Origin of the sequence: Streptomyces sp. NPDC059861 (genome assembly GCF_042731435.1) — a bacterium.
Classification (GTDB): domain Bacteria; phylum Actinomycetota; class Actinomycetes; order Streptomycetales; family Streptomycetaceae; genus Streptomyces.
In genome coordinates this window covers 9445-108118 of sequence record NZ_JBHWJQ010000031.1, presented here as the reverse complement: position 1 = coordinate 108118, position 98674 = coordinate 9445, and the positions used below count along the sequence as shown (strand labels likewise).

91 protein-coding genes, 3 tRNA genes, 3 pseudogenes and 1 riboswitch are annotated in these 98674 nt (G+C 72.9%); of the genes and pseudogenes, 58 read left to right on the top strand and 39 right to left on the bottom strand.

Annotated features, from left to right (window positions below):
• From ACFV6X_RS25365 to ACFV6X_RS25345, 5 genes are all read left to right on the top strand, one after another.
• Positions 1-553, top strand: a 553-nt coding sequence (locus tag ACFV6X_RS25365) for a flavodoxin-dependent (E)-4-hydroxy-3-methylbut-2-enyl-diphosphate synthase (protein ID WP_385387044.1), incomplete at its 5' end; no start/stop codon positions are given.
• A 31-nt stretch (positions 554-584) separates the two neighbouring features.
• Positions 585-2597: a 1-deoxy-D-xylulose-5-phosphate synthase gene (gene dxs, locus ACFV6X_RS25360; RefSeq protein ID WP_385387042.1), complete on the top strand. Its 2013-nt coding sequence runs from the start codon at positions 585-587 to the stop codon at positions 2595-2597.
• Positions 2594-4021, top strand: a complete 1428-nt coding sequence (locus tag ACFV6X_RS25355) for an aspartate aminotransferase family protein (RefSeq protein ID WP_385387040.1) — start codon at positions 2594-2596, stop codon at positions 4019-4021. Before dxs ends, ACFV6X_RS25355 begins: the two co-directional genes overlap by 4 nt.
• Before the next feature lie 86 nt (positions 4022-4107).
• The gene (locus ACFV6X_RS25350) at positions 4108-4728 is read left to right on the top strand and encodes a helix-turn-helix domain-containing protein (RefSeq protein WP_385387038.1); all 621 of its coding nucleotides are present in this window, start codon (positions 4108-4110) and stop codon (positions 4726-4728) included.
• Entirely contained in the window at positions 4725-4844 is a 120-nt protein-coding gene (locus ACFV6X_RS25345; RefSeq protein ID WP_385387037.1) for a DUF6126 family protein, read from the top strand. Before ACFV6X_RS25350 ends, ACFV6X_RS25345 begins: the two co-directional genes overlap by 4 nt.
• 27 nt (positions 4845-4871) lie before the next feature.
• On the opposite strand, the gene ACFV6X_RS25340 is transcribed toward ACFV6X_RS25345, so the two are convergent.
• Positions 4872-5669 carry a tyrosine-protein phosphatase gene (locus ACFV6X_RS25340; protein ID WP_385387035.1) on the bottom strand — a complete coding sequence of 266 codons (798 nt, stop codon included), beginning with the start codon at positions 5667-5669 and terminating at the stop codon, positions 4872-4874.
• Positions 5670-6162: 493 nt separating this feature from the next.
• A riboswitch (cyclic di-AMP (ydaO/yuaA leader) is annotated at positions 6163-6358 on the top strand.
• A gap of 4 nt (positions 6359-6362) precedes the next feature.
• Between ACFV6X_RS25340 and ACFV6X_RS25335 the strand changes: the two genes are divergently transcribed.
• Positions 6363-7349 (top strand): peptidoglycan DD-metalloendopeptidase family protein, encoded by a 987-nt coding sequence (locus ACFV6X_RS25335; RefSeq protein WP_385387033.1) that lies wholly within the window; start codon positions 6363-6365, stop codon positions 7347-7349.
• A 227-nt stretch (positions 7350-7576) separates the two neighbouring features.
• Positions 7577-8362 (top strand): SGNH/GDSL hydrolase family protein, encoded by a 786-nt coding sequence (locus tag ACFV6X_RS25330; RefSeq protein WP_385387060.1) that lies wholly within the window; start codon positions 7577-7579, stop codon positions 8360-8362.
• Positions 8363-8490: 128 nt separating this feature from the next.
• Here the strand turns inward: ACFV6X_RS25330 and ACFV6X_RS25325 are convergent, their stop codons facing one another.
• Both ACFV6X_RS25325 and ACFV6X_RS25320 read right to left on the bottom strand, forming a co-directional pair.
• Positions 8491-9108, bottom strand: coding sequence for a TetR/AcrR family transcriptional regulator (locus ACFV6X_RS25325; protein ID WP_385387031.1), 618 nt, complete (start codon positions 9106-9108; stop codon positions 8491-8493).
• A 53-nt stretch (positions 9109-9161) separates the two neighbouring features.
• On the bottom strand, positions 9162-10340 hold the full coding sequence (locus tag ACFV6X_RS25320) for a Glu/Leu/Phe/Val dehydrogenase dimerization domain-containing protein (protein WP_385387030.1): 1179 nt from the start codon (positions 10338-10340) through the stop codon (positions 9162-9164).
• Positions 10341-10484: 144 nt separating this feature from the next.
• Between ACFV6X_RS25320 and ACFV6X_RS25315 the strand changes: the two genes are divergently transcribed.
• The 14 genes and pseudogenes from ACFV6X_RS25315 (at position 10485) to ACFV6X_RS25250 (ending at position 23224) form a co-directional block, all read left to right on the top strand.
• Entirely contained in the window at positions 10485-11699 is a 1215-nt protein-coding gene (locus ACFV6X_RS25315; protein ID WP_385387029.1) for an MBL fold metallo-hydrolase, read from the top strand.
• A 486-nt stretch (positions 11700-12185) separates the two neighbouring features.
• Positions 12186-13952, top strand: a pseudogene (locus tag ACFV6X_RS25310) (ATP-binding protein); the annotation flags it as partial.
• Between the two features lie 617 nt (positions 13953-14569).
• Positions 14570-15004: a roadblock/LC7 domain-containing protein gene (locus ACFV6X_RS25305; protein WP_385387027.1), complete on the top strand. Its 435-nt coding sequence runs from the start codon at positions 14570-14572 to the stop codon at positions 15002-15004.
• A 2-nt stretch (positions 15005-15006) separates the two neighbouring features.
• A complete protein-coding gene (locus ACFV6X_RS25300; RefSeq protein WP_385387058.1) occupies positions 15007-15378 on the top strand; it encodes a DUF742 domain-containing protein in 372 nt (123 codons plus the stop codon).
• Positions 15356-16036: an ATP/GTP-binding protein gene (locus ACFV6X_RS25295; RefSeq protein ID WP_385387025.1), complete on the top strand. Its 681-nt coding sequence runs from the start codon at positions 15356-15358 to the stop codon at positions 16034-16036. Before ACFV6X_RS25300 ends, ACFV6X_RS25295 begins: the two co-directional genes overlap by 23 nt.
• A 61-nt stretch (positions 16037-16097) precedes the next feature.
• A complete protein-coding gene (locus ACFV6X_RS25290) occupies positions 16098-16673 on the top strand; it encodes a GAF domain-containing protein (protein ID WP_385387023.1) in 576 nt (191 codons plus the stop codon).
• A 172-nt stretch (positions 16674-16845) separates the two neighbouring features.
• Positions 16846-17874, top strand: a complete 1029-nt coding sequence (gene tdh, locus ACFV6X_RS25285; protein WP_385387021.1) for an L-threonine 3-dehydrogenase — start codon at positions 16846-16848, stop codon at positions 17872-17874.
• 29 nt (positions 17875-17903) lie between these two features.
• Positions 17904-19097 carry a glycine C-acetyltransferase gene (locus ACFV6X_RS25280; RefSeq protein ID WP_385387019.1) on the top strand — a complete coding sequence of 398 codons (1194 nt, stop codon included), beginning with the start codon at positions 17904-17906 and terminating at the stop codon, positions 19095-19097.
• A gap of 51 nt (positions 19098-19148) precedes the next feature.
• Positions 19149-20051, top strand: coding sequence for a LysR substrate-binding domain-containing protein (locus tag ACFV6X_RS25275; RefSeq protein WP_385387018.1), 903 nt, complete (start codon positions 19149-19151; stop codon positions 20049-20051).
• A 46-nt stretch (positions 20052-20097) separates the two neighbouring features.
• Positions 20098-20679 (top strand): helix-turn-helix domain-containing protein, encoded by a 582-nt coding sequence (locus ACFV6X_RS25270; protein ID WP_385387016.1) that lies wholly within the window; start codon positions 20098-20100, stop codon positions 20677-20679.
• A complete protein-coding gene (locus ACFV6X_RS25265; protein ID WP_385387014.1) occupies positions 20676-21209 on the top strand; it encodes a GNAT family N-acetyltransferase in 534 nt (177 codons plus the stop codon). The genes ACFV6X_RS25270 and ACFV6X_RS25265 overlap by 4 nt, the downstream gene beginning before the upstream one ends.
• Positions 21210-21239: 30 nt before the next feature.
• Positions 21240-21599: an MmcQ/YjbR family DNA-binding protein gene (locus tag ACFV6X_RS25260; RefSeq protein WP_385387012.1), complete on the top strand. Its 360-nt coding sequence runs from the start codon at positions 21240-21242 to the stop codon at positions 21597-21599.
• Positions 21600-21705: 106 nt separating this feature from the next.
• Positions 21706-23070 (top strand): MFS transporter, encoded by a 1365-nt coding sequence (locus tag ACFV6X_RS25255; RefSeq protein ID WP_385387010.1) that lies wholly within the window; start codon positions 21706-21708, stop codon positions 23068-23070.
• Between the two features lie 80 nt (positions 23071-23150).
• Positions 23151-23224: transfer RNA gene (locus ACFV6X_RS25250), tRNA-Pro, on the top strand.
• 107 nt (positions 23225-23331) lie between these two features.
• Here ACFV6X_RS25250 and ACFV6X_RS25245 read toward each other — a convergent pair.
• On the bottom strand, positions 23332-23586 hold the full coding sequence (locus ACFV6X_RS25245; RefSeq protein WP_385387008.1) for a hypothetical protein: 255 nt from the start codon (positions 23584-23586) through the stop codon (positions 23332-23334).
• Positions 23587-24175: 589 nt separating this feature from the next.
• Here ACFV6X_RS25245 and ACFV6X_RS25240 point away from each other — a divergent pair.
• Entirely contained in the window at positions 24176-24379 is a 204-nt protein-coding gene (locus ACFV6X_RS25240) for a cold-shock protein (protein ID WP_007379522.1), read from the top strand.
• 551 nt (positions 24380-24930) lie between these two features.
• Here ACFV6X_RS25240 and katG read toward each other — a convergent pair.
• Together katG and ACFV6X_RS25230 are read right to left on the bottom strand one after the other, a co-directional pair.
• Positions 24931-27150 (bottom strand): catalase/peroxidase HPI, encoded by a 2220-nt coding sequence (katG, locus tag ACFV6X_RS25235; RefSeq protein ID WP_385387005.1) that lies wholly within the window; start codon positions 27148-27150, stop codon positions 24931-24933.
• A 33-nt stretch (positions 27151-27183) separates the two neighbouring features.
• The gene (locus ACFV6X_RS25230; RefSeq protein ID WP_385387003.1) at positions 27184-27618 is read right to left on the bottom strand and encodes a Fur family transcriptional regulator; all 435 of its coding nucleotides are present in this window, start codon (positions 27616-27618) and stop codon (positions 27184-27186) included.
• Positions 27619-27788: 170 nt separating this feature from the next.
• On the opposite strand from ACFV6X_RS25230, the gene ACFV6X_RS25225 reads away from it, so the two are divergent.
• Positions 27789-28622, top strand: a complete 834-nt coding sequence (locus ACFV6X_RS25225) for a DUF899 domain-containing protein (protein WP_385387001.1) — start codon at positions 27789-27791, stop codon at positions 28620-28622.
• Here ACFV6X_RS25225 and ACFV6X_RS25220 read toward each other — a convergent pair.
• Complete coding sequence (locus ACFV6X_RS25220; protein ID WP_385386999.1) at positions 28588-29007, bottom strand: molybdopterin-binding protein; 420 nt, start codon at positions 29005-29007, stop codon at positions 28588-28590. The two genes, ACFV6X_RS25225 and ACFV6X_RS25220, sit on opposite strands and share 35 nt — an antisense overlap.
• A 181-nt stretch (positions 29008-29188) precedes the next feature.
• Between ACFV6X_RS25220 and ACFV6X_RS25215 the strand changes: the two genes are divergently transcribed.
• Genes ACFV6X_RS25215 through ACFV6X_RS25205 form a run of 3 tightly spaced genes read left to right on the top strand, consistent with a single transcriptional unit; the run spans position 29189 to position 32162 of the window.
• Complete coding sequence (locus tag ACFV6X_RS25215; RefSeq protein WP_385386997.1) at positions 29189-29431, top strand: hypothetical protein; 243 nt, start codon at positions 29189-29191, stop codon at positions 29429-29431.
• Positions 29428-31656 (top strand): heavy metal translocating P-type ATPase, encoded by a 2229-nt coding sequence (locus tag ACFV6X_RS25210; protein ID WP_385386995.1) that lies wholly within the window; start codon positions 29428-29430, stop codon positions 31654-31656. The genes ACFV6X_RS25215 and ACFV6X_RS25210 overlap by 4 nt, the downstream gene beginning before the upstream one ends.
• Positions 31653-32162 (top strand): copper chaperone PCu(A)C, encoded by a 510-nt coding sequence (locus ACFV6X_RS25205; RefSeq protein WP_385386993.1) that lies wholly within the window; start codon positions 31653-31655, stop codon positions 32160-32162. Before ACFV6X_RS25210 ends, ACFV6X_RS25205 begins: the two co-directional genes overlap by 4 nt.
• 3 nt (positions 32163-32165) lie before the next feature.
• Here the strand turns inward: ACFV6X_RS25205 and ACFV6X_RS25200 are convergent, their stop codons facing one another.
• Positions 32166-32924: a YqjF family protein gene (locus tag ACFV6X_RS25200; RefSeq protein ID WP_385386991.1), complete on the bottom strand. Its 759-nt coding sequence runs from the start codon at positions 32922-32924 to the stop codon at positions 32166-32168.
• A 190-nt stretch (positions 32925-33114) separates the two neighbouring features.
• Here ACFV6X_RS25200 and ACFV6X_RS25195 point away from each other — a divergent pair, with 190 nt between their 5' ends.
• A complete protein-coding gene (locus ACFV6X_RS25195; RefSeq protein WP_385386989.1) occupies positions 33115-33810 on the top strand; it encodes a hypothetical protein in 696 nt (231 codons plus the stop codon).
• 176 nt (positions 33811-33986) lie between these two features.
• Positions 33987-34643, top strand: coding sequence for a sigma-70 family RNA polymerase sigma factor (locus ACFV6X_RS25190; RefSeq protein ID WP_385386987.1), 657 nt, complete (start codon positions 33987-33989; stop codon positions 34641-34643).
• Between the two features lie 79 nt (positions 34644-34722).
• Here ACFV6X_RS25190 and ACFV6X_RS25185 read toward each other — a convergent pair whose 3' ends face one another.
• From ACFV6X_RS25185 to ACFV6X_RS25170, 4 genes are read right to left on the bottom strand one after another with little or no spacing between them, the layout of a single operon-like run.
• Entirely contained in the window at positions 34723-35259 is a 537-nt protein-coding gene (locus ACFV6X_RS25185) for an NUDIX hydrolase family protein (protein WP_385386985.1), read from the bottom strand.
• Between the two features lie 15 nt (positions 35260-35274).
• Entirely contained in the window at positions 35275-36417 is a 1143-nt protein-coding gene (locus ACFV6X_RS25180; RefSeq protein ID WP_385386983.1) for an amidohydrolase family protein, read from the bottom strand.
• Position 36418: 1 nt separating this feature from the next.
• The gene (locus ACFV6X_RS25175; RefSeq protein WP_385386981.1) at positions 36419-37822 is read right to left on the bottom strand and encodes a glutamine synthetase; all 1404 of its coding nucleotides are present in this window, start codon (positions 37820-37822) and stop codon (positions 36419-36421) included.
• 43 nt (positions 37823-37865) lie between these two features.
• The gene (locus tag ACFV6X_RS25170) at positions 37866-38678 is read right to left on the bottom strand and encodes an SAM-dependent methyltransferase (protein WP_385386980.1); all 813 of its coding nucleotides are present in this window, start codon (positions 38676-38678) and stop codon (positions 37866-37868) included.
• Between the two features lie 198 nt (positions 38679-38876).
• Here ACFV6X_RS25170 and ACFV6X_RS25165 point away from each other — a divergent pair, with 198 nt between their 5' ends.
• From ACFV6X_RS25165 to ACFV6X_RS25155, 3 genes are all read left to right on the top strand, one after another.
• Entirely contained in the window at positions 38877-39767 is an 891-nt protein-coding gene (locus ACFV6X_RS25165) for a Cof-type HAD-IIB family hydrolase (protein WP_385386978.1), read from the top strand.
• 94 nt (positions 39768-39861) lie between these two features.
• Positions 39862-40368 (top strand): hypothetical protein, encoded by a 507-nt coding sequence (locus ACFV6X_RS25160; RefSeq protein WP_385386976.1) that lies wholly within the window; start codon positions 39862-39864, stop codon positions 40366-40368.
• A 56-nt stretch (positions 40369-40424) separates the two neighbouring features.
• Positions 40425-41924 (top strand): SPFH domain-containing protein, encoded by a 1500-nt coding sequence (locus tag ACFV6X_RS25155; RefSeq protein WP_385386975.1) that lies wholly within the window; start codon positions 40425-40427, stop codon positions 41922-41924.
• Between the two features lie 30 nt (positions 41925-41954).
• On the opposite strand, the gene ACFV6X_RS25150 is transcribed toward ACFV6X_RS25155, so the two are convergent.
• On the bottom strand, positions 41955-42965 hold the full coding sequence (locus ACFV6X_RS25150; protein ID WP_385387057.1) for a PucR family transcriptional regulator: 1011 nt from the start codon (positions 42963-42965) through the stop codon (positions 41955-41957).
• Positions 42966-43130: 165 nt separating this feature from the next.
• Positions 43131-44465, bottom strand: coding sequence for a serine/threonine-protein kinase (locus ACFV6X_RS25145; RefSeq protein ID WP_385386973.1), 1335 nt, complete (start codon positions 44463-44465; stop codon positions 43131-43133).
• A gap of 243 nt (positions 44466-44708) precedes the next feature.
• On the opposite strand from ACFV6X_RS25145, the gene ACFV6X_RS25140 reads away from it, so the two are divergent.
• A complete protein-coding gene (locus ACFV6X_RS25140; RefSeq protein WP_385386971.1) occupies positions 44709-45953 on the top strand; it encodes an amidohydrolase in 1245 nt (414 codons plus the stop codon).
• Positions 45954-46050: 97 nt separating this feature from the next.
• Entirely contained in the window at positions 46051-47880 is a 1830-nt protein-coding gene (gene htpG / locus ACFV6X_RS25135) for a molecular chaperone HtpG (RefSeq protein ID WP_385386969.1), read from the top strand.
• A 32-nt stretch (positions 47881-47912) separates the two neighbouring features.
• Here htpG and ACFV6X_RS25130 read toward each other — a convergent pair whose 3' ends face one another.
• The 5 genes from ACFV6X_RS25130 to ACFV6X_RS25110 are packed head-to-tail and all read right to left on the bottom strand — an operon-like array spanning position 47913 to position 50522.
• Positions 47913-48563 carry an endonuclease gene (locus ACFV6X_RS25130; protein WP_385386968.1) on the bottom strand — a complete coding sequence of 217 codons (651 nt, stop codon included), beginning with the start codon at positions 48561-48563 and terminating at the stop codon, positions 47913-47915.
• A complete protein-coding gene (locus ACFV6X_RS25125; protein WP_385386966.1) occupies positions 48560-48892 on the bottom strand; it encodes a DUF3140 domain-containing protein in 333 nt (110 codons plus the stop codon). Before ACFV6X_RS25125 ends, ACFV6X_RS25130 begins: the two co-directional genes overlap by 4 nt.
• Positions 48893-48928: 36 nt before the next feature.
• On the bottom strand, positions 48929-49408 hold the full coding sequence (locus ACFV6X_RS25120) for a Dps family protein (RefSeq protein ID WP_385386964.1): 480 nt from the start codon (positions 49406-49408) through the stop codon (positions 48929-48931).
• On the bottom strand, positions 49405-49668 hold the full coding sequence (locus ACFV6X_RS25115) for a WhiB family transcriptional regulator (RefSeq protein ID WP_385387055.1): 264 nt from the start codon (positions 49666-49668) through the stop codon (positions 49405-49407). The genes ACFV6X_RS25120 and ACFV6X_RS25115 overlap by 4 nt, the downstream gene beginning before the upstream one ends.
• A 44-nt stretch (positions 49669-49712) precedes the next feature.
• Positions 49713-50522, bottom strand: coding sequence for an alpha/beta hydrolase (locus ACFV6X_RS25110; protein ID WP_385386963.1), 810 nt, complete (start codon positions 50520-50522; stop codon positions 49713-49715).
• Between the two features lie 133 nt (positions 50523-50655).
• On the opposite strand from ACFV6X_RS25110, the gene ACFV6X_RS25105 reads away from it, so the two are divergent.
• From ACFV6X_RS25105 to ACFV6X_RS25090, 4 genes are all read left to right on the top strand, one after another.
• Positions 50656-51843: a thiolase family protein gene (locus ACFV6X_RS25105; protein WP_385386961.1), complete on the top strand. Its 1188-nt coding sequence runs from the start codon at positions 50656-50658 to the stop codon at positions 51841-51843.
• Between the two features lie 57 nt (positions 51844-51900).
• Entirely contained in the window at positions 51901-53409 is a 1509-nt protein-coding gene (locus tag ACFV6X_RS25100; protein WP_385386959.1) for a long-chain fatty acid--CoA ligase, read from the top strand.
• A gap of 91 nt (positions 53410-53500) precedes the next feature.
• Complete coding sequence (locus tag ACFV6X_RS25095; protein ID WP_385386957.1) at positions 53501-54277, top strand: sulfite exporter TauE/SafE family protein; 777 nt, start codon at positions 53501-53503, stop codon at positions 54275-54277.
• A gap of 61 nt (positions 54278-54338) precedes the next feature.
• Positions 54339-55079 (top strand): cobalt-precorrin-6A reductase, encoded by a 741-nt coding sequence (locus ACFV6X_RS25090; RefSeq protein ID WP_385387053.1) that lies wholly within the window; start codon positions 54339-54341, stop codon positions 55077-55079.
• Between the two features lie 6 nt (positions 55080-55085).
• On the opposite strand, the gene ACFV6X_RS25085 is transcribed toward ACFV6X_RS25090, so the two are convergent.
• The 3 genes from ACFV6X_RS25085 to ACFV6X_RS25075 all read right to left on the bottom strand — a co-directional run bounded on the left by ACFV6X_RS25085 (position 55086) and on the right by ACFV6X_RS25075 (position 57693).
• Positions 55086-56099 carry a YbhN family protein gene (locus ACFV6X_RS25085; protein ID WP_385386955.1) on the bottom strand — a complete coding sequence of 338 codons (1014 nt, stop codon included), beginning with the start codon at positions 56097-56099 and terminating at the stop codon, positions 55086-55088.
• Positions 56100-56334: 235 nt separating this feature from the next.
• Positions 56335-57108 (bottom strand): precorrin-6A synthase (deacetylating), encoded by a 774-nt coding sequence (gene cobF, locus ACFV6X_RS25080; protein ID WP_385386953.1) that lies wholly within the window; start codon positions 57106-57108, stop codon positions 56335-56337.
• Positions 57109-57177: 69 nt separating this feature from the next.
• Positions 57178-57693, bottom strand: coding sequence for a DUF309 domain-containing protein (locus ACFV6X_RS25075; RefSeq protein WP_385386951.1), 516 nt, complete (start codon positions 57691-57693; stop codon positions 57178-57180).
• Between the two features lie 99 nt (positions 57694-57792).
• Between ACFV6X_RS25075 and ACFV6X_RS25070 the strand changes: the two genes are divergently transcribed.
• The 3 genes from ACFV6X_RS25070 (at position 57793) to ACFV6X_RS25060 (ending at position 59722) form a co-directional block, all read left to right on the top strand.
• Positions 57793-57866: transfer RNA gene (locus tag ACFV6X_RS25070), tRNA-Pro, on the top strand.
• A gap of 116 nt (positions 57867-57982) precedes the next feature.
• Positions 57983-58648, top strand: coding sequence for an NUDIX domain-containing protein (locus ACFV6X_RS25065; RefSeq protein ID WP_385386949.1), 666 nt, complete (start codon positions 57983-57985; stop codon positions 58646-58648).
• An 87-nt stretch (positions 58649-58735) separates the two neighbouring features.
• On the top strand, positions 58736-59722 hold the full coding sequence (locus tag ACFV6X_RS25060) for an aldo/keto reductase (protein WP_385386947.1): 987 nt from the start codon (positions 58736-58738) through the stop codon (positions 59720-59722).
• Between the two features lie 2 nt (positions 59723-59724).
• Here the strand turns inward: ACFV6X_RS25060 and ACFV6X_RS25055 are convergent, their stop codons facing one another.
• Positions 59725-60486: a GntR family transcriptional regulator gene (locus tag ACFV6X_RS25055; protein ID WP_385386945.1), complete on the bottom strand. Its 762-nt coding sequence runs from the start codon at positions 60484-60486 to the stop codon at positions 59725-59727.
• 157 nt (positions 60487-60643) lie between these two features.
• On the opposite strand from ACFV6X_RS25055, the gene ACFV6X_RS25050 reads away from it, so the two are divergent.
• From ACFV6X_RS25050 to ACFV6X_RS25035, 4 genes are read left to right on the top strand one after another with little or no spacing between them, the layout of a single operon-like run.
• The gene (locus ACFV6X_RS25050; RefSeq protein ID WP_385386944.1) at positions 60644-61648 is read left to right on the top strand and encodes a sugar ABC transporter substrate-binding protein; all 1005 of its coding nucleotides are present in this window, start codon (positions 60644-60646) and stop codon (positions 61646-61648) included.
• Positions 61648-62724 (top strand): ABC transporter permease, encoded by a 1077-nt coding sequence (locus tag ACFV6X_RS25045; RefSeq protein WP_385386942.1) that lies wholly within the window; start codon positions 61648-61650, stop codon positions 62722-62724. Before ACFV6X_RS25050 ends, ACFV6X_RS25045 begins: the two co-directional genes overlap by 1 nt.
• Before the next feature lie 5 nt (positions 62725-62729).
• Complete coding sequence (locus ACFV6X_RS25040) at positions 62730-63662, top strand: ATP-binding cassette domain-containing protein (protein WP_385386940.1); 933 nt, start codon at positions 62730-62732, stop codon at positions 63660-63662.
• Position 63663: 1 nt separating this feature from the next.
• Complete coding sequence (locus ACFV6X_RS25035) at positions 63664-64572, top strand: sugar phosphate isomerase/epimerase family protein (protein WP_385386938.1); 909 nt, start codon at positions 63664-63666, stop codon at positions 64570-64572.
• 34 nt (positions 64573-64606) lie between these two features.
• On the opposite strand, the gene ACFV6X_RS25030 is transcribed toward ACFV6X_RS25035, so the two are convergent.
• The gene (locus ACFV6X_RS25030) at positions 64607-65560 is read right to left on the bottom strand and encodes a DUF3068 domain-containing protein (RefSeq protein WP_385386936.1); all 954 of its coding nucleotides are present in this window, start codon (positions 65558-65560) and stop codon (positions 64607-64609) included.
• A gap of 109 nt (positions 65561-65669) precedes the next feature.
• On the opposite strand from ACFV6X_RS25030, the gene ACFV6X_RS25025 reads away from it, so the two are divergent.
• Positions 65670-66635 (top strand): GNAT family N-acetyltransferase, encoded by a 966-nt coding sequence (locus tag ACFV6X_RS25025; protein ID WP_385386935.1) that lies wholly within the window; start codon positions 65670-65672, stop codon positions 66633-66635.
• A 243-nt stretch (positions 66636-66878) separates the two neighbouring features.
• Positions 66879-68261 (top strand): glutamate decarboxylase, encoded by a 1383-nt coding sequence (locus ACFV6X_RS25020; protein ID WP_385386933.1) that lies wholly within the window; start codon positions 66879-66881, stop codon positions 68259-68261.
• 1 nt (position 68262) lies between these two features.
• Here the strand turns inward: ACFV6X_RS25020 and ACFV6X_RS25015 are convergent, their stop codons facing one another.
• From ACFV6X_RS25015 to ACFV6X_RS25005, 3 genes are read right to left on the bottom strand one after another with little or no spacing between them, the layout of a single operon-like run.
• Complete coding sequence (locus tag ACFV6X_RS25015) at positions 68263-69267, bottom strand: Gfo/Idh/MocA family oxidoreductase (protein WP_385386931.1); 1005 nt, start codon at positions 69265-69267, stop codon at positions 68263-68265.
• 60 nt (positions 69268-69327) lie between these two features.
• The gene (locus ACFV6X_RS25010) at positions 69328-70104 is read right to left on the bottom strand and encodes an SDR family oxidoreductase (RefSeq protein ID WP_385386929.1); all 777 of its coding nucleotides are present in this window, start codon (positions 70102-70104) and stop codon (positions 69328-69330) included.
• A 15-nt stretch (positions 70105-70119) separates the two neighbouring features.
• Entirely contained in the window at positions 70120-71286 is a 1167-nt protein-coding gene (locus ACFV6X_RS25005; RefSeq protein ID WP_385387051.1) for a phytanoyl-CoA dioxygenase family protein, read from the bottom strand.
• Between the two features lie 105 nt (positions 71287-71391).
• On the opposite strand from ACFV6X_RS25005, the gene ACFV6X_RS25000 reads away from it, so the two are divergent.
• Positions 71392-72426, top strand: a complete 1035-nt coding sequence (locus tag ACFV6X_RS25000) for a LacI family DNA-binding transcriptional regulator (RefSeq protein ID WP_385386927.1) — start codon at positions 71392-71394, stop codon at positions 72424-72426.
• 74 nt (positions 72427-72500) lie between these two features.
• Positions 72501-73112, top strand: coding sequence for a TMEM175 family protein (locus ACFV6X_RS24995; protein WP_385386925.1), 612 nt, complete (start codon positions 72501-72503; stop codon positions 73110-73112).
• Positions 73113-73122: 10 nt separating this feature from the next.
• Here the strand turns inward: ACFV6X_RS24995 and ACFV6X_RS24990 are convergent, their stop codons facing one another.
• Positions 73123-74286, bottom strand: coding sequence for a Gfo/Idh/MocA family protein (locus ACFV6X_RS24990; RefSeq protein WP_385386923.1), 1164 nt, complete (start codon positions 74284-74286; stop codon positions 73123-73125).
• A gap of 113 nt (positions 74287-74399) precedes the next feature.
• Here ACFV6X_RS24990 and ACFV6X_RS24985 point away from each other — a divergent pair, with 113 nt between their 5' ends.
• Positions 74400-75440, top strand: a complete 1041-nt coding sequence (locus ACFV6X_RS24985) for a LacI family DNA-binding transcriptional regulator (protein ID WP_385386921.1) — start codon at positions 74400-74402, stop codon at positions 75438-75440.
• Positions 75441-75448: 8 nt separating this feature from the next.
• On the opposite strand, the gene ACFV6X_RS24980 is transcribed toward ACFV6X_RS24985, so the two are convergent.
• Both ACFV6X_RS24980 and ACFV6X_RS24975 read right to left on the bottom strand, forming a co-directional pair.
• The gene (locus tag ACFV6X_RS24980) at positions 75449-75793 is read right to left on the bottom strand and encodes a cupin domain-containing protein (RefSeq protein ID WP_385386919.1); all 345 of its coding nucleotides are present in this window, start codon (positions 75791-75793) and stop codon (positions 75449-75451) included.
• Positions 75794-75917: 124 nt separating this feature from the next.
• Positions 75918-76482 (bottom strand): annotated as a pseudogene (locus tag ACFV6X_RS24975) (DMT family transporter); the annotation flags it as partial.
• Here ACFV6X_RS24975 and ACFV6X_RS24970 point away from each other — a divergent pair.
• Complete coding sequence (locus ACFV6X_RS24970; RefSeq protein ID WP_385387062.1) at positions 76427-76789, top strand: hypothetical protein; 363 nt, start codon at positions 76427-76429, stop codon at positions 76787-76789. The pseudogene ACFV6X_RS24975 and the gene ACFV6X_RS24970 sit on opposite strands and share 56 nt — an antisense overlap.
• Positions 76790-76929: 140 nt before the next feature.
• Positions 76930-77003 (top strand) — tRNA-Pro (locus ACFV6X_RS24965).
• Between the two features lie 51 nt (positions 77004-77054).
• Here the strand turns inward: ACFV6X_RS24965 and ACFV6X_RS24960 are convergent.
• Both ACFV6X_RS24960 and ACFV6X_RS24955 read right to left on the bottom strand, forming a co-directional pair.
• Positions 77055-77348, bottom strand: a complete 294-nt coding sequence (locus tag ACFV6X_RS24960; protein WP_385386917.1) for an SCO4225 family membrane protein — start codon at positions 77346-77348, stop codon at positions 77055-77057.
• A gap of 208 nt (positions 77349-77556) precedes the next feature.
• On the bottom strand, positions 77557-78642 hold the full coding sequence (locus ACFV6X_RS24955; RefSeq protein ID WP_385386915.1) for a M12 family metallopeptidase: 1086 nt from the start codon (positions 78640-78642) through the stop codon (positions 77557-77559).
• 95 nt (positions 78643-78737) lie between these two features.
• On the opposite strand from ACFV6X_RS24955, the gene ACFV6X_RS24950 reads away from it, so the two are divergent.
• Entirely contained in the window at positions 78738-80567 is a 1830-nt protein-coding gene (locus ACFV6X_RS24950) for a LuxR C-terminal-related transcriptional regulator (RefSeq protein ID WP_385386913.1), read from the top strand.
• Positions 80568-80608: 41 nt separating this feature from the next.
• Here ACFV6X_RS24950 and ACFV6X_RS24945 read toward each other — a convergent pair whose 3' ends face one another.
• Positions 80609-83212, bottom strand: coding sequence for a CHAT domain-containing protein (locus ACFV6X_RS24945; RefSeq protein WP_385386911.1), 2604 nt, complete (start codon positions 83210-83212; stop codon positions 80609-80611).
• 110 nt (positions 83213-83322) lie between these two features.
• Between ACFV6X_RS24945 and ACFV6X_RS24940 the strand changes: the two genes are divergently transcribed.
• From ACFV6X_RS24940 to ACFV6X_RS24930, 3 genes are read left to right on the top strand one after another with little or no spacing between them, the layout of a single operon-like run.
• Entirely contained in the window at positions 83323-84756 is a 1434-nt protein-coding gene (locus ACFV6X_RS24940) for a S8/S53 family peptidase (protein WP_385386909.1), read from the top strand.
• A 59-nt stretch (positions 84757-84815) separates the two neighbouring features.
• A complete protein-coding gene (locus tag ACFV6X_RS24935; RefSeq protein WP_365447255.1) occupies positions 84816-85391 on the top strand; it encodes a sigma-70 family RNA polymerase sigma factor in 576 nt (191 codons plus the stop codon).
• Complete coding sequence (locus tag ACFV6X_RS24930) at positions 85388-85912, top strand: hypothetical protein (protein WP_385386907.1); 525 nt, start codon at positions 85388-85390, stop codon at positions 85910-85912. The genes ACFV6X_RS24935 and ACFV6X_RS24930 overlap by 4 nt, the downstream gene beginning before the upstream one ends.
• A gap of 61 nt (positions 85913-85973) precedes the next feature.
• On the opposite strand, the gene ACFV6X_RS24925 is transcribed toward ACFV6X_RS24930, so the two are convergent.
• The 6 genes from ACFV6X_RS24925 to ACFV6X_RS24900 form a co-directional block, all read right to left on the bottom strand.
• A complete protein-coding gene (locus ACFV6X_RS24925) occupies positions 85974-87200 on the bottom strand; it encodes a cytochrome P450 (protein WP_385386905.1) in 1227 nt (408 codons plus the stop codon).
• A 57-nt stretch (positions 87201-87257) separates the two neighbouring features.
• Positions 87258-88058: an N-formylglutamate amidohydrolase gene (locus ACFV6X_RS24920; RefSeq protein ID WP_385386903.1), complete on the bottom strand. Its 801-nt coding sequence runs from the start codon at positions 88056-88058 to the stop codon at positions 87258-87260.
• Positions 88059-88192: 134 nt separating this feature from the next.
• Complete coding sequence (locus tag ACFV6X_RS24915; protein ID WP_385386901.1) at positions 88193-90412, bottom strand: NADP-dependent isocitrate dehydrogenase; 2220 nt, start codon at positions 90410-90412, stop codon at positions 88193-88195.
• A gap of 171 nt (positions 90413-90583) precedes the next feature.
• Positions 90584-91678, bottom strand: a complete 1095-nt coding sequence (locus tag ACFV6X_RS24910) for a mechanosensitive ion channel family protein (RefSeq protein WP_385386899.1) — start codon at positions 91676-91678, stop codon at positions 90584-90586.
• A gap of 180 nt (positions 91679-91858) precedes the next feature.
• Positions 91859-93370: an amino acid permease gene (locus tag ACFV6X_RS24905; RefSeq protein WP_385386897.1), complete on the bottom strand. Its 1512-nt coding sequence runs from the start codon at positions 93368-93370 to the stop codon at positions 91859-91861.
• A gap of 31 nt (positions 93371-93401) precedes the next feature.
• Entirely contained in the window at positions 93402-94385 is a 984-nt protein-coding gene (locus ACFV6X_RS24900; RefSeq protein ID WP_385387050.1) for a hypothetical protein, read from the bottom strand.
• A gap of 273 nt (positions 94386-94658) precedes the next feature.
• On the opposite strand from ACFV6X_RS24900, the gene ACFV6X_RS24895 reads away from it, so the two are divergent.
• The 3 genes and pseudogenes from ACFV6X_RS24895 to ACFV6X_RS24885 all read left to right on the top strand — a co-directional run.
• The gene (locus tag ACFV6X_RS24895) at positions 94659-96098 is read left to right on the top strand and encodes an FGGY family carbohydrate kinase (RefSeq protein ID WP_385386895.1); all 1440 of its coding nucleotides are present in this window, start codon (positions 94659-94661) and stop codon (positions 96096-96098) included.
• A complete protein-coding gene (locus ACFV6X_RS24890) occupies positions 96095-97471 on the top strand; it encodes an FAD-dependent oxidoreductase (protein ID WP_385386893.1) in 1377 nt (458 codons plus the stop codon). The genes ACFV6X_RS24895 and ACFV6X_RS24890 overlap by 4 nt, the downstream gene beginning before the upstream one ends.
• Positions 97468-98409, top strand: a pseudogene (locus ACFV6X_RS24885) (FAD-dependent oxidoreductase); the annotation flags it as partial. The gene ACFV6X_RS24890 and the pseudogene ACFV6X_RS24885, both read left to right, overlap by 4 nt.
• Positions 98410-98674 lie beyond the last annotated feature (265 nt).

Here is a 98674-nt window from a genome sequence, read left to right as displayed (position 1 = left end):
GCAGTGCGACTACCCGCTGCACCTGGGTGTGACGGAGGCGGGTCCCGCTTTCCAGGGCACGATCAAGTCGGCGGTCGCCTTCGGTGCGCTGCTCAGTGAGGGCATCGGGGACACGATCCGTGTCTCGCTGTCGGCCCCGCCCGCCGAGGAGGTCAAGGTCGGCATCCAGATTCTGGAGTCGCTGAACCTCAAGGAGCGGGGCCTGGAGATCGTCTCCTGCCCCTCCTGCGGCCGGGCCCAGGTCGACGTCTACAAGCTGGCCGAGGAGGTCACCGCGGGGCTGGAGGGCATGGAGGTGCCGCTCCGCGTCGCCGTCATGGGCTGCGTCGTCAACGGCCCCGGTGAGGCCCGCGAGGCCGACCTCGGCGTCGCCTCCGGCAACGGCAAGGGCCAGATCTTCGTCAAGGGCGAGGTCATCAAGACCGTCCCGGAGTCGAAGATCGTCGAAACCCTCATCGAGGAGGCCATGAAGCTGGCCGAGCAGATGGAGGCGGACGGGGCGGCGACGGGCCTCCCCGCCGGCACGGGGAAACCGGCAGTGACTGTGAGCTGACACAAGGCACGGACCGAGAGGGGGCCCGAGCGTGACGATTCTGGAGAGCATCCGGGGACCACGCGACCTGAAGGCGCTGTCCGAGGTGCAACTTGGCGAACTGTCCGAAGAGATCAGGGAGTTCCTGGTGCACGCGGTCGCCAGAACCGGCGGCCATCTCGGGCCCAATCTGGGCGTGGTGGAACTGTCCATCGCGCTCCACCGGGTCTTCGAGTCACCGGCCGACCGCATCCTCTGGGACACCGGCCACCAGAGCTACGTGCACAAACTCCTGACCGGACGTCAGGACTTCTCGAAACTGCGCGGCAAGGGCGGCCTGTCCGGCTATCCCTCGCGCGAGGAGTCCGAGCACGACGTCATCGAGAACTCCCACGCCTCCACCGCGCTCGGCTGGGCCGACGGGCTCGCCAAGGCGCGCCAGGTGCAGGGGGAGAAGGGCCATGTCGTCGCGGTGATCGGCGACGGCGCCCTGACCGGCGGGATGGCCTGGGAAGCGCTGAACAACATCGCGGCCGCCAAGAACCGGCCCCTGATCATCGTCGTCAACGACAACGAGCGCTCGTACGCGCCCACGATCGGCGGCCTCGCCAACCACCTGGCGGCGCTGCGCACCACGGACTCGTACGAGAGGGTGCTGGCCTGGGGCAAGGACGTGCTCCAGGGCACGCCGCTCGTCGGGCACACCCTCTACGAGGCGCTGCACGGCGCCAAGAAGGGCTTCAAGGACGCGTTCGCGCCCCAGGGGATGTTCGAGGACCTCGGTCTGAAGTACGTCGGGCCGATCGACGCGCACGACGTGCGGGCAGTCGAGTCGGCGCTCAGGCGCGCGAAACGCTTCCACGGGCCGGTGCTGGTGCACTGCCGCACCGAGAAGGGGCGCGGCTACGAACCGGCCCTCGCGCACGAGGAGGACCACTTCCACACCGTCGGTGTGATGGACCCGCTGACCTGCGAGCCGCTGGCGCCCGCGGGCGGGCCGTCCTGGACCTCGGTGTTCGGGGACGAGATCGTGAGGATCGCCGAGGAGCGCGAGGACGTCGTCGCGATCACCGCGGCCATGCTGCACCCGGTGGGCCTGGGCAAGTTCGCCCAGCGGTTCCCGGACCGGGTGTGGGACGTCGGGATCGCCGAGCAGCACGCGGCCGTCTCCGCGGCCGGCCTCGCCACCGGCGGCCTGCACCCGGTCGTCGCCGTCTACGCCACCTTCCTCAACCGCGCCTTCGACCAGCTCCTGATGGACGTGGCCCTGCACCGTTGCGGAGTGACGTTCGTCCTCGACCGGGCCGGTGTGACCGGCGTCGACGGAGCCTCGCACAACGGCATGTGGGACATGTCGATCCTCCAGGTCGTGCCCGGGCTGCGGATCGCGGCGCCGCGCGACGCCGACCAGCTGCGGGCGCAGCTGCGTGAGGCGGTCGCCGTCGACGACGCGCCCACGCTGGTGCGGTTCCCGAAGGAGTCCGTGGGGCCGTGCGTCCCCGCGGTCGACCGGGTGGGCGGCATCGACGTACTGCACCGGGCCGGGGCGCCCGAGGTGCTGCTCGTCGCCGTCGGGGTGATGGCGCCGGTCTGCCTGCAGGCGGCCGAACTGCTTCAGGCCCGGGGGATCGGCTGCACGGTGGTCGACCCGCGGTGGGTCAAGCCCGTCGACCCCGCGCTGCCCGGCCTCGCCGCGGAGCACCGGCTGGTGGCCGTGGTCGAGGACAACAGCCGGGCGGCGGGGGTCGGTGCCGCCGTGGCGCTGGCGCTTGGCGACGCCGACGTGGATGTGCCGGTACGGCGCTTCGGCATCCCGGAGCAGTTCCTGGCGCATGCCAAGCGGGGCGAGGTGCTGGCCGACATCGGCCTCACGCCGGTCGAGATCGCCGGCCGGATCGGCGCGAGCCTGGCCGTCCGGGAGGAGCGGTCCCGGGGGACCGCCGGGGCGGACGGGGAGCGGGCCGTACCGAAGAAGCCGTCCACGGGGGCCGTCGTACCGGTGCCGGAGCAGTCCTCCAAGGCGACCGTCACCGGGGAATCGCTGTCCAAGGAGACCCACCCATGACCACCGCGGAATCCGCGTCCCCACCGCCGGAGCCCGCGCCCGGCGGCGCGTTCGACCTCGGCGCGCTGCTCGCCGAGCGCGGAGCCGAGCGCTACGACCTGCACGCCCGCTACCTCAACCACCAGCTGCCGCGCATGCTGCACACCATCGGCTTCGACAAGGTCTACGAGCGCGCCGAGGGCGCCCACTTCTGGGATGCGGACGGCAACGACTACCTGGACATGCTCGCCGGCTTCGGGGTGATGGGCCTGGGCCGCCACCACCCCGTCGTCCGCAAGGCGCTGCACGACGTCCTGGACGCACAGCTCGCCGACCTCACCCGGTTCGACTGCCAGCCGCTGCCCGGCCTGCTCGCCGAACGACTGCTGGCGCACAGCCCACACCTGGACCGGGTGTTCTTCGGCAACAGCGGGACGGAGGCGGTGGAGACCGCGCTGAAGTTCGCCCGGTTCGTGACCGGCAGGCCCAGGGTCCTGTACTGCGCGCACGCCTTCCACGGCCTGACCACCGGCTCGCTGTCAGTGAACGGTGAGGCGGGCTTCCGGGACGGCTTCGCCCCGCTGCTGCCCGACACCGCCGTACCGCTGGGCGACCTCGACGCCCTCGCACGGGAGGTGAAGAAGGGTGACGTCGCCGCGCTGATCGTGGAGCCGGTCCAGGGCAAGGGCGTGCACGAGGCCCCGCCCGGCTACCTGCGGGCCGCGCAGGACCTGCTGCACCGGCACAAGGCGCTCCTCATCGCCGACGAGGTGCAGACGGGCCTCGGCCGCACCGGCGACTTCTACGCCTACCAGCACGAGGAGGGCGTCGAACCGGATCTGGTCTGCGTGGCGAAGGCGCTCTCCGGCGGCTATGTGCCGGTGGGCGCCACGCTCGGCAAGGACTGGATCTTCAAGAAGGTCTACTCGTCGATGGACCGGGTGCTGGTCCACTCGGCCAGCTTCGGCTCCAACGCGCAGGCCATGGCGGCCGGGCTCGCGGTGCTCTCCGTCATGGAGAGCGAGCAGGTCGTCGCGGGCGTCCGGGCCACGGGCGAACTGCTCAGGTCCCGGCTCGCCGCGCTGGTCGACAAGTACGAGCTGCTCGCGGACGTGCGCGGCCGGGGGCTCATGATCGGCATCGAGTTCGGGCGGCCGCAGTCGCTGAAGCTGCGCAGCCGCTGGGCCGTGCTCCAGGCAGCCCGCAAGGGTCTCTTCGCGCAGATGGTCGTCGTGCCGCTGCTCCAGCGGCACCGGATCCTCACCCAGGTCTCCGGCGACCACCTGGAGGTGATCAAGCTGATCCCGCCGCTGATCATCGGGGAGCGGGAGGTGGACCGGTTCGTGGCGGCCTTCACGGATGTGATGGACGACGCGCACAGCGGGGGCGGGCTGGTGTGGGACTTCGGCAAGACGCTCGTGAAGCAGGCGGTGGCCAACCGCTGACGCGCCGGGTTGGCCGGTGGGATGGCGGGGTTTGCCTCTGAGGCAAGGAATTTGCCCCAGGGGCAAGAATCCGGCTGAATGGAGGCATGAACTCCTCCTCAGAGCTCGGGGCCGAAGCGGCCGGTGTGCTGCCGGTCGTCGCCCCGCAGCTCCGCGACCTGCGCCACCGCGCCTCCCTCACCCTGGAGGCCGCCGCACGTGCGGCCGGACTGTCGCCCGCCCATCTGTCCCGGCTGGAGACCGGGCAGCGCCAGCCCTCGCTGCCGATGCTGCTGGCGCTCGCCCGCATCTACAGTACGACCGTCTCGGAGCTGCTCGGCGAGACGGTCCCCGACCGGGACGCCGTGGTGCGCGCCGCCGACATGGAACCCACTGGCGCGGGCGGCTGGACGTACTGGCAGGCCGGTGCTTCCGGGCGGGGCATGCAGGCACTGCGGGTGCACGTGCCGCACGGCTCGCAGGGCGACGTCGTGCGGATGCACCCCGGTGAGGAGTGGCTGTACGTCCTCACCGGACGGCTGCGGCTGCGCCTCGGGGACGCCGCACACCGGCTCGGCCCGGGCGACAGCGCCCACTTCGACTCACTGACCCCGCACCGCATCGCCGCCCAGGACCCGGGCGGGGTCGACCTCCTCTTCGTCCACACCTTGCTGCAGAGCCCCACGGCCGCGATGTGCCTCGGCCCCGACACGGGAGACACGCCATGAGTGACCTCGAGCAGAAGATTCCCCGGGCCATCTGGGTCCGTCTGCTGATCTACATCGTGGCGGGGCACCTCTTCGCCGCCTTCCTCTACCTGCTGTTCGAGGTCGGGGCCAAGTAGGCGTCGGGGCCGGGCAAGGGCCCGGGGTCAGTCGAGCAGGCGCTCGCGCAGTCGCTCCCGGGTCTCGGGGGTGACGCCGAGCCCCTGTGTCAGGTAGGTGTCGACGTCGCCCCAGGTCTTCCCGATGGTCTCGAACGCCGCTGTCAGGTACTCGGCGCGCGCGTCGAAGAGCGGGCTGAGCAGCTCCATGACCTCCGGAGAGTAGGCCGAGGTCGAGCTGCTGTTGCGGTGCACCTTGTAGCGACGGTGCTTGGCGTTGGACTCCAGGTAGTCGGCGAGGATCGCCTCGCGCTCCACGCCCACCGCGAGCAGCGTGACGGCGATCGACAGGCCGGCGCGGTCCTTGCCCGCCGCGCAGTGCATCAGCGCGGGGACGCTGTCCTCGGCGAGCGCGTGCAGCACCTGGGAGTGCTCGGCGGTGCGCTCCTTGACGATCACGCGGTACGAGGTGATCATCCGGTCCGCCGCCTTGCCGTCGGCCAGGATCTCGCGCAGCTGCTCCACGTCGCCGTCCCGGACCATCTTCCAGAACTCTGCGCCGTCCGCCGGGTCCGTCAGCGGCAGGTTCACGTTGCGCACGCCCGGCAGCTCCACGTCCGGGCCCTCCAGCTTCTGGTCCGCGGCGTTGCGGAAGTCGAAGATCGTGTGCAGCCCCAGGGACGCCAGGAACGTGGCGTCCTCCGCGGTGGCGTGCGCGAGGTGGCCGCTGCGGAACAGCACTCCGTGCCGCACCCGGCGCCCGTCCACCGTCGGCAGTCCGCCCACGTCACGGAAGTTGCGCACTCCGGCCAGTTCGGGCTCGGTCGACGGCACCTGCTGCGTCACGGGGGCTCCCTCCCATCGGCCCCGCCGGCGCGGCTCGTCGACGGGCACGTCCTTGACGATACGACACGCGTTCCCGCGCGAATGAGGTGTCCACAGGTGGTCACCGGGAGTTGGAGCGGTTGTCCACGGGCCAGGCAGGTGGCTCCCCCGATCGGGTAACGGGCCGGGCGGAGTGGACGTCAGGAGGGTGAATGAAGGGGAACGGCGGCTTCTCGCTATATCTGCCCCTTCTGTCCTAATTAGCCATTTCCTTCCAACTCGCCGTGAAATGCGGAAACCTGGAGCAGGGTCACGTGAGCAGCGTCATATCCGTGACCGAGCGTCGTTCGTCATGTTCACGTAATTCACATGCCTTCAAGGGCGTTTATGGAATTCACACGCGCCCCAATGCACGGAGTGTGACCGGAATTCGGGCGAACGGATCACGAAAACGGCGTTCCGGTGGAACCTCTTGCTTGTCCCATTGCGTCTTGGTCGCTTACGTTCCACCCGATCCGGACGGACGCCGAATCCTGCCGCCGCCCGGTGCCCGCGCTAACTCACCCGTGTTCGGCAGGAGCGGGGGACCCACAGGTAGAACTGCCTGTTCCGGTCTCCGGAACGGCTTGGGGTAAAGCCGCGTCCCACACGCGGCCGGACATCTCCAGTCCGCACCCGACAGCTCACCTCGCAGGCACCGGAGAGGAATTCGCCATGCCCGCCAAGGGTAAGCACCGCCGTCCGAAGACCCAGCGCTTCACTCGCTCCATCGCCGTCGCCGGAACCGGTGGCGCCGCGCTCGCCCTTCCGCTGATGGGGGCCGCCGGCGCCCACGCCGCCACTCCCCAGTCCGCCGCGGAAAAGGCCGTCTCGTCGATCCCGACCCAGAAGACGGCCGTTCAGCAGCAGTCCGCCGAAAAGCAGTCCGCCGCCCAGGAGTCGGGTGCCCGGACGTATTCCGTGAGGGTGGGCGACTACCTCTCGAAGATCGCCGAAGAGCAGAATGTCAGCGGTGGCTGGCAGCGGCTCTACGAGGACAACCGGGAAGCGGTCGGCGAGAATCCCTCGCTCATCCACCCCGGCCTGAAGCTCGCGATAGGCGAGAAGGGCGAGGCGGGCGGCGACAAGCCGGCTTCCTCTTCCTCCGAGTCCTCCTCCGACTCCTCGGCCGAGTCGTCGGCGGCGAAGACGTCGCAGTCCTCGGACGAGTCCGAGCCGGCGGCGGAGGCTCCCGAGTCCGCCGCGGCCGAGGCCCCGGCCGCCGCCCAGGCCGCGGACTCCGCCGCCTCCACCGGCTTCACCGCCCCCGTGGACGGCGCCGGCATCGGCACCGCCTATCGCGTGGCGGGCAGCATGTGGTCCAGCGGCTACCACACCGGCGTCGACTTCGCCGCGGCGAGCGGCACCCCGCTCAAGGCGGTCGGCGAGGGCACGGTCGTCTCGGCGGGCTGGGCCGGCTCGTACGGAAACCAGGTCGTCATCAAGCTCGCCGACGGCTACTACGCCCAGTACGCCCACCTGTCCTCGCTCTCCGTCTCCAGCGGTCAGACCGTGACCGCGGGCCAGCAGATCGGCCTGTCGGGCTCGACCGGCAACTCCACCGGCCCGCACCTGCACTTCGAGATCCGCACCACGCCGGACTACGGCTCGGACGTCGACCCGGTCGCCTACCTCTCCTCCAAGGGCGTCTCGATCGGCTGACGCACGCGTCGCCCGCAGACCACCGAAGGCCGGATCCCATCCACGGGTCCGGCCTTCGGCGTCGGCGGTGCCGTCCTCGGCCATCAGGCCTTATTCCGCAATTGACCAATCCTTTGGCCGTGGCCTTTCTCACCGTCCGTCAACCCCTTCCTACGGTCGCGTAGGTCACATTCGAAGGGGAATCATGTCCCGACGTGGCAGACGATTCGAAGAGTGGCAGCAGATCAGTGATCGGGTCGTACGTGGCGGTGGGGGACAGCTTCACCGAGGGCGTCGGCGACCCCGGCCCCGACGGGGCGTTCGTCGGCTGGGCCGACCGGTTCGCCGTACTGCTCGCGGACCGCCGACCCGAGGGCGACTTCCAGTACACCAACCTCGCCGTGCGCGGCAGACTGCTCGACCAGATCGTGGCGGAGCAGGTCCCGAGGGCCGCCGAACTGGCGCCGGACCTGGCCTCGTTCTGCGCCGGCGGCAACGACATCATCCGGCCGGGCACCGACCCGGACGACGTGGCGGAGCGCTTCGAGCGTGGGGTCGCGGCGCTGACCGCCACCGTGGGCACCGTCCTGGTGACCACCGGCTTCGACACCCGGGGCGTCCCCCTGCTGAGGCATCTGCGCGGCAAGATCGCCACCTACAACGGGCATGTGCGGGCCATCGCCGACCGGTACGGCTGCCCGGTGCTCGACCTGTGGTCGCTCAAGTCCGTCCAGGACCGCCGAGCCTGGGACCACGACCGGCTGCACCTGTCGCCCGAGGGGCACACGCGTGTGGCGCTGCGTGCCGGTCAGGCCCTGCGCCTCGCCGTCCCCGCCGACCCGGAGCAGCCCTGGCCGCCGCTCCCGCCGCGCGGCGCCTTCGACGTGCGCCGGGACGACGTCCACTGGGCGCGTGAGTATCTGGTGCCGTGGATCGGCCGTCGGCTGCGGGGCGAATCGTCGGGCGACCATGTCACCGCCAAGGGCGTGCTGTCGCCGGACGACATCAAGATGCGGATCGCGTCGGTGGCTTGAGGGCCGCCCCGCGGCGACCTCGTGGTGCCGTGCCCAAAGCGGGCCGGTCCGGCTCCCGGCCGGTTCGGGCCGTGACGGGCGCGGACCACGGGATCATATGCCGCAAAGCAGGTGAAACGGGCGGACGGTCACTGCTGTTGGGTCGCCGGCACCTCTGTCAGCCCCAGTTCCCGGGCCAGCGCCTCGTCCACCCACTCCTGCGCACGCGCGCGTGACACGGCTCCCGCGTAGGACGTGATCTGCACGGCGAGCCCGTCGAGCAGGGCCGTCAGGCGCAGGGCCGCGCCCATGGGGTCGGGGCAGCGGAACTCGCCCGCCGCCACACCCTCGGCGATGACCTCGGCGATGGCCGCCTTCCAGCGCTTGTCGAGGTCCTGCGTGACCTCCCGCAGCGCGGGCTCGCGCGGCGCCGCCGCCCAGCCCTCGATCCACAGCCGCCAGCCCTTGGCCTGGCCCGTCGGCGCGTACCAGCGCACCGCCGACCGCAGCCGGCGCTGGGCCGTCGTGCGCCGGCCGAGCAGCTTGGAAAGGTGGGCGAGATCGTCCTCGGCCGCGTACGCGAACGCGGCGGCGACCAGCTTCTCCTTCGTGGAGAAGTGGTACAGCACCAGCGCGTTGCTCACGCCGAGCGCGGACGCGACATCGGCGATCCGCACCGCCGCCACGCCCCGCACCTCGATCTGTGCCACGGCGGCACGCAACAACTCCTCGCGCCGCTCCGCCACGCTCAACCGCACTCTCGCCACCCCGTCACCCTAACGGGCCACGTCCGGACGGCGGCCGGGCGGTGACCTCCCCGTCAGCGGTACGACCCGAAGCGCTCCGTGAGCAGCGGCAGCCGGTCACCGGCGAGGGCGTGCGCGGCCGCACGCGGCGTGCTCCCGTCGGCCTCCGCACGGGCCAGCACCAGGTCGGTCAGGGCGCGCATCGAGCGCCGCGTGTACGCGAACGCCTCCTGCGCGTCCGCGCCGATGTCGCCGAACAGCGTCCACCACCACCAGGCGTTCGTCCCCGAGTTGACCACCACGTCGGGCAGCACCGTGACCCCGCGCGCGGTGAGCAGTGCCTCCGCCTCGGGCACGACCGGCATGTTGGCGGCCTCGACGATCCAGCGGGCGGTGATCCGCTCCTGGTCCGCGGCGCCGATCGCGTACGAGACGGCGGCGGGCACCAGCACCTCGGCGTCGGTGGCCGGCCAGGCGTCGCCGGGAAGTTCGAGGAGGCCGGGCCGCAGCGCCGAGCGGTCCACCGTGCCGTACGCGTCCCGGGCGGCGAGCAGTTCGTCGACGTCGAGTCCCGCCGGATCGGCGATCGTGCCTCGGACGTCGGCGACGGCCACCACCGTGAGGCCCGCGCGCGCGAGGAAGCGTGCCGTCGCGCCGCCCATGGTGCCCAGGCCCTGTACGGCGACCCGGGTGCCCGCGTAGGGCACGCCGGCCCGGTCCAGGGCGGCGAGCACCGACTCCGCCACCCCGCAGCCGCCGACCAGCTCGCCCAGCCCGATCCCGTCCACCTCCACCGCGAACGCGTCGGCGAGCCGCCGCCGGGCCGCCGCCTCGTCGTCGAGCAGCGGATACACGGCCTGGATCGACGAGACCAGCCCCACCTCGGCGGCGGCCCGGTCCACCAGGTCCTGGGTCAGGCCGAGGTCCTCGCCGGTGGTCCAGAAGGCCTCTATGTACGGCCGCACGGCCCGCAGGTAGCGCACGAGCAGCCCGTACGCCGCCGGGTCCCGGGGGTCGCAGTCGATGCCGCCCTTGGCCCCGCCGAGGGGGACGTAACGGGCCTCGGGGTCGTAGTGCAGGGCCTCCTTCACGGTCATTCCGCGGGCGAGCCCGGTGACCTCCTCCAGCGTGCAGCCCGGGCGCATCCGCAGCCCACCGCTGGCGACACCGCGCACCAGACGGTCGACGACCAGGAAGCCCCGGCGGCCGGTGACGTGGTCGGTCCAGGTGAGCGACAGGAGGGGGACGGTCACGGAAGCTCCTTGTGGCAGCGGCTGTTTCCGGGCTCGCGCGCGAACACGCGTACTGAATCACGAGTCAGTATCGGGTTCGGGCGGCGGGTGGTGTCGGTGGGGCGGACCATAATGGAGCTCTCACCGATTCCACCTGGAGGTACCGTGGCCGGTTCCCGTTCCCTGAGCTCCGGGCTCCGCGCGCTGCAGCCCGCGGCCTTCGGCGTGGAGCCGAGCGGCGAGCGCATGGCGCGCATCCGCAGATCGCCCCACTTCAAGGACGGCGTCTTCCAGAACCCGGGAGGGCCTTCGCGGATCCGGCCGTCGGGTTCGACGCGCGACCTCGCGAAGACCTACTTCGACAAGGACGCCCGCAACCGCCGCACCCCGCACGGTGCGATGCCGGTGTATCCCACGACGGCCGCCGACCTCGCGCGACCGCCCGCCACCGGCCTGCGGCTGACCTGGCTGGGCCACTCCAGCGTCCTCGCCGAGATCGACGGGCAGCGGGTGCTCTTCGACCCCGTCTGGGGCGAGCGCTGCTCCCCGTTCGCCTTCGCCGGGCCCAAGCGGCTGCACGCGGTGCCACTGCCCCTGACCGCGCTCGGCCCGGTCGACGTCGTGGTCATCTCGCACGACCACTACGACCACCTGGACCTGCCCACGATCAAGGCGCTGGCCGGCACGGACACACTGTTCGCCGTGCCGCTCGGCGTCGGCGCCCACCTCGAGCACTGGGGCGTGTCCGCCGACCGGCTGCGCGAGCTGGACTGGCAGGAGTCGACCAAGGTCGGCGGGCTCACCCTCACCGCCACCCCGGCCCGCCACTTCTGCGGCCGCGGCCTGCGCAACACCCAGCACACCCTCTGGGCGTCCTGGGTCGTCGCGGGGGAGAAACACCGGATATTCCACAGCGGTGACACCGGCTACTTCGAGGGCTTCCGGGACATCGGCGCCGACCACGGCCCGTTCGACGCCACGATGATCCAGATCGGCGCGTACAGCCAGTACTGGCCGGACATCCACATGACCCCCGAGCAGGGCGTCCGGGCGCATCTGGACCTGCAGGGCGGGGACGCCTCGTCGGGTGTGCTGCTCCCGATCCACTGGGGGACCTTCAACCTGGCCCCGCATCCCTACGCCGAGCCCGGCGAGTGGACGAAGGACGCGGCCGAGGTGGCCGGAGCGGCGGTGGCGCTGCCCCGGCCCGGCGAGCCCTTCGAGCCGGCCGGGGAGCTCCCCGTGGACCCCTGGTGGCGCACGGTCACGGCGCCCGTCGCCCGCCATTGGCTGCGCACCCGGGGCACCGGCAGCGGCACCGACGCCGGCACCGCGCCGTCCGCCGTCCAGGGCGACCTCGACCTCGCGGGTGACCGGTAGCGGGCTCGTTCTTCCGGCGGTCAGGTGATCGCCGTCTGCCGGTCCGGGACCGGCGCACCGGCGGGGCCGGGGCTCATCAGCCCCGGCCCCTCGTCGGTCGTGGGGCGGTCCGGGTCGGCGAGCGGCCGGGCGACCGCGTTGTGCGTCCCCGTCGTGGCGACGCTCAGGTGCCTGTCGCGGCCCGGCGCTTCGTGACCGCTTTTGACCAGGTCGGATCGATCGAAGACGGCATCGGGGTAGTCGTCGCCGCGCGCTTATCGGTCTGTCGTACGAGACCTCATACCAGAGCGGGACGCATGCCGTAGGACTTTGTCAACTGCCCACCGCACATGATGTGTGGCCGACTACTGTCAGTGTCCGTCGGGCGACGCAGGGCCGAATTCCTCTCGGCGTCGTCGACCGGCACCGAGCCGCCGCATGCCCGTGTCACGCCGACCGGGCCGCCCGCCCCGGCTTCCGACCGCTGGACCAGTACGAGGACGCCCGATGTCACACCTCCGCGCACCGGCCGCACGCGCAGACCGCCGCGAGGGCGGGCGGCACGGACGGCCGGTCGCCCACACCGCACCCTCGCTGCCCGAGGCCCACATACGGCCCCAGCTGCTGCGACTCGCCGTACTGCCCCCGCTCGCGGTCGCCCTCAGCGCCTGCGCGGCCGTGCTGTTCACCGTCCGCTCCACCGGCGCCCGCACCAGCCTCACCCTGTGGGCCGTGCTCGCCTGCGCGGTCTGTGTGACGCTCGCGGGCATCGGGATCGCCGTGATCGCCGCCGGCCGCGCCGCCCGGGCGGTGCACGACCGCGTCGGCGCGCTGCGCCGCGGCAGCGCCCGCCGCGAGGCCGATCTGCGCACCCTCGTCGAGGCGTTGCGCCGGGGCGAGCTGCCGCCGCAGCGCAAGCCGCGCGGCGGTCCGCCCGCGGACGCCGACGACTTCGAGCTGCTCGCCGCCGACCTGTCCCGCGCGCACGACTGCGCCGTCACCGCCGTCGTGCAGGCCGCTCAACTCTCCAGCCAGGCAGGCAGCGAACAGAAGCTGGAGGTCTTCGTCAACCTCGCCCGGCGCCTCCAGTCGCTGGTGCACCGCGAGATCGCGATCCTGGACGACCTGGAGAACGAGATCGAGGACCCCGACCTGCTCAAGGGCCTCTTCCACGTCGACCACCTCGCGACCCGCATCCGCCGCCACGCCGAGAACCTCGCCGTGCTCGGCGGCGCCGTCTCCCGGCGCCAGTGGAGCAACCCCGTCTCCATGACCGAGGTACTGCGCTCGGCCATCGCCGAGGTCGAGCAGTACTCACGTGTGCGGCTCGTGCCGCCGATCGACGGCACCCTGCGGGGTCACTCCGTCGCCGACGTGATCCATCTGCTGGCCGAACTGGTGGAGAACGCCACAGTGTTCTCCGCCCCGCACACCCAGGTGCTGCTGCGCGCCAACCTCGTCACCTCCGGTCTCGCCGTGGAGGTCGAGGACCGCGGACTCGGCATGCCCGTCGGTGAGCAGAACAGGATGAACGCCCTGCTCACCGACCCCGACCAGGTCAACGTGGGCCGCCTGCTCGCGGACGGCCGAATCGGGCTGTTCGTGGTCTCGCAGCTGGCCCGGCGGCACGGCATCACCGTCCGGCTGCAGACCAACATCTACGGCGGCGTGCAGGCCGTCCTCGTCGTGCCGCAGGCGCTGCTCGGCAACCAGCCCGACACCGGCCGACCCGCCCCGCCGCAGCAGCAGCCGCACCACCGGTCCGCACCCGAGGTGGGCCGGCCCGCACCGCCCGTGTCGCCCCCGCAGCGCCACCGGCCCGCGCCCGACGCCTCGACCGCACCTGCTCCCCCCGCCCCGGTCCCCGCTTCCGGCACCACCCCCTCGCCCCTGCCGGTCCGCGGCACGCACGAGGAGCAGCCCAACCCGGCCGAGGCCGTGCCCGGCATCCGGCCCGGCGACCGGCCGACCGTCGAGGAACACGCCGCCGCGCCGCTCGCCCCGCGCACCGGCACCGTCCGCGGCACCATGGGCAAGCCCACCCTGCCCCGGCGCCGCGCCCAGGAGCACATCGTGCCCCAGCTGCGCGGGGGCCCGGCACCCCGCCAGGACGCCGAGGACCCCGTCGGCCACGACCCCGGTCTGATGGCGGCGTTCCAGCGCGGCATCGGCCTCGCCGAGGCCCAGCAGCAGGCAGGGGCCGGCCACTCGGCGCCGGGCCACCCGGAGGCCCCGTACGGCGAGCTCAGCCCGTCTCCGGAGCCGCCGTCCCCGGAGCCGTCACGCCTGGAGCTTTCACCCCCGGGGCCCGCGCAAGCCGGGCCCGCGCACCCCGAGTCCTCGCACGCCGAGTCCTCCTACCCCGGGCCCGCGAACGCCGGGTCCTCGCACCCCGAGTCCTCGCATGCCGGGCCCTCGCACCCGGAGCCGTCATGCGCTGGGTCCTCGCACGCCGGGTCCGCACACGCCGAGTCCCCGCACGCCGGCCCCTCGCACCGGGACTCCTCGCACCGGGACTCCTCGTACCGAAATTCCTCGTACCGGGACTCCTCGCACTTGGACTCCTCCCACCCGGAAGGCCCCCAAGGCGCTCACGCGCCGTCGGACTCCCCACCGGACGGCCGTCACACGGTCGTTCCCCCCGTGGCGACGCAACTCCCCATGGCCGTACCGCACGGGGACGTGCGGCACACGGATGCCGTGCGCAGGGACGCGCCCCCGCACTGGGAGGCCGCCCGTACGACCCCGGACCACCCCGCCCGGCACGACGGGAGCGGATCAGCCGGATGACCGCCGCAGCTGCCGCCGCCGTCGCCACCCCCACCGCAATGACCGCCGGCGCCCCCACGGGCGCGCCCGCAGACCTTCGTATCCCAAGGAGTCGATCCACCATGGCGACCGATGCCCCCACCGGCCATGTATCCGATCTCGACTGGCTGATGAGCGGCCTCGTACAGCGCGTGCCGCACACCAGCAGCGCGGTGCTGCTCTCCTGCGACGGGCTCGTGAAGTCGGTCCACGGCCTCGACCCCGACACCGCCGACCACATGGCGGCCCTGGCCTCCGGCCTGTATTCCCTCGGCCGCAGTGCCGGTGTCCGGTTCGGCGACGGCGGTGAGGTCCGGCAGGTCGTCGTCGAGCTCGACTCGACCCTGCTGTTCGTCACCACCGCCGGCTCCGGCACCTGCCTGGCCGTGCTGGCCGGCCGCGAGGCCGACGCCGCCGTGCTCGGCTACGAGATGGCCATGCTGGTCAAGAGCGTTCGCCCCTACCTGGTGACCGCTCCCCGGCAGCAGTCCGTCGAACCCCCGGCGATGAGGCCTTGAGCGTGACGGCGGCCGGCGACGGGCCATGGCTCGACGAGGCGGCCGGACGGCTGGTGCGCCCCTTCACGGTCAGCAACGGCCGTACCCGCCCCTCCGTCGCGCTCGACCTCATCTCGCAGGTGATGGCCACCGGAGCCACCCCCCTCGGCTATCTCGGCCCCGAACACGCACAGGCGCTCGACCTGTGCCGGGCGCCGGTGTCGGTCGCCGAGGTCGCCGCGCACCTGATGTTGCCGGCGGTGGTCACCAAGGTGCTGCTGTCGGACCTCGTCGACTGCGGGGCGCTCACCACCAAGCCCCCCGAGTTCCACCACAACCCCACGGACCGGGCCCTTCTGGAGGCAGTGCTCGATGGACTACGACGACAGCTCTGACCACGACTCCGACTACGACGACGGATCCGGCCATGGAGACGGATCCGGTGCCGACGGCGGCTCCGGCTACGGCGCCGACCCATTCCCCACCGCGCTCAAGATCCTGGTCGCGGGCGGCTTCGGCGTCGGCAAGACCACCTTCGTCGGCGCCGTCAGCGAGATCGCGCCGCTCAGCACGGAGGAACTGCTCACCACCGTCAGCGCCGCCACCGACAACCTCGACGGCATCGAGAACAAGGTCGAGACGACGGTGGCCATGGACTTCGGCCGCATCACCCTCGACCCCGAGCACGTCCTGTACCTCTTCGGCACACCGGGCCAGGAGCGCTTCTGGTTCATGTGGGACGAGCTGTGCGAGGGCGCCCTCGGCGCGGTGATCCTCGCCGACACCCGGCGGCTGGAGCAGTGCTTCGCGGCCGTCGACTTCTTCGAGGAGCGCGGCCTCGGATTCATCGTCGCCGTCAACGAGTTCGACGGCGGCCACCGCTACGACCCCGAGGAGGTGCGTGCCGCCATCGACCTGCACCCCGAGGTCCCCGTGGTGTGCTGCGACGCCCGGATCTCCGCATCCGGCGTCCAGACCCTGCTCACCCTCGTCCGCCATCTCATCGCCCACGCACCCGTCACTCCCGCGCCCAGCCACGGCGCCCACATGTGATACCCGCACACACCGCACCGGAGCCGCATATGACATACGCCCACAGCGACGGGACCCGGACATGAGGTACGACCCGCCGCGCCCGGCCGGTCGGCTGCTGCTCACCCCCGAGGACAAGGAGGCACCCGCGAGAACGCACCGACTGCTCCAACTGGGCCTGGGGGAGCGTCCGGAACCCGCCCTGGACGCCTTCGCGGGCCATCTGGCGTCGCTGACCGGCGCGCCGTACGCCATGGTCAACTTCCTCGGCGAGAAGGGCCAGTTCTTCGCCGGCCTGTACGCGCCCGACACCGGGCTCGTCATGAAGGAGGACGGGACCCGCCCGGTGATGGGCCGCTTCCTGCCCCGCGACCACGGGTTCTGCCCCCACGTGGTGGTCCGGCACAAGGCGCTGGTGCTGGAGGACGTCCGCGACTACCCGCGGTTCGCGGGCAATCCGGTCGTCGACGAGTTCGGCATCCACTCCTACCTGGGCGCGCCGCTCATCGACACCACGGGGATGGTGCTCGGCACCGTCTGCGTCGCCGATGTCTCCCCCCGCCCCTGGGGCCGGACCGGTCTGGAGACCATCAAGGCGACGGCCGCGGATCTCGTCGTACGGCTCGAAGGGCCCGGGAACGGCGGAGCTCTGCTCTGACCAGGTGAACGTCGCCCGGGGCGTGAAGGAAAGCTGCGGCGGCGGTTAAGAAATCCTCGATGGACCAGGACGGCGGCGTACGGCAGATTGCTGTGCGATTCCACTTCTCTCCCCGTCCGGGGGCTTCTTCGGCATGCCCGCGGCAGGGATCTCACCCTCAGGAGCCGTAGCGGTGAAGGCGCTGGTCAAGGACAAGGCGGAACCAGGGCTGCGGCTCATGGACGTGCCGGAGCCGCAGGTCGGCCCCGGCGACGTACTGATCAAGGTGCTGCGCACCGGCATCTGCGGCACCGACCTGCACATCCACTCCTGGGACGGCTGGGCGCAGCAGACGATCCGCACCCCGCTCGTGCTCGGGCACGAGTTCGTGGGCGAGGTCGTCGGGACCGGCCGGGACGTCACTGAGATCAAGTCCGGCGACCGGGTCAGCGGCGAGGGCCATCTCGTGTGCGGCAAGTGCCGCAACTGCCTGGCCGGGCGCCGCCACCTGTGCCGGGCGACCATCGGGCTCGGGGTCGGACGGGACGGCGCCTTCGCCGAGTACGTCGTGCTGCCCGCGACCAACGTGTGGGTGCACCGCGTGCCGGTGGACCTCGACGTCGCGGCCATCTTCGACCCGTTCGGCAACGCAGTGCACACCGCGCTGTCGTTCCCGCTGGTCGGCGAGGACGTGCTGATCACCGGGGCCGGCCCGATCGGGCTGATGGCCGCCGCCGTGGCCAGGCACGCGGGCGCCCGCAACGTCGTCATCACGGACGTCAGCGAGGAGCGGCTCGACCTGGCCCGCAAGATCGGCGTCAGCCTCGCCCTCGACGTGCGCGAGTCGTCGATCGCGGACGGGCAGCGCACCCTGGGCCTGCGGGAGGGCTTCGACATCGGCCTGGAGATGTCCGGCCGCGCGGAGGCGCTCCAGGACATGATCGCGAACATGACGCACGGCGGGCGGATCGCGATGCTCGGCCTGCCCGCGCAGGAGTTCCCTGTCGACTGGGCCCGGATCGTCACGTCGATGATCACTCTCAAGGGCATCTACGGCCGGGAGATGTTCGAGACCTGGTACGCCATGTCGGTGCTGCTGGAAGGCGGCCTCGACCTCGCCCCCGTGATCACCGGCCGGTACGGCTACCGCGACTTCGAGGCGGCGTTCGCCGACGCGGCGAGCGGCCGCGGCGGCAAGGTCATCCTCGACTGGACCGCGTAACCCCCACAGCACTTCTAGGAGACCCCGTCATGTTCGACTCCGTGCGCGACGACCTGCGCGCCACCCTCGACGAGATCCGCGCCGCCGGTCTGCACAAGCCCGAACGCGTCATCGACACCCCGCAGTCCGCGACCGTCAACGTCTCCGCGGGCGGCCGGCCCGGTGAAGTGCTCAACTTCTGCGCCAACAACTACCTCGGCCTCGCCGACCACCCCGAGGTGATCGCCGCCGCCCACGGGGCCCTCGACCGCTGGGGCTACGGCATGGCGTCCGTCCGTTTCATCTGCGGCACGCAGGAGGTGCACAAGGAGCTGGAGGCGCGGCTGTCCGCCTTCCTCGGCCAGGAGGACACGATCCTGTACTCCTCCTGCTTCGACGCCAACGGCGGTGTCTTCGAGACCCTGCTCGGCCCCCAGGACGCGGTGATCTCCGACGCCCTCAACCACGCCTCGATCATCGACGGCATCCGGCTGTCCAAGGCCCGCCGCTTCCGGTACGCCAACCGTGATCTGGACGACCTGGAGCGCCAGTTGAAGGAGGCGCAGTCGGCGCGGCGACGGCTGATCGTCACCGACGGCGTCTTCTCCATGGACGGCTATCTCGCGCCCCTGCGGGAGATCTGCGACCTCGCCGACCGCTACGACGCGATGGTCATGGTCGACGACTCGCACGCCGTCGGCTTCGTCGGCCCCGGCGGGCGCGGCACCCCGGAACTGCACGGTGTGATGGACCGGGTCGACATCATCACCGGCACCCTGGGCAAGGCACTCGGCGGCGCCTCGGGCGGCTACGTCGCCGCCCGCGCCGAGATCGTCGCGCTGCTGCGCCAGCGCTCCCGGCCGTACCTCTTCTCGAACACCCTTGCCCCGGTGATCGCCGCCGCCTCGCTGAAGGTGCTCGACCTGCTGGAGTCGGCGGGCGACCTGCGGGAGCGGCTCGCCGAGAACACCGCGCTGTTCCGGCGCCGGATGACCGAGGAGGGCTTCGACATCCTGCCCGGCGACCACGCGATCGCGCCGGTGATGATCGGCGACGCCTCGCGGGCCGGCCGGATGGCGGAGCTGCTGCTGGAGCGCGGCGTGTACGTGATCGGCTTCTCGTACCCGGTGGTGCCGCAGGGGCAGGCGCGGATTCGCGTCCAGCTGTCGGCCGCCCACTCGACGGAGGACGTCGACCGCGCGGTGGACGCGTTCGTCGCGGCGCGGGCGGAGCTCGACGCCTGAGCCCCGGAAGGGGTGACCTGCGGACACGGCCGGTTTGAGAGAATCGGTGCCATGATCGAGGCGCGGCGGCTCCACATCCTCCGTGCGGTGGCCGACCACCGCACCGTGACGGCGGCTGCCGCCGCGCTGTATCTCACCCCCTCCGCGGTGTCCCAGCAGCTCACGGCCCTGGAGCAGGAGACGGGGCACCGGCTGGTGGAGCGGGGCGCCAAGGGGGTACGGCTCACCGCGGCCGGCGAGATCCTGCTCAGCCACACCAACGCCGTCCTCGCCCAGCTGGAGCGGGCGGAGGCGGAGCTCGCCGCGTACAGCTCGGGCGCCGCCGGCACGGTCAGCGTCGCCTCCTTCGCGACCGGCATCGCCCAGGTCGTCGCGCCGGCGGTGGCCCGCCTCGCGCGTACCGCGCCCGGCATCCGCATCCGCGTCCGGGACGCCGAGGGGGACGCCAGCCTGCCCATGGTGCTGGACCGGCAGGTCGATGTCGCGGTCGCCGTGGAGTACCGCGGGGCTCCGCCGGCCGACGATCCGCGGCTGGCGCACGTCCCGCTGTACGCCGAGCCCTTCGACGCGGTGGTGCCCGTCGGCCACCGGCTGGCGGAGACGGGCGAGGTGCCGCTGGCGGAGCTGGCCAAGGACGCGTGGATCGGCCCGTATCCCGGCAACCCCTGCCATGACGTGGTGGTGCTGGCCTGCGAGGCCGCCGGGTTCCAGCCCCGCTTCGAGCACTCCTCGGACGACTTCCGCGCGGTGGTGGCCCTCGCCTCCGCGGACGCGGGGGTGGCCCTCGTACCGCGCTCCGCGCTGCGCTGGATGGATCTCACCGGCGTCGTCGTCCGTCCGGTGGACGGGGAGGCGCCCACGCGCCGGGTCTTCGCCGCCATCCGCCGGGGCGCGGAGGAGCATCCGCTGATCAGGCCGGTGCTGGAGGCACTGGGGGAGGCCGCGCACGCGTGAGGATTCAGTAACACGGCCGTCTCATATTCGGGATAGCGTCCCGGATATGAGACATGAGCAACGCGACGCCCCGCCCGACGTCGACACCCGGCTCGGCGCGCGACTGGCCGAGCTGCGGGCCGAACACGGCTGGTCCCTCGGGGAGCTGGCCGAGCGCAGCGGGGTGAGCCGGTCGACCCTGTCCCGCGCGGAGCGCGCGGAGATCAGCCCCACTGCCGCCGTGCTGAACCGCCTCTGTGCCGTCTTCGGGCGCACGATGTCCCAGTTGCTGAGCGAGGTCGAGGGGGAGTCCGCGCTGCTGGTGCGGGCCGCCGACCAGCCGGTTTGGGAGGACCGGGCCTCCGGATTCGTACGCCGGTCCGTGTCGCCGCCGCACGCCGGACTGCGCGGCGAACTGGTCGAGGGGCGGCTCGCGGTGGGCGCGGACATCGCCTACGACCGGCCGCCCGTGCCCGGCCTGGAACAGCACATCTGGGTGCTGGCGGGAGCCCTCGCGGTGACCGTGCAGGACGTCGAGCACCGGCTCGCGGCGGGGGACACCCTGCGGTTGCGGGTGTGGGGGCCGACGCGGTTCCGGTGCGCCGGGGAAGAGGCTGTGCGGTACGTGCTGGCGGTGGTGCTGCCGTGAACGTGGAAACGCTGAACGAGTCCCAGGTGCTCGAACACGCCGAGGAGTTGGCGGACCTGCTGGTCGACACCGTGCACAGCGGCGCCTCGGTGGGCTTCCTCGCGCCGCTCGACCGGTGTGAGGCCCTGGCCTGGTGGCGGGGGCGGGCGGCCGGCGTGGCCGCCGGTGAACTCGCCGTCTGGGCGGCCCGTGAGGGGACGCGGGTGACCGGGACCGTGAGCCTGGCCTTCGCGGACAAGCCCAACAGCCGGCACCGGGCGGAACTGGTCAAGCTCATGGTGCGTCGCGAGGCGCGCGGGCGGGGCCTGGGGCGGCGGCTCCTCGACACCGCCGAGCGGGCGGCCGTCGCGGCCGGTGTCACGCTCCTCCACCTGGACACCGAGACCGACAGCCCCGCCGAGCGCCTCTACCGGGCGGCGGGCTGGACCCCGCTCGGCGCGATCCCCGACTACGCGGCGAGCCCGGCGGGGGTGCTGCGGCCGACGACCGTCTACTACAAGCAGGTCGGCACACCCGCCCTCGCCGGATGACTGTCGGTGGCGGGCGCTACCTTGCGTCTCATGCCGGATGCCGAAGACGTACGTCGTATCGCCCTGTCCCTGCCGGACACGACGGAGAAGATCGCCTGGAGCATGCCCACGTTCCGGGTCGCGGGGAAGATGTTCGCCACGCTGCCGGAGGAGGAGACCTCCATCGCCGTGCGCTGTCCCAAGGAGGAGCGCGACGAACTGGTCCTGGCCGAGCCGGAGAAGTTCTGGGTGGCCGACCACGAGGCGCAGTTCGCCTGGGTGCGGGCACGGCTGTCCGCGCTGGAGGACGAGGACGAGCTGCGGGACATCCTGGCGGACTCCTGGCGGCAGGCGGCGCCGACCCGGCTGCTCGAGGCCCACCCGGAGCTGGGGCTGCCGTCCGGGCGGTGAAATTCCCCCCGGGGTTGTCGGCGCGGGGTGGCATGATCCGAAGGGGTGGGCCTCGGCCGCTGGGGTGACCGGGGCTTCGTGGGACGTGGGGAGGGGAGCGCGGGGGATGGGCGGCATACCGGACAACGTTGCCGACGCGGGGGAGCGGGGCGGCTCGGGCAACGGCGGTGAGGCCCGTGCGGGGAGCCGTTCGGGCAAGGGCGGTGCCGGACCAGCCGTGCGGCCGGTCTGGTCGCGTGACTTCGGGTTGTTCTTCGTCGCCCGCGCCGTGGCCCGGCTCGGCGACACCATGCTCCCGGTGGCGCTCGCCGCGGGCCTGCTCCAGCACGGGTACGGCGCAGGTGCGGTCGGCCTCGCCATGGCCGCGACGGCCGGGGCGTTCGCCGCGCTGGTCGTCTTCGGCGGGGTCATCGCCGACCGGTTCAGCACGCGCAAGCTGATGATCTGGGCCGACGTGGTGCGGCTGGGTACCCAGGCCCTCACCGCGGCACTCTTCTTCGCGGACCGTGTGGTGCTGTGGGAGATCTGCGTGATCGGCGTGGTCAACGGCGTCGCGAGCGCCGTCTTCCAGCCCGGCGTCGCCAGCATGGTGCCCCGGCTCGCCTCCGACATCCAGGGTGCCAACGGCGCCGTACGCATCGCCGAGTCCTCGGCCCAGCTCGTCGGCCCCGCCGTCGCGGGCGTGCTGGTCGGCGTCGCGTCGGCGGGCGGTGTCTTCGCCGCGCACGCCGCCACGTACGCGGTCAGCGCCCTGTGCCTGCTGTTGCTGCGGCTGCCGCCGCCGGTGCCGGGCAGCCGTGCCGCGGGGCGCGGGGCGCGCGCCTTTCGGGACGCTCTCGTGGAGGGGTGGCGGGAGTTCAGGGCGCGCACCTGGCTGTGGGGCGTCATCGCCGTCTGGTGTCTGTACATGATCGCCGTCTTCGGCCCGACCGTACCGCTGGTGGCGACGGAGGTGGTCCAGGAACACGGCCCACGCGCCTACGGCCTGATCAACTCCGCTCTTGGCGCCGGCACCGTCGTCGGCGGGCTCATCGCGCTGCGGCTGCGCCCCCGCCGGATGCTGCGGGCCGGGGCGATCGCCCTGTTCGGCTTCGCGGGGTTCCCGGCGACCGTCGGGCTCGGCCTCGACGTGCCGGCGATGGCGGCCGGCGCCGCCGTCGCCGGGGCCGGGATGTCGTTCTGGGGCGTCATGTGGGCGACCAGCGTGCAGACCCAGGTCCGGCCCGCCGTCCTCAACCGCATCCACGCCTACGACGTGGCCGGCTCCCTCGCGATGCTGCCCGTCGGCCAGGCCCTCGCGGGGCCCGCCGCGGCCGCCCTGGGCGCGGACCGGGTCCTGCTCGTCTCCGGCGCGATGAGCTTCGTCGTCGTGTTCGCGCTGCTCGCGGTGCCCGCGATACGCGATCTGGTGCGCGTCGACACCCACCGCACCCGCGCGCCGGCAGCGGCGCCCTCGCCGCGGCGGGCGTAAACGGGTGCGCGACCACCGACCCGAGTGCGGTATTGTTTCCCTGCGCGTTCGCCCGGGGGAAACCCCAGGTCAGACCGCACCGGGACGTGGCGCAGCTTGGTAGCGCACTTGACTGGGGGTCAAGGGGTCGCAGGTTCAAATCCTGTCGTCCCGACTGGAGACAGTCGCAGGTCACGGCCGGTTTCGGAGGCATCCGAAACCGGCCCTTGATCATTCTTGGGGACCAGCTGGGGACCGGCGTCCTTGACCGGGGTCAGCGGGTCACGACGATCGGGCTCGGCAGCGAGCGAGATGCGCGGAGCACGCTGAGGTGTGCAGATCGGGCGCGTCGGCGGTGTTGAACCGGAACGGAACGCCGGCCTGGGCCAGATGCGAGCCAACCGTCAGCTCGGCGAGGTGGGTGCGGAAGAACTGCATGCCCGCCCCACTCATGTCCGTGAACGCGTGAAAGTCCCGGCGTTTGCCGTCCAGCCCCACGGGCGCCGCTGTCTCGAGAATGGTCAGCGTCTGCTGCACGGCCACCAGGATGGGGTTGTTCCACCACGCGACGACCACGCTGGGGTGCAAGCCTGGCCGGCGGTACTCGAAGTACCAGCGCAGCGGGTGGGAAGTCGCACTGTCCAGCCACCTTCGAGGACAGGGAGATCACCGCTGCTGTTCTGCGCGTTCACTCTCCGATGCTACGAACGACACTTGCTCTCCAGGCTCGGTCATCGCCGGCACCGCCCCGTTCGGAGCCCTGATCGCTATCCCGCGATCGCCAGTTCGCTCGGCGCCTCGATGCCGCTCTGCTGTGAGCGCACCGACGGCAGCACGGCCACCGACGTGACCCAAGCTGACTGTGGATCGAGGTGTGGACTCCGGCGGGTCCAAACGGCAGGCGATGGCAGGCGTACACCGACAGGGCGGCCGTTGACGCCGTGTTATCGCTAGCGGCGGCCGCTACACCGGTATAGCGTAGTGACTCAGCAGTCGTGGTTCCGAAGTCTCGTTCGCCCGTGATCGCAATCACGGGCGTTCTTGCTGTTCAGCGCCTCTCCGGACCAGGGCGATCACCTCCCGGGCACGCAGGGTGCGAGCCCGGTTTCCCTCGAAGGAGACAGTCATGGCCAAGGGCACGGTCAAGTGGTTCAACAGCGAGAAGGGCTTCGGCTTCATTGAGCAGGAGGGCGGCGGCCCCGACGTCTTCGCCCACTACTCCAACATCGCTGCCCAGGGCTTCCGCGAGCTGCAGGAAGGCCAGAAGGTCGAGTTCGACGTCACCCAGGGCCAGAAGGGCCCGCAGGCGGAGAACATCCGCCCCGCCTGATCCCGCAGCCTCGCTAGGGTCCGGCCTCCCTTCGGAGGCCGGACCCATCCCTGCGGATGGGCCATTACGGCGGCGATCCGAGCGGCGTTCTGACATGTGAGGTCCCGATGAGCCATCGGCGGCAGCGCAGATGTGCCGCGACGCCTCCGGATGCGAGACGGCCGATGATCCGCTGCCGCGATGAGTGGGGCAGTTCGCAGCTTCGTTGTTGCTGGGTCGCATCACGGAGAGGCATGGGGCAGAGCGAGGGCATGACGTGGGGACCACTTGGCGACCACACGGTGTGCCCGCTGGTGCACGACAGGCCGTCGCATGCACTTTCTGCGCCCGGACTAAGTCTGCTATATACGGAAAATACCCTTGCCCCTCACTCCTGGGGGTCAAGGGGTCGCAGGTTCAAGTCCTGTCGTCCCGACCAGCTTCATCGCAGGTCGGAGGCCGTCTTCTCAGAAAGCTGAGAAGGCGGCCTTTCCCGTGTGTGCGGGCACGGCCGAGGCCGTCCGGTCCGGCACACAGCGTGCCGGACCGGACGGCCTCATGGCTGACTCAGGTCAGACCAGGTCGAACCGGTCCAGGTTCATGACCTTGTCCCACGCCGCGACGAAGTCCGTCACGAACTTCTCCTTCGCGTCGTCGCTCGCGTAGACCTCCGCGACCGCACGCAGCTCGGAGTTGGAGCCGAAGACGAGGTCGGCACGGGTGCCGGTCCACTTGACCTCGCCCGTGGCGGCGTCGATGCCCTCGAACGTGGTCTGGTCCTCGGACGTCGACTTCCACGTCACACCCAGGTCGAGCAGGTTGACGAAGAAGTCGTTCGTCAGGGTGCCCGGGGTCTCGGTGAGGACGCCGTGCTTGGACTGCTGCGAGTTGGCGCCCAGGACGCGCAGACCGCCGACGAGCGCCGTCATCTCGGGGGCGCTCAGCGTCAGCAGGTTCGCCCGGTCGAGCAGCAGGTACTCGGCCGGCAGGCGGTTGCCCTTGCCGAGGTAGTTGCGGAAGCCGTCCGAGGTCGGCTCCAGCGCGGCGAACGACTCGGCGTCCGTGTGCTCGTCCGTCGCGTCGACACGCCCCGGGGTGAAGGGCACCTCGATGTCGTGGCCCGCGGCCTTGGCGGCCTTCTCCACGCCCGCGCAGCCACCGAGGACGATCAGGTCGGCCAGTGAGACCTTCTTCGCGGAGCCCGCGTTGAACTCCCGCTGGACGTTCTCCAGGGTGCGCAGGACCGAGGCGAGCTGGTCGGGGTCGTTGGCCTCCCAGCCGCGCTGCGGCTCCAGGCGGATCCGGCCGCCGTTGGCGCCGCCGCGCTTGTCGCTGCCGCGGAACGTCGAGGCCGAGGCCCACGCCGTGCCGACCAGCTGCGGGACGGTCAGGCCGGAGTCGAGGAGCTTGGCCTTGAGGGCCGTGATCTCCTCGGCGCCGATGACCTCGCCCTGGGCCTCGGGCAGCGGGTCCTGCCACAGCAGGGTCTCCTCCGGGACCTCCGGGCCGAGGTAGTGCGACTTCGGGCCCATGTCGCGGTGGGTCAGCTTGTACCAGGCACGCGCGAAGGCGTCCGCGAACTCCGCCGGGTTCTCGTGGAAGCGGCGGGAGATCGGCTCGTAGATCGGGTCGAAGCGCAGCGACAGGTCGGTGGTGAGCATCGTCGGGAGATGCTTGCGCGACGAGTCGTGGGCGTCGGGGATGACGGCCTCGGAGTCCTTCGCGACCCACTGCTTGGCGCCGGCGGGGGACTCGGACAGCTCCCACTCGTAGCCGAACAGGTTCTCGAAGAAGTTGTTGCTCCACTGGATCGGCGTGGTGGTCCAGGTGACCTCCAGGCCGGAGGTGATGGCGTCACCGCCCTTGCCCGTGCCGTAGGTGCTCTTCCAGCCGAGGCCCTGCTCCTCCATGGAGGCGGCCTCGGGGTCGTTGCCGACGTGGTCCGCCGGGCCGGCGCCGTGGGTCTTGCCGAAGGTGTGGCCACCGGCGATGAGGGCGACGGTCTCCTCGTCGTTCATCGCCATCCGGCGGAAGGTCTCACGGATGTCGCGGGCCGCGGCCAGCGGATCCGGGTTGCCGTTGGGGCCCTCGGGGTTGACGTAGATGAGGCCCATCTGGACGGCGCCGAGGGGGCTCTCCAGCTCGCGGTCGCCGCTGTAGCGCCGGTCGTCGAGCCAGGTGGTCTCGGGACCCCAGTAGACGTCCTCCTCCGGCTCCCAGACGTCCGCCCGGCCGCCGCCGAAGCCGAAGGTCTCGAATCCCATCGTCTCCAGGGCGACGTTGCCGGCGAGGATCATCAGGTCGGCCCAGGAGATGTTCTGGCCGTACTTCTTCTTCACCGGCCACAGCAGACGGCGGGCCTTGTCCAGGTTGGCGTTGTCCGGCCAGCTGTTCAGCGGCGCGAAGCGCTGCTGGCCGGCGCCGGCGCCGCCGCGGCCGTCGCTGATGCGGTAGGTGCCCGCGCTGTGCCACGCCATCCGGATGATCAGCGGACCGTAGTGGCCGAAGTCGGCGGGCCACCAGTCCTGCGAGGTCGTGAGCACCTCGGCGAGGTCCCGCTTGACGGCCGCCAGGTCGAGGGACCGGAACGCCTCGGCGTAGTCGAAGTCCTCACCGAGCGGGTTGGAAACGGCGGGGTTCTTGGCGAGGATCTTCAGGTTGAGGCGCTCCGGCCACCACTGGCGGTTGCCACCGCCCTGCGTGGGGTGCGCGGCGCGCCCGTGCGCGACCGGGCAGCCTCCTGTGCCCTCCGTCTTGGGGTCGGTGACGATTGCATCCGGGTTCTCAGCCATGGGCATCCTTCTTCGGGACATGGATCACGGTGCTCAGGAACTACGGGTGGAACAGGCGGGGCACAGGCCCCAGTAGATGACCTCGGCCTCGTCGATCGAGAAGCCGTGGTCGTTCGACGCGGTCAGGCAGGGGGCCTGGCCGGTCGCGCACTCGACGTCGGTGACCGTGCCGCAGGACCGGCACACGAGGTGGTGGTGGTTGTCGCCGACGCGCCCCTCGTAACGGGCGGGGCTGCCCGCAGGTTCGATCCGGCGGACGAGTCCCGCCGCGGTCAGCGCGTGCAGGGCTTCGTACACCGCCTGCAGGGATATGTGGCCCACACGGTCGCGCACCCCCGAAGCGATCGCCTCGACGCCCAGGTGGTCTCCGGCCCGGACGGTCTCCAGCAGTGCGACACGGGCCGCCGTCACCCGCAGGCCGGCACCGCGTAGCTCCTCGGCGGTGGTCGGTTTCGGGGACGCGGTCATGCGGGCGAACCTATCGCGGTAAACACGAACGGTTCAAGAAAACGAAGGGTTAAATCAAGAGCCGTGTCGGACGACGCCCGGCTGGGCGGGGCGGGCGCGGTGGTGGGCGGAGCCGTGGGGGAGAAGCATGGTGACCGACGCCGTTTCCGGACCACGCGGAGGTGAGGGCCATGACCGAGCTGCCCGAGGTGGTGTCCCGCGAGGAGTGGCTGAGCGCGCGCAAGGAGCTGCTGGCCGCGGAGAAGGAGCTCACCCGCGCCCGCGACCGGGTCAACGCCCGACGGCGGCGGCTGCCCATGGTCCGCGTCGAGGCGCCGTACACCTTCGAGGGCCCGGACGGCACGGTCGGGCTGGCCGACCTGTTCGAGGGGCGGTCCCAGCTGGTCGTGCACCACTTCATGTGGATCTACGACATCGACGCCGACGGCACCGAGCACCCCCGTGACCACGGCTGCTCCAGCTGTTCCTCCGCCGCCGACCAGATCCCCGCCCGTCTGCGCCAGCTGCACGTGCGTGGCACCTCCCTGGCCGCGGTGTCCCGGGCGCCGTACTCCAAGATCGCCGCGTTCCGCGACCGGATGGGCTGGACGTTCCCCTGGTACTCCGCCGCGGACAGCGCCTTCAACTACGACTTCCACGCGACGATCGACGACCGGGTGGCCCCGGTGCTGGTCAACTACCGCACCCCGGCCGAGCTCGCCGGGGCGGGCGAGCCCTGGGACGCGAGCCGGCGCGGCGACTACCCCGGCATCAGCGCCTTCCTCCGGGTCGGCGAGGAGGTCTTCCACACCTACTCCGCGTTCGGCCGCGGCATCGAGGAGTTCCACAACGGTGACAACTACCTCGATCTCACCGCGCTCGGCCGCCAGGAGGCCTGGGAGGAGCCGAGGGGCCGCGCGGAACCCCTCGGCCTGCAGGTCGGCGGCCCCGCGATACGCCTCCCCGACGAGTACGGCGACGCGCCCGGCGTCACCCCGTCGCCAGGGACACCTCCGTCGCCTTGATCAGGGCGACCACCGGAGAGCCCGGCGCCAGACCGAGGTCGTCGACCGCGTCCTTGGTGATCGCGGAGGTCAGCTCCCCGCCCTCCACCGCCACCTTGACGGAGGCCATCGCGCCGCCCGTGCCGACCCCCAGCACCGTGCCGCGCAGCCGGTTGCGGATGGAGAGTCCCTCCACAGGGCCCGTGGCGAGGGAGACCTCCGTGGACTTGACGAGGGCGCGTACGGCGGCCCCCTCGGTCAGCGCCAGGTCCCGTACCGCGTCCGCGGTGATCGCCGCGGTGATGTCCTGCCCGCCGTCGAGACGCACTCCGACGATCGCCATCACCTCGCCGGAGGTGATGGCGGTGACGGTGCCGGGCAGCTGGTTGCGGATACTCAGGGCCATGGTGAAACACCTCAAAGGGGGAAGAAACGGTGCTCGCTGCGCGCCCTACCGTAACCGTGTGATCGCACAGTGTGACCTACCCCACACCGGTGGCGTGGAACTCCAGCCGTCCCGCCCCCGACTCCTGTACCGGCACGGTGCGAACCGAGTGACGCCGTGCGACGCGATCTGGAGACCGGTGATGCACGACCCCCGACCACCCGCCCGCCGCGCCCCCAGGGCGCTGAGGGACCTGCTGCCCCCGCCCGCCCTCGGCGGATTCCTCCTCCTGCTCGCCGCGGTCTTCGTGGTGGCCTACGCCGTCGGATCGGCCGTCGGCCCGGTCGCGCCCGGCATGCACCGCCCGGACGGCGGCGCCACCGAGGCGGACCCCCACAGCGGCACCGGCACGCACGGCGACCACACCGAAGGCCGCACCCCATGACGACCAGGCCGGCGCCCGCCCTGACGACGACCGACCTCACCGTGGGCGGAATGACCTGCGCGGCCTGCGTGCGACGGGTCGAGAAACGGCTGGCCCGCCTCGACGGCGTCATCGCCACCGTCAACCTGGCCACCGGCCGGGCCCGGGTGACCCACCCGACCGTCGTCCGCCCCGAGGAACTGGTCGCCACGGTCGAGCAGGCCGGCTACACGGCCGCCCTGCCCACACCGTCCCAGGCCCCCGAACCCGGCGCCGGGAACGACTCCGAGCTCGGCCGGCTGACGGTGACGGCATCGCTCGCGGTGCCCGTGCTGGTGCTGTCGATGGTGCCCGCCCTGCAGTTCCGCAACTGGCAGTGGCTCTGCTTCGTCCTCGCCGCGCCGGTCGTCGTATGGGGAGCCTGGCCTTTCCACGTACGGGCCGCGCGGGGCCTGCGGCACGCGGCGTCGACCATGGACACCCTGGTCTCGCTCGGCGTACTGGCCTCCTTCGCGTGGTCGGCGTACGCGCTCTTCCTCGGCGGCGCGGGCGACCCCGGCATGCGGATGCCGTTCGGTCTGGTGCCGTCCGCGGCCGACGGCGTCGCGCATGTCTATCTCGAAGCCGCCGTCGCCGTACCGCTGTTCGTGCTGGCGGGCCGCGTGCTGGAAGCGCGAGCCCGGCGCGGCACCGGTGCGGCGCTGCGCTCGCTGGCGCGGCTCGCCGCCAAGGAGGTGTCCGTGCGGGAGGAGGGCGGCGGCGAACGGCTGGTCCCCGTCGGGCTGTTGACGACCGGGCAGGTCTTCGTCGTGCGTCCCGGAGAGCGGATCGCCACCGACGGCGAGGTGGTCGAGGGCAGTTCCGCCGTGGACCTGGCCCTAGTCACGGGGGAGAGCGAACCCGTCGAGGCCGGCCCCGGCACCGCGGTGCTCGGCGGGGCGGTCAACGTCGGCGGGCTGCTCCTCGTCCGGGCCACCGCGGTCGGGGCGGACACCCAACTCGCCCGGATCACCGCGATGGTGACGGAGGCCCAGGCGGGCAAGGCGAAGGCGCAGCGGCTGGCCGACATCGTGGCCGGGGTGTTCGTACCGGTGGTGCTGACGCTCGCCGTGACAGTCCTCGGCTTCTGGCTGGGTGCCGGGGCCGATCCACAGGCCGCGATCACCGCGTCCGTCGCCGTCCTGGTCGTGGCCTGCCCGTGCGCGCTGGGCCTCGCGACCCCCACCGCCCTGATGGCCGCGACCGGCCGCGGCGCCCAGCTCGGCGTGCTGGTCACCGGGCCGCAGGCGCTGGAGGGGCTCCGGCACATCGACACCGTCGTCCTGGACAAGACCGGCACGCTCACCTCCGGGCAGATGACCGTCGCCCGGGTCACCACGCCGCCGGGCGGGCCGGGCCGGGACGCCGTACTGCGGCTGGCCGGGGCCGTGGAGCAGGGATCCGAGCATCCGCTGGGGCGGGCGATCACCGCCTACGTGGGGCGGCCGCTGCCCGGCGTGCGGGACTTCTCCGCCGAGGCCGGACGGGGCGTGCGGGGCAGGGTCGAGGGGCGGCTCGTCGAAGTCGGCGCCTGCGAGGGGGAGTTGCCCGGCGAACTGGCCGAGGCGCGGCAGGCGGCGCACGCGGCCGCGCGGACGCCGGTCCTGGTGCGGGTGGACGGGGCGGCCGCCGCGGTCGTCGAGGTCGGGGACGTCGTACGGCCGGGCAGTTACCGCGCGGTGGAACGGCTGCGCCGCCTCGGTATCGAGCCCGTCCTCGCCACCGGCGACGCCGACGCGCCCGCACGAGCCGTCGCGGCGTCGCTCGGCATCACCGAGGTGCACGCCCGCCGCACCCCGGAGGGCAAGACCGACCTGGTACGGCGGCTGAGGGCGGACGGACGCCGGGTCGCGGTGGTCGGCGACGGGGTGAACGACGCCGCCGCGCTGGCCGGCGCCGACCTCGGCATCGCCATGGGCGGCGGCACGGACGTGGCCATCGGTGCGGCCGACGTGACGCTGGTGCGCGGGGACATCGAGGCGCTCGCGGACGCGGTTCGGCTGGCCCGGCGCACCCTGGGCACGATCCGCGCCAACCTCGTCTGGGCCTTCGGCTACAACGCGGTGACGCTGCCGCTGGCCATGGTGGGGCTGCTCACCCCGATGCTCGCCGCGGCGGCGATGTCCGTGAGCTCGCTGCTGGTCGTCGGGAACAGCCTGCGGCTGCGCACCTGGCAGCCCGGGCGTGGACGGCGGCCCGCGCGATGAGCCGACCGCGTGCCGCCGACAACCTGCTCACCGCCCTCGCCCCGGTGGCGGCCTGTGCGGTCGCCCTCGGCGCGCTGACCGCGTGGGTCGACACCGGCCGGGCGGGCAGACCGCCCCGGATCGAGGTCGCGCCGGGCCGGGTCTTCCTGCCGTTCGGCGACACCGAGGACACGGCGGCGTTCTTCGACATCACCAACTCCGGGGGAGCGGAGGACCAACTGGTCGCGGTGACGTCCGGCACGGCCGGCCGGGAACCCACGCTCAGCCGCCACCGGATGACCGACAGCGGAGCCGCCTACCGCGCCGCCGTCGGCTCCGCCTTCGTCCCCGCGGGCGGCGACCTGTCGATGACACCGCTCGGCCTGGACGTGAGCCTGCGGGCCGACGCGGGCTGGCACGTGGGCGACGTCGTGCCGTTCACGCTCCACTTCGAGCGCAGCGGCCGGGTCGAGACGTCGGCGGTGGTGGTGCTGCCGGGCGGTGGCCAGGCCCCCGGCCAGAGGTGAACGTCAGCCCTGTCGGCGGGCGGGGCGGCCGAAACGTACCGGCACCCCCGGTGAGTACAGGACGCTCGCCGGTTCGCCGACCGGCGCCGGCAGGCCCGCCGCGGCCACCAGGTCCTCCTCGCATTTCAGGACTTCGGCGCGGTGCAGGGGCCAGCGCGGGTGGGTGTTCGGGAGGTGGACGGGGCGCCCGAGGAGCGTGGTGTGCATACCCCAGCGGGCGGTCAGGAAGTGTTCGACCTCGGTGGGCTCGGCCACGGGCTCGCCGACGCGCAGGGTGATCCGGCTGTACGCGCCCCTGGGGCCGGGCAGCCGCCGCGTGCTGGTGTAGGTGAGGACGTCGCCCTCGCGGGACACGGTCATCCTCGACCACGCGTAGGGGAGCCGGAACACCGAGCGGCCGACCGCCACCGGCAGCAGCCGGGAGGCGTCCAGCGAGCGGAAGACCACGCCGCGGCGCCCGTGGCTGTCGACCGAGTAGAGCCGGACGTTGGTCTCCGGGAAGTTCCCCAGATACGGCACGCCGGGCAGCCCCAGCCAGCCGACCCGGTGCATCCGGAACGCCACGAGACCGACGTACGTCACCCCGTCCAGGGTGTCCGGGACGCAGCCGGCCGGCAGCAGGGGCGCCACGTCCGCGGGGTCGGCGGCCCAGTGCAGAAGGGCCAGATCCAGCCATGACTGGGTGAGCAGCGGGCGGGGCGTGGAACCGGGCGGATCGGCGGATATCGGCTCGGGTTCGACGGCGGGGCGGGGGGAGGGCACGTTTCGAGGATGCCAGAGGGGAGGCGGGCCAGGGAGTACGTCGTCTTCCACAGCGGTCGGCCCGAACGCCGGGCTGGTTCCGGCATATGTGTGTGGTCTGTCTCACGCGTCTCGGATTGAGTCACCGACACCACCCAATTCCGTACCCACCGTTGACGACCGCGCGCCGGATGCAAGGATGAGGGCCGTCATGACTGTCGGGTGGTGTCCTCGCACGGTTCGGGCCGCGGTGTTCGCGGCCGTCTGTGTGCTGCTCGCCGCCCTGGGTCACGTGCTGATGTCCGGCAGCGATGTGCCCTGGTGGACGCTGGCCGCGGGCGCCGCCGTGACCGGTGCCGCGGGCTGGGGGCTGGCCGGCCGGGAGCGCGGACTGCCGCTGATCGTGACCGTCGTCGTCGTCGCCCAGACGGCCCTGCACTCCGCCTTCTCCGTCGCCCAGTCGATGGCCGCCGGGCCCGCGCTCCGTACGCACTCGGATGACACGGGGCACGACATGTCGGCGATGCCCATGGACGCCGCGGACATGGCGGCGATGCCCATGGGCTCCCCGCACACCCACTCCGCGGACGCCATGGACGTGGCCCATGGCGGGGCCATGGACCACGTCATGGACGGCTCGTCCTCGTTCGGCATGCTCGCCGCGCACCTGCTGGCCGCGCTGCTGTGCGGCCTGTGGCTCGCGCACGGCGAGCGCGCCGCGTTCCGCCTCCTGCGCGCGGTGGCCGGATGGCTCGCGGCACCACTGCGGCTGCCGCTCGCCGTGCCCGCCCCGCCGCACCACCCGCGCCCCCGCCTGCGGCGCCGCAGGTCGGCGCGGTCACCGCGACGGCTCCTGCTCGTCCACGCGATCACCTCTCGGGGGCCGCCCCTGGGGACCGCTGTCTGACGACAGCCGGTAACCCGGGGCAGCCTGTGCGCGCCTTGGGTCACGGCCGTACGCCCGCGCGGGCATCCGACACCGCGCAGGACGCCGTACGGCCGCTCCCCCCTCACCGGATCCCGTACCGCACGCGCGCCCACGCGCCGCCGGCCGGGGTCCTGGACGGCCGACAAGGACACCAGGTGATCACTCCTGCCCTGCCCGACGTACGCGAGAGAACCGAGGACCACGGGAAGACCGACGACCACGAACCGACCGCGCCCCACGGGGCCGAATCCGCCGACGACTCGATAACGGCATGGGCGCTGGCCGCCCGCACCGGTGACCCGGCGGCCGTCGACCGCTTCGTCCGCGCCCTGCACCGTGACGTCCTGCGCTACGTCGCCCATCTGTGCGGCGATCCGCAGGCCGTCGACGACCTCGCGCAGGACACGTTCCTGCGCGCGCTCGGCAGCCTGCACCGGTTCGAGGGGCGCTCCTCCGCGCGGGCCTGGCTGCTGTCGATCGCGCGGCGCGCGGTGATCGACAGCTACCGCTACGCCGCCGCCCGGCCACGCCTGTGCGACGTACCGGACTGGCGGCTTGCCGTGGAACTGGCCCAGCCGCGTGACCTGCCCGGCTTCGACGACGGCATCGCGCTGCTCGACCTGCTGGCCGTGCTGCCCGAGGAGCGGCGGGAGGCGTTCGTGCTCACCCAGTTGCTGGGACTGCCGTACGCGGAGGCGGCCGCGCTGAGCGGCTGTCCGGTCGGCACGGTCCGCTCCCGGGTGAACCGGGCCCGCGCCACGCTCGTCGACCTGCTGGCTGCGGCGGACCAGCCGGCTGCGCTGGTGGCCTGACCGACGGGAGGGCGCCGGTCAGGACCGGCGCCCTCCCGTCCGCACGCCTCGTGGCCACGGCGTCATCCGGTGCGACCGGTCAGAACGCCAGCCCCACGTGCGCCAGCGCCTGCTTGAGCAGCACCCCGTGCCCGCCCGGCATCTCGCTCTGCAACGCCGGCGAGGCCGCCTCGTGCGGCTCGAACCACTCCAGGTCGAGCGCGTCCTGCCGGGGCCGGCAGTCGCCGGTCACCGGCACCACGTAGGCGAGGGACACCGCGTGCTGGCGGGGGTCGTGAAACGGCGTGATGCCCTGGGTCGGGAAGTACTCGGCGACCGTGAAGGGCTGGAGGGAGGCCGGGATCCGGGGCAGCGCCACCGGGCCGAGGTCCTTCTCCAGGTGCCGCAGCAGGGCGTCCCGGACCCGCTCGTGGTGCAGGACCCGGCCGGAGACCAGGGTGCGACTGACCGTCCCGTCCGGTCCGATGCGCAGCAGCAGGCCGATGCTGGTGACTTCACCGCTGTCGTCGACGCGCACCGGCACCCCCTCGACGTACAGGATCGGCATGCGGGCGCGCGCCATCTCCAGCTCGTCGGAGGACAGCCAACCGGGCGTGGTCTCGGTCATGTCAGACATTGCTTGATCATACTTTCAGGTGTCGTCGGAAAACCGGTAGACCCGGTGGGCGTTGTCCCGCCCCGCCCACCGCACGACGCGCAGCGCGTCCGGCAGGCCCAGCTCGTCCGAGTCGACCCGCTCCTGGAGCAACTCGGCCAGCCCCCGCCGGAAGGCCAGGGCACCCAGCAGGTGGAACTCCGCCACACCGTAGGCGTCGGAGCTGTACAGCAGCTTGCGGAACGGCGTGATCTCCGTCGCTTCGGCCAGCACCGCGCCCGCCCGGCCCGGCCCCACGTGGTGCAGGGTGAGGCCGACGTCGAGGTACACCTGCTCGAACACGGCCGCGAGATAGGCGGCTTGGCGCTGGTACGGCCAGCAGTGCAGCAGCATCACCGGGATCGTGCCGGAGGTCAGGTGCAGCCAGTCGGTCAGGTGGGTGGGGTCGCAGCGGTGCAGCCGGACGTCGTTGTCCCCGAAGCCGGTGTGCAGCTGGAGGGGGAGCCCGAGGCCGACGGCCGTCCACAGCAGGTGCCGTACGAGCACGGGGTCGTCCAGCCGGCCGCCGTCCGCCGGCAGGTGCCGGGCGGCCTCGGTGATCTCGGCCTCCGTGGGGCGGGCCGGGTCCAGGTCGAAGCCCGTGCGGTAGGCGGCCACCGACTTCACCGCCACCACACCGGGCTGCCGTACCGCCTCCCACGCGGCAGCCTCGAACGTCCGCGCGTACGCGTCCGGTTCGACCCCGGCCGCCAGCACGGCCTCGGCGACGGTCTCCAGCCGTACGACCTCGTGCGCGAGGGCACCGGCACCGGCGAGCTCCGCCAACTGCTCCGGCGTGGTGAGGCCTTCGGGGGTGTAGCCGGTGTCGACGCAGAACACCTTCGTCCCGGCGGCGGACAGGAACCGCCGGTTCACCTCCTCCGGGCCGAGCCCCGCCCGGCGGGCCACGTACTCCCCGGCCGGGGCGTGGCGCGGCAGGTCCAGCAGGGGCGCGCAGTGGCGGCGGACGGCGACGCCGACGGGGCTGTCGAAGGGCGAGACGCCCGGCCATGCCTCGCCCTCGGTGAGCAGCGACGCGAAGCCCGGCATGTCCAGGCCGGCCGTGACGACGCCGTGGCAGTGGTGGTCCACCAGGGGCAGCGCGTCCAGCGCCTCCGCGACCGGTCCGGCGGTGCCCACGTCAGTAGACCCAGCGGTAGGCCGCGGCCACCCGCTCGTCGTCCAGCCCGGCCACGGCGGCGATCTCCCCGAGCCGTACGGCGATCACCGCGTCGGCCAGCACCTCTCCCAGCGCGGCCCGCACCCCGTCGTCCCGGCGGAACGCGGCGACGGCCTCCTCCAGCGACTCCGGCAGCCGGCGCACCCCCCGTCGCGCCGCCTCCTCGGCGCCCAGCCGCGCCGGGTCGCCCGTGGTCTGCTCCGGCAGCGGTGCGGCCGTCGCGAGGCCGTCCAGTCCGGCGGCGATCACGGAGCCGAGGGCGAGGTAGGGGTTGGCGGCCAGGTCCACGGGCTTCACCTCCAGGTTCGCGGCCTGGTCGCGCAGGCCGGCGGTGCCCGTGATGACCCGCACCGCGGTCTCCCGGGTCTCCAGGCCCCATGCCGTGAACACGCCGGCCCACTGTGCCGGCCGGAGCCGCAGATAGCTCGCCGGGCTCGGGGCGGTCACCGCCAGCAGGCCCGGCAGATGGCCGAGGATCCCGGCCGCGAAGGACTCGGCGTCCGCGGTCATGCCGTGCCGGCCGGTGCCGCCGGAGTGCAGGTTGACGCCGTCGCGCCAGGCGGAGAGGTGCAGATGGCCGCCGTTGCCGACGCCCTCGCCGGAGACGGCCGGGGCGAAGGAGGCACGCAGACCGTGCCGCCCGGCAACCGCGCGGATGGTCTGCCGCAGCAGCACGCTCCGGTCGGCAGCCGCCACCGGGTCGAGCGCCCCCACCGAGACCTCGAACTGCCCGGCCGCGTACTCGGGGTGTACCTGGTCCACGTCCACGCCCTGCGCGGCGCACGCCGCCAGCAGATCGGCCGTGCAGTCGCTCAGCTCCACCTGCCGGGTGGCGCCGTACGCCGGTCCTGACACCGCCGGTACGAACTCCCCGCCGGGCGCCGACCCCAGCCCGAGCGCCCACTCGATCTCCACGGCCGCCCGGAAGGTGACGCCGTGCTGCCGGGCCGCACGGTCGACGACCCGGCGCAGAAACGTGCGGGAGCAGGCCGGGTGCGACTCGCCGTCCTGGGTGATCCGGTCCACCGGTGCCCACGCCCAGCCGGGCTGCGCGGCGAGCACGGTCAGCTGGTCCAGGTCGGGGTAGAGCCGCAGATCACCGTCCGGCGAGCCGAGCACATCGGTGGTGACGACGGAGTCGTTGGCGAGGAAGGTGTCGAACACCGGTGACATCCCCACGCCCCAGGCCGTGGCCGCCGGGAGCCGCGCCGTCGGGATCCCCTTGACCCGGCCGATGCCCGCCGTGTCGACGTACGACAGGACGATCCCGTGCACACCCCGCGAGGACAGCTCACCGCTGAGCGCGGAGGCCCTTTCGGTCTCACCGGGACGGCCACCGGGGACCGGGTCGGCAAGGGTCGTCATACGTCCTCCTCGACGGGGCGCGGCGGCCGGGTCGGTACCGGAGTCAGGGTTTCACGGCCACCGCGCCGTACTGCGGTACCACGACGGGGGCGTGCAGCTCGGCGCGCCAGGCGGAGCATGACACCAGGCCCGGTTCGAGCATCTCCAGCCCGTCGAGGAACGACGCGATCTCGGCGCCACTGCGGGCGGTGACCGGCGGGGTGGCGTTCTCGTTCCAGAACTTCATGGCCGGGATCTGGCCCTCGCCGCCCAGCTCCGCGTCGTGCGTGGGGTGCGTCATGGCCAGGTAACTGCCCGAGGGGACGGCGGCCATGACCCGGCGCACGATGTCCCGCGCCTCGTCGGTGTCCAGCACGAAGTTGAGGATGCCCAGCATCATCACCGCGACGGGACGCGTGAAGTCCAGGGTGCGCGTGGCCCGGTCGAGGATGAGGTCCGGGTCGCGCACGTCGGCGTCGACGTAGTCGGTGACGCCGTCGGAGGTGCCGGTCAGCAGGGTCCGGGCGTGTATCAGCACGATGGGGTCGTTGTCGACGTACACGATCCGCGACTCGGACGCGATACGCTGGGCGATCTCGTGGGTGTTGTCCGCCGTCGGGAGCCCGGTGCCGATGTCCAGGAACTGCCGCACCCCGCGCTCGCCGGCCAGGAGGGACACCGCCCGGCCGAGGAACTCGCGGTCCGCCCGCGCGATGTCCCGGACCAGCGGGAACATCGAGGCGACATGGTCGCCCACCTGGTGGTCGACCTCGTAGTTGTCCTTGCCGCCGATCCAGTAGTTCCAGACCCGTGCGTTGTGCGCCACACCGGTGTTCAGGCGTGCCGATCCCTCCGCCGGGGTGGGAGCCTCGCTCACGTCTCTTCCTCTCCTCGCCCGTACCGCAGTTGCCGCCATTGTGCCGCGTTCAAGATCGGCCCGCGGGCGAACCGGCGGACCGGGGCCTCACTCGTACGAAGGAGAGTTCTGGGTAGGGTTGACGGCCGCACCCGGAACGACGAGCGGCGCGCGATCGGGCACCTCAGGGAAACGGCCGAGCGCCCCAGGAAACAGGACATGCCCCACTCCCACGCGACCCTGCCCACCACGTCCGCCCCCGCGGCGCCCGGCAACGCCGACATCCGCCTCGTCGTCACCGACATGGACGGCACGCTGCTGGACGACGACAAGCGCGTCCCGGCCGGGCTGTGGGAGGTGCTGGAGCGGCTGCGGGAGCGCGGGGTGCTGTTCACCCCGGCCAGTGGCCGCCAGTACGCCACGCTGGCACGGGAGTTCGCCCGGGCCGCCGAGGGCATGGTGTTCATCGCGGAGAACGGCACCTACGTCGTCCGGGACGGCGTGGAAATCAGCTCCGACACGCTGGCCCCGGCCGTGGTCACGGACGTCGTCCGGGAGGTTCGGCGGCTCGCGGCGGACGGCGTCGACCTCGGCGCCGTCGTCTGCGGCAAGCGGTCCGCCTACGTCGAACGCGCCGACGAGCCCTTCCTGGCGGAGGTCCGCAGGTACTACGTCGAGCACCGGGTCGTCGACGACGTCACCGCGGTCGACGACGACATCCTCAAGGTCGCCCTCCACGACTTCGGCCCCGTGGAACGCGTCACCGCCCCGGCCCTCGCCCGCTTCGGCGCCACCCACCAGGTCGTCGTCTCCGGCGCGCACTGGGTCGACATCATGAACCGCACCGCCAACAAGGGCGCCGCCGTCCGCCGCCTCCAGCGCGAGCTGGGCATCACACCCGCGCAGACCGTGGTGTTCGGCGACTACCCCAACGACCTGGAGATGCTCGACACGGCCGAGTGGTCCTACGCCATGGCGAACGCCCACCCGCAGGTCGTCCGGCGCGCCCGCCACCTGGCTCCGGCCAACACGGACAACGGCGTGCTCCGCACGATCACGCGCCTGCTGGGCCTGCCGGAGATTCCGGACGTCGGCATGAAGAACGCGTAAAGATTGCCGGAACCCGGCAGTGCGAGCTGGCGGCCCCGCATGTCAGGATCCCGTCAACGGGGAGACCGGCGGCGGGCGGGAGGGGGCGGCACAGATGGCCTGGTTCCTGGGACTCGGCATCACGGGGGTCGTGCTGCTCGCCCTGGCGCTGGTACTCGACGGGGTGTTGGACAGCGTGCTCGACGGCGCGCTGGACGGCGTCCTCGACGGGTGGCTGTCGTTGCCGGTCATTGCCGGGTTCCTGGCGATGACCGGCTTCGGCGGAGCCCTCGCCATGGGGGTGACCGGGGTAGGCCCGGCACTCGCCACCGGATGCGGCGCCGTCTGCGGCGGGGGCACGGCCTGGCTGACGTACCGGCTCAGCCGCGCCCTGATGCGTGACGGGTCGGCTGTCGCACCGCGCGGCGAGGACCTCGTGGGTACCTCCGGCAACGTCGTGACCGCCATCCCGGACGGCGGCTTCGGCGAGGTGCTGTTCCAACTCGCCGGTCAGCCCGTGAAGTTCGCCGCGCGCAGCGCCGTGCCGGTGGCCAGGGGCGCCGAGGTGTGGGTGGAGGCGGCACCGTCCGCGACCTCCGTAGTGGTGCGCGCGGTCGACTGAGTGCCGGGCCGTCTGTCCTTTTCGCCATGTTCAGCTCTTGGAACGGGGGCATTGTCATGAGTCCTGTCGTCGTTGCCGTGGTGGGAGTCGTCGTACTCCTTGTACTGCTGGCCCTGGTGGTGGCCGGCCGGTACAAAGTGGCCGGGCCGAGCGAGGCGTTCATCGTCACCGGGCGGCGTGGCAAGCAGGCCACCGATCCGGCGACCGGCCGGGTCTTCACCGACAACAGCGGGCAGAAGGTCGTCGTCGGCGGCGGAGTCTTCGTCGTGCCGTTCGTGCAGCAGCGGTTCACGCTCGACCTTTCCTCGCGGCACATTCCGGTGGCCGTGCGCGGCGCGGTCACCCTGCGCGGGATCAAGGCCCATCTCGAGGGCGTCGCCATCGTGAAGGTCGGCGGCACCGAGGACTCGATCCGGGCGGCGGCCCAGCGGTTCCTGATGCAGCAGGACGGGATCGTCGGCTTCACCCAGGAGGTGCTCTCCGGCGCGCTGCGGGCCATCGTCGGGCGGATGTCGGTGGAGGACATCATCCGCGACCGGGCCGCCTTCGCCGGTCAGGTCGCCGAGGAGGCCGAGGCCAGCCTGTCCGGGCAGGGCCTGGTGCTGGACGCCTTCCAGATCCAGGACATCACCACCGAGGGCTCCTACCTGGAGGACCTCGGCCGCCCCGAGGCGGCGCGCGCCAGGCAGGAGGCCGACATCGCCGAGGCCGAGGCCCGCCGGGCGGCCGAGCAGGCCCGGCTGAAGGCCGAGGAGGAGATCGCCGTCGCCCAGCGGACGTTCGCGCTGCGGCAGGCCGAGATCAAGGCCGAGACGGACGCCGCGGCGGCGCAGGCGGCCGCCGCCGGTCCGCTCGCGGAGGCGGCCCGCAAGCAGGACATCCTCACCCAGCAGGAGAAGGTCGCCGAGCGGCAGGCCGCGCTGAAGGACCGCCAGCTCGACACCGAGGTGCGCAAGCCCGCCGACGCCCAGCGCTACGCCGCCGAGCAGGAGGCCGAGGCCAGGCGGGTGGCGCGGGTCAAGCAGGCCGAGGCCGAGCGGCTGGCCGAGATCGCGGCGGCGCAGGCCGAGGCCGAGCGGTCCCGGCTGACCGGTGAGGGCGAGAAGCAGCGCCGCGGCGCACTCGCCGAGGCGGAGGCGATCGAGGGCCTCAAGCAGGGTGAGGCCGAGCGTGCCCGGCGGGCGGCGATCGCGGAGGCGGTCCGCCTGGAGGGTGAGGCCGAGGCGGTGGCGATCGGCGCGAAGGGTGCGGCCGAGGCGGAGGCCATGCGGCAGAAGGCCGACGCCTTCGGCCGGTACGGCGACGCCGCCGTGCTGCAGATGCTGGTCGAGGTGCTGCCGCAGGTCGTCGCCAAGGCGTCCGAACCGCTCGCGGCGGTGCAGAAGATGACCGTGATCTCCACAGACGGGGCCGGCCGGATCCCCCGCGCGGTCGCCGACAACGTCACCCAGGGCATCGAACTCCTCGGCGCCACCACGGGCGTCGACCTCGCCGAGCTGCTGAAGGGCGTCACCCGGCGGGACGGCGCGGCCGAGAAGGTCGAGATCAGCGGCTGAACCGCACGGGCAGCCGGCCCGCCCCGGACGTCAGAGCTCCTGGGCGGGCCAGTCCAGCAGCCGGGCGCCGATCACGGCCGTCTGGAGGGTGTAGCGGTGTGTCGGCTTCGCCGGGTCGGCGCCCGTCAGCTGGTGGATGCGCTCCAGCCGGTAGGTCAGGGCGCGCACGCTCAGCGCGAGCCGGCGCGCCGCCTCGGCCGCGACACAGCCCGACTCGAAGTACACCTCCAGCGTCCGCAACAGCGGCTCGGCGCCACCCCGGGCCCCGCGCAACGGACCCAGGGCGCTCAGCACCAGGTCGGCCATGGCCTGCCGGTCGCGGGTGAGGACCGGATAGACCAGCAGCTCGGCGGCGCGCACCACCGGCTCGTCGAGCGCGAGGCGCTCCGCCAGCTGCAGCGCGCTGAGGGCCTCCTCGTACGAGTGGACCACGCCCCCCGCACCGGGCTGGGGCCGCCCGATGGCCACCCGTCCGGCCCCGGTCGCCGCGTAGGCCTGTGCGGCGAAGGACGCGAGCACGTCGTCCTGGTCGCCGGGCGCTATGCAGATCAGCTGCCCGTTCTTGGTGGCCAGCAGGATGCGCCGGTCGCCGAAGCGGGCGATCAGGGCGGTCTCGACCCGGCGGGTCACCGGGTGGGTGTCCGCGTACGCCTCCGGGCCTTCGGCGACCGCGACCGCGTGGGCGCTGGACAGCACCAGTCCGAACCGCTCGGCCCGCTCCGCGAGCCGCCCCAGGTCGCTGCGCCCGTACAGCAGGTCGTCGATGAACTCCCGCCGGGCCGCCTCCTCCTGACGGACCGCCAGGTGCTGTGCCCGCTCGTAGCCCTCCGCGAAGGCGTCCACGGCCTGGGCCACCGCCGCCAGCACACTGTCCGCCGTCGCCGACGCGTCGGGCCACCAGACGCGGGTCGCGTCGAGGTGCTCACGCACGAGCGCGCGCAGACTGTGCCCGGCCTCCGCGGCCCGTTCACCGAGGGCGCGGCGCTCCTCCAGCTCGTCGCGGGTCGGGCGGCGCCCGGTGGCGAAGACCTCCGTCAGCATGCCCGTGTACCCCCGCAGATACGTGTCCTCGGTCGCCGTCACGCTCACTCCGCCCCCGCCCCTTCGACGCCGTCCTGACGCCGTCTTGACGGCATTCGGCATCGGGAGGGTAGTCAACATTGCCGGAACACGGCAATGCGGACGACCCCTGGGCCCGGCCGGGACTCAGCCGTCCCCGTCGCCCGCGTCGCCCGCGTCGCCCCCGTCGTTCCCCTCATCGCCGTCGTCGTCCGTGTGACGTCGCCGCTCCCGCTTCTCGTCCCTGGGCTCCTCCTGCCTCTTCGTCGCGGCGGGGGACGGGGACGTCTCGCCGGCCGGGGCCGCGGACACCACCGACGGGGAGGTCTGCGACGAGGTGGGCCCGGTCCCCGCCGTGTCGGTGCCGGCGGTGGTGGAGGCCGTGGGCGAGCCGCCGGGGGAGTCCGTGCGGGAGCCCTCCGTCGCCGTGTTGTCGGGCGAGAACCACAGCATGCCGGCGGCCATCGCCGCCAGGAACAGCGTCACCGCGGCCGCGGCCCCCACCACGCGCGGCCGCAGGAGCCCGCTGCGGGCCGCCGGCCGGCCGCGGCGCCGGGACGCCGTCCTGGGGGAGGACGGCAGCATGTACGTCGTCGCGGGCCCCGTCCCGCCGGCCGGCGGCGTCGGTGCGGCCGCGGGCGCCGGTGCGGGGGCGGGCAGCGGCTCGGGGCGGCCCTGCCAGGCCCCCGCCGCGAACCAGTCGGCGATCTGGGCGGCGCCGGGCCGGTGCTCGGGCTGCTTGGCCAGCAGACCCAGCAGGTAACTCTCGAAGGCGGGCGGCAGTTCGGCGCCGAGCTGCCGGGGCGGTACCGGCGTGGCGTCCAGGTGCTGGTGGAGGATGGCGATCGGGGTGTCGGCCTGGAACGGCGGGCGTCCGGTGAGCAGCTGGTACAGCACGCAGCCCAGCGAGTACACGTCGCTGGCCGGCCCCGCCGGGCGGCCGAGCGCGCGTTCGGGGGCGAGGTAGAGGCTGGTGCCGACGATCTGGCCGGTGGCGGTGAGCGCGGCGGCCGGGTCGTCGAGGAAGCGGGCGATGCCGAAGTCGCCGATCTTCAGGGTGCCGTCCGCGTCCAGCAGCAGGTTGGCCGGCTTGATGTCGCGGTGCACGATGCCCTGCTGGTGGGCGGCCGCCAGTCCGGCCGCCGCCTGCGAGGCGATCAGCGCCACGCGTGCGGCGGGCTGCGGGCCCGCCTGGGCGAGCAGACCGGCGAGGCTGTCGCCGTCGACCAGCTCCATCACCAGGAACAGCCGGTCCTCGTACGTACCGAAGTCCAGTACGCCCACCACGTAGGGGTGATGCAGCCGTCCGGCGGTCTGCGCCTCCAGGCGGAAGCGTGACGCGGCCGTGGGGTCGGAGTCCTGGGGCAGCAGCAGCTTGACGGCTACCCGTCGGCCGAGCGTCTCGTCGTACGCCCGCCAGACCTCTCCCATCGCGCCGCGCCCGATCGGATCCTGCAGCTGGTACCGGCCCGCTATGAGCACCTGTGATTCATCCTCATGCTGTGTGAAGTCTCGGCGCCGCAGGCCGTAACTCACCGCCGGTGCGGGTGAGGTGGAGGGTTTGCCGCAGCTGCCACAGCGTACCGGCAGCGGGGTGGTGCTCCTGATCACCCGTACGGATGGCCCGGCCTTCCGGCAGGCGGCAGGATGGCCCTCACAGGCCTCAGCACCCCGCACGCGACGCCGTGGGCGAGCGTGCCCCTGTCGGAGGAGAACGAAGCAGCCATGAGCGAATCCGCCGCCGCAGCAGCACGCCTCGCGCTCGAACTCACCGCCGGCCTCAAGCCCGACAGCCTGGAGGACCTCTACCGCGATCTGCACCGCCACCCCGAACTCGCCTTCCAGGAGCACCGCACCGCCGCCAGGCTGGCCGGCCGGCTGCGTGCCGCGGGCTACGAGGTGACGGAAGGGGTCGGCCGCACCGGCGTCGTCGGCGTGCTCGCCAACGGGGACGGGCCGGTCGTCTGGCTGCGCGGCGACATGGACGCGCTGCCCGTGCCCGAGGCGACGGGCCTTCCCCACGCCTCCACCGTCGACGGCGTGATGCACGCCTGCGGGCACGATCTGCACGTGACCTGGCTGATCGGCGCCGCCGAGGCGCTCGCCGCCGGCCGGGAGGCCTGGTCGGGCACGCTCGTGGTGGTCGGGCAGCCCGCGGAGGAGGCCGGTGGCGGCGCGTCGGCGATGGTCGCGGACGGGGTGCACGCGCGCTTCCCCCGCCCCGACGTGCTCTTCGGCCAGCATGCCGCGCCCGGACGCGCCGGGTTCTATCCGCACACCCCCGGCCTCATCATGTCGGCCTCCGACGACATCGACGTCGTCGTGCACGGCGTCGGCGGCCACGGCTCACGCCCCGAGTCGACCGTCGACCCGCTGGTGACCGGCGCGTACATCGTCACCCGGCTGCAGTCGGTGGTGTCCCGCGAGGTCGCGGCGGCGCACTCGGCGGTGCTGACGGTCGGGCAGTTCCACGCCGGTACGCAGGCGAACATCATCCCCGCCGAGGCCCGGCTCGCGCTGAACCTGCGTACCCAGGACCCGGAGGTGCGCGAGCGCGTGCTGGCCGCCGTGCACCGCATCGTCACCGGCGAGTGCCAGGCGGCCGGCTGCCCGCGACCGCCCGTGATCACCGTCAGCCCCGGATATCCGAACACCGTCAACGACGCCCTCCTCGACGAGGAGGTCGCCGCCGTGCACCGCGAACTGTTCGGAGACCACACGGTGTTCGCCTTCGGCCCGGCGATGGGCAGCGAGGACTTCTCCCTGCTGGCGCCGCGGGGAGTGCCGTACGACTACTGGTTCGTCACGACCACGCCGGCCGAGGTGTGGGAGGCGGCGCCGGGGGAGGCGCTGCTGGAGCGACTGGGCAACGTGCCCGGCAACCACAGCCCGCTCTTCGCGCCCGACCTCTCGGTGCTCGTCCCGGGGGTGCGGACGCTGGTGTCGGCCGCGCTGAGCCGCCTCGGGTAGTCGCGCGTCGCGCCGAGCGTGCTTGTGTGCCCTGTTGCCGGTGTGTCAGATTTCGATGGCCCGCACGCCCGCACACCGCTTGAACAGAAGGGACGCAATGAGCACCGAGACGCTGGAGTTCCAGGCCGAAGCGCGGCAGCTCCTGCAGTTGATGGTCCATTCGATCTACTCGAACAAGGACATCTTCCTGCGTGAACTGATCTCCAACGCCTCCGACGCCCTGGACAAACGGCGCCTCGCCGGTCTCACGGACGACAGCCTGCGGACCGACGACCCGCACATCGCCGTCGAGGTGGACAAGGACTCCCGCACGCTGACCGTGCGGGACAACGGCATCGGCATGTCGCGCGACGACGTGGTGGGGCTCATCGGCACCATCGCCCGGTCCGGCACGGCCGAGACGCTGCGCAGGCTCAAGGAGAGCAAGGATTCGGCCGAGCTGATCGGCCAGTTCGGTGTCGGCTTCTACTCCGTCTTCATGGTCGCCGACAGGGTCCGCCTGCTCACACGCAGGGCCGGCGAGGAGACGGGCGTGCGCTGGGAGTCGGACGGCGACGGCACGTACACGATCGAGACCGCCGAGGACGTGCCGGAGGGCACGTCGGTGACCGTCCACCTGCGCCCCGCGGACGAGGAGGACGCCCTCTACGACTATGCCGAGGAGGGGAAGGTCCGGGAGATCGTCAAGCGGTACTCGGACTTCATCTCGTTCCCCATCCGCATGGGGGACGAGACCCTCAACTCGATGAAGGCGCTCTGGGCCCGGCCGCGGTCCGAGGTCAAGGACGAGGAGTACCAGGAGTTCTACCGGCACATCAGCCACGACTGGTCGGAGCCCCTGGAGATCATCCGGATGCGGGCGGAGGGCACCTTCGAGTACGAGGCCCTGCTCTTCGTCCCGGCGCGTGCCCCGCACGACCTCTTCCAGCGCGACGCCCGCCACGGCATCCAGCTCTACGTCAAGCGCGTGTTCATCATGGACGACAGCCGTGAGCTGCTGCCGGGCCATCTCCGCTTCGTCAAGGGAGTGGTGGACGCCGCCGACCTGTCGCTGAACGTCTCCCGCGAGATCCTCCAGCAGGACCGGCACATCCAGCTGATCCGGCGCCGCCTCGCCAAGAAGGTCCTGTCGACCGTCAAGGACCTCATGCGCAACGACGCCGAGAAGTACCGGACGTTCTGGCGCGAGTTCGGTGCCGTGGTCAAGGAGGGCCTGCTCGATCCGGCCGAGGACCACAGGACGATCCTCGACGTCGCGTCGTTCGCCTCCACCGCCGGCGACGAGCCCACCAGCCTGGCCGAGTACGCCGCCCGGATGAAGGACGGCCAGGACAAGATCTACTTCATGACCGGCGAGAGCCGCGCGCAGATCGAGAACTCCCCGCACCTGGAGGCCTTCAGGGCCCAGGGCTACGAGGTCCTGCTGCTCACCGACCCGGTGGACGAGATCTGGGTCGAGGCGGTGCGGCAGCACGACGGCAAGGAGTTCCGGTCCGTCGCGCGGGGCTCGGTCGACCTGCCCGCCGAGGAGGAGGTGTCCGAGGAGCGGTCGGGCTCCTACGCGACGCTGCTGACCTGGCTGAACGAGACGCTCGACGAGGTGAAGGATGTCCGGCTGACGACGCGCCTGACCAGTTCGCCGGCGTGCCTGGTCAACGACGCCGACGGCATCACCCCGGCCCTGGAGAGGATGTACCGGGCGATGGGCCAGGAACTCCCGCCGGTGAAGCGCGTCCTCGAGCTGAACCCCGAGCACCCGCTGGTCGGCGGGCTCAGGGCGGCATACGAGGAGCGGGGCGCGGACGCGGAGCTGGCCGAGACGGCAGAGCTGCTGTACGGCACGGCCCTGCTCGCGGAGGGCGGCGACCTGGCCGACCCGGCGCGCTTCGCCAAGCTGCTCGCCGACCGCCTCGCCCGCACGATGTGACCGGCGCCGCGCCGCCGGCCCGCCGAGACGGGTCAGGCGGCGCGGCGCAGGCTGTCCTCGGCGACCTCCTTGTCCAGCGCCGCCCGCACCAGCGCCGCGGCGAGCACGGCCGGTTCGGCGTCACCGGCGAGCTTCACCAGCCGGCCGGGATCCTTCGGCAGACCGAGCCGCTCCGCCCCGGAAAGCGCCTTCGCGTCCAGGTACGGAGCGGCCTCGGGCCATACGCGTTGGGCCTCGCGCAGGAAGATGTCGGCGCCCGCGGGCCCCAGGCCGGGGATCTCCTGGAGCAGCCGGCGCAGTTCGGGGACCTCGCCGCCGGCCTCCTCGCGCATCCGCCGCAGATCGCCGCCCCACCGCTCGGTGAGCAGCTCCGCGCCGTCGCCGAGCTGGGTGGCCGTGCGCTCGTCGTAGCGCCGGTAGCCGCCCCGGCCCAGGGCGTCCACCCGGTCCTGCCAGCTCGCCCCGGCCATCCGCCGCGGGTCGCGCAGCCCCGCCTCGTGCAGGGCCTGCGCCGTCGCGACCGCGACCGAGGCCCGGATGCGGGCGCTGAGCAGCAGGGACAGCACCTGGAGGCGGTACAGCGGCTGCGGCGTGTCCCGCAGCCGGATGCCCGCCTCCTCGGCGTACGTCCGCCCGTGCGCGTTCAGCAGCTCGCGCAGGAGGCGCCCCTCACCGCCGCTCATGGCCGGAGCGGGTCGTGGCCCAGCGTCATCAGCTCGTGCCGTTGGCGCGTCTGTTCGGGCTCGGGCTCGCTCTCCACGTCCGTCCGCGCGTCGACCGTGTCCACCACGTCGTACATCACCTGGATGTCCTCGTCGGTGAGATCGGTGCGCCGCTTCTGCAGGATCGCGAGCACGTGCTGCCCGGTGGGGGTGCCGGCCCGCTCCGGCAGTGGCTCCGCGTGCTCGTCGGCGTCGCGGACCCGCAGCCAGGCGGCCAGTTCCTGCGAGGTCATGTTCACCGCGCGGTGGAAGTCCTCCCACAGCGCTTCGAGTTCGAGGGCGTCGGTCATGGGTGCCCTTCCTTCGTACGGGGTGCTGGGCGGCGGTCAGTCGCGCGGGACGTTCTCCGCCTCGAACATCCAGCGTTGCTTCTCCAGCTCCGCGGTGACGGAGATGAGCAGGTCCTGCGTGACCGGGTCGGCCTTCTCGGTCGTCTCGATCCGCGACCGCAGCCCGCCGATCGCCGCCTCCAGCGCCTCCACCATCACCTGGACCACCTCGTCGTCGCGCAGCCAGCCGTCCTTGGGGCCGGGCAGCGAGAAACGGGCGGCGATGGTCTCGGGGCGGCCGTCGGGCGAGGTGCCCAGCGCCGCGGCGCGCTCCGCCACCGTGTCGGCGAAGCCGCGGGTGGCCGAGACCACCTCGTCGAGCTGGAGGTGGATCGAGCGGAACCGGGGTCCCACGACGTTCCAGTGCGCCTGCTTGCCGGTCAGTGACAGTCCGAGCAGGTCCACCAGGGTCTCCTGGAGCGCGTCGGTGGCGACCCTCCGGGCGTCGTCGGGAAGTGTGCTCCTCACGACGGTCATGGTGCGTTTCTCCCTCTCATGTCGTCCCTGGTACTCGATGTACGGAGCAGTTCGGCGCGTTCGTTCTCGCCGGTCCCGCCCCACACGCCGGACGTCTGCCCGCTGTTCAGTGCGTAATGCAGACACTGGCTGATCACCGTGCACCGGGCGCAGACGCGCTTGGCGGCCGCGATGTCCCTCAGTGCCGGTCCCGTCGTGCCCACGGGGAAGAACAACTCGGGGTCCTCATCCACGCAGGCGGCTCGCCGCAACCACTCCATGCGGGCGCGGGTGCCCCGGCCGAACCGGCGCAAACGGGCATGTCTCAGCCCGCGAGCACCCTGTCCAGGAACCGGGTCGTGTCCGTGAGGACCTCGGCCCTGTTCGTCTCCAGGAAGACCTCGTGACGGGCGCCCGGATAGATCCGTTCGGTCAGGTCGCCCCCGCTCAGCCGCTCCACGCCGACCCGGCTCCCGGCGAGTGGCACCAGCCGGTCGTCGTCGCCGTGCAGCCACAGCACCGGCAGTCCGCCCACGTCCCCGCCCGCGGCCACGTCCTCCAGGGTCCGGGCGAACGCCTCCAGCGTCGGCCGCTTCATCGGGCCGTGCCAGACGAGCGGATCGGCGGCGTAGGCGGCCCCCACGGCGGGGTCGCGGGAGAGCGCGGCCGGGCTGACGGGGATCTCGGGGATCCGGTCGTGGGCGAGCAGCCGGCCGGGCGTCTGCCAGTCGCCGATCACGGGCCCGGAGAGCACGAGCGCGGCCAGGCGGTCGCCGTGGCGCTGGGCGTGGCGCGCCGCGATCAGGCCGCCCATGGAGTGTCCGACCAGGACGAGCGGCAGGCCCGGGTAGGCCGTCCGGGCCAGCTCGGCGACCGTGTCCAGGTCGGTGACCACGTCCTCGAAGTCCTCGATCAGCACGCGCTCGCCCGCGGATCTCCCGTGCCCCATGTGATCCGGGCCGAGGACGGCGGCCCCGTGCGCCCGCAGCACCTCGGCCACCTGCTCGTACCGGCCGATGTGCTCGCCGTAGCCGTGCGAGACGAGGGTGACGAAGGCGGGCCCGGGATGCGGCCACTCGCGGACGGTGATCGTGCCCCGGGTTCCGTCGAGGACGTGTTCGCGGGTGTCGGTCATGGATCCCCCGGCTGCGTCGGTGAAGGCTTCCGGAGATCTTCCCAGGGTCGGGGGCGGAGAGCTATAGTCCAAAACTAGCAGTGCTAATTAACCTTCGGGGGCCGCTGATCCAGCTCCCGGTCAGGAGTCTGTCGTGCGTCCCGTCCACTTCGCGGCCGCCCGCCGCACCCCCATCGGCAAGCTGCGCGGAGCCCTCTCCTCGGTACGTCCCGACGACCTCGCCGCGGCGGTCCTGCGCGGGCTCGTCGCCGATGCGCCCGCGCTCGACCCGGCCCGCGTCGACGACGTCTACTGGGGCGCCGCCAACCAGGCCGGCGAGGACAACCGCAACGTCGCCCGGATGGCCGCCCTGCTCGCCGGCCTCCCCGAGTCCGTCCCCGGCGCCACCGTCAACCGCCTGTGCGCCTCCGGCCTCGAAGCGATCACCCTCGCGGCCCGCACCATCGCCGCGGGCGAGGCCGACGTCGTGCTCGCGGGCGGCTCCGAGTCCATGAGCCGCGCCCCCTTCGTGCTGCCCCGCCCCGACGAGGCCCTGCCGCACCGCATCGAGACCGTCGACACCCGCCTCGGCTGGCGGCTGGTCAACCCGGCGATGAAGGAACTGCACGGCCTGCTGGCCATGGGAGAGACCGCGGAGGAGGTCGCCGAGCGGTACGGGGTGCCGCGCGAACGCCAGGACGAGTTCGCGCTGCGCAGCCACCGGCTGGCCGCCGACGCCCGCAAGAACGGCCACTTCGACGACGAACTCCTGCCCGTGCGCCGCCCCGACGGTGTGGTGGTCGACAGCGACGAGTGCGTCCGTGAGGACACGTCGTATGAGAAGCTGGCCCGCCTCAAGCCGGTGTTCCGCCAGGGCGGCACGGTGACGGCGGGCAACGCCTCCCCCATGAACGACGGTGCCGCGGGACTCCTGCTGGTCAGCCAGGAGGCGCTCGACGAGCTGGGGCTGGAGTCCATGGGCCGCTACGTCGCCGGGGCCTCGGCCGGCGTGCACCCCGACGTGATGGGCATCGGCCCGGTGCCCGCCACGCAGAAGGTGCTGGGGCGTGCCCGGTGGAGCGTCGGCGACATCGAGGAGGCCGAGTTCAACGAGGCGTTCGCCGCGCAGGCCCTCGCCTGCGTGGACCGGCTCGGCATCGACCCCGAGCTGGTCAACCCGAGCGGCGGCGCCATCGCCCTCGGCCACCCCCTCGGCTGCTCCGGCGCCCGCATCCTGACCACCCTGCTGCACCGGATGCGCCGCACGGGCGCCGGGCGCGGGCTGGCCACCATGTGCGTGGGCGTGGGCCAGGGGAGCGCGGTGCTGGTGGAGAGGCATTAGCGCACACACCGCAGCAGTCGCAGCCCGAGCCGCAGTCAGGAAACGGAGCAGTCGCCCATGGCCACCCTCAATCTCGCCGTCATCCTCGCCGAGAACGCCCGGCGCCGCCCGGACCACACGGCCCTCGTCGAGGGCGACCTGCGGCTGAGCTTCGCGCAGGTGTGGCGGCGGGCCCTGGCCCGGGCCGGCGCCCTCGCCGGGCTCGGCGTCCGGCCCGGCGACCGGGTCGCGCTGATGGCGCCCAACACGGTCGAGTTCCCGACCGCGTACTACGCCGTCGCGGCCGCGGGCGCGGTCGTCGTCCCCGTCCATCTGCTGTTGTCGGCGGAAGAGGTCGAGCACGTGCTGCGGGACAGCGGCGCGACCCTGCTGCTGTGCCACCCGGCGCAGGCGGAGACCGGCACCACCGCCGCGCTGGGCGCGGGTGTCCCGGCAGTGACCCTGGGCGCCGAGTTCGACCGGCTCGCGGCGGTCGCCGAGCCGCTGCCGACGTACGTGACCCGCGAGGCCGACGACCCGGCGGTCGTGCTCTACACCAGCGGCACCACCGGCGTCCCCAAGGGCGCCGTGCTCAGCCACTTCAACCTGGTGATGAACGCGACGGTCAACGCGTTCGACGCCAACGACATCCGCCGCGACGACATCGCGCTCGGCGCGCTGCCGCTGTTCCACGCCTTCGGGCAGACCGTCTCCCTCAACTCCACCTGGCGGGCCGGGGCGACGCTCGTGCTGATGCCGCGCTTCGACGCGGCGGGGGCGATCGAGCTGATGGTGAAGGAGCGGGTCAACACCTTCCACGGGGTGCCGACCATGTACGTGTCCCTGGTGGCCGCGGCCGCCGGGGCCGATGTGCTGCCCGAGCTGCGGGTGTGCGTCTCCGGCGGCGCCTCGCTGCCCGTGGCCGTCCTGGAGCGGTTCGAGGAGGCGTTCGGAGCGGTCGTCCACGAGGGGTACGGGCTGTCGGAGACCTCACCCACGGCGACCGTGAACCAGCCCGTGTTCGGCACCCGGCCCGGCACCATCGGGCATCCGCTGTGGGGCGTGGAGGCGGAGATCGCCCGCGCGGAGGTGGAGGGGCGGATCGAGATGCTGCCGGCGGGCGAGCTCGGCGAGGTCGTCATCCGGGGCCACAACGTCTTCTCCGGCTACCTCGGCCGCCCCGAGGCCACCGCCGAGGCGCTCGTCGACGGCTGGTTCCGCACCGGCGACCTCGGCACCAAGGACGAGGACGGCTTCCTCCGGATCGTCGACCGCAAGAAGGACGTCGTCATCCGCGGCGGCTTCAACGTCTACCCGCGCGAGGTCGAGGAGGTGCTGATGCGGCACCCCGGCATCGCCCAGGTCGCCGTGATCGGCCTGCCGGACGACCTGCACGGCGAGGAGGTGTGCGCGGTGGTCGTACCGGCCCCGGGCGTGGAGCTCGACGCCGCCGGGGTCACCGAGTGGTCCAAGGAGCACCTGGGCCGGCACAAGTACCCGAGGCGCGTGGAGATCACGGACGCGCTGCCGCTGGGACCGAGCATGAAGGTGCTGAAGCGGGAGCTGCGGACACGGTACGTCGGGTAGCGGGTAGCGGGGACGGGGAGCCGGGGCCGAGGCCGTCCGGCGGGACGCTCCTTACGGCGGCCAGATGCATGGGCATAGCATCGGTGTCCGCATGGAAACGATGACGCTCTGGCACATCACCGGCTGGGAGTTCGCCGCCCTCGCCTTCGCCGCGCTCCTGGTCGGTTTCTCCAAGACCGCCGTGAGCGGGGCCAACACGGTCAGCCTCGCCATCTTCGCGGCGGTGCTGCCGGCCCGCGCCTCCACCGGGGTGCTGCTGCCGATCCTCATCGCCGGGGACGTGCTCGCGGTCCTCACCTACCGGCGGCACGCCCACTGGCCGACGCTGTGGCGGCTGTTCCCGGCGGTCGCTGCGGGCGTCGTGCTCGGCACGCTGTTCCTGGTGTGGGCCGACGACGGGATCGTACGGACCTCGATCGGGGCGATCCTGCTGCTGATGGCGGGCGTGACGTCGTGGCGCCGCCGCGCGGGGGAGGCGACGGACGAGGAGCCGGACTCGGTGAGCAGCGGGCCGGGCCGGATCAAGGCCCGGTCGTACGGCGTCCTCGGCGGCTTCACCACGATGGTCGCCAACGCCGGCGGCCCGGTGATGTCGATGTACCTGCTGTCGGCGGGCTTCCGGAAGCTGGGCTTCCTTGGCACGTCGGCGTTCTTCTTCCTGATCGTCAACGTGTCCAAGGTGCCCTTCAGCGCGGGGCTCGGGCTGATCGACGGCCGGTCGCTGCTGCTGGACGCCGCGCTCGTGCTGTTCGTGGTGCCCGGCGCCATCCTCGGCAAATGGGCCGTGAACCGGATGGACCAGCGGCTGTTCGAGCGGCTGGTGATCGCGGCGACGGTGGTGGGCGGCGTGCAGCTGCTGCTGCGCTAGTCCGGCCCGCGGCAGGCCGGCCGCCGGACCTCGTACGCTCGACGCCATGTCCGGTCACGTCCTGAGCCGTCATGTCCTGATCCTCGGCGGCACCACCGAGGCCCGTGAGCTCGCCGCCGCGCTGACGGCCCGTGCCCGGGTACGGGTCACCACGTCCCTGGCGGGGCGTGTGGCGCGGCCGGGTGCGGTCGACGGTGACGTGCGGATCGGCGGGTTCGGCGGCGCCGAGGGGCTGGCCGAGTGGCTGCGCGCGCACGACGTGTCCGCCTTCGTCGACGCCACCCATCCCTTCGCCGAGGCGATCACCGCGAACGCGGTCCGCGCCGCCGCCCTGTCCGGCGTTCCGGCCGTCGTGCTGCGCCGTCCTGGCTGGCGGCCGGGGCCGGGGGACGACTGGCACGCGGTCGCCTCCCTGGAAGCGGCCGCGGAGCTGCTGCCGCGGCTCGGCCGCCGGGTGTTCCTCACCACCGGCCGCCTGGGCCTGGCCGCCTTCGCCCGGCTGACGGAGCAGCACTTCGTCGTACGGTCCGTGGAACCGCCCGAGCCGCCGATGCCCCCGGACGTCGAACTCGTCCTCGCCCGCGGCCCGTTCACCGTCGACGGCGAGTCGGCGCTACTGCGGGAGCACCGGATCGACGTGATCGTCACCAAGGACAGCGGGGGAGCGGCGACGGCCGCCAAGCTCACGGCGGCCCGGGAACTCGGTGTTCCGGTCGTCGTCGTACGGCGCCCGCCGCTGCCGCGGGGCGCGGCGGCCGTACCGGACGTGCCGGGTGCCCTGGCGTGGCTCGGGGCCGGTTAGCGGGACTCAGAGGATCTTGCGGTGCACCAACGCCGACAGCACCAGCGCTCCCGGCAGCAGCGGCACCCAGACCGTCAGCACGCGGTAGGCGACGACGGTCGCCGTCGCCAGGCCCACCGGCGCGCCGAACGCGGCCATGGTGAACACCAGCGCCGCGTCCACCGGCCCGATCCCGCCCGGCGCGGGCACGGCGCCGACCGCCGTGCTGGCGATGAGCAGTGCGAAGACGACCTGAGCCCAGGACAGCTCCAGCCCGAGCGAGAAGCCGACGGTGGCGATCACGCTGCCCTGGAGCAGCGGGGTGGCGGCGGCCCCGCCCCAGAGGGCGAGGACACGGCTGGGCCGGGTGTGCAGGACGCGGGCGTCGGTCAGGGCGGTACGCAGGGAGCAGATCGCCGGGCGGCGCAGGGCGGGGACGACGGCCAGCAGGCAGCCGGCCACGACGAAGGCGGCGCCCACGCCGGCGGCGACGAGCAGGAGGGTGCTGTCGTCGGGGACGAGTTCGCCGAGGTGCAGCATGCCGGGGAGGGCCACGAGGAAGACGATCAGCACCGCCGTCTTCGCCACCGGCTTGACCAGCGAGTACAGCGCGAGGGACGCGGTGCCCCGGGCCAGGGGTATGCCCTGGCTCTGGAGGAAGCGCAGGGTCACCGCGTGGGCGCCGATGCCGGCGGGGAGCACGTGGTTGGCGGCGCCGGCGGCGAACTGCGAGGCGATCAGCAGCCCCGGCGGCAGCCGCTCGGGTATGGCGCCCTGCCGCACCAGCGCGGCGGCCGGCCAGCCGAGGCAGGTCAGGAACAGGGCCGCGAGCAGCCAGCCCGGGTCGGCGGCGGCCAGCCGGGCGGCGCCGTCGCGCACGGAGTGCCAGTCGACGACGGCCCAGCCGCCGATGAGCAGCAGCGGCAGCGCGGTGAGGCCGTGACGGGAGAGGCGGGAGAGGCGTTCGGCGGAGGGGGAGCGGACGGGGGCGGCGGTGGCGAGCGCGCTGGGGAGAGCGGCGGCCGGCGGTACCAGGGACACGGCGTACGTCGTCCTTCCGCATCACGCCCGAAGGGAGCGGGGCGGACGGATGCAAGGCGAGACAGGTGGGGACGGGCGAAACGTGCCCGCCCGGTATGACGCTGCGGTGTCCGGCAGCCGAAGCGGCGCCAGCGGGCAGCGCAAGAAAAGCGGCTGTGAGGGTGCCGGACGTGAGCGCCTGCCGCTCCACGGGCCCCTTCGGGCGCGGTCCCCTCGGGTCCGGGGCCGCCGGAGGCTACCGGCCGTCCGGGTTCCGGCGCAGCAGATACGTGTCCATGATCCAGCCCTTGCGCTCCCGCGCCTCGGCGCGCAGCCGCTCGATGCGGGGCGCCGCCTGCGCGATCGGGCCCGAGGCGAGGATCTCGTCCGGCGTGCCGATGTAGGCGCCCCAGTAGATGTCGATGTCCTGGTCGGCGTACTGCCGGAAGGTCTGGTGGGCGTCGAGCATCACGACCACGTCGTCCACGCCGTCGGGGAAGCCCTCGGCGAGCCGCCGGCCCGTGGTGATCTGCACCGGCCGGGCGACCCGGTTCAGCCCCGTGCGATGCCGGGCCACCAGCGCCGAGACGCTGCTGATGCCGGGAACGACGTCGTACTCGAAGTCCACCGTGCCGCGGGCGCGGACCTCCTCCAGGATCCCGAGCGTGCTGTCGTACAGCGCGGGGTCGCCCCACACCAGGAAGGCGCCGCTCTCGCCCTCGCCCAACTCCCCGGCGATCAGCCGCTCGTAGATTCCGGCACGGGCGCTGCGCCAGTCCCCGACGGCCGGTGAGTACGCCGCGCCGCCCGCGCTCCGGTCCCGGTCCGGGTCACGCGCCTCGACCAGACGGTACGTCCCCTCCGTCAGGTGCGCGTCGAGCATGTCCTTGCGCAGCCGGGTGAGGTCGGACTTCACCTCGCCCTTGTCGAGCAGGAAGAACACGTCCGTGCTCCGCAGCGCCCTGACCGCCTGAAGGGTCAGCTGGTCGGGGTCGCCCGCGCCGATACCGATGACATGAATCTTTCGCACGCCCCGAGTCTGCCGCACCCCGTCGACAGCGGACCCACCGCCTCCTCGGGCACGCGGGGACCTGGGCTCTCACGCCCTCCGCAACCCTGGCGCCCGCGCCCCGGCGTCCACCGTCACGCCGTGCTCCACGTCGTCGGCCAGCGTCCGCGCCCACCGGGCCAGCCCCGGCAGGTCCAGGTCGTGGGGCCGTTTCCGGCCGGTGTGTGCCACCCACTCCTCGATCGCGCCCGCCCCGCGGCGCAGCAGCCGGGACCCGCCCGTCGTGTTGCCGCGGGCCGCGTGGGTGAGGCCCACGGCCAGCTGGGCGAGGCCGCGCCACAGGGTGCGTTCCTCGTCGGGACCCGACTTCCAGGCGTCCTCGAAGACCTCGTGCGCGTGGAAGGGCTTGCCCGCGTCGAGCAGGGCCTGTGCCTCGGCGACCGTCTCCGGCGGCGTCCGCACGAGCCCCTCCGGCTGCCGGTCCACGCCCTGCGCGTCGTACGGCAGCGGCCGTCCGAGCCCGTCGCGTGGCCGTGCGTTGCGGGCGCGGCCCTCGCTGTCGCGGTCCCGCGCGCCGCTCTCCCGTCCTTCCGGTGTGCTGCCCATACGGCGATTGTCGCGCCTGCGGTCCCGCTTCGGCGCGTCCGGGGGTGTGGGGTAAAGTACTGAGCGCGCGATCACGCGGTTCTCCGCGGCGAGGCGCACCGGGACGTGGCGCAGCTTGGTAGCGCACTTGACTGGGGGTCAAGGGGTCGCAGGTTCAAATCCTGTCGTCCCGACGGTTCGGCGAGGGGTCATCGTTTCGATGGCCCCTTTTCCGTCGGTTCACGGGGCCGGATGGTACAAGCGGGAGCATGACCAACGAGTTCATCCCCTTCCGTCCGGGCGGTGCCCGATGACCGCCGGTGTCGACACCCCGGACCGCCGCGGCCGCACCGGGCTCGACCGGACCGGCCGCGACCTGACCGGCAACCCGCGCGTGCGGGTGCGGGACGTGAAACTGCTGTCCAGCCACTGGTACGTGGAGCGCACGACCACCTTCGACTTCCGGCACGCCGACGGCACCTGGAGCACCCAGGAGCGCGAGACGCACGACCGCGGCAACGGCGCCACGATGCTGCTGTACGACGCCGACCGCGAGACCGTGCTGCTCACCCGCCAGTTCCGCTTCCCGGTGTACGTGAACGGGCACCCCGACGGCATGCTGATCGAGACGCCCGGCGGGCTGCTCGACGACGACGACGAGCACCCGGAGGAGGCGGTGCGGCGTGAGGTGATCGAGGAGACCGGGCACACCATCGACGCCGTCCAGCACGTCTTCGACATCTACATGAGCCCCGGCTCGGTCACCGAACGCGTCAGCTTCTACGCCGCCGCCTACGGGCCGTCGACCCGCACCCACGAGGGTGGCGGGCTCGGCGAGGAGGGCGAGGACATCGAGATCCTCGAACTGCCCTTCCGCAGGGCCCTGGAGATGATCCGCACCGGCGAGATCGCCGACGCCAAGACCATCATGCTGTTGCAGTGGGCCGCCCTGGAAGGGCCGTTCGCCAAGCGGTAGCCGCGACTTCCTTGACTTGGAGCGCGCTTCAGCCTGAAGACTCCCGTTCGTGCCCCGGACAACCGGGCGCGAACGGGAGGCATCACCATGAAGTACCGCACCATCGGCGCCGATCCGCGGCACCGCCGCGAGGTCAGCGTCCTCGCCCTCGGCGCCATGCTCTTCGGCTCGCTCACGGACGAGCGGACCTCCTACGCCGTCCTCGACCGTTACGTCGAGGCCGGCGGCACCTTCATCGACACCTCGGACAACTACGCCTTCTGGGTGGACGGCGGCCAGGGCGGCCACAGCGAGGAACTCCTCGGCCGGTGGCGGCGCAGCCGCGGCATCGGTGACGAGGTGGTCATCGCCACCAAGCTCGGCGCCCGCCCCCTCGCCCCCGGCACCAGCTACACCGACAACCCGGAGGGACTGTCGGCGAAGGTGATCCGCGAGGCGGCCGAGCGCAGCCGCGAGCGGCTCGGCGTGGAGCGGCTGGATCTGCTGTACGCCCACATCGACGACCCCACCATCCCCCAGCAGGAGACCGTCGAGGGGTTCGCCGCCCTGGTCGAGGAGGGCACGGTCGGGCTGCTCGGGGTCAGCAACCAGGCGATATGGCGGGTGGAACGGGCCCGCGCCCTCGCCGCCGCGGCCGGACTGCCCGGCTACGAGGTCCTCCAGTACCAGCACAGCCATCTGCGCCCGCGGGGCGACGTCCCGAGTGATCTCTTCCCCGACGGCAGCCTCGGCCACGCGGGCGCCGAACTCCTCGGCTACCTGCGGGCCGAGCCGGACCTGACGCTCGTCGCCTACTCACCGCTGCTGGGCGGGGCTTACGCACGCGAGGACAAGCCGCTGCCCTCCGACTACGACCACCCCGGCACGCCCGCCCGGCTCGCGGTGCTGCGCGAGGTCGCGCGGGAGACGGGGGCCACCGTGGGCCAGGTGGTGCTGGCCTGGCAGCTGGGCGCGGAACTGCCGGTCGTCCCGCTGGCCGGAGCCTCGTCGGTGGCCCAACTGGAGGAGAACCTCCGCGCGGTGGAACTGGAGTTGACGGCGGATCAGCGGGCCCGGCTGGACGCCGCGCACTGACGTCAGGGCCGTACCAGGAGCTGGAAGTCGAAGGCGTACCGGGACGCGCGGTAGATGTGCGTCCCGTACTCCACGGCGCGGCCGGTGTCGTCGTAGGCCGTGCGCTGCATCGTGAGGAGCGCGGCGCCCTTCCTCTCGTCGAGGCGGGCGGCCTCCTCGGCGGTGGCGCTGCGGGCGCCGATGGTCTGGCGGGCGCTGTGCAGGGTGACACCGGCGGCGCGCAGCATGCGGTACAGGCCGGTCGTCCCCAGCCGGCCGGTGTCCGGCGGGAGCAGGCCCGCGGGCAGGTAGTTGCACAGGAACGCCACGGGGCGGCCGTGAGTGAAGCGGAGCCGTTCCAGGACGGTGACCTCGTCGCCCTCGGGCACGGCGAGGGCGGCCGCGACGCCCGCGGCGGCCGGCACGGTCTCGTTGCGGAGCACCTGTGTGGTGGGCTGCTGCCCGGCCGCCTCCAGGTCGTCGTAGAGACTGCTCAGCTCGAGCGGGCGTCTCACCTTGCTGTGCACCACCTGGGTGCCGACGCCCCGGCGGCGGACCAGCAGGCCCTTGTCCACCAGGGACTGGATGGCCTGACGGACGGTCGGCCGGGACAGGCCGAGGCGCACCGACAGGTCGATCTCGTTGCCCAGCTGGTTGCCCGGAGTGAGGATCCCGCTCTCGATGGCCGCCTCCAGTTGCTGGGCGAGCTGGTGGTAGAGCGGCACGGGGCTGGTGCGGTCGAGTGCGAAGTGCACGGCGGCGAGCCCGGAGACAGTACTGGTCATGGCGTCCCTCCCGGTCCCCACCGTAGCAGTTTGTTCTAACATTAGGACCTGCTTGTGAAATGATGTCTTAACAAAGTATTGACAGTGAGCGCGCCAGGGGATTTGATCCCGTCCCAACAACAGCCTTTCCCCCATCGCACAGTGAGGTGCAGGAAAGATGGACCGCTCTCGCAGAATCACTTCCGCCCTGGCCGTGGCAGCGGCGGCGGCCCTGGTCCTCGCCGGCTGCTCCAGCAGCTCCGGCGGCAAGAAGGCCGAGGAGGGAGCGGACGGCGCCTCGGCGGGCAAGGCCACCACGCCCCGGATGACGGTCGCTCTGGTCACCCACCAGGCGCCCGGCGACACCTTCTGGGACATCGTGCGCAAGGGCGCCGAGGCCGCCGCCGCCAAGGACAACATCAAGCTCGTCTACTCCGCCGACCCCAACGCCGGCAACCAGGCCAACCTGGTCCAGAACGCCATCGACCAGAAGGTCGACGGCATCGCCGTCACCCTCGCCAAGCCGGACGCCCTCAAGGGCGTCCTCGGCAAGGCCGAGCAGGCCGGGATACCGGTCGTCGGCCTCAACTCCGGTGTGAGCGACTGGAAGCAACTCGGCCTGATGGAGTTCTTCGGGCAGGACGAGAACGTGGCCGGCGAGGCGCTCGGCAAGCGGCTCAACGAGGAGGGCGCGAAGAAGGCCGTCTGCGTGATCCAGGAGCAGGGCAACGTCGGTCTCACGCAGCGCTGCGACGGGGTGAAGAAGACGTTCGAGGGCACCACGGAGACCCTCAACGTCAACGGCACCGACATGCCCTCCGTGAAGTCGACGATCACCGCCAAACTCAAGCAGGACAACGCCATCGACTACGTCGTGGCCCTCGGCGCCCCCTTCGCGATGACCGCCGTGCAGTCGGTGTCCGAGGCGGGCAGCAAGGCCAAGGTCGCCACCTTCGACCTCAACAAGGACCTGACCGGCGCCATCGAGCGCGGCGACATCCAGTTCGCCGTCGACCAGCAGCCCTACCTCCAGGGGTACCTGGCGGTCGACGGGCTGTGGCTCCACAAGAACAACGGCAACTACAGCGGTGGCGGTGAGCAGCCCGTGCTGACCGGCCCGGCGTTCGTCGACAAGGCCAACGTCGAGCGGATCGCCGAGTTCGCCGCGAAGGGGACCCGGTGATGGGTATGGCCCAGCAGGCCGCGCCGGCGGTGGCGACACCGCCGGACCCCGGCGCCAGGCCGGCCGACGGACGCACCCGGGAGCGGCCGCTGGTGGTGAGGCTGCTCGCCCGGCCCGAGGTCGGCGTCTTCCTCGGCGCGGCCGCCGTGTTCGTCTTCTTCCTGATCGCCGCGCCCTCGCTGCGCCAGGGCGGCTCCATGGCCACGGTCCTCTACCAGGCGTCCACCATCGGCATCATGGCGCTGCCCGTGGCCCTGCTGATGATCGGCGGCGAGTTCGACCTGTCGGCCGGCGTCGCCGTGATCACCTCGGCGCTCACCGCGGCCATGCTCAGCTACCAGCTGACCCTGAACATCTGGACGGGCGTGATCGTCGCGCTCGTGGTCTCGGTCGGCATCGGCGCGTTCAACGGCTGGGTCCTGGTCAGGACGGGGTTGCCGAGCTTCCTGGTCACCCTCGGCACGTTCATGATCCTGCAGGGCGTGAACCTCGCCGTCACCAAGATGGTCACCGGCAACGTCGCCACCGACGACATCAGCACCATGGACGGCTTCGAGCAGGCCAGGGCGCTCTTCGCCTCGTCCTTCGACGTCGGCGGCGTCCAGGTGAAGATCACCGTGGTGTGGTGGCTGGTCTTCGCGGCCCTGGCCACCTGGGTGCTGCTGCGCACCAAGTACGGCAACTGGATCTTCGCTGTCGGCGGCAACAAGGAGAGCGCCCGGGCGGTCGGTGTCCCGGTGACCTTCACCAAGATCACCCTGTTCATGCTGGTCGGCTTCGGCGCCTGGTTCGTCGGGATGCACCAGCTGTTCTCCTTCAACACCGTCCAGTCCGGCGAGGGTGTCGGCCAGGAGCTGATCTACATCGCCGCGGCCGTCATCGGCGGCTGCCTCCTGACCGGCGGCTACGGCTCCGCCATCGGCCCGGTCTTCGGCGCCTTCATGTTCGGCATGGTCCAGCAGGGCATCGTCTACGCGGGATGGAACCCCGACTGGTTCAAGGCCTTCCTCGGTGTGATGCTGCTCGGTGCCGTCCTCATCAATCTGTGGGTGCAGCGCACCGCGACCCGGAGGTGACCGCCATGACCACCACCCACAAATCCGTGCTCCAGGACGCCGCGCCCCAGGGCGCCGGGGCCCTCGTCGAACTGCGCGGCGCCGGCAAGTCCTACGGCAACATCCGCGCCCTGCACGGCGTCGACCTCGCGGTCCACCCCGGCAAGGTCACCTGCGTCCTCGGCGACAACGGCGCGGGCAAGTCCACCCTCATCAAGATCGTCTCCGGGCTGCACCAGCACACCGAGGGCGAGTTCCTCGTGGACGGCGAGCCGGTGCGCTTCGCCACCCCGCGCGAGGCCCTCGACAAGGGCATCGCCGCCGTCTACCAGGACCTCGCGACGGTCCCGCTGATGCCCGTCTGGCGGAACTTCTTCCTCGGCTCCGAGCTCACCAAGGGGCCCTGGCCGCTGCGCCGCCTCGACATCGCCCGCATGAAGCGGACCGCGGACGAGGAACTGCGCAACATGGGAATCGTCCTCGACGACCTGGAGCAGCCCATAGGCACGCTGTCCGGCGGTCAGCGCCAGTGCGTCGCCATCGCCCGCGCCGTGCACTTCGGCGCCCGCGTGCTCATCCTGGACGAGCCGACGGCGGCCCTGGGCGTCAAGCAGTCCGGCGTGGTCCTGAAATACATCGCCGCCGCCCGCGACCGTGGCCTCGGCGTCATCTTCATCACGCACAATCCCCACCACGCGTACATGGTCGGCGACCACTTCAGCGTGCTGCGCCTCGGCACCCTCGAACTGAGCGCCGAGCGCAGCGAGGTGAGCCTGGAGGAGCTGACCAACCACATGGCCGGCGGCACGGAACTCGCCGCGCTCAAACACGAGCTGGCGCAGGTGCGGGGCGTCGACGTCGAGGAGCTGCCCGAGGCGGCGGACCTCTCCGGACCGCCGTCCAAGGAAACCCCGGCCTCCGCCGCCTCTCCGGCCACCTCTTCCGAAGGGACCTCCTGACATGGCCGACACCCCCGCCCTCGACCGCATCCGGGTCGGCTCGGCGCCCGACTCCTGGGGCGTCTGGTTCCCCGACGACCCCCAGCAGGTGCCCTGGGAACGCTTCCTGGACGAGGTCGCCGAGGCCGGCTACTCGTGGATCGAGCTGGGCCCCTACGGCTATCTGCCGACCGACCCGGCCCGGCTCACCGACGAGGTGGACAGGCGCGGCCTGAAGGTGTCGGCCGGCACCGTCTTCACCGGCCTGCACCGCGGCCCGTCCGTCTGGGAATCCACCTGGGAGCACGTCAGCCAGGTCGCCGCCCTCACCCAGGCCATGGGCGCCGGGCACCTCGTGGTCATCCCGTCGTTCTGGCGGGACGACAAGACCGCCGAGATCCTGGAGCCGCCGGAGCTGACGGGCGAGCAGTGGGCGCACCTGACCAAGGGCATGGAGCGCCTCGGGCACGAGGTCAAGGAGACCTACGGCCTCGACATCGTCGTGCACCCGCACGCCGACACCCACATCGACACCGAGGCGCACGTCGAGCGCTTCCTCGACTCCACCGACTCCGGGCTGGTCCAGCTCTGCCTGGACACCGGGCACTACGCCTACTGCGGCGGCGACAGCGTCAAGCTGATCGAGACGTACGGCGAGCGCATCGGCTATCTGCACCTCAAGCAGGTCGACCCGGAGATCCTCGCCGACGTCGTCGCGAACGAGGTGCCGTTCGGGCCCGCCGTGCAGCGCGGAGTGATGTGCGAGCCGCCGTCCGGGGTGCCGGAGCTGGGGCCGGTCCTCACCGCCGCCCAGAAGCTGGGCGTGGACCTCTTCGCGATCGTCGAGCAGGACATGTACCCCTGCGAGCCGGACAAGCCGCTGCCGATCGCGGTGCGCACCCGCAAGTTCCTGCGGTCCTGCGGAGCCTGACGGGCCACCGGGGGCGGCCCCTGGGGCGGGTGGGTCACCGCTCGTCCGCGGGCCGCCTCCGCCCCCTTACCACCAGCAGCCCGCCCACGACCGCGAGGACGAACCCCGCGGCGGCCGCGCCGATCGGGACCGTGCGGCCGACCGCGCGCAGCTGGGCGCTGTCCGCCTTCGCCTTGTCGACCGCGAACTTCTGCGTGGCCGGGGTGTGACCGAGCCTCTCCACGTCCAGCAGGACCACGGCGTCCTTCTCGGCACCCGGGGCGCGCAGGGTCTGGCGGGGGCCCAGCTGGGCGTACAGGACGCGGCCCGTGGGCTGGTCGACGACCAGCTTGATGCCGTGGTTGGCGTACCACTCCTCGGCGAACACCTGAGAGGCCTCGGGCCGTCCGACGAGGGCGCCCGGGACCTGACGGGTGCCGATCTTCGTGGGCGGCACGGTGCCCGTGAAGACGTACCCCTGGTAGCCGCGGATCTTCTCGGTGCCCCGGTAGGAGAGGGTGACCGCCGAGCCGAGCTGGCTGTCCCACCAGCGGTAGGAGCGCTTCTGCACGTCGAACGGGAACTTCAGGTAGGCCTCGCCCTCGTGGTACGGCTGCTCCTGGCAGCAGTGCGCGGGCCGGTTGCTCCTGCGGTCGGTGACCCAGCGGGCGGTGGAGAAGTCCAGCGCGTCGTGCGGGTCGGCGGCGGGCAGGGACTTCTCCGTGTCGACCGTGGTCACCACGTCCCACACGGCGCGGCCGCTGCGTTCGCTGTCACCGACGTCGCCGCGCACCCGCTGGGTGACGGTGACGGGCCGGTCGTGGAGCGTCTCGGTCTCCGCGACGTCGAAATAGCTGCCCGTGCCCTCGTAGACGGCGGTCACGTCGATGTCGACCGGGGTCACGGCCGCGCGTGGCTTGACGTACCACGCCAGCATCGGCGCGAGGACGAGCAGGAAGACACCCAGGCCCAGCAGGACCAGGGAGAGGGGCGAGGCGCTACGGCGCATCCGGCACTCCAGGGCTTGGCTGCCCCGGGACCGTAGGCCCTGGCGCCGCACCGCGTCTACGCACCGGCGTGACAAACCGGTTGCGGACCGCGCTCATGGGCACGCCAAAATGGCGCACACCCGCGCCGACCCCGGAGGCCCCGTGATCCACCGCACCCTGGCCGAGTCCGACCTCGACCGTGTCCTCGCGCTGCTGCCCGCCGGCGAGGTGGGCGTCTGGGCGGACGCGGACGTCTTCCGGGAGAGGCTCGCCACGGGCGAGTACCGGCCGGAGTGGACGTGGGTCGCGGAGGAGGCCGGTGAGCCGCACGCCGTGGCGGTGTGGTGGGGCAGCCCCGGTGACGAGCGACCCGGTGCGCTCGACACCCTGAACGCCACCGCGTCCCCCGCCCGCACGGACGTCGTGGCCGGGCTCCTCGACGCCGCCCACGCCGCTTTCGGGGGGACCCCGCCGGAGTTCCACATACTTCTCCCCGCCAACTGGCGGGAGCGACCGGACGCCGTCGCCGGCCTCGACTGGCGACGGGAGGCGGCCGGGCGCGCCGGCCTCACCACGGCGGTCGAACGGCTGCGCTACGAGTGGAGCCGCGCGGACGGCGTCCCGGCGCCGCCCCGCCGGCTGCGCCTGCGCCCCGAGGCCGACGACGAGGTCTTCGTCGCCCTGTTCCGCCGGGTGCTCGACGGCACGCTCGACGCCGCGTCCCGCACGGCGGCCGCGGCGGTGGGCGCCGAGGCGCAGGCGCGTGCCGACGTCGCGTTCTACCGTGACGTGATGGCGGGCGAGCGCACCTGGTGGCGGGTGGCCGAGGACTTCGACGGCCGCCCGGCCGGCTTCGCGCTGCCCTCCCGCAACAGCGGCTCGCACGTCGTCGGCTACCTGGGCGTCCTGCCCGAACAGCGCGGCCACGGCTACGTCGACGACCTGCTCGCCGAGACCACCCGCATCCTCGCGGAAGAGGCGGGCGCCGATGTCGTCCGGGCGGACACCGACCTCACGAACCACCCGATGGCCGCCGCCTTCGAACGCCTCGGGTACCGCGACTTCGCCCGGCGGATGGTGCTGTCGGCCGGGTGAGCCGGGATGCGCGAACGGCGTCCCCGGCGAGCCCCCGTGCCCCGGTCCTCGACCGCGAGCGGCGACCGGCAGGGAGTCCGCGTGGCGTCATCCGGGTGCGCTCGGCGGGCGCCGGGCCGGGCCGTGTGCGAGATTTCCGACTGAGGGAGGCCGGGCGCGAGTCGCTGTCCCTCCACCTGTGCCGCTCGGGTACGCCCCCCGGCCCGCCCGCCGTGACGTCCCACGACCCGGGGGTTCGACCCGATGGCCCTGCACAAGACCAGCCGCCCGGAGCCGGGCCCCGAAGACGACGTGTACACCCTGCCCATCAGCGAGCGGGCGCTGCCGAAGTACCGGATGCCCGAAGGCGTGTCCGACGCCCGCGCGGTCCGGGCCCTGATCCACGACGAGCTGAGCCTGGACGGCAACGCCTCGCAGAACCTGGCGACCTTCTGCACCACCTGGGCGGAGGCCGAGGTGCACCAGCTGATGGACGAGTGCCTCGGCAAGAACATGGTCGACAAGGACGAGTACCCGCAGACCGCCGCGATCGAGGACCGCTGCGTCCACATGCTCGCCGACCTCTGGAACGCCCCGGACGGAGCCACCACCGTCGGCTGCTCCACCACCGGCTCCAGCGAGGCCGGCATGCTCGGCGGACTCGCCCTGAAGTGGCGCTGGCGCGAGCGCCGCCGCGCCGAGGGCAGGCCCACCGACCGCCCCAACCTGGTCGTCGGACCGGTCCAGGTGTGCTGGGAGAAGTTCGCCCGCTACTTCGACGTGGAGCTGCGCCAGGTCCCCCTGGAGAAGGACGCGCTGGGACTGCGCGCGCACCAACTGCGCGAGTACGTCGACGAGAACACCATCGGCGTGGTCGCGATCCTCGGCGTCACCTACACCTGCGTCTACGAGCCCGTCGCCGAGATCGCCGCGGAGCTCGACCGCATCCACGCGGACACCGGCCTCGACATCCCGGTGCACGTCGACGCGGCCAGCGGCGGCTTCGTCGCCCCGTTCCTCCAGCCCGACCTGGTGTGGGACTTCCGGCTGTCCCGCGTCGCCTCGATCAACGTCTCGGGCCACAAGTACGGCATGGCGCCGCTCGGCGTCGGCTGGGTGGTGTGGCGCTCGCCCGAACTGCTCCCCGAGGACCTGGTCTTCCGCGTCTCCTACCTCGGCGGCGACATGCCCACCTTCGCCCTGAACTTCTCCCGCCCCGGCGGCGAGGTGATCGCCCAGTACTACAACATGCTGCGCCTGGGCCGCGAGGGCTACGCCAAGGTGCACGGCGCCTGTGCCGGCACCGCCGGGATGCTGGCCGAACAGGTCGCCGCGATGGGCCCCTTCACCGTCCTCTACGACGGCCGGGGCGCCCTGCCCGCGGCCACCTGGACGCTGACCGAGCCCGACACGGCGCCCTTCACGCTGTACGACGTCACCGACCAGTTGCGCCGCCGCGGCTGGCAGGTACCGGCGTATCCGCTCGCCCTCGGCCGGGAGGAGACCGTCGTGCAGCGCGTCCTGGTCCGGCACGGCACGAGCTACGACAAGATCGCGCTCCTCGCCGACGACCTGCGCTCCGCCGTCGCCCACCTCGGTGAGGGACCGACGGCCCATGTGGCGCCGCGGCCGGGGTTCCACCACTGACTCAGGCGGCGCGGACCTCCTCGATGCGCACCGGCCGGTGCTCCCGCAGCGACAGCGTGCACGCCTCCGCGATCCAGCCCGCCTCCAGCGCGTCCGCGACCGTGCACGGCGAGGGCCGACTGCCCGCGACGACCTCGGTGAACGCGCTGAGTTCGGCGCGGTAGGCGGCGGTGAAGCGGTCCATGAAGAAGTCGTGCGGGGTGCCCGCCGGGAAGGTCACGCCGGGCTCCACCGACCGCAGCGGCAGCTTGTCCTCCAGGCCGACGGCGATGGAGTCCTCGAAGCCGTGCAGCTCCATCCGCACGTCGTGGCCGCGGCCGTTGTGACGGCTGTTGGAGATCACGGCGATCGTGCCGTCGTCCAGCGTGAGCAGCGCGCCCGTGGTGTCCGCGTCGCCCGCCTCCGCGATGTACCGCGCACCCCGGTTGCCGCCGACGGCGTAGACCTCGGTCACCTCGCGCCCCGTCACCCAGCGGATGATGTCGAAGTCGTGCACGGAGCAGTCGCGGAAGATGCCACCGGAGGCGGCGACGTACGCGGCCGGCGGCGGCGCCGGATCCAGGGTCGTCGACCGTACGGTGTGCAGCTTGCCCAGCTCACCGGCGAGCACGGCGTCCCGCGCGGCGGTGAACCCGGCGTCGAAGCGCCGGTTGTAGCCGATCTGCACCGGCACGTCCCGGCCCTCGACGGCCCGCAGCACCGCCACGCCCTCGGCCATGGTGCGGGCGACGGGCTTCTCGCAGAACACGGGCACGCCCGCGTCCACCGCCGCCAGGACGAGGCCGGGGTGGGCGTCGGTCGCGGCGGCGATCACCACGCCGTCGATCCCGGCGGCCAGCACCGCCTCGGGCGAGTCGGCGACCTCGGCCCCGAATCGTTCGGCGGCGGACTTGGCGGCCTCCGCGAACGGGTCGGCGACGACGAGCGAGTCGACCGCGTCGAGTCCGGAGAGGGTTTCGGCGTGGAAGGCGCCGATGCGGCCGAGGCCCAGAATTCCGATACGCATGAGGATGTTGCTCCTTGAGGTCCTTGAGGCAGGGAGGGCGTACGAGGGGGGAAGCCGCGGTCAGTCGAGTCCGCCGAGGACGTTCTGGTCCCAGTCGATCACCGAACCGGTCACCACTCCGGACCGGTCGGACAGCAGCAGGACGACGAAGTCGGCGATCTCGTCCGGTTGGCCGAGCCGGCGCATGGGCAGCTCGGCGGCGGCCTGTTCGCGCCAGTCGTCGCCGGCGCCGTGGAAGGCGCGCTGCGTGGCGTCCTCGCCTTCCGTGGCGGTCCAGCCGATGTTGAGGCCGTTGATCCGGATCCGGTCCCAGCGGTGCGCGTGCGCGGCGTTGCGGGTCAGTCCGGCCAGTCCGGCCTTGGCGGCGACGTACGGGGCGAGGAACGGCTGGCCGCCGTGCGCCGAGGACGTGATGACGTTGACGATCGTGCCGGGCGCCGCGCGCGCCAGCATGTCGGCGACGGCGGCCTGCATCGCGAAGAACGGTCCCCTCAGGTTGATCGCGATGTGCTGATCGAACAGCTCGGGCGTGGTCTCGAGCAGCGTGCCCCGGGAGGTCAGGCCCGCGGAGTTGACCAGGCAGTCGACCCGGCCGTAGGCGGCGACGGTCCGGGCCACCGAGTCCTTCGCCTGCCCGGCGTCCGCGAGGTCGGCCCGAACGAAAACGGCCTCGGCGCCCACGGCCTTCAGTTCCGCCACCAGCGCCTCACCGGGCTCGGGGCGCCGCCCGGTGACGGCCACGACCGCCCCCTCCCGCACCGCGGCCCGCGCGACGGCCGCGCCGACGCCCTGACTGCCGCCGTTGACGAGGACGACCTTGTCGTCGAGAAGTCCCATGCCGCCTCGTTCCTCTCAGCTCTCGCGCCGCTCGGCGCCGGCCCGCAGTGCCGCCCGCAGGGCCTCGGGGGTCCAGTCCTCGCGCAGCGCCCGCCGTACGAGATCCGCCTGGGAGGACGGGGCCAGCCCGTCGACCGGCGGGTCGCTGTCGAGGTTGGTGGGGAAGGGGTAGCCCTCGGCGCTCGCGGCGATCACATGGTGCAGCCGGCGCTCGTCGGCGCCCTCGGCCCGCAGTTCGCGCAACACCGGGAAGACGGCGTTGACGACCTTCTCCCGGTCCACGGTCTCCATCGCGCGTCCGAAGGCGGACGACACCTGGAGCAGGTTCGCCATGCGCCGTATGTCTTGGGAGCGGTTGGTGCCGGCGGCGTGGAACAGCGCGGGGTTGAAGAAGACGGCGTCGCCCTTGACGAGCGGCAGCTGGACGTGGTGGTCCTCGAAGTAGGCCCGGAAGTCCGGGAGCCGCCATGCCAGATAGCCGGGCTCGTACGTCTGCGAGTACGGCAGGTACATCGTCGGCCCGGACTCCACCGGCATGTCGGCGTGCGCGACGGCGCCCTGCAGGGTGAGCACGGGGGAGAGGCGGTGCACATGCGCCGGGTATGCCGCCGCGGCCTGGTTCGACAGGAACCCCAGGTGGTAGTCGCGGTGCGCGCTCTGCGCGGCGCCGCCCGGGTTGACCACGTTGACCTGAGAGGTCACCTGGTAGTTGGGGCCGAGCCAGGCCTCCGCGACCAGGGCCAGGACGTCGTTGGCGTAGTAGTCGGCGAACGCCCGGGGGTCGTACAGGGCCGTCTTCTCCAGCGCGTTCCACACGCGGTCGTTGGCCCCCGGTTTCGCGAAGTGGTCGCCCGCGGCGGCACCCGAGGCGCGCTGTTCGGCGATCAGGGCCTCGAACACGTCCGTGACGGCGTCGACCGCCGCCGGGTCCGGGAAGGCGCCCCGCAGGACCACGATGCCGGGGCCGTCGGCGAGCGCGCGGACCAGTTCGGCCTGGACGTCCTGCCGGTCCGGGGCCACCCGCAGCCGCTCGCTGTCGTAGACGAGGACGTTCTGCTCCACGGAGGAGGCGTACGGATGGTCGGCGGCTTCGGTGGTCCGCTCGACCTGGGCCCGGAAGGCGTCGAGGTCGCAGTCCCGTTCGGAGAACCGGGCACCGCGGTGTACGGAGGTGAAGGACATCGGCGTCCCCTCGGTGACGGGATGGCACAGCGCTGTCATTCTTGTCAGTACAAACCCCTCGAACAACCAGCAGCAACCCATCAAAAACCCCTCAAGGAGCTGTCCGTGGGCCATCCCTTCCCGATCCGGGAGATCGCACGTCAGGCCGGGTTGAGCGAGGCCACCGTCGACCGGGTCCTCAACGGGCGGGGTGGCGTGCGCGACAGCACCGCGCGGGAGGTGCGCCGCGCCATCGCCGATCTGGACCGGCAGCGCACCCAGGTCCGGCTGGTCGGCCGTACCTTCATGCTCGACATCGTGATGCAGGCGCCGGAGCGGTTCACCACCGCCGTGCGCGCCGCCCTGGAGGCGGAGCTGCCGGGCCTGCACCCGGCCGTCGTGCGCTCGCGCTTCCACTTCCGCGAGACCGGGCCCGTGGCGGAGCAGGTGCGGACCCTGGACCGGATCGCCCGGCGCGGCTCCCAGGGCGTCGTCCTCAAGGCCCCGGACGTCCCCGAGGTCACCGCCGCCGTGACCCGGCTGGTCGCGGCCGGCATCCCGGTCGTCACCCTGGTCACCGACCTGCCCGCCAGCGCCCGCCTCGGCTACGTCGGCATCGACAACCGGGCGGCGGGCGCGACCGCCGCGTACCTCATGGGCCAGTGGCTCGGCGACCGGCCCGGCAATGTCCTCACCAGCCTCAGCAGCGGCTTCTTCCGCAACGAGGAGGAGCGCGAGATGGGCTTCCGCGGCGCGATGCGCGCCCGGCACCCGGAGCGCGCCCTCGTGGAGATCGCCGAGGGCCAGGGCCTGGACGCCACGCAGTACGACCTAGTCCGCGCCGCCCTGGACCGCGACCCGGACATCCGCGCGGTCTACTCGATCGGCGGCGGCAACATCGCCACCCTGCGCGCCTTCGCGGACCTGGGCCGGGAGTGCGCGGTGTTCGTCGCGCACGACCTCGACCACGACAACACCCGCCTGCTGCGCGACAACCGCCTGTCGGCCGTGCTCCACCACGACCTGCGCCAGGACCTGCGCGAGGCCTGCCATCTGGTGATGCGCGCGCACGGCGCGCTCCCGCCCGCCGGGCCCACCCTGCCCTCCGCGATCCAGGTCGTCACGCCCTACAACCTGCCGCCCCAGGCGGCGGCCGTGTGACATCGGCGGAGGTGCGGGCGCGGACCGGGCGTGTATCCCCGCGCGCCGGGCCGTGGCTCCCTACGGTCGTGCGTATGGGGAAATCGATCCCGGCCGGCGGGCCCGAGCGGGTGGTGGCGCTCGCCGACGGCGTGTTCGCCATCGCCATCACCCTGCTCGTCCTGGATCTCTCCGTGCCCCGGGGCCTGGACTCCGCGCAGTACCAGGAGGCGCTGTACGAGCTGCTCCCCGACTTCGGGGCCTACGCGCTCAGCGTGGCCGTGCTCGGCGGCTTCTGGCGCGATCACCGCAGGATCTTCGGGCCCGTCCGGCAGGTCGACAGCCGGCTCGTCTCGCTGTCTCTGCTCGGTCTGGGCATCGCGGCCCTGCTCCCCTTCCCCACCCGGCTGCTCGCCGACTACGGCGGGGAACCGGCCTCGGCCGCGATCTACGGCGCCGCGGTCGCCGCCCTCGGCGCCACCCACCTCGCCATGTCCGTCCTGGTGGCCAGGCGCCCGGGGCTGCGCGACGGCGCCCCCACCGACGTGGGCAGCGGACGCGACCTGCTCGATCCCGTCGTGACGGTCGTCGTCTTCCTCGTCACCGTCCCGCTGGCCGCGCTGGGCGGATCACAGGCCATGCTGTGGTGGCTGGTCCTGATCCCGGCCAGGCTCTGGACCGCGCGGACGGCCCGCCGGGTGCGCTGACCGCTCCCGCTCAGCCGGCCGCGTCGACGGCCACCCAGGCACCGCTCCCGGCGGACCGCGCCATCGCGTCCAGCACCGCGGCACTGCGCACGGCGTCCGGCAGCGTGGCCCCGTACGGGGTCCCCTCGGCGATCGAGCGCAGGAAGCGGTACGCCTCGACGACCTTCAGGTCGTCGTAGCCCATGGCGTTGGCGGCACCCGGCTGGAAGGCGGCGAACTCGCCCTGCCCCGGGCCGACGTACACCGTGCTCACCGGCTGGTCCTGATAGGCGGTGCCCCGGCTGATCGCCAGCTCGTTCATGCGCCGGAAGTCCCAGAACACCGCGCCCCTGGTGCCGTGCACCTCGAAGCCGTAGTTGTTCTGTTCGCCGACCGAGACCCGGCAGGCCTCCAGGACGCCCCGGGCACCGGAGGCGAAGCGCAACAGGCAGTTCACGTAGTCCTCGTTCTCGACCGGGCCGAGTGCGCCGCCGGTGGCACGGGAGTGGCCGGCGGTGGCGCCGGTGGGGCGGGCCCGCTCCGGGACGAAGATCGCCGTGTCGGCGGTGAGCGCCGCGATGTCGCCGAGCAGGAAACGGGCCAGGTCCGCCCCGTGCGAGGCCAGGTCGCCCAGCACTCCGCTGCCGCCGCGCTCCCGCTCGTAACGCCAGGTCAGGGCGCCCTCGGGATGGGCCGCGTAGTCGCTGAACAGCCGGATCCGGGCATGGGTGACCGTGCCCAGCTCACCGGTGGCGATCAGCTCGCGGGCGGTCTCCACGGCAGGCGCGTTGCGGTAGTTGAAGCCGACCGCGCCCTGGACCCCGGCCGCGGCCACCGCCGCGGCGACCGCGCGGGCGTCCCCGGCCGTGAGGCCCACCGGCTTCTCGATCCAGATGTGCTTGCCGGCCTCGGCCATCGCCACGCCGATCTCGCGGTGCAGGAAGTTCGGCGCGGTGATGCTGACCGCCCGCACCCGCGGGTCGGCGGCCACCTCGCGCCAGTCGCGGGTCGCCGAGGCGAACCCGAACTGCGCGGCGGCCTGTTCGGCCCGGCCCGGCACCTCCTCGGCGACGGTCACCAGCTCCGGACGCAGGGCGAGGTCCGGATAGTGGTGCGGCAGGCGGGCGTACGCCTGGGTGTGCACCCGGCCCATCCAGCCGAACCCGACGACGGCGACACCGAGCGTGCTCACCATGACAGCGCCCCTCTTTGGACCGGTCCATCCCTGCTCGGCCCACGATCAGCGGCCACTCTGCCTGCTGTCAACTCCTTTGACAACCCGGCGCGGCCCATGGAACGGTCCATCCCATGCGAAGACCGCCGACCATCCGCGACGTGGCCGAGCGCGCCGGTGTCTCCAAGTCGCTGGTCTCCCTGGTGCTGCGCGGCTCCGGCCAGGTCCGCCCGGAGAAGCGCGAGGCGGTGCTGCGGGCGGTGCGCGAGCTGGGCTACCGGCCGAACGCCGCCGCCCGCAGCCTCAGCGAACGGCGCACCCTTCCCCGGCCGGGGCTTCACTCCACCGGGGGGACACCCGTCGTCGGCGTCCTCCTGGACGACCTGCGCAACCCCTGGTTCGTCGATCTGCTCGACGGCCTGAACTCGCTGCTGCACACGGCCGGCCTGCACATGCTGCTCGCCGACGCCCGCCTCAACCGGCGTGTCGGCGACGACCTCACGGGGCCCTTCCTGGACCTCGGGGCCGACGGCCTGGTCGTCGTGGGCACCCTGCCCGACCCGGCCGCGCTCGGCACGGTCGCCGCCCGGATCCCGGTCGTCGTCGCGGGCGCCCGCGAACCGGCGCCGCCCGGCGTCGACGTCGTCGCCGGTGACGACGAGCACGGCACACGTCTGCTCACCGAGCACCTCATCGGGCTCGGGCACCGGCGGATCGCGCACCTCGCCGGATACGGCGCGGTCGGCGAGCTGCGCCGGCGGAGCTTCGAGGCGACGATGCGGGAGCACGGCCTCGCCGGGGACGCCGTGGTCGAGCCCTGCGACCAGACCGAGGAGGGCGGCCACCGCGCCGCCGTCCGGCTGCTCGTCCGATCCGGCCGGCCCACCGCCGTCCTCGCCGTCAACGACATCGCCGCCGTCGGCGCCCTCTCCGCGGCCGAGGACCTGGGTCTGAGCGTGCCGGGCGACCTCTCCGTGACCGGCTACGACAACACCAGCATCTCCCGGCTGCGCCATCTGTGGCTGACCACGGTCGACAACGCCGGCCACGAGGTCGGCCGCCGCGCCGCACGCTGCCTGCTCGACCGGCTGGAGACATCCGGGGGAGAGGGGCGGCTCCAGCTCGCGGCGCCGACGCTGGAGGTACGCGGCACAACGGGCGCGGTGGGCGGCTGAGGCGGCACCTACAGATCGATCGCGTACGCCTTGCGCAGGGTCTCGTGCACCGTCCACGTCGTGCGGTCGCCCGCGCGCAGCACCGCCATGTCGCCGGGGCCGACGCGCAGGGTGGGCCCGTCCGCGACCTCGATCGTCGCCGAGCCGCTGATGACCACGAACAGCTCGTCGGCCTCGGTGTCGGTGACGACACCCGGCGTGATCTGCCAGACGCCACGGATCCGACGCCCGTCCAGCGACTCCCAGACCACCTTCCCGGTCACCTCGGGCGTCCCGGAGACGATCTGCGCGGGGTCGAGCGGCTCCGGTTCGAGCTCGGCGTCGGGGATGTGGAGAGCGAAACTGGGGTCCATGGAGCGACCCTAACCAGGGGGAACGCCCACCCGGTGCCGACAGGGTGTGCGGTATCGGCGCCCGCGGGCGGACAGTTCGTCGCGGGCGCGGAACCCGGTCGCGGACGTACCTGGGACGACGGAGTCACCGCCGTACCAGCATGCTGAGCGCGTTGGCCACCACGACCGCACCGATCCCCGACCACTCCACCACGCCGAGCCCCTGACCGAGGACCACCCGGCCGACCACCGTCGCGAGCACCGGATTGACGCTCATGAACAGCCCGAACGTCTGGGCCGGCACGCGGCGCAGGGTGAACATGTCGGCCAGGTAGGGCACCGCGGACGCGAGCACCCCGGCCACCACGGCACACGCCAGCGCCTGCGCGGTCGGCGGAGCGCCACCACCACGCCCACCGGCAGGAACAGCAGCGCGGACACCCCGGCCGCCGCCGCGGACCCCTGCGCGCCGGGCAGCCGCCTGCCGACGGTGCGGTTGAGCAGGATGTACGACGCCCAGCAGCCGGCGCCAGCAGGCCGAAGCCCATTCCGACGTGGTCGGCCGACGGCTGAGGGCGCATCAGGACCACCACGCCCGCCGCCGCGATCAGCGCACAGCACGCGTCCAGCCGGCGCCGGGCGGCGGCCAGGGCGATGACCAGCGGCCCCAGGAACTCCAAGGTCACGGCGAGCCCCAGGCCGATCCGGTCGCTGGAGCACATCGCCCACGTCGACGACGAGCGGTGGGCGCAGTTCGGGCCCGGCGCGGTCGGCGTCGGCTGGGACCTGGCCGTCATGGGCCTCGCCCGCCACCTGTCCGGTGCGCCCGCCGCCGACCCCGCACAGGCGGAAGCCTGGTCGCTGACGGAGGAGGGCGTCCGGTTCGTGACCCTCAGCAGCGAGGGGTGGTACGCGGCGAGCGTGGCGTCCGGCGAGGCCGAGGCGGCGGCACGCGAGGCGGCGGACCGGACCACCGCGTTCTACACGGGCGCGGAGCAGCAGGACGCCGGCGAGTAGCGCCCCCGCCCCTACCGCCTTTGCCGGAGAACGGCACCCCGCCGGATGAAGCCGGGGCACCCGGCGCGTGAACGAGCCCTCGCGCCGTATGGGGTAGGGTTTACCTGCGTGTTCACCCGGATCTCCGGGTGCCGACGCACCGGGACGTGGCGCAGCTTGGTAGCGCACTTGACTGGGGGTCAAGGGGTCGCAGGTTCAAATCCTGTCGTCCCGACGGTGCGAAGAGGGCCTTCGCCGGTGGGAGCCGGCGAAGGCCCTTCGTGCGTCACGCGGTGCGCCTGCCGCGCAGCAGCCGCCACAGCACCCAGGCCTGGGCCAGGCCTCCGGCGGTCAGCAGCAGGACGGACGCCTCGGGCGACGCGGGTATCGCCAGCAGGGGGATCGACACGGGCAGCGTCAGGGCGATGAGCCAGATCCCGCCGAAGCCGGGGTCACCCGCCGCGACCAGCGCGCCCAGCCAGGCGGCGACGCCGACGACGAGCGTGGCGTAGCCCCCGGCGAGCAGCAGGGCGATGTCTCCGTGGGTGTACAGACCGGCGGTCTGCCGGGGCGAACGCATGGGATCTCCTCGGGTACGGGACTGTGTCCGTACCGGAGTACCCGTCCTGGGTGCGCCGAGGCCCGGGTGGCGCTTTTCGACCGGGGATGAGTACGTCCGCCCAGGGTGTGGCGTGGTCGGAGCCCGTCACCCTCCCCCGAAGGTGACGGACCCCGACCGCTCCCCCGGTGCCGGACTGTGGTCCAGGCGTCCGTGTGGGGCTGTGCGGTCACCAGCACATGACCGCCGTCTCGCCCGGACCCCACGAGGAGTACAGGCGCACACGGACGAAGTAGCGGCGGCCCTTGACGAGCCGGGCCCGGACAGTGGCGTTGCCGGGGGTGCCTCCGTCGTCCTGTCCGGCCAGGTAGCGGGGTTCGCCGTCCCGCTCCTCGAAGACCACGACGACGGTGTCGCTGTCGCCGAAGGTGCCCACGGTGTACGTGCGGGTCTCCGGTGGCTCGACGACGAAGTCCGCCTGCTCGCCCGGTCCCAGACCGAGCGGCGCCGAACGGAACGGCACCAGCGCGGGCGGCCGCGCGGGGCCGGACGGCGGGTACCAGCGGAGTACGAACTCCTTGTCGAGGGTGGAGAGCGTGCCGGGCGGGTTCAGCCCTGCGCGGAACTGCTCGGGCTCCAGGATCAGCCCCGACGGGAACGGATACTCCATGATCGAGTGCGGGTCCCAGACGGAGCCGTTGACCTCGTCCGGGTCGAGCTTGCGCAGGATGTTGAGGAACGTCCGGTCGCGGTTCCAGAAGTTCGGCGGGCCCGCCAGTTCGTCGTAGACGGCCTCGTCGTCCCAGTGGATACCGGCGAACGGGCTCTGGTGCTCGTGCAGCATCCCGAGCGCGTGCCCGATCTCGTGCAGCGCCGTCCCGCGCTCCCCGGGCTCGGTCAGGTCCCAGCCGAAGTTCATCGTGCGTTCGCCCCGGCCGGCCCGCAGCGCGTCCTTGCCCACGGTCGACCACGAGCCGTCGCCCGGCTGGAAGCCGATCCGCAGTTCGGCCTCCGTCCGGTCGTCGACCTCGGTGAAGGTCAGGCCGATGCCCAGACCCTGCCACTCCGCCAGGCACTCGCGGACGACGTCCTGCTGCTCCTTGGCGCCGCCCCACGACACCCGCCGTGTCTCCGCGGTCCCCGGCACGGGGATCACGGAGCCGTCGGCGTCGCCGGCGAAGAAGTAGTAGTGCAGCACGGTGCCGTTGACCCACATCCGGCGTCCGCCGGCGAGCGCACTGAGCCGCTCGGCGGTCAGCCCCGGCTGGAAGACGGGGGCCGACGCCTGCACGAGGGAGCAGTAGCGTCCGGGCATGCGCACAGACTGCCGTCGGACGCACCCGGGGCGCCTGAGTCGGGGGCTACTCAAGTCGCCCTGTATCAGGACTGAGTAGTGGCACTCATGTTGACGTGACGACTTACGAACAGGACGCGAAGACCGTGGAGTTGCCCTGGCCGTTCACCGGACGGGAGGACGAGCTCGAACTCGTGCGCCGCTCGTTGACCGCCGGCCGGCACGGCATCGTGGTGACCGGGCCCGCCGGGTGCGGCAAGACCCGCCTGGCCACCGAGGCCGTCCGGGGCGCCGACTGCGCCAGGGCCGCCGGGACGCCCGAGACCCGCCAGATCCCCTTCGCCGCGTTCGCCACGCATCTGCCCGAGCGGGTCACCCTGCACCGGGCGGTGCAACTGCTCTCCGCCACCCGGCTGCTGCTGGTGGACGACGCCCATCTGCTCGACGACGCCTCCGCCGCCCTGGTCCACCAGCTCGCCGTGCACGGCCGCACCCGCCTGCTGGTCGTCGTCACCGACGGCGCGCCCGTGCCCGCGGCGGTGTCCCGCCTGTGGACCGGCGAACTGCTGCCCCGGCTCGCCCTGGAACCACTGCCCGCCGAGGAGACGCCGCAACTGCTCACCGCGGGCGCCCGCGCCCCGCTGGAGCCGCTCACCGCGAACCGGCTGTACCGCCTGTGCCAGGGTGACCTGCGCCTCCTGCGCGACCTGGTCGGCGCGTTGCGCGACAGCGGCCGGTTCACCCGTGTCGAGGGCACGGACGAGCGGGAGTGGCGCGGGCCGGCGCCGGTCACCGCGACGGTCCTCGACCGGATCGCCCCCGCCCTGGACCGCACGGCCCCCGACGAGCGCGAGACCCTCGACCGCCTCGCCTTCGCCGAACCCCTCCCGCTGCCCATGGACGCCCTCGACCTCGGCATCCTCGAAGGGCTCGAACACGACGCCCTGATCCACATCGACGACGAGGGCGCCGTCCATCTGTCCCACCCCCTGCTCGGCCCGACCCTGCGCGCCACGGCCGGCAAGCTGCGCACCCGGCGCCTGGCGGGCACCCCGGACCGGTGCGACGCCGCCCTCGCCGCGGAACAGGCCGCGCTGCTGCGGCACGTCGAGCGGGCCGACGTAAGGTCGCCGGCCACGCCCGTGGGGGAGTGGCTCGTGGCCGAGGGCCTCTCGGTGCCGCCCGGGTACGCCGCCGTACGGGCGCGGCTCGCGCGGCTGCGCGGCGAGCTGCGGGAAGCCGGGGCGTGGGCCAGGGAGGGGCTGCGCGGCGCGGCCGGCGACGGCCCCTGCCGCGCCGAACTCGCCCTCGCCACAGCCCAGTCGGGCGAGGTGCCCGCCGTGGGGAGGTCCGAGGTGCCCGCCGCAGAGGAGTCCGAGCTGAGCGGTGCCGTGGCCGTCTGGACGGCGGCGGCGCGCGGCGACCTCGACCGGGCGCTGGCGGCGGCCGTCGCGGACAGCGCCTACGACGCCGTACGCCTCGGTGCGCCGGAGCAAGCCGCCGGCCGCCTGCGGGGCGTCTTCGCCGAGCACGCCGACGCGCTCGCCCGGGGCGACGGGCCCGCCCTGGACCGGGCGGCCGAACGGCTGGAGGAGCGGGGGTTCCTGCTGTTCGCCGCCGAGGCGCACGCCCAGGCGGTACGGGCGCACCGCGTCCCGCGCGCCGCCCGCACCTCACGCACCCGCGCCGTAGCCCTGGCCCGGCGCTGCCAGGGCGCCCGCACCCCGGCCCTGTCCGGCCTCGCCCTCGGCGAACTCACCGCCCGTCAACGCCAGATCGTCACCCTCGCCGCGGCCGGCCTCAGCAACCGCGAGATCGCCGCACAGCTCACCCTCTCCGTCCGCACGGTCGGCAACCACCTCTACAGCGCCTACGCCCGCCTCGGCACCGGCGACCGGGCGGCCCTGCCCTGGCTGGTGGAACTGCCGGCCGCGCAGCCCGCGTAGCCGCACGGGACGGCTCGGGGCGGCCTGAGCGCCCGAACGCGTCAGGCCGCCCCGAACGCCGTGAACGCCCATCCCGTCGCCTGGTGGACGGTGTCGTCCGGCAGCGCGGCCCGGGCGTCGCGGAGGGCCTCGGCCAGGGAGAGACCGGTGGCGAGGCCCTTGTGGAGGGCGAGCATCAGGGGGACGACGGCGGCGTCGTTGACGGGCGCGCTGCTCGCGACGACGCCCGCCGTGCCCAGCGGGAGCAACGCGGTGACCAGGCCGAGCAGTTCGTCGGCGCCGACCGACGCGAGGCGGGCGGTGTCGCAGCTGGAGAGGATGATGCGGTACGGGCTGCGGTCCAGGCGTTCGAAGTCGTGCACGATGAGCGGCCCGTCGGCCATCCGCAGCGCGGAGAACAGGGGGCTGTCCGCGCGGAAGGTGCCGTGCGCGGCGATATGGGCGAGTGCCGCCCCGTCGAGTTCCTCCAGCACCCGCGGGACGCGGGCCTCGTCGTGCTCCAGGACGGTCGGCCTGCCGTACCGGTCAGCGACCTCGGGCACCTCCGCGCCTCCCGTCGCCAGCCCCGGCCCGCGGACCAGCACGTGCCGCCCGCCCGGCGGCGGCTCGGTCTCCCGGGCCCGCAGCCAGCTGCCGGCCGACGGCGACACGCTGACCACCCGCTCCCGCAGCGACGGCAGCAGCGCCCACGGCACCCGGTGCAGGCGGGCCGGCGGCACCACCACGACCGGTCCGGGCCCCAGATGTGCGGCGGCCGGCCCGAGCAGCAGCTCCTCCAGCCGCCGCCCCGCCGCCTCCACCACCGGCAGCCGGCCCTCCGCGCCAGGATGGGCGAGCCGCCGCAGCCCGGCCTGTACGTACTCGGCCTCGGCCTCCGCCTCCGCGAGCAGCCCCGCCTCGTACCGCCGCACCCGTCCCTCGGCGCACAGCAGCACATGCACGCGCCCGTCGAGCACGGCGAGTTCCACCAGCCGCGTCCCCTCCAGCCGCGCCAGCAGCCGGCCCACGTCGAAGCGGTCCCCGTCGCCGGGCGAGTCGCCCCGCATGTGCAGGGTCCGCGAGCGTACCTCCCGCTCCAGGCGCCGCTGCTCACGCTCCAGCGCCGGCACCGGACGGCCCTCCATGCGGGCGGCCTCCGCGCGCGCGGCGATCTCCCGGAACGCCGTCAGCGAGCGCACCAGCGCGGGGTCGGCCGGCGGCCGGGTGGGCGGCGCGGACAGCACCGTCGCCCGCCACCGCTCGCTCCACATCAGCAGCCGTCGCGGGCCCCCGGCGGCGAGGCTGGCCTGCTGCGCCAGCGCGGCCAGCTCCGCGCCCTGCTCGGTGGCGCGCGCCCGCAACTCCGAGGCGCCGAGCGTCATCCGGTGGTCGTCCAGCACGTCGAGCCCCCGCCGGCAGGCCTCCAGCACCCCGCGGCTCGAACCGGCGGCACGCGCGCGCAGGGCCTGCGCCGCCCAGCCCGTCATCCGCGCGGGCGAGGGCCCCGTGTGCCTGCTGCGGGCGGCGACCGCGAGATGCCGTTCCGCGTCCGCGCGCCAGCCCAGGCCCAGCGCGATCCGGCCCGCGAGCAGCGACGCCTCCGGCGCGGCCGGCGCCCCGAACGCGGCCAGCCGGTCGGCCACCGCGGCCGCGTCCGCGACCAGCCGGCCCGAGCGGCGCCCGGCGGCCACCCGGGCCTCGATCAGCACCAGCCGGGCGTGCGTCTCCCACCAGGTGCGCCGCTGCGCCGCGAACAGCCGTACGGCCAGCGCCGCCCGGGCGATCGCCGTGTGCGGATCACCGGCCAGCCGGGCCGCGCGGGCGGCGACGAGCAGCAGCTCCGCCTTACGGGTCGACTGGCCGCCGATGCCGTCCAGCACGCCTGTCGCCGCGTCAGCCTCGGTCAGCGCCTCCTTGGCCAGCCCGGCCGCCATCAGCACCTCGCAGCGCCGGATGTCGAGCATGAACGAGGGCGTGCCGAGCTTGGCGTACCGCTCCTGCGCCTCGTCCAACAGCCGCAGCGCCGCCGGGATGTCACCCGACCGGAACGCGGCCAGGCCCCGGCTCTCCACCGCGTCGGCCTTGTCGTGCTCCTGCCCGGTGGTGTCCCACAGCCGCTCGGCGGCCGTGAAGTCGGCGTCGGCGCGGTCCACCGAGCCCAGCGCCAGATGCACGGTCGCCCGCAGCGTCAGCGCCCGCGCCGTCCAGATCACGTCGTCCGCCTGCCGCAGCACGGGAATCGCCCGGCGTACGTCCTCCAGCGCCTCCCGGTGATGGCCCAGCACCCACCACACATAGGCCCGGCGATACAGCACCCGCGCGCGCGTGTGCCCCGAACCGCGCAGCACGCCACGCTCGAACGCGGCGAGCCCCTGTCGCGTGCGGCCCGCGTGCACCAGCGCCACGCCGAGCGTGCCGAGGACGTCCGCCTCCCGCTCGGCCGACTCCGCGCGCGCCGCCAGATCGCGGGCGCGGCGCAGATGGTCCAGGGCGATCCGCAGATCGCCGAAGTCCCGCTGCCAGATGCCGATCACCTGATGGGCGACCGAGGCGTGCAGCGGCGACGGATCGGTGTCGAGCACCCGTTCCGCCCCTGCCAGTGCGTCGTTCGGAGCGGCGAACACCATCGGCAGCAGTTCGAGAACCGTGTCGCTTCCCGCTGTCACCCCTCGGATGGTAGTGGCCCCGGAACCATGCCACACAGGTTTGTCTCTGTATCAATCAGCGGCTCGTCTGCTCTAGTTGTCGACGCAACGCCCCAGTGGGAGGACACGCCATGGCACCACAGCGATTCCGCGAGCAGTTCGACCAGATCCAGCGCTCGATGCCGGACGTCCCCCTGGCGATGGGCCCGGACGACTCCGCCGAGTTCATGTACGAGAAAGGGGTCGTGCTCGCCCGGGACGGCGAGGAGGCCCGCATGGTCGAGGACACCGTGCGCGCCCACTTCATCGAGACCACCGGCCTCGTCGGGGAGAGCGTGCGCCGGGCGGGCCCCGAGACCAACCGCTCCGGAATCACCCGTATCCAGGTCGGCGACCCCGGACAGGGCGACCGCCGCGGCGATCGTGACGTCGCGAGCGCCCTGCGCGCGCTGCGCACCGCGGAGGGGCGCGCGGGCCGCAGGCTGGTCAGCCGCAACCACGTGGTGCACATCGCGGTCAACGCCTGCCCCGGCGACGAGCCCGTGCCCGCCCAGCCCACCGAGCAGCCCAACCCGGCGCCCGCCGAGGGCCTCTACGACCCGGAGACCGCCGTCGGCGTGCTGGTGATCGACACCGGGCTGATGCAGGACTACCGCTCCTACCCGTTGCTGGCCCGCGCCCAGGGCGACTTCCAGATCCAGGAGTGCGACGACGACGGCGTCCTCCAGCAGTACGTCGGGCACGGCACGTTCATCGGCGGGCTCGTCGCCGCCGTCGCGCCCAACACCGAACTCACCGTGCGCAACAGCCTGAACGACGCGGGCGCCATCCTGGAGTCCGAGTTCGGCGACAAGCTCTTCGAGGCCGTCGACGACAACGGCTGGCCCGACATCATCAGCCTGTCCGCAGGCACCTCCAACGGCCGCGCCGACGGACTGCTCGGCGTGCAGGCCTTCATGGAGGAACTGCGCACTCGACGCACCCTGCTCGTCGCCGCCGCCGGCAACAACGGCAGCGCCACCCCGTTCTGGCCCGCCGCCTACGCCGACCTGCCGGAGTACACGAGCTCCGTGCTGTCGGTCGGAGCGCTGCGCAGCGACGGCGAGTTCGGCGCCTGCTTCAGCAACCACGGCGGCTGGGTGAAGGTCTACGCCCCCGGCGAGCGCCTCACCAGCGCCCTCACCGGCTTCACCAAGCCCGTCCCCTACGTCTACCAGCACTCCACGTACGAGTCCTGCCGCTACGGCTTCGGCTACGCCTGCACCTGCCAGTCCCCCCGGCACACCGGGGTGCTCAGCGGCGGACAGGCCGACCCGGGCGAGCCGGACCAGGTGATGTTCGAGGGGCTTGCGAACTGGAGCGGCACCTCCTTCGCCACCCCTGTCGTGGCCGGCCTGATCGCCTCGCACATGGTCGCCCACAAGGAGACCGACCCGCGCGCCGCCCGGCAGCAACTGCTGACGGCCAACACCGAGTTCGCGGAGGTGCGCGGCGCGATCGTGCCGGCACTGCTCCCGCCGACCTGGCGCCCCGGGCCGGTCGGGACCGCCGGTCCTGGGGCATGAGTGCGCTGACGGTCCCCGCCACGGCGTACGATGACTTGCCGTACACGAGGGGTGGGGCCGTGGACCGTGCAGATGTCGGCGCGCTCGTCCAGTCCGCCGTCGACGGCGACGCGGCGGCATGGAAGGCGCTGGTGGAGGGGCTGAGCCCACTGGTGTGGTCGGTGGTGCGCGCCCACCGGCTCTCCGACGCCGACGCCCACGAGGTCTACCAGACCGTCTGGTTCCGCTTCGCCCAGCACCTGGGCCGCATCCGGGAACCGCAGAAGGCGGGGGCGTGGCTCGCGAGCACCGCGCGCCACGAGAGCCTGAAGGTGCTCAAGAGCCTGCGCCGGATGACACCGACCGACGATCCGCAGCTGCTGGACCGGGTCAGCGAGGACCGCACGCCCGAGCAGACGGTGATCGACTCGGAGGAGGCGGCCGCCGAGAGCGAGCGCATCCGGCGGCTGTGGCAGGAGTTCGAGGAACTGGGGGAGCGCTGCCGGCAGTTGCTGCGGGTCCTGATGGCCTCGCCGCCGCCCAGCTACCAGGAGGTGTCCGCCGCCCTGGGGATCGCCGTCGGCAGCATCGGGCCGCTGCGCCAGCGCTGTCTGCGCCGTCTGCGGGCCCGACTCGACGCACGGGGAGCATCATGAACGCCACCGACGAAAACGGCTTCGAGGAGAACGACGGCGCCCTGCACGAGGACGACTTCGACGGCGCCCTGCACGAGGACGAGTTCGACGGCGGTCGGCTGGAGGAGGAGCTCCGTGGCGCAGCCGCCGTCCTGGACCCGGTGCCGGCCGAGCTGCGCCGGATCGCCGTCGACGCCTTCGCACTGCACGACATGGACGCCCGGCTGGCCGAGCTGACCTTCGACTCGCTGGTCGACGCCATCCCCGTCCGGGGGGTGACGGACGCACCGCGGATGCTGACCTTCCGCAGCGGTGACCTGACCGTCGACGTGGAGGTGACCGCCCAGGGGCTGATGGGGCAGGTGCTGCCGCCGCAGCCGGCCCGGATCGAGGTGCTGGGCGGCCCGCAGCCGGCCGCGCCGGACACGCTCACCGCCGACGCCATGGGCCGCTTCACCGGTGACGTGGCGCCCTCCGGTCCCTTCGCGCTGCGGTTGCGGGCGGGCGGGGACGTGGTCGTGACGGAGTGGCTGCGGGCTTGAGGGGACACGGGCGCTCACGGCCACGTGGAGGACGTCCGGCGTGATCCGCTGGACCGGCCCCTCACCAGGTGCAGGGCAGGTCCAGCGGGCCCCGGAGCATGGTCTGGCGCCGCCAGGAGACGTCCTGCGCGGGGACGGCGAGCCGTAGCCCGGGCAGCCGTTCCAGGAGAGTGCCGATGAGCAGCTCGGTCTGCGTCCGCGCGAGGACGGCGCCGGTGCAGTGGTGCGGCCCGCTGCCGAAGGACAGGTGCGGGTTGGGGTCGCGTCCGCCGTCGATGCGGTGCGGCTCGGGGAAGACGTCCGGGTCGCGGTTGGCCGCCAGGTAGGAGACGTAGACCGCCTCGCCGGCATGGATGCGCGTGCCGTGCAGCTCGACGTCCTCCAGGGCGATCCGGGCCAGGCCCACGGAGCTGCGGTGCGGGACGTAGCGCAGCAGCTCGTCCAGGAGGAGGCCGCGGGCCTTCGGACGGTCTTCCCGCATCCGCCGCATCAGTTCGGGGCGGGTGAGCAGCAGGTACAGGATCTGACCGCAGTTGTGGGTCACGGCCTCGCCGCCGATCTGGAGCGGCCCGGCGAGGCCGATCGCCTCCGCCTCCTCGATCTCCCCGCGGGCCACGGCGGTGGCGAGCAGCGAGTACACGTCCGCCCCGGCGCCTCGACCGCGGGCGCGGACGGTCCCGGTGATCCATCCGTAGAGCCCCTCCTTGGCCCGCTCCGCGGCCTCGGCGCCGCCCGAGGTGGAGATGATCCGCCGGGTCCAGGCGTGCACCCGCTCGCGGTCCTCGGCGGGCACGCCCATCACCTCGCTGATCACGGCGATCGGGAACGGTTCGAGCACCCGCCCGACCAGATCCGCAGGCGGCCCCTCCCGTACGACGTCGTCCACCAGCTCGTCGAGCAGCTCCTGCGCGCGCGGCCGCAGCCGCTGCATCGCGCCGACGGTGAAGGCGCTCGCGACCGCCCCGCGCAGCCGATTGTGGTCGGGCTGGTCGGCGAAGGCGAGGGAGCCGGCCCTGGGTGCGAAGTGCGGGGCCATCCGGGTGACCTCGCGACGGGTCAGCTCGGCGCGGCCGAAGCGCGGGTCGTGGGTGATCGCCCTCACGTCCTCGTGGCGGGTGGCCAGCCAGGCCCATCCCCGACCGTACGGGAGCCGGACGCGGGTCAGGGGGCCCTCGGCCATGAGGTCGGCCAGGACCGGGTCGAAGCGGACGCCGTCGAGTTCCCGTGCCGGCCACTCCCGGACCGGGGGCCGTTGCCGCCCGGTCGGCGCGGTGATCTCCTCCGTCATGCACCCACCGTCACCGCCGGGGTGCCCCCTGTCGCGCGGGGGTACCCCATCGGGTGGTCAGCGGGAGAGGCCGTCGACCAGGCGGGCCAGCGCGGAGGCGAGCCGGGGCAGCCCGGGGCCGGCCGGTCCGCCGGGCTCGGTCATGTAGGTGTCGCGGCGGATCTCCACCATCAGCGCGGACACCCGGGGCTCGGTCCCGTAGTACCCCAGGGGCACGTACGTCCCCCTGAACGGACTGTCGAGGCCGATCTCCCCGACCTGCGCGAACGCCGCCCGGGCCGCGGCGAGCAGCGCGGCCGGGGTGTGGAAGGAATCGGTCCCGAGACAGACGGCGGGCCGCGGCCCCTGCCCGTGGAGCTCGTAGGGCAGCCGGACGCTCGGATACGAGTGCACGTCGATGATCACGGCCCGTCCGGTCGCGGTCAGCCGCCCGGCGACGGCGTCGGCCATCGCCCGGGCATAGGGCCGGAAGAACCGCTCGACGAGCGGCCCGGGATCGAAGCCCGCGTCCCGCAGCACATCCCGGCGCGTGGTCCTCGTGTAGACGGCGCCCATCCCGACGGCGAGCATCTCCTCCCGCTCGTCAGGAAACCGCTCCGGGTCCACGACCAGCCGCGACAGCCGATTGACGAACCGCCAGGGCCTGACCCCGGCGGAGCCGGCCGCCTCCCGCGCGATCCGCCCGGTGTGCGCGTCCGTGATGTGGTCCAGCTCCCGCTCCAGCGCGGCGTCCCCCAGCACGATCCCCTCCCGCACCTCCCCGGGTATCTCCCGCGCGGAGTGCGGCACATGCAGGATCACGGGTGAGTCACCGGCCCCGGGCAGCAGCTCGTAGGACGACGGCGTGTGGCTGGTCACGGGCGGCTCCGGGGTGGTCGGTGGCAAGCGGCACGATCAAGGTGCCACATCGTCCCCGCACACGGCTCCGCCCCGGCCGGACGGTGCACCGGTCGGGGCGGAGGCGGAGACGGGCGGCCCTTCGGGCCGGGGCGTCAGCTCAGGGAGCCGAGCACCTCGTTCCAGGTGGCCGACGGCCGCATGACCGTCGCGGCCTTGGCCGGGTCGGGCTGGTAGTAGCCGCCGATCTCGGCGGGCTTGCCCTGCGCGGCGATCAGCTCGTCCACGATCTTCTGCTCGTTCGTGGCGAGCGTCTCGGCGAGCGGCGCGAAGGCCTTGGCCAGCTCGGCGTCGTCGGTCTGCTTCGCCAGCTCCTGCGCCCAGTACAGGGACAGGAAGAAGTGGCTGCCGCGGTTGTCGATGCCGCCGACGCGACGGGTCGGGGACTTGTCCTCGTTCAGGAAGGTCGCCGTGGCCCGGTCCAGGGTGTCCGCGAGGACCTGGGCGCGGGCGTTGCCGGTGACCTTCGCGTACTGCTCCAGGGACGGGACCAGCGCGAAGAACTCGCCGAGCGAGTCCCAGCGCAGGTAGTTCTCCTTGACCAGCTGCTGGACGTGCTTCGGCGCGGAGCCGCCGGCGCCCGTCTCGAACAGGCCGCCGCCCGCCATCAGCGGGACGACCGACAGCATCTTGGCGCTGGTGCCCAGCTCCAGGATCGGGAAGAGGTCGGTCAGGTAGTCGCGCAGCACGTTGCCGGTGACCGAGATGGTGTTCTCGCCCCGGCGGATGCGCTCCACCGACAGCTTGGTGGCCTCGACCGGGGCCAGGACGCGGATGTCCAGTCCCTCGGTGTCGTGCTCGGCCAGGTAGGCGTCGACCTTCTCGATGAGGTTGGCGTCGTGGGCGCGGGTGGCGTCCAGCCAGAACACCGCCGGGTCGCCGGTGGCGCGGGCGCGGGTGACGGCCAGCTTCACCCAGTCCTTGATCGGGGCGTCCTTGGTCTGGCAGGCGCGGAAGATGTCACCGGCGGAGACGGTCTGCTCGATGACGGCGTCGCCGTTCTGGTCGACCAGGCGGACCGTGCCCGTGGTGGGGATCTCGAAGGTCTTGTCGTGGCTGCCGTACTCCTCGGCCTTCTGCGCCATGAGGCCGACGTTCGGGACGGAGCCCATCGTCGAGGGGTCGTAGGCGCCGTTGGCGCGGCAGTCGTCGATCACAACCTGGTAGACGCCGGAGTACGAGGAGTCCGGGAGCACCGCGAGGGTGTCGGCCTCCTGGCCGTCCGGGCCCCACATGCGGCCGGAGGTGCGGATCATCGCCGGCATGGACGCGTCGACGATGACGTCGGACGGCACGTGCAGGTTGGTGATGCCCTTGTCGGAGTCGACCATCGCCAGCTCCGGGCCCTCGGCGAGCTCGGCGTCGAAGGACGCCTTGATCTCGGCGCCCTCGGGCAGGGCCTCCAGGCCCTTGTAGATGCCGCCGAGGCCGTCGTTCGGGGTGAGGCCGGCCGCCGCGAGCTTGTCGCCGTACTGGGCGAAGGTCTTCGGGAAGAAGGCGCGCACCACGTGACCGAAGATGATCGGGTCGGAGACCTTCATCATCGTGGCCTTCAGGTGCACGGAGAACAGCACGCCCTCCGCCTTGGCCCTGGCGACCTGCGCGGTCAGGAACTCGCGCAGCGCGCCGACGCGCATCACGGAGGCGTCGACCACCTCGCCGGCGAGGACCGGTACGGACTCGCGCAGGACGGTGGTGGAGCCGTCGTCGCCCTTGAGCTCGATCCGCAGGGTGCCGTCCTCGGCGATCACGACGGACTTCTCGGTGGAGCGGAAGTCGTCCACGCCCATCGTCGCCACGTTGGTCTTGGACTCGCCGGTCCAGGCGCCCATGCGGTGCGGGTGGGTCTTGGCGTAGTTCTTGACCGAGGCGGGGGCGCGGCGGTCGGAGTTGCCCTCACGCAGGACCGGGTTGACCGCGGAGCCCTTGATCTTGTCGTAGCGGGCGCGGATCTCGCGCTCCTCGTCGGTCTTCGGGTCGTCCGGGTAGTCCGGCAGCGCGTATCCCTGGCCCTGGAGCTCCGCGACCGCGGCCTTCAGCTGCGGGATGGACGCCGAGATGTTCGGCAGCTTGATGATGTTGGCCGCGGGCGTCTTGGCCAGCTCGCCCAGCTCGGACAGGGCGTCCGGGATGCGCTGGTCCTCGGTGAGGTACTCCGGGAACACCGCGATGATGCGGCCGGCCAGCGAGATGTCCCGCGTCTCCACGGCGACACCCGCCTGCGAGGCGTATGCCCGGACCACCGGCAGGAAGGAATACGTCGCCAGGGCCGGGGCCTCGTCAGTGTGCGTATAGATGATGGTCGAGTCAGTCACCGGGTGCTCCGCTCCACGTCTGCAACATTGCTCGACATCAAGATATCTCGTGCCGGGGCCCCACTCGACAGGGGTCCGCGCGATCGAGGGCATCCGCCTGCCCGCCCTTTCGGAAGCGGCAGGTCACCGGGCGTGACGCGGACGCCCGGCGACCCTTGGACGGTCGGCCGCTCAGTCGATGCGGAGGGCCGCCACGTCCTCCGTCTCCCCGGCGCCCCGCTGCTGCGGTATCGCCACCGGGCCGTGCTCCAGCGACACCCTGCGCGCCGGGGCCGGAATGCGGATGCCCTCGGCCCGGTACCGCTTGTGCAGTCTCTTGATGAACTCGTGCTTGATCCGGTACTGGTCGCTGAACTCGCCGACGCCCAGGATGATCGTGAACCCGATCCTGGAGTCGCCGAAGGTGTGGAAGCGGACCGCCGGCTCGTGGTCCGGGACGGCGCCGTCGATCTCGGTCATCACCTCGGCGATGACCTCCATGGTCACCCGCTCGACCTGCTCCAGGTCGCTGTCGTACGCCACGCCCGCCTGGAGCAGGATCGTCAACTGCTCCTCGGGGCGGTTGTAGTTGGTCATGTTCGTCCCCGCGAGCTGCCCGTTGGGGATGATGACCAGGTTGTTGGAGAGGTTGCGGATGGTGGTCTGCCGCCAGTTGATGTCGGTGACATAGCCCTCCTCGCCGCTGCTCAGCCGGATGTAGTCGCCGGGCTGGACGGTCTTGGAGGCGAGGATGTGGATGCCCGCGAAGAGGTTCGCGAGGGTGTCCTGCAGGGCGAGGGCGACGGCCAGACCGCCGACGCCGAGGGCGGTCAGCAGCGGCGCTATGGAGATGCCCAGCGTCTGGAGCATCACCAGGAAGCCGATCGCCAGCACCACGACCCGGGTGATGTTCACGAAGATCGACGCTGAGGCCGCGACCCCGGAGCGGGACTGGGCGACCGAACGCACCAGGGCGGCGACCGCCCGTGCCGCGGACACCGACACGACGAGGATGAACAGCACCGTCAAGGACTGGTTGACGTGGTGCTGGACCGTCCGGGTCAGCGGCAGCACCCCTCCGGCGGCCGCCGCGCCGCCCACGATCGCCCCCCACGGCACCACGGTCCGCAGGGCGTCCACGATGACGTCGTCGCCGCCCCAGCGGGTCCGCAGGGCGTGCTTGCCCAGCCAGCGCAGCAGCATGCGCAGCAGGAACGCGCCCAGCAGACCGGCCACGAGGGCGATCCCGGCGAGCATCAGGTCGTCCAGGGTCAGCGCGCGGGTCATCGGTCACCTCCCGGGAAACAATCTGCGGCATACCGGATGTGAAGTCGCGTCACGTTGTCACCTGCTCGAAGACGGGATGTGCGATCGCGCCCGTCCCCCTGTGACGGGGCGGCGCGATCGCTCATCCTGCCGTATCCGGCACGCCAGTTCGTACCTGGAGCGGTGGCCGGACCGCGTGGATCAGACGATTCCCTCGGCCATTTCCGCCTGTTCACGGTCCGATCCGTACGCGGCGGTGGTCGGTGTTCCGTACGAACGGCGGGCGACGTACCACCACGCGGTGGCGAGGACGAGTACGACGACGAGGGCGACGGACGCGTAGTTCATCGTGTCGACCGTCACCGGCGAGGACTGCGGCAGACAGAACAGGACGGTGACGCAGGCCACCCACACGACGGCGATCCAGCCGATCGGCCTGCTCCACCGGCCGAGGTGCCACGGCCCCGGCTGGAACCGGTCCCCGGCGCGCAGCCGCAGGTACACAGGGATGACGTAGGCGGGCGTGATCCCGATGACGTTGATCGCGGTGACCGCCCCGTACGCCGTCGCCGAGTACATGGACGGCAGGGCGAGCAGAGCGGCGACGCCCACCGCCAGCCAGACGGCGGCCACCGGTGTCTGGGTGCGGCTGCTGACCTTGCGCCACAGCTCCGAGCCGGGCAGGGCCCCGTCGCGGCTGAACGCGAACACCATCCGGCTGGCCGCGGCGACCTCGGCGTTGCCGCAGAACAACTGGGCGACGATCACGACCAGCAGCAGCGCGCCGGCGCCGTCCGTGCCGAGGCCGTCGAGCAGGATCTGGGCGGGCGGCACCCCGGTCGCGCTGTCCTGGGTCGCGGCGTAGTCCTGGATGGCGAAGGTCAGGCCGGCCAGCAGCACGAAACCGGCGATCCACGACACCCAGATGGCCCGGACGATGCCGCGTGCCGCCGACACCGACGCGTTGGAGGTCTCCTCGGACAGGTGCGCGGAGGCGTCGTAGCCGGAGAACGTGTACTGCGCGAGGAGCAGGCCGATCGCGGCGACGTAGACCGGGTTCTCCCAGCCGGTCTCGTTGACGAACTCGGTGAAGACGAAGGACGGCGACTGGTGGTGGTCGGGGACGATCGCGAGCGCGCCGACGATGAGCGCGACACCGGCGAGGTGCCACCACACGCTGATCGAGTTGAGCACGCTGACCAGGCGGACGCCGAACAGGTTCAGCGTGGCGTGCAGCAGCAGGATCACCACGAAGATCAGCATCGTCTTCTCCGGCGTGGGCGCGAAGCCCCACTGGAGGTTCATGAAGGCGCCCGTGAACAGGGCGGCCCCGTAGTCGATGCCGGCGATCGCGCCGAGCAGGCCGAGCAGATTCAGCCAGCCCGTGTACCAGCCCCAGCGGCGGCCGCCGAGCCGGTCGGCCATGTAGTACAGCGCGCCGGACGTGGGGTAGGCGCTCGTCACCTCCGCCAGCGCGAGACCCACGCACAGCACGAACAGACCGACCCCGGCCCAGCCCCACAGCATCACCGCGGGACCGCCCGCGCCCATGCCGAAGCCGTACAGGGTCATGCAGCCGGACAGGATCGAGATCACCGAGAAGCTGATCGCGAAGTTGCCGAAACCGCCCATACGGCGGGCGAGCACCGGCTTGTAACCGAGTTCGCGCAGGCGCTGTTCCTCGTCCTGCGGCGGGAGGGCATTGCTGGACATGCGCGTCCTTCGGATAGACGAAAGGAGACAATCAGGGGCGATGTGCTGTCGAGCGGCTGCGGGCCTGGACGAAGACGTCCACGGCGCCGGCGTGGTCGGACGGGTCCGTCGTGCGGTGGGCCCAGGGCAGGGGCGCGTAGTACGGGCCGATCGCGTCGAACACCCGGGCCGCCTCCGGAAACTGGAGGGCACCCCACAGGGCGTGGGCGAGGTGGTTGAGGTCGAGCGGGGAGCGCTCGGCGGTGGTGGTGAGCTCGAACCAGGAGTGGAACGCCCGCCGGGCCTCCCGGGTCGCGTCCTCGGCGACCCAGTGCAGATCGAGGGCGGCGTCGTTGCCGCCCGCCCGCCGGTAGCGCTCGACCCGCACGTACAGCGGCAGGACGTGCAGCGCGGAGCCCGGCGGAGCCCCGTCCGCCGCCCACTGGGCGAAGCCGACCGCCTCCGCGAGCCGCCCCGTGGCGGCCCGCCCGAACAGGAACTGGAGCATGCGGTGGTGGGCCTCGCGGTTGTACGGATCGCGCTTGCCGGCCTCCGTGAGCAGCCCCCACGGGCCGGGCGGCAGCATCGGCTCCGGTGCCGCGACGCGGTGCTCGTCCCAGCGCTGCTCCGCGTCCAGCCTGGCCAGTGCCAGCAGGCACACCCACGGCACCGGGTCGTGCGGGGTCGCGCGGGCCGCGGTGTCGGCGGCCAGCCAGGCCTCGTGCCACAGCTCCTGCGTACGGCGGTGGTCCCCGCGGGCGGCGCGCAGTGCCCGCTCCACCGCCACCCGGGCGTGCATCACGACGGCCGGGAGGCTGTCCGGTTCCTCGGCGAGCCAGGCCCGCACCACGTCGGTGCCCGCGGCCGCCGCCGCCAGGACCTGGGTGCGTTGGGTCCACTGCCACCAGGACGAGGTCTCGGTGAGGAGTGTGCGCATCGACATCCAGCGTCCGGTGCGCATCTCCTGGAGGGCCGTGCGCAGCGCGGCGTCGGGTCCCGCGGGGTCGTAGGCGGGTCGTGCTCCGTCTCTGGCCATCATCCGCCCGTCCCCTTCAGCGGGTGGACGGGAACGGCTGGCTGGAGTAACAACAGGGCTCCCCCGAGCGGCGGTTGACAAGGTCACGTCCGGTCGGCCGTCACTATAGAGGCGGAGCTTCCGCATTCCGCGCACGGATCGCCGATCCGTGCGGGCTTCCACGTGTCACCTGTTCACCATGTGAACTGAGCCACCGTCAGTGGCGCTTGACTCCGTGCGGCGGCCGACGGCAGGCTGTCGCACGTGATCGCCTGAGGAGCCGGAGGGGGCTCGATGACAGGTCCGGTGCTCGCCGTCGACCAGGGCACGTCCGGCACCAAGGCCCTGGTGATCTGTCCCGAACGTGGCGTCCTCGGCACCGGGTTCGCCGCCGTGCGCCCCCGTCCGATGCCCGGCGGCCTGGTCGAGGTCGACCCCGCGGAGCTGTACGACTCGGTGGTCGAGGCCGGCCGCCGCGCCCTCGCCGAGGCGGGTGAACCCGTCGTCGCCCTCGGTCTGGCCAACCAGGGCGAGACCGTACTCGCCTGGGACCCGGCGACCGGCCGCCCGCTGACCGACGCGCTGGTCTGGCAGGACCGCCGGGCCGCGACCGTCTGCGCCGAACTCGCGCCGTTCGGAGAGGAGTTGCAGCACCTCACGGGCCTGCCGCTCGACCCGTACTTCGCCGCGCCGAAGATGGCCTGGATACGGCGGCACCTCACCCGGGAGGGGGTCGTCACCACCAGCGACACCTGGCTCGTGCACCGGCTCACCGGCGCCTACGTCACCGACGCCGCCACCGCAGGCCGCACCCAGCTCCTCGACCTCGACCGCACCCGGTGGTCGCCGCGCGCCCTCGACCTGTACGGCCTGTCCGGCGAGCGGCTCCCCGAAGTCGTCGACAACGCCGGTCACGTCGGCACCACGACCGCCTTCGGCGCCGAGATCCCGCTCACCGGCCTGGCCGTCGACCAGCAGGCCGCGCTGCTCGCCCAGCACATCACCGGACCGGGCGGCGCCAAGTGCACCTACGGCACCGGCGCGTTCCTCCTCGCGCACACCGGGGACACCCCCCGGCGCGGCGGCTCCGGCCTGGTCAGCTGTGTGGCCTGGCGGCTCGTCGGAGAGACCGGGTACTGCCTCGACGGGCAGGTGTACACGGCCGCCTCCGCGGTCCGCTGGCTCACCGACCTCGGCGTGCTGAAGGGCGCCGCCGACCTCGACACCGTCGGCGCGACGGTCCCCGACAGCGGCGGGGTCACCTTCGTGCCCGCCCTCGCCGGTCTCGCCGCCCCCTGGTGGCGCGGCGACCTGCGCGGCTCGCTCACCGGACTCGGCCTCGACACCGGCCCCGGCCATCTGGTCCGCGCCCTGTGCGAGGGCATCGCCGCCCAGGTCGCCGCCCTCGCCGACGCGGCGGCGCAGGACCTCGGCGCGCCGCTGGAGACCCTGCGCGTCGACGGCGGCCTGACCCGCTCGGCGCTCCTCATGCAGACCCAGGCCGACCTGCTGCAACGCCCGGTGGAGGTGTCCGCGCTGCCCGACGCGACCGCCCTCGGCGTCGGCGCGCTGGCCCGGCTCGGCGCGGAGCCGGGACTGTCCGTGGCGGACGCGCTGCCCGACTGGAAGCCCGCCGCCGTCCACGAACCCCGCGTCGGCGCCGACGAGGCCGCCGGGCGTCTCGCCGCGTTCCGCGGTGCCGTCGCGGCCCTGCTCGACCAGGCGCCCGCATGACCGAGCCGTACGACGTGGCGGTGGTCGGCGCCGGTGTCGTCGGCAGCGCGATCGCCCGCGAACTCGCCCGGTACCCCCGGCTGCGCGTCGCCCTCGTCGAGGCGCAGGACGACGTCGGCCAGGGCAGCTCCAAGGCCAACACCGCGATCCTGCACACCGGCTTCGACGCGGTCCCCGGCACGCTGGAGGCACGGCTGGTGCGCGAAGGGGCCCGCCTCCTCGCCGCGTACGCCGCCGAGTCCGGCATCCCCGTCGAACCCGTCGGCGCCCTGCTCGTCGCCTGGGACGAGGAACAGCTCGCCGCCCTGCCCCGCCTCGCCGCGAAGGCCGAGGCCAACGACCACCGCACCACCCGCATCCTCGGGCCCGCCGAGCTGTACGAGCGCGAACCCCACCTCGGCCCCGGCGCGCTCGGCGCCCTGCACGTGCCCGGCGAGTCGATCATCTGCCCCTGGACGACCACCCTGGCGTACGCCACCCAGGCCGTCCGGAACGGAGTCGAGCTGCACCTCGACACCCGGGTGGAGGAGGTGAGCCGGCACGAGGGCGTGCATGTGCTGACGACCGGCGCGGGCACCCTGCGGGCCCGCCGGCTGGTCAACGCGGCCGGACTGCACGCCGACACGCTCGACGCCCGCCTCGGGCACCGCGACTTCACGGTCACCCCACGCCGCGGCCAGCTCATCGTCTTCGACAAGTTCGCCCGCGCCCTGGTCCACCACATCCTGCTGCCCGTACCCACCGCACTCGGCAAGGGCGTCCTCGTCGCCCCCACCGTCCACGGCAACGTCCTGCTCGGCCCCACTGCCGAGGACCTGGACGACAGACGGGCCACCGGCTCCACCGCCGACGGACTCGCCGCCCTGCGCGCCCAGGGCCGCCGTATTCTCCCCGAACTGCTCGCCGAGGAGGTCACCGCCGTCTACGCCGGGCTGCGCGCCGCCACCGGGCAGGACGACTACCGCATCCGCGCCCACCCAGGACAGGCGTACGTCACCGTCGGCGGCATCCGCTCCACCGGCCTGACGGCGTCCCTCGCGATCGCGGCCCATGTCACCGGCCTGCTCACCGAGACCGGTCTCGCCCCGGGCCCCGCCCGGCAACTGGAGCCGGTGAGCATGCCGAACCTCGGCGAGGCCTTCCCTCGCCCCTACCAGCGCCCCGAACTCATCGCGGCCGACCCGCTGTACGGCACCCTCGTCTGCCACTGCGAGCGCGTCTCCCAGGGCGAGATCCGCGACGCCCTCGGCAGTACGATCCCGCCGCGCACCCTCGACGGACTGCGCCGTCGCACCCGCGCCCGGGCGGGCCGCTGCCAGGGCTTCTACTGCGGGGCCGCGGTACGGCGGCTGTTCGAGGAGACCCGGCCATGACCGACGTACGGCAGGTCGACGTGCTCGTGGTGGGCGCGGGCCCCGCCGGGCTCGCCACCGCCGCCCGGCTGGCCGCCGCCGGGGCGGGCCGGGTGGAGGTCCTCGACCGGGAACGGCGGGCGGGCGGGGTGCCACGGCACTGCGGGCACGGCGGCTTCGGCACCTGGCTCCGCCCGCTGACCGGCCCCCGGTACGCCCGTCTGCTCACCGCCGCCGCCGTACGCGCCGGAGCGGTCGTCCGCACCGGCGTGACCGCCCTGGACTGGGCGGGACCGCTGACCCTGACGACGGTCGGCCCGCACGGCCCCGAGGAGATCACCGCGCGGGCGATCGTGCTGGCCACCGGCGCCCGCGAACGCCCCCGCACCGCGCGCCTGGTGCCCGGCACCCGCCCGGCCGGCGTCTGCACCACGGGCGAACTCCAGCAGGCGGTCCACCTGTACGGTCAGCGGATCGGCACCCGGGCCGTGGTCGTCGGCGCCGAGGACGTCTCCTACTCGGCAGCCGCGACCCTACGGGCGGCCGGCGCCCGCGTCGTCGCCATGGTCACCGACCTGCCCGCCGCACGGACCGCGCCCGCCCGCGCCCTCGACGCCCGGCTCCGCAGGGGCATCCCGCTGCTCACCGGCACGAGCGTCAGCGAACTCCTCGGCCACGGCCGCCTGTCCGGCGTCCGCGTCCGCCACCGCGACGGCCGTACGACGGTCCTGCCCTGCGACACCGTGGTGTTCACCGGCGACTTCGTCCCGGACCACGAACTGGCCCGGCGTGGCGGCATCGCCCTGGACCCCGCCACCCGCGGCCCCGCCGTCGACCGCGCCTGGCGCACCTCGCGCCCGGGTGTGTTCGCCGTCGGCAACGCCGTGCACGCCGTGGAGCGCGCGCCGGCCGTGGCCCGCGAGGGCGTGCGCGCGGCCTGCGCCGTCCTGTCGGACCTCGGCCTCGGCCGTCCGTGAACGAGTCGTGGCGCTCCGGCGGCGGAGTGGGTGGTGGCGTCCGGGCTCGGCGCGGGGACGCGTGGACGTCGGCCTCGCCGGTCGGTGAATGAGCGGTGCCGTCCTGGCCGTGAGCGTGCGGTGTCGTCCAGGCTCCGCGCCGACCTCGGCTTCGGCCGTCCGTGAACGAGTCGTGGCGCTCCGGCGGCGGAGTGGGTGGTGGCGTCCGGGCTCGGCGCGGGGACGCGTGGACGTCGGCCTCGCCGGT

Bases quoted from the DNA above. Each gene is read 5' to 3' on its own strand.
- ACFV6X_RS25355 (WP_385387040.1), top strand. From the start codon at position 2,594: ATGACCACCGCGGAATCCGCGTCCCCACCGCCGGAGCCCGCGCCCGGC.
- ACFV6X_RS25350 (WP_385387038.1), top strand. From the start codon at position 4,108: ATGAACTCCTCCTCAGAGCTCGGGGCCGAAGCGGCCGGTGTGCTGCCG.
- ACFV6X_RS25345 (WP_385387037.1), top strand. From the start codon at position 4,725: ATGAGTGACCTCGAGCAGAAGATTCCCCGGGCCATCTGGGTCCGTCTG.
- ACFV6X_RS25335 (WP_385387033.1), top strand. From the start codon at position 6,363: ATGCCCGCCAAGGGTAAGCACCGCCGTCCGAAGACCCAGCGCTTCACT.
- ACFV6X_RS25305 (WP_385387027.1), top strand. From the start codon at position 14,570: ATGGCGACCGATGCCCCCACCGGCCATGTATCCGATCTCGACTGGCTG.
- ACFV6X_RS25295 (WP_385387025.1), top strand. From the start codon at position 15,356: ATGGACTACGACGACAGCTCTGACCACGACTCCGACTACGACGACGGA.
- ACFV6X_RS25290 (WP_385387023.1), top strand. From the start codon at position 16,098: ATGAGGTACGACCCGCCGCGCCCGGCCGGTCGGCTGCTGCTCACCCCC.
- ACFV6X_RS25280 (WP_385387019.1), top strand. From the start codon at position 17,904: ATGTTCGACTCCGTGCGCGACGACCTGCGCGCCACCCTCGACGAGATC.
- ACFV6X_RS25275 (WP_385387018.1), top strand. From the start codon at position 19,149: ATGATCGAGGCGCGGCGGCTCCACATCCTCCGTGCGGTGGCCGACCAC.
- ACFV6X_RS25270 (WP_385387016.1), top strand. From the start codon at position 20,098: ATGAGACATGAGCAACGCGACGCCCCGCCCGACGTCGACACCCGGCTC.
- ACFV6X_RS25260 (WP_385387012.1), top strand. From the start codon at position 21,240: ATGCCGGATGCCGAAGACGTACGTCGTATCGCCCTGTCCCTGCCGGAC.
- ACFV6X_RS25255 (WP_385387010.1), top strand. From the start codon at position 21,706: ATGGGCGGCATACCGGACAACGTTGCCGACGCGGGGGAGCGGGGCGGC.
- ACFV6X_RS25240 (WP_007379522.1), top strand. From the start codon at position 24,176: ATGGCCAAGGGCACGGTCAAGTGGTTCAACAGCGAGAAGGGCTTCGGC.
- katG (WP_385387005.1), bottom strand. From the start codon at position 27,150: ATGGCTGAGAACCCGGATGCAATCGTCACCGACCCCAAGACGGAGGGC.
- ACFV6X_RS25230 (WP_385387003.1), bottom strand. From the start codon at position 27,618: ATGACCGCGTCCCCGAAACCGACCACCGCCGAGGAGCTACGCGGTGCC.
- ACFV6X_RS25225 (WP_385387001.1), top strand. From the start codon at position 27,789: ATGACCGAGCTGCCCGAGGTGGTGTCCCGCGAGGAGTGGCTGAGCGCG.
- ACFV6X_RS25220 (WP_385386999.1), bottom strand. From the start codon at position 29,007: ATGGCCCTGAGTATCCGCAACCAGCTGCCCGGCACCGTCACCGCCATC.
- ACFV6X_RS25215 (WP_385386997.1), top strand. From the start codon at position 29,189: ATGCACGACCCCCGACCACCCGCCCGCCGCGCCCCCAGGGCGCTGAGG.
- ACFV6X_RS25210 (WP_385386995.1), top strand. From the start codon at position 29,428: ATGACGACCAGGCCGGCGCCCGCCCTGACGACGACCGACCTCACCGTG.
- ACFV6X_RS25205 (WP_385386993.1), top strand. From the start codon at position 31,653: ATGAGCCGACCGCGTGCCGCCGACAACCTGCTCACCGCCCTCGCCCCG.
- ACFV6X_RS25195 (WP_385386989.1), top strand. From the start codon at position 33,115: ATGACTGTCGGGTGGTGTCCTCGCACGGTTCGGGCCGCGGTGTTCGCG.
- ACFV6X_RS25185 (WP_385386985.1), bottom strand. From the start codon at position 35,259: ATGTCTGACATGACCGAGACCACGCCCGGTTGGCTGTCCTCCGACGAG.
- ACFV6X_RS25175 (WP_385386981.1), bottom strand. From the start codon at position 37,822: ATGACGACCCTTGCCGACCCGGTCCCCGGTGGCCGTCCCGGTGAGACC.
- ACFV6X_RS25165 (WP_385386978.1), top strand. From the start codon at position 38,877: ATGCCCCACTCCCACGCGACCCTGCCCACCACGTCCGCCCCCGCGGCG.
- ACFV6X_RS25160 (WP_385386976.1), top strand. From the start codon at position 39,862: ATGGCCTGGTTCCTGGGACTCGGCATCACGGGGGTCGTGCTGCTCGCC.
- ACFV6X_RS25155 (WP_385386975.1), top strand. From the start codon at position 40,425: ATGAGTCCTGTCGTCGTTGCCGTGGTGGGAGTCGTCGTACTCCTTGTA.
- ACFV6X_RS25150 (WP_385387057.1), bottom strand. From the start codon at position 42,965: ATGCTGACGGAGGTCTTCGCCACCGGGCGCCGCCCGACCCGCGACGAG.
- ACFV6X_RS25140 (WP_385386971.1), top strand. From the start codon at position 44,709: ATGAGCGAATCCGCCGCCGCAGCAGCACGCCTCGCGCTCGAACTCACC.
- htpG (WP_385386969.1), top strand. From the start codon at position 46,051: ATGAGCACCGAGACGCTGGAGTTCCAGGCCGAAGCGCGGCAGCTCCTG.
- ACFV6X_RS25130 (WP_385386968.1), bottom strand. From the start codon at position 48,563: ATGAGCGGCGGTGAGGGGCGCCTCCTGCGCGAGCTGCTGAACGCGCAC.
- ACFV6X_RS25125 (WP_385386966.1), bottom strand. From the start codon at position 48,892: ATGACCGACGCCCTCGAACTCGAAGCGCTGTGGGAGGACTTCCACCGC.
- ACFV6X_RS25120 (WP_385386964.1), bottom strand. From the start codon at position 49,408: ATGACCGTCGTGAGGAGCACACTTCCCGACGACGCCCGGAGGGTCGCC.
- ACFV6X_RS25115 (WP_385387055.1), bottom strand. From the start codon at position 49,668: ATGGAGTGGTTGCGGCGAGCCGCCTGCGTGGATGAGGACCCCGAGTTG.
- ACFV6X_RS25110 (WP_385386963.1), bottom strand. From the start codon at position 50,522: ATGACCGACACCCGCGAACACGTCCTCGACGGAACCCGGGGCACGATC.
- ACFV6X_RS25100 (WP_385386959.1), top strand. From the start codon at position 51,901: ATGGCCACCCTCAATCTCGCCGTCATCCTCGCCGAGAACGCCCGGCGC.
- ACFV6X_RS25095 (WP_385386957.1), top strand. From the start codon at position 53,501: ATGGAAACGATGACGCTCTGGCACATCACCGGCTGGGAGTTCGCCGCC.
- ACFV6X_RS25075 (WP_385386951.1), bottom strand. From the start codon at position 57,693: ATGGGCAGCACACCGGAAGGACGGGAGAGCGGCGCGCGGGACCGCGAC.
- ACFV6X_RS25065 (WP_385386949.1), top strand. From the start codon at position 57,983: ATGACCGCCGGTGTCGACACCCCGGACCGCCGCGGCCGCACCGGGCTC.
- ACFV6X_RS25060 (WP_385386947.1), top strand. From the start codon at position 58,736: ATGAAGTACCGCACCATCGGCGCCGATCCGCGGCACCGCCGCGAGGTC.
- ACFV6X_RS25055 (WP_385386945.1), bottom strand. From the start codon at position 60,486: ATGACCAGTACTGTCTCCGGGCTCGCCGCCGTGCACTTCGCACTCGAC.
- ACFV6X_RS25050 (WP_385386944.1), top strand. From the start codon at position 60,644: ATGGACCGCTCTCGCAGAATCACTTCCGCCCTGGCCGTGGCAGCGGCG.
- ACFV6X_RS25045 (WP_385386942.1), top strand. From the start codon at position 61,648: ATGGGTATGGCCCAGCAGGCCGCGCCGGCGGTGGCGACACCGCCGGAC.
- ACFV6X_RS25040 (WP_385386940.1), top strand. From the start codon at position 62,730: ATGACCACCACCCACAAATCCGTGCTCCAGGACGCCGCGCCCCAGGGC.
- ACFV6X_RS25035 (WP_385386938.1), top strand. From the start codon at position 63,664: ATGGCCGACACCCCCGCCCTCGACCGCATCCGGGTCGGCTCGGCGCCC.
- ACFV6X_RS25030 (WP_385386936.1), bottom strand. From the start codon at position 65,560: ATGCGCCGTAGCGCCTCGCCCCTCTCCCTGGTCCTGCTGGGCCTGGGT.
- ACFV6X_RS25025 (WP_385386935.1), top strand. From the start codon at position 65,670: ATGGCGCACACCCGCGCCGACCCCGGAGGCCCCGTGATCCACCGCACC.
- ACFV6X_RS25020 (WP_385386933.1), top strand. From the start codon at position 66,879: ATGGCCCTGCACAAGACCAGCCGCCCGGAGCCGGGCCCCGAAGACGAC.
- ACFV6X_RS25015 (WP_385386931.1), bottom strand. From the start codon at position 69,267: ATGCGTATCGGAATTCTGGGCCTCGGCCGCATCGGCGCCTTCCACGCC.
- ACFV6X_RS25010 (WP_385386929.1), bottom strand. From the start codon at position 70,104: ATGGGACTTCTCGACGACAAGGTCGTCCTCGTCAACGGCGGCAGTCAG.
- ACFV6X_RS25005 (WP_385387051.1), bottom strand. From the start codon at position 71,286: ATGTCCTTCACCTCCGTACACCGCGGTGCCCGGTTCTCCGAACGGGAC.
- ACFV6X_RS24995 (WP_385386925.1), top strand. From the start codon at position 72,501: ATGGGGAAATCGATCCCGGCCGGCGGGCCCGAGCGGGTGGTGGCGCTC.
- ACFV6X_RS24990 (WP_385386923.1), bottom strand. From the start codon at position 74,286: ATGGTGAGCACGCTCGGTGTCGCCGTCGTCGGGTTCGGCTGGATGGGC.
- ACFV6X_RS24985 (WP_385386921.1), top strand. From the start codon at position 74,400: ATGCGAAGACCGCCGACCATCCGCGACGTGGCCGAGCGCGCCGGTGTC.
- ACFV6X_RS24980 (WP_385386919.1), bottom strand. From the start codon at position 75,793: ATGGACCCCAGTTTCGCTCTCCACATCCCCGACGCCGAGCTCGAACCG.
- ACFV6X_RS24970 (WP_385387062.1), top strand. From the start codon at position 76,427: ATGACCAGCGGCCCCAGGAACTCCAAGGTCACGGCGAGCCCCAGGCCG.
- ACFV6X_RS24960 (WP_385386917.1), bottom strand. From the start codon at position 77,348: ATGCGTTCGCCCCGGCAGACCGCCGGTCTGTACACCCACGGAGACATC.
- ACFV6X_RS24955 (WP_385386915.1), bottom strand. From the start codon at position 78,642: ATGCCCGGACGCTACTGCTCCCTCGTGCAGGCGTCGGCCCCCGTCTTC.
- ACFV6X_RS24940 (WP_385386909.1), top strand. From the start codon at position 83,323: ATGGCACCACAGCGATTCCGCGAGCAGTTCGACCAGATCCAGCGCTCG.
- ACFV6X_RS24930 (WP_385386907.1), top strand. From the start codon at position 85,388: ATGAACGCCACCGACGAAAACGGCTTCGAGGAGAACGACGGCGCCCTG.
- ACFV6X_RS24925 (WP_385386905.1), bottom strand. From the start codon at position 87,200: ATGACGGAGGAGATCACCGCGCCGACCGGGCGGCAACGGCCCCCGGTC.
- ACFV6X_RS24910 (WP_385386899.1), bottom strand. From the start codon at position 91,678: ATGACCCGCGCGCTGACCCTGGACGACCTGATGCTCGCCGGGATCGCC.
- ACFV6X_RS24905 (WP_385386897.1), bottom strand. From the start codon at position 93,370: ATGTCCAGCAATGCCCTCCCGCCGCAGGACGAGGAACAGCGCCTGCGC.
- ACFV6X_RS24900 (WP_385387050.1), bottom strand. From the start codon at position 94,385: ATGGCCAGAGACGGAGCACGACCCGCCTACGACCCCGCGGGACCCGAC.
- ACFV6X_RS24895 (WP_385386895.1), top strand. From the start codon at position 94,659: ATGACAGGTCCGGTGCTCGCCGTCGACCAGGGCACGTCCGGCACCAAG.
- ACFV6X_RS24890 (WP_385386893.1), top strand. From the start codon at position 96,095: ATGACCGAGCCGTACGACGTGGCGGTGGTCGGCGCCGGTGTCGTCGGC.